The organism is Geobacter sp. SVR, assembly GCF_016865365.1.
Taxonomy (GTDB): Bacteria; Desulfobacterota; Desulfuromonadia; order Geobacterales; family Pseudopelobacteraceae; genus Pelotalea.
Map to the genome: position 1 here is coordinate 3,043,096 of NZ_AP024469.1, position 115,343 is coordinate 3,158,438.

A 115,343-nucleotide genomic window follows, 5' to 3' on the forward strand; every position below is an offset into this window, starting at 1 on the left:
CCTGACTCGAAATCGGGGGTAATTAAGCAGGAATATCCCGCGGCGCACTAGACTGGGGTCTAGTGGTCGCGATCACACAGTGTTCCACGCACACTCTACTGACGCATCGGATGCGGAAAGCGGTTGATACCTCGCAGCATTTTAGCTCAGATGGTAGAACACATCACTCGTAATGATGAGGCCTTCGGTTCGACTCCGATGAACGGTTGGGCTAACAGTCAGCACATCTCCCCAAATTACACACTACAAGCAACGGCCTTCTAAGCCGTAGGCCGCCGGTCCGAATCCTGCAAAACCGCCGGCAACATACCACCCACCCTACAAAACCGAGCCTCTCAACGCCTTGAGCCTATACCACGTTTCAAGGAGTGAAAGGCTTTGTCATATCCAACTCTCCTCAACAACCGGTGCCACTCCGGGTCAAACGACGCTAAGCCGATGCCTCGAATTGTGACCTGCTCTATTGTCGCTATACTTGAAAGAAGCCACACCTGCCAAGGCACTTCACCCAACCCAAGGAGATTTAAATGAAAGATAAGAAAACTATCGGTAACGTTGGGCATTCCAAAGGCAAAACAAGCTCCCCCGCCATCGGAGAGTCGCACCGAGGCACCGGGGACGAGCTGCATCAGATTGCCGGGAGAGAGCACCCCCAGCTCACCACCAATCAGGGAATAGCGGTTCCCGATAATCAGAACTCGCTCAGGGCCAATACCCGCGGTCCCACGCTGCTGGAGGATTTTATCCTGCGCGAGAAAATCATGCATTTCGACCACGAGCGTATTCCCGAGCGGATCGTGCATGCCCGGGGTACCGGAGTGCACGGATTTTTCGAGCTGACCGATTCGCTGCAGCAGTACACGACCGCAAAACTACTCACCGAAACAGGGGAAAAAACGCCGGTATTTGTCCGTTTCTCCACTGTGGCGGGCGGGGCCGGCTCGGTGGATACTCCCCGTGACGTGCGCGGGTTTGCGGTCAAGTTTTACACCAAGGAGGGCAACTGGGATCTGGTCAGCAACAATATCCCGGTCTTCTTCATCCAGGACGCCATCAAGTTCCCGGACCTAATTCATGCGGTGAAAATGGAACCGGACCGGGGCTTCCCCCAATCGGCCACGGCCCACGACACCTTCTGGGACTTCATTTCCCTGACCCCGGAATCGATGCACATGGTGATGTGGATCATGTCCGACCGCACCATCCCCCGCTCGCTGAGGATGATAGAAGGTTTCGGGGTGCACAGTTTCCGTCTGGTCAATCAGGCGGGAGAGTCGACCTTTGTCAAGTTTCACTGGCGGCCCAAGCTGGGTCTGCAGTCAACGGTCTGGGACGAGGCAATCAAGATCGCCGGAGCTGATCCGGACTTCCACCGTCGTGACATGTTCGAGGCCATTGAAGCGGGCAATTTCCCCGAGTGGGAATTCGGGGTTCAACTGTTCACGCAGGAGGAAGCGGACAAATTCCCCTTCGATCATTTGGACGCCACCAAGCTGATTCCGGAAGAACTGGTGCCCTTGCGGGTCATCGGCCGCCTGGTGCTGGACCGCTGGCCGAATAATTTCTTCGCCGAAACCGAACAGGTGGCCTTCTGCCCGGCCAATATCGTGCCCGGCATCGATTTCTCGAACGATCCGCTCCTGCAGGGGCGCCTGTTCTCCTATCTGGATACGCAGCTTTCGCGCCTGGGCTCCCCCAATTTCCACCAGATCCCGATCAACGCGCCCAAATGCCCGTTTGCCAACAACCAGCGCGACGGGCACATGCAGATGATGCAACCGGCCGGCCGGGTGGCCTACGAGCCCAATACCCTCTCCGGCACCTCGCCTCGCGAAACACCGGCCAGCGGCTTCCGCAGCGCCCGGGTCTCCGAAGCCGGCGACAAGGGGCGCATCCGGGCCGAAAGCTTTGCTGACCACTACAGCCAGGCACGACAGTTCTATCTCAGCCAAAGCGCGCCTGAGCAGACGCACATCGCCTCGGCGCTGGTATTCGAACTTTCAAAGGTCGACCACCGCCATGTGCGTGAGGCAATGATCGGCCATCTACGCCATATCGAGGAAGATCTGGCCAAACGGGTCGCCGCAGGGCTGGCCCTCGAACCCCTGCCCGAGGCCCCGGCGGCCGCAGCACCGGTGCAGAAGCTGCAGCCCTCTCCTGCACTGCAGATCATCGGCAAAATGAAAGACACGCTGATGGGGCGCGCCATCGGAATCCTGATCGCGGACGGTTCGGACGGCGCCGCTATCGAGAAGATTGTCAAGGCCGCAAAGGATGCCGGTGCCACCGTGAAAATCGTGGCCCCCAAAGTGGGGGGAGCGAAGCTTGCCGATGGTTCGATGCTGGCGGCTGACGGGCAACTGGCCGGGACGCCGTCGGTGCTGTTCGATGCGGTTGCGGTCATCCTGTCCGAACAAGGCGCCAAGGAGCTGACACGGGAAAGCGCTGCCGCAGACTTCGTGCACAATGCCTTCGGCCACCTCAAGGCCATTGCCGTTGACTCAGGGGGCCGGGAACTGCTGAAAACGGCCACTGTGGGACAGGATGCAGGAATCGTGGATGCGAACGATACAAAGGCATTCATAGCCGCAGCAAAAACGCGGCAATGGGAACGGGAACCATTGGTCCGGATAGTGCCGTGACCGTCGACCCCGCCGGATTGAGATAACATCTCGGCACCGTTCATGATTGGCGCGGATGCTGAACAAGCCTGATTTCCGGTTCGCCGGAAACGACAACCATCATTGAAACTGGGTACTCCGGCAGGGGTACTCAGTTTCTTTTTTGGGGGCTGTTCCAACGTTCAGGACCGTATCTGACGGGTTCAGCCCCGTTATCTGCCGTGGTTCCGGGCAAATCAGGCATTCCAAAGTTTTGCCATTCAGGGTAGGATGGCAGATCGACTACCGCGGGAGCCAGGTCGGCGTCCCGCTCAGGATCGAAACATGACAAACCCGCTTTCCAACCTGGTGCTGATCGGCATGCCGGGCGCCGGAAAAAGCACCGTAGGGGTGCTCCTCGCCAAGGAGACCTCGCGCTCCTTCACCGATACGGATCTGCTGATCCAGACCGCCCAGGGACGCCCGCTGCAGCACATCGTCGATACAGACGGCTACTTGGCCCTGCGCCGGATCGAGGAGGATATCCTGCTCGACCTCTCCCTCCGCGACCACGTGATCGCCACCGGTGGCAGCGCGGTCTACAGCGAGCGGGCCATGACCCACCTCAAGTCGCACGGCCTGCTGGTCTTCCTGGATGTGACCCTGGATACGCTGGGGCGCCGGGTACGCAATTTCGGCACCCGCGGCCTGGCGCGGCGACCGGACCAGAGCTTTGCCGAACTGTTCGAAGAACGCTTCGCCCTCTATACCCGCCATGCCGACATCACCGTCACATGCGACCACCTGACCCAGGAAGAGGTGTGCGACCGCATCATCGAGCAGGTCCGCAGCGAAAAACAGAACAAATGAGGAATGAGGGAACATGACCGAACCGTGTGATTTCTACTGCGACAAGATCCTGAGCGGGCTGCTGGAGGTGCCGGTGTACTTCCAGAATGAGCTGGTCTTTGCCTTTCACCATACCAACCCGCTCTGGGAACAGCATGTGGTGCTGCTCCCCAAGCGGCACGTCGCATCGCTGATCGATCTCGGGGAGGCGGACAACGAGTTGCTGCTGGAGCTGATGCGCGCCGCCAGGATGATTGCGCGAGACCTGATGGAGCGCTTCGGTGCGGCACGCGTCTATACCAACCTGGGGGAGTACCAGTCCTCGAAGCACCTCCACTGGCACATCGGCTGCGGAAAACAGCTGCGGCCGTACTAAGAACGTTATCCAAGGTTATTTACGGACACGTTTTAATCCGCACGGAAGGCAGACCACACCGATGCACGAGTTGAAATATCTGGCAGGCTATCCGGCGAAGATCATCGAGCAGGTACAACGGTTGATCACGGAGGACAAACTGGGGCAGATGCTGATGCGGAAATACCCTGCGTCCCACGACATCCGCACCGACAGGGCACTGTACAACTTTGCCATGGGGATAAAGAATGAATTTCTGCGCACCGCACAGCCGCTGAGCAAGGTCTCCTACGACGGCACGATGCATGTTGTCCAGCACGCCCTGGGGAGCCACACCTTCGTGTCCCGGCTGCAAGGCAGTAAACTCAAGGCCAAGCACGAAATCCGGGTGGCATCGGTCTTCCGGACAGCGCCGGCTGAATTCCTGAGGATGATCGTGGTACACGAGTTGGCGCACCTGAAAGAGAAGGAGCATAACCGGGCCTTTTACCGGCTGTGCGAACACATGGAGCCGGCCTATCAGCAGCTGGAATTCGATACCCGGCTGTATCTGACCCAGATGGAACGGGCACGACCTTTGCCTGAAGAAAAAATCACCACGGAGGATTTGCTATGAATATCGTCTGCCTGCTCGGAAGCCCGCGCCAAACGGGCAACAGCGCCGCCATCGCCAACCATTTTCTGGAGAGCGCCGCCAAACGGGGGGCCACCACCCGCACCTTTCTGCTGAACGAGCTCAGCTACCGCGGCTGCCAGGGCTGCTACGCCTGCAAGAAAAAGCTGGACCACTGCGTCCTGAACGACGACCTGACCGAGGTGTTGGAGACTATCAGAGCAGCCGATGCGGTGGTACTGGCCTCTCCGGTCTATTACGGCGACGTCACCGGCCAGTTGAAGTGCTTCATCGACCGCACCTATTCCTACCTCAAACCGGACTACATCACCAATGCGGAGCCGAGCCGGCTCACGCCCAAAAAGCTGGTGATGGTGTTCACCCAGGGGCATCCGGACGAGGCGCTCTTTGCCGATATCTTTCCCCGCTACAACCATTTCCTGGGCTGGATGGGGTTCACCGACGGCAGCCTGCTGCGGGCCTGCGGCGTTGGCCCTGACACCGGCGATGCCGCGCTCGACACGGTCCTGCGCGAAGCGGAAGAGCTGGCGGCCAGTCTGATGGCATGAACCACACGATTAATGATAGACAGATAACGAGCTGGTATCATTATGATTATTTTTTTTGACATTTACTCTCCGCGCGGTTAGATTCCCCTCCAGTTCGACATATGTGCTAGACGACAATACTCAACCACTCGCGAGGGTGGGGCGGAAAGCCTACAGGGTCTTCAACAGACAGCCGGGTTGCCGAAATATCACACGATATTCCGGGCCCGGCTTTTTTGTTGCCGAAAATCCATCATTCCGGCACAAGGCAAAAGGAGATTAGACATGACCTACCCGCTCGCGTTCCCCAGCAACCTGTTCCCTTCCCTGCCGCTGCCGATGAGCGGTGCCGCCCTGCTCGGCTTCGTGCTGGTGATCGGGCTGCTGGGAGGGCAACTGTTCCGCCGCGTGCTCAAGGTGCCGATCACCGGCTTCATCGTGACCGGCGTGCTGCTCGGCCCCAGCGGCTTCGACCTGATCATCCCCGAGATCCTGGACAGCATGCGCATCTTCGTGGATGTATCGGTCGGGCTGGTGCTGTTCGAGGCCGGCCGCCGGGTGGATCTGCACTGGCTGCGGCGGGAGCGCTGGCTCCTCTCCACCGGGGTGGCCGAAAGCCTGCTCTCCTTTAGCCTGATGTACCTCACCCTGACCTGGTTCGGGCTGAACCCGCTCCTGGCGGCCATGGGTTCCGCCATCGGCGTCTGCACCTCACCGGCGGTGCTGCTGCTGGTGTCCCGCAACCTGCGGGCCGAGGGGCAGGTGACGGAGCGGGCGCTTTCGCTGGTGGCCATCAACAGCGCCTTCGCCTTCTTCCTCTTCACCCTCACCCTCTCCTACCTGCATCTGGAACACACTACGGATCTCTATACCGTGGTGCTGCACCCCCTCTATCTGCTGGCCGGCTCGGTCGGGCTGAGCTGGATCATGGGGAGTGCCATGCTGAAGCTCTGCCGCTGGCTGGGGCGTCGCGAGGAGCTGCAGTTCATCCTGCTGGTAGGGGTGCTGCTGCTGACCACCGGTATCGCCAACCAGCTCAAGCTGCCGGTGCTGCTCGCGCCGCTGCTGCTGGGGATGATGTCCCGCGCCATGGACCGCGGCCGCTTCATGACTGCCGTGGATTTCGGCCCGGCCGGCCAGCTCTGCTTCGTGGTGCTGTTCGTGTACGCCGGCACCACCCTGACGCTTTTCCGGTTCGTGGATGTGCTCGGCGTTGCGGTGGCCTTCATCGCTGTCCGCTTTGCGGCCAAATCGGCGGTGGTGCTGCTGCTCTCGCGCCTCAGCGGCCTGAAGATGAAGCAGGCCGGGCTGCTGTGCGTATCGCTGCTGCCCATGTCCGGGGTGGCGATCGTGATGGTGCAGAGCGCGGCCGCGCTCTATCCCGACGTCGGCACCCGGCTCTCCACGGTCATCCTGGCTGCGGTGGCCATTCTCGACCTGATCGGGCCGCTGGCGGCCCAGCTTTCTCTCAAACTGGCCGGCGAAGCCAGCCCTTGCGTAACGGAACCCAAGACGATATTCACGAGGAGGTCGGATGAGACTGCCGGAATTTAAAAGCTCGCAACCGCTCAGCATGGGGGTGGAGTTGGAGCTCCAGATCCTCAACAGCCGCGATTACAATTTAGTGCGGGGCGCCTCGGACCTGCTGGCCTTTCTGGAAAGCACGCCCCACCCTGGGGAGGTCAAGCCGGAGATGACCGAGAGCATGATCGAGGTCAACAGCAGCGTGCACCACAGCTACGCTACGCTGGTGGATGAGCTGGTGGAGATCCGCGACGTGATCACCCGCCAGGCGGACCGCCTGAACCTGCGGATCGCCGGCGGCGGCGCCCACCCCTTCCAGATGTGGAGCGACCAGCGTATCTATTCCACCCCCCGTTTCAATCACCTTTCGGAGCTGTACGGGTATCTGGCCAAGCAGTTCACGGTATTCGGCCAGCACATCCACATCGGCTGCGAAAACGGCGATCAGGCGCTCTACCTGACCCATCTCCTGTCGCGCTTCATACCCCATTTCATCGCCCTGTCCGCCTCATCCCCCTTTTCCCAGGGGGTGGACACCTCCTTCGACTCCTCCCGGCTGACCGCCGTGAACGCCTTTCCGCTCAGCGGCCGGGCGCCGATGGTGACGACCTGGGAGGACTTCAACGATTATTTCGACAAGATGACGAGCTATCGCATCGTGGAGAGCATGAAGGACTTCTACTGGGACATCCGACCCAAACCGGAGTACGGTACCATCGAGATCCGGGTATGCGACACGCCGCTCACGGTGCACAAGGCAGCGGCCATTGCCGCCTATGCCCAGGCATTGGCCCGCTACCTGATCATGGAGCACCCGCTGGAGATTTCCGAGGACGTCTACCTGATGTACAACTACAACCGCTTCCAGGCCTGCCGTTTCGGCCTGGACGGCAATTTCATCGACCCCTACACCAAGGAGCACAAAAGCCTGCGCAGCGATATCCTGGAAACCCTGGCCAGCCTCGCCCCCCACAGTGTGGCGCTGGAATCGGAGCTACCGCTGGCGGAACTGCGGGAGGGGGTGGTCAAGGGGCACAACGACAGCGCCTGGTTGCGCGGGGCGTTGCGGGAAACCGATTCCCTAAACGAGGTGGTCCGGCTGCAAAGCACGCGATGGATGGGTTGGAGCATGCAATGACGATGGCCGACGGCCTGCGGCCGCTACGGATCGGCATTTCGGCCCGTTTTTTCCGGCGGGCGCCGATCGAATCGGGGCTGAAGGATAAGTCGCTGCTCTACCTGGAACAGTCCATGGCCCATTGGCTCATGATCCGCGAGGCGCTGCCGCTGATGATCCCGTCCCTGGGAGCAACGGCCGGCCTTACGGCGGAACGCTATGCCCAGGGGCTGGACGGTTTGGTACTGCAGGGAGGAGTTGACCTTTCCCCGTTGATGTACGGCGAAACACCGCTCGCCCCTGACTGCTGCGGCGATCCGGCACGGGATGCCTACGAGTTGGAGCTCCTGAAGGCTTTTATCGCCCGGGGCAAGCCGGTGCTGGGCATCTGCCGCGGCGCCCAGCTCATCAACGTAGCCCTGGGAGGGAGCCTGTTCCAGGACATCCCGACCCAACTGCCCGGCGCCCTGTCCCACCGCGACCCGGAGCTGTTCGACCGGCTGCGCCACGAGGTGTTCCTGGAACCGGGTTCCCGACTGGCCCACCTCTATCCGGACGCCGGGCGGATACGTACCAACTCATTGCATCACCAGGCGGTCAAACGGCTGGGTAATGGGCTGACAGTGGAGGCCGTCGCTGCCGACGGGGTGATCGAGGCCATCCGCTGGAACGGGCCGAGTTACCTCTTCGGGGTGCAGTGGCACCCGGAGTTCCACCCACCGGACGAACCGGGGCTGCTGAACGGGGAGCCGATCCTGACCGATTTCCTGGAGGCCGCGCGCTCCCCCTGCACGGCCACTGTTTGACCTCGACCGGCCCATACCCTACAATCGTTACAAGAGATGAACGGGATCAGAGGGGCGCGGGCCATGGGCAAGAACCGACTGGAAGCGTTCAGCGACGGCGTGTTGGCCATCATCATCACCATCATGGTGCTGGAAATGAAGGTACCGCACGGCTCCGGGGCTGCTGCCCTGTATCCGCTGCTGCCGGTGTTTCTAAGCTACGTGCTCAGCTTCGTATATCTCGCCATCTACTGGAACAACCACCATCACATGCTGCACACCGTTCACGGTGTGACCGGCCGCATCCTGTGGGCCAACCTGCATCCGCTGTTCTGGCTGTCGCTGTTCCCCTTCGTTACCGGCTGGGTCGGGCAGAACCACTTCGCCTCCGCACCGCTGGCGCTCTACGGGGTGGTGCTGCTTCTGGCCGCCATTGCCTACTTCATCCTGCAGCAGACCATCATTGCCAGCCAGGGAGCCGGTTCACTTCTGGCCAGGGCCATCGGCCGCGACCTCAAGGGCAAGGCCTCCCCCATCCTCTACGCCCTCGCAATTCCGGCGGCCTTCTACAAACCCTGGATCTCCGGCGGCATCTACGTGTTTGTCGCGCTCATGTGGCTGGTGCCGGACCGCCGGATCGAACGGATACTGGATAGCGGTACGCACCCGTGACCGCTCCATCCGGCACATCGGCTGCGGCTCCCGGATCACACTCGCCAACAGCCGGAAAGGGGAGCTTCACCGGCGACACTCCCCTTGTCTCATCCCCGAAAAACGGAGCAATAAATCAGTATCAGTCATGCTACCATCGGACGACACCCAAAAGCGGAAAGCGGTGCCGGATTCGGTGACGGCACTCCGGGAATGACAGGCCATGCGTATCGGCGATACACGTAAAACGGAACGATTCAGGCATCACCATGCGCTTTACGAGGAGCGGATCCTGGCCGAGCAGGTGCGGCAAATCTACGCCCTCGCCCCACTGGGCGCTCTGGCCACTGCCATCAACTCCATGATCGTCTTCTTTGTCATGAAGGATGTCATGCGGCCAAGCCTGCTCGTTCCCTGGCTGTCCCTCGTTTTGATCATTACCATTCTCAGGTTGGGCTTGGTGCTCTGGTTTCGCCGGGTGGCCCCGGAGCCTGACGCTGTCACTCCATGGGCGACGCGGTTCCTCGTCGGCCTGTTTCTGGTCGGACTTGCCTGGGGAGGCATCGGCTTTTTTTCGTTTTCAGGGTTTTCGCTGGCACACCAAGTCTTCATCGCCTTTGTGCTCGGCGGCATGGCTGCAGGAGCATCTTCGACTTTCTCGATGATCAGGCCCGGCTACGCTACGTTTACCATCCCCGCCCTGGCGCCGCTCGCCGTGCATTTCCTGCTGATCAACGATCCCTTCCACTATGCCATGGGTGCCATGGTCTCTCTGTTTGTGCTGCTGCTCTGGAGAATATCCCGGCACAACTACTCCATCAACAGCAGGTCGCTGCGTCTCAGATTCGAAAATATCGAGATGATTGCGAGCCTGAAAACAGCCAACGAACGGGTGGAAACACTCAATACCCGGCTGCTGTCCGAGATCGAGGCAAAACACCGAGCTGAAACGGGCCTCAGAATCCAACACGAGGCCCTGGAAAGGACCGTTGAGGAACGGACGAGCGAGCTGGTGAGCACCAATGAGCAGCTGACAGCGGCCAAGCTGGCTGCCGAGGCGGCCAATGTCGCCAAGAGCGAGTTTCTCGTCAACATGAGCCATGAGATGCGCACACCATTGGCAGGCACCCTGGGGATGATCGATCTGGTACTGGAGATGGAGATCGGGGACGAAGAGCGACATTTGCTGCAGACGTCACGGCGCTCCGCTGATTCTCTGCTGCGGATCATCTCCGATCTGCTGGATTTTTCCCGGCTGGAAGCCGGAGTCATGAGGTTCGAGGAGGAGGTGTTCGATACCGAAGAGGTGGTAAGGACGGCGGTCGAAGTGGTTTCACTTTCCGCTGCCGAAAAGGGGATAGACCTCTCGTGGCGGATCGAGGAGACGGTGCCGCACAGCATGACGGGTGACAGAGGACGACTACGCCAGGTGCTGGTCAATCTGCTGGGCAACTCGGTCAAATTCACCGAAGCCGGCCGGGTGGAGGTGGCTGTTCGGGAGTGGTGCGATGCCGGAGGCAGATTCTTCCTGTTCTGCGTCAGCGATACCGGTGTCGGGATCGCGCCTCTTGAACTGGAGGAGATCTTCGGCACATTCACCCAGATCGACTCTTCCCTCACCAGGCGGCATGGCGGTACCGGACTCGGCCTTGCCCTTGCCCGGCAGATAGTTGAGACGTGGGGTGGGAAGGTCTGGGCCGAAAGCCGCGTCGGCGCGGGGAGCACCTTTTATTTCACCGTTCCGTTGACCGCCCCGATCACTCCTGCCGGGCCTGAGCATACCGGGAGATAAGCGACAGCAGCTCATTGAAAATGATCGGCTTGGATATGTAATCGTCCATTCCCGATTGGAGGCATTGGTTCCTGTCCTTTGCCATGGCATGGGCGGTCATGGCAATAATGGCCACATGTCCCCCCCGGTCCCGCTCCTTCTGCCGAATGATGCGGGTCGCCTCCAGTCCGTCCAGATCAGGCATCTGGACGTCCATCAGTATCACCTGGTACTCCCCGTTTTCCCAGGCTTCCACCGCACTTCGCCCGTCCGCCACCAGGCTGCAGGGTATGTTGCGCCGGGACAGAAGAGTGCTCAACAACTGCCGCATCGTAGCATCGTCCTCGGCAACCAGAATCTTCATCATCACCTCCAGGAGTGGCCTTCGGCAGGCCCGTTGATAGTGTAACATCTCCCCGTCGACTGTGCCATCAGGAGTGCGGCACCTCGCGGAGCACAATCCGTTTGACCTGGCCTTCCTCATCACGTACAAGAAGATGGCCATCCCAATGAAAACTCAGGAGGCCTGGACCGCCGTGGACCGCTCGTCGCGTAACCGTTTGACCGACAAACTGCTGGACCGATTCAGCGGAGATACGCTGTTCGATGCCATTGCCCGGGCAGTCTGCCATGCCGGTTGTCTGCCGCGCAAGGAGCTGTACGAGGCCTGGGAGATGGCCCGCCGGGTGCGGCGACGTTTCAGGGGGGGCAGGATCGTCGACTTGGCCTGCGGCCATGGTCTGCTGGCCCAGGTCCTGCTGCTGCTCGACGAAACCTCCCCGGCCGGCTTGGCCGTGGACCGGCGGATTCCTCAGAGTGCGGCAGCACTGGCAGCCTCCCTGGCAGAAGCCTGGCCTCGGCTGCGGGAACGTATGCGGTTCGAGCAGGCCGATCTGTCCGAGGTGGCGCTGCAGCATGATGATCTGATCGTCTCGGCCCATGCCTGCGGCGGTCTGACCGATCTGATCATCGATCGGGCAGTGGCAGCCGGAGCCCGAGTGGCAGTGCTCCCCTGCTGCCACGATCTTCGGGGTGCCGACCTGGGAGGTCTGGAGGGGTGGCTGGACGGCCCGCTGGCCATGGATGCGGCGCGGGTGGCCCGGCTGCGTTGTGCCGGCTACCGGGTCCATACCCAGCTGATCCCCGGGGATATCACCCCCAAAAACAGACTGCTGCTGGCGGAACCGGCAAAGGAGTGCACCAGGGTATGACGCGGACAACTCAGAACGACCGGCATGAAGAGGGGATCGAAGTGCCTTGGGAGCGGATCGATCCGGACACGCTGTATAACATGGTCAGCGAGTTCGTGACACGGGAGTGGGAAGAGAGCGGTGATGTCAGCCATACCCTTGAACAGAAGATCGGGCAGGTACTGGGGGAACTGCGGCATAAGCGTGCCAGGGTGGTATTCGATGCGGTATCGGAGAGTTGCAACATTGTGGCGTGTCGATAAGCGGATGACCGCTCTTCCGGCTATACTGTTACGTATGACCCCGACAGGCACTGAAAAGGGGGAATGACCGATGGCAAAAGGATACGTGGCCAACCGGGAACGGCTGGAGGAGATCGCCGGTTTCGGCAAGGGGATCGGCAAGCGGGCCGGGTTCGCCTGCGAGTGGTGCGGCGGCAAGGATGATCTGCGGGTCTGGGATCAGCGCCCCGACCTGCCCCCTGGCATGGAAACGCTGGCATTGCTGTGCCTGCGCTGCCGGGGTTGGGCTGACGGGCGACAGGTGGAGCCGCGGGAGCTGCGCGCGATCCGTGACGCCCTGTGGAGCGATGTACCGGCAGTGGCCGAAGGCGCTGCGCGGGTGCTGTCCCGCTGCCGGGAGCCGTGGGTACGGGAGGCCATCGAAGAGAGCTTCATCGATGAGACGGTCAAGACCGAGCTGCTGAAATAGCAGTTTACTGCCGAAGGGAGAAGGAAATGCTCAAGTTCACGATAGATACCGGGAAATGCATCCGCTGCGGCCAGTGCGCAGCTGACTGTCCCACCCGCATCATCACCACCAGCGACGGTCTGCCGGCCATCCCGGCGGAAAAGGAAGCGGCCTGCTACCGGTGCCAGCACTGCCTGGCGATCTGCCCCACCGCTGCGCTCTCGATCCTGGGGCGGCTGCCGGAGGCGAGCCGGCCTCTGGCAGGGGCGTATCCCGATCCGGACAACCTGGAGACCCTGATCAAGGGACGCCGCTCGGTGCGGCTCTATCTGGACGAGAACCTGGAACCGGCCCTGTTGCAGCGGCTGCTGGAGGTGGCCTGGCATGCCCCCACCGGGATCAACTCCCGTCAGGTCCGTCTGACCGTGGTGGATGACCGTGACAAGCTGGCTGCTTTCCGCGAACAGATCATGGCGGGCCTGAGCCGGCTGGTGCGCGATGGGGAACTGCCCGAGGGGCTGGGATTTTTCGCTGATTTCGTCCGGCTGTGGGAGGACAAGGGGGTTGATACGCTGTTTCGGGGGGCGCCGCATTTCCTGGTGGCCTCGGCCCCGCAGGAGGTGGTTTCACCCCTGCCCGACTGTCTGATCGCGCTCTCCTACTTCGAGCTGTTCGCTCAGGCCAACGGCGTTGGCACGGTCTGGGACGGCCTGGCAAAAATAGCCATCGACACCCTGCTGCCGGAAACCCGCCAAATCCTCGGCATTCCGGAAGATCACCTGATCGGCTATGCCATGGCCTTCGGCCGGCCGGCGGTCAGCTATGCCCGCACCGTACAGCACGGCCCGGCGCTGATCCATCGCATCTAAGCGGCCTTTGCACCATCTCCGCGAAAACCGGAGGTAACGAATGTACGCCTGCGCGCTCCTGCTCTCGATCGTCCTGGTAAACATCACGCTGTTCATGATCCTGATACGGCTGCATCTCAAACACGGGGAATTCTTCAGGCGGTTGGTGTCAGGCGATCTCTACGGTCACAGCGGCATCCTGACCAACATGTCGGAATTCATTCTGAACGGAAAATACGCCGAAATGAACGACCGGCTTCTCACCACGTTCTGCCGGGCATTCGTACTGTCGCTTCTGCTGTCATTGACGGTAATGGTGGTGACGTTTCTGCACTATGCCTGACGGGACGCCGGTTACCAGTTGTCGAGCACCCGGCTGTTGAGTGCATCCTTGAGTTCCTGCCTCAATTTGAGAAGCATGGCCCGCTCTTCACCATAGCTGTGATTGATGCTCTCGGTAAGCTGGGAATGCAGTTTGCTCATCTTGCTGCGATCCCCGATCGCGGCTCTGAGTTCCCGGCGCAGGGCAGGAATGCATACCGTTGAGGTCGTCATGTGGCACCGCCTTTATCTGTGTGATTGAATAATCGTTCCCGGCTGCCGGCCTTCCGGAGCGCGCGCCCTGAAAAAAACAAAAACCCGCCTTTTCTTCCAAAAGGCAGGTTCGTGAACTTCGACCACATGCGGCATTACTTCTACCGCTTCCACGCCCCCTCTTCCCGGGCAGGGCAGGTGGCTTTGCGTTATCCGGGTCCCCCGGATTTTGCCTTTTTGGTGAGACCGTATTCTCTTTTCGATCGCCTAGAATGCCTGATTATTCACCCATGTCAACAAAAAGCAGCAGACTTTGCCGCCTTTCTTTTCCGGTGCCTGCCAAGACTGTCATATCCTGTTGACCCTGAGAATCTGCCCCTCCATATCCTCGACCCTCACCGTGTCATCGAGCCGCAGCGCCTCGTCGGAGTAGCAGACCCATTCTTCGGCACCCGACACGGGGATGCGGAGTCTGACGATCCACCGGCCGGTGCCGCCGTCGGCCCGGCGGACGATGATACCGGTTTCTCCGACAACCCCCTCCCTGAAAATCCCGGCGTTGACGCGGTTATTCTTGGGTTTCAGGTATTTGAACCACATCAGGGAAAAGCTGATCGAAGCTGCCGCCCAGAGCAGAATCTGGCCCACAGCCGGAAAGCCGGGCCAGAATGCCTTCAGCACTCCGACTGCCAGTGCACCAATGCCGAACCAGATGATCGTGAATGAGGGAATGACCAGTTCCAGGCCGATCAGACAAAAACCGGCAATGATCCAGTACCACCATTCGAGTTGCATGACCGGAATCTCTCCCAGAAGTCGTGGTTATGTGCCATGACCGCAGTGTAGCATGTCACGGGCGATTGGCAAATAAACGTTGCAGAAGCCGGTCTGCCTGCGGCATAGTACGTTACAGGGAGGATGTAATGGATATCGTCAACGTGGCAGGCGCAGCTCAGATGATGAAAATCTCACAGACCCGGCAGGTCCTGGCTACCACCCTGATGAAACAAGCGGCCGACCAGCAGTCGCAGATCGCCACTCTGCTGGAGCAAAATGCCCAGCAACAATCCCCGCCCACCGGCGACCCTGAGTTCAGCTTCTCGACATACGCCTGACCTCCGGTTTACACCTCTCTCCCCGGACCGTCTCCCCCCTGCCACATGCGCCCGCTGACACCCCTGATGCTGCTCTTTCGCCCCTTTCATTCGAGATCGGCCGGGATGTTCAACGTGAAAAGGGTACCGGTTTCCGGCGAAGATGAAAAACCTATCTTTCCCTTCAGAAAACGTTCTGCCAGCAATTTCATGGAATAGGTGCCGAACCCCCTGCCGGTTCCGTTCTTGGTGCTGAAGTGACGCTTGAACAACCTCTGGGACACCTCTTCGGGCACATATCGCTCGCTCCACACCGTAAAAATCTTTCCGCAGCCATCATCTTCAAACGACAATCGCACCTCGCCCGCCTCTTCCGTGGCTTCAAAGGCATTTTTAAGCATATTGACCAGGACGCGGTAGAGGATGGTGAGATCGCTCTTCAGGGTCAACCCGGCCACATCATCCGGCAGTTTCAGTATTTTTCCGACGGCAACCGGATTTGAGGCGAAAAAGTGTGCAATTTCGTCGATGACCGTACTCAGCTCAAGGGTCTGCAGGTCGGGTTTATAGTCGATCCGGTTGGCATTGCTGAGAAGCTTCTGGAGCTTGATTTCGCGGTATAACCTCGTTAACAGCAGTTTCAAGGGCTTCGCGACCGCCTGATGCTCATCGGCCAGCCTTCTTTCCACGACGAATGACGTTGCCAGCAATCCGCTGATGATGTTGTTGATGTCGTGAAAGAACACCTGTTCCAGCGCTGTGCGCCATTCGCGGTCGGTAATGTCCTGCATGAACAAAAACAGGAGATCCTGACCCTGCACCGCAACCGGATACGATCGCACCTTCAGACAGAGATCATAGGTGCAGTCCTGGCCTGCAACGGTTACGACACACTTCATTTCATTGCCAGACTCCCGGTTCAGACCGCACAGGACGGCGTGGGCGACCCCGCAGGTGGAGCACTGTTCGTTTGCTCCATCGCAACAGCCGGGATTTCCGATGGCATTGATACATTTGATGGCCTCTCCGGGACACTGACCGATAAAGGAATGCTTGTCCCCGATTCCGAACATCTGAAGAAACGCGGCATTGGCCTCCAGAATCTGCCCCTGCTCATTGAGAACGATCAGGCCGTCCCTTACCATCGTCATCATATGGCTGACCAGGAAATCGTTTCTCACCAGTGCTGATTGGCGGTACAGGGCCGATTCGGCGGGATTCGCTGAAGCATGTTCGGTTTCCATGAAGACCTCGGGAGGAAAGGATTAACAGCCGGCAACGGGGGGCGAAGCGCCATAGGTCCGGCTTCATCTGCCAGCCATCACGATCTGTCATTGAAGCAGAACAACAGGTGCCACTGTACGTGGCGGCAACACCGCCAGTCCATTCAGTCAGCAGCGTACTCTGCGGCATGGTAAGAGCTGCGCACATAGGGTCCGCTCTCCACATGGGCGAACCCGAGCGCGAGAGCTGCCAGCCGCAGCTTCTCGAACCGGTCGGGATGGACGTACTCCTGGACCGGGTAGTGCCGCCGGCTGGGGGCCAGATACTGGCCGATGCTGAGAAAGGTGCAGCCGACCCGCCGCAGGTCGCCCAGCACCTGCAGTACCTCCTGCTCCTCTTCCCCCATTCCCAGCATGATGCCCGATTTGCGCCCGATCAGCGGCCCCAGCTCGGCGCACAGGCGCAGCACCTCCAGCGAGCGGAGATAATCGGCGCCGCTGCGGATATGGTACAATCGCGGCACGGTCTCCACATTATGGGCGATGATGTCGGGGCGCGCTGCGACAACGGTCTCCAGGCTGGCGCGACTGCCCTGGAAATCCGGCACCAGCAGTTCAATCCGGGTGGAGGACGATGCGGTGCGGATGGCGGCCACCGTGGCGGCATACAGGCCGGCCCCACCATCGGCCAGATCGTCGCGGGTGGGACTGGTGATCACCACATGGGAGAGCTTGAGCCGGCTGGCCGCCTCGGCCACTCTGCCCGGCTCGTTGCTGTCAACCGGCAGCGGTGTCGTTTTTTCCACGTTGCAGAAGGAACAGAGACGGGTGCAGTGTTTGCCGAGGATCAGGAAGGTGGCCTGGCCGCAGGAAAAGCATTCCGAGATGTTGGGGCAGAGTGCCTGCTGGCAGACCGTGTTCAGCCGCAGCTCCCCCAGCAGCAGCCGCATTTCGGCCTGCTGGCCGGGATTGACCCGCTTCTGCAGCCACTCCGGTTTCCGCTGGATGTTCATTGTTCTGCTCCCTCCAGATTCCAAGCTTCTCGAGCATATTTCAGCGGCACCAGTCCCTGTGCAGCCTGTGACTCCTGCGCCGAGAGCGTCCCGCAGCGCAGATCGATCTCGAACGTATCGGCAAAGGCGGCTGCCAGCCGATCGCCGAGACCCGGCAGATCGGCCGCCACGCCGCACTCGGCCAGGGCGGTCACCCCCGCCGCTAGATGGGGCGTATTGTCCCGCATGTAGCAGAGCCCTGTTGACGCCCGATTCAGCAGGGGAATCGAACCGTGCTGGAAAATGATCCCTTTTGTGCGGCGCTGAGCGTTGCCGCCGATCTTGCAGCCATTGACCAGGATATCGAAGGTTTCTCGGCCGGCAAAACAGAAGGGGGTGCGCTCCCCCAACCGGGTGCCTTCAGGCGCCGTGTCTACGGCATAGTCCGCCTCAAGCCCGAGCCCGCGATAGAAGGTCAGCAGGAAGCCGGTCAGTACGCGAAAGGAATCCTTCACCGACGAGGCGGGGGGGATCTGGTACGGAGCGCAGACCAGCGAATAGGTCAGCTCGTCGGTGTGATAGATCGTGCCACCGCCGGTGATCCGCCGCACCACCGCTACTCCGTCGGCCCGACAACGCTCCAGGTTGAGCGCCTCGTCCGCCTTCTGAAAGCGCCCCAGAGACAGGGCTGGAGGGGACCAGCGGTACAGCCGCAGCACCGGCAGCGACGTGCCGGGATCGAAGCAGCTCAACAGCGCTTCATCGATGGCCATGTTATCCGCACCTGGAAGCGGTTCGCTGAGGATCAGGCGCCAGGGTATGGTGGTGTGATCGGTCATGAGGTGTTCTCGCTCTGTTCCTTCTCTTCGTACCCCTGTCCCCTTTAGCCCCTATGGTCCTCTTATCCTGGAAGGGGAACGCCTGATCGGGACATTGCCGGAAATTGCGTCGGCAGCCTGCCGGAGCGTCCCTCCCCTTAGGGTAAGGGGATGACAGGTGGGGTTATGAGCAGGCGCCGCAATCGAAACAAAAAAAGCACCCCGGCAACAGCGACCAGGGTGCTTTCACTCATATCACAGACGAGCAGGAGGGTCAAATCCGCCTATTGGCAGCAGACGTTCTGCTCCCGGGCCGCCTTGGTCTCGTCCAGCCGTGAAACCGGCATGGTCAGCGGTGCGTCGCGCAACGCCTGCGGGTCGCTCTCCGCCACCCGGGCCGCTTCGATCATCACGTCGATGAACAGGTCCAGGGTGGCCTTGCTCTCGGTCTCGGTCGGCTCGATCATGATGGCCTCCTTGACGATCATCGGGAAATAGACTGTCGGCGGATGGTAGCCCCGGTCGATCAGGTACTTGGCGATGTCGATGGCATGGACGTCATGTTTGAGCTGTTTCGAGGCCGAAAAGACGCACTCGTGCATGCAGGTCATGTCGTAGGGCAGGTCGTAATAGGCCTTCAGGCGTTCCTTGATGTAGTTGGCGTTGAGCACCGCCTGCTCCGTGGCCTGAATCAGGCCTTCGCGGCCGAGCATGATGATGTAGGCGTAGGCCTTGACCATCACCCCGAAGTTGCCGAAGAAATTGGCGGTACGGCCGATGCTGTCAGAGTTATCGGTCTGCAGCCCGAGCTGCCCCTCGTCGTCCATGACGATGCGCGGTTGCGGCAGAAACGGGATCAGCGCCTTCTTCACTCCCACCGGGCCGGAACCGGGGCCGCCGCCGCCATGGGGGGTACCGAAGGTCTTGTGCAGGTTGACGTGCACCACGTCGAATCCGACATCCCCCGGCTTGACCTTGCCCATAATGGCGTTCAGATTGGCGCCGTCGTAGTACATCAGCGCATCGTACGAGTGGGCGATATCGCTGATCTCCTTGATGTGCGGGTTGAACAGCCCCAGGGTGTTGGGACAGGTCATCATGACCGCTGCCACCTCGTCGCTCATAGCCTGCTTGAACAGCTCCAGGTCCATATCGCCGTAAGGAGCGGTCGGCACGGTGATGATCTCGTAGCCGGCGATGGCGGCCGAGGCGGGGTTGGTGCCGTGGGAAGAATCGGGCACCACCACGTATTTCTTTTTGGCCTTGTTACCCTTGGCTGCATGGTAGGCGGCAATGAGCAGGATGCCGGTCATCTCGCCGTGAGCCCCGGCCAACGGCTGGGTGGTGACTTCGTCCATACCGGTGATGTCTGCCAGCATCTGTCCCAGGTCGTAGAGCATGCCCAGCGTTCCCTGGCTGCAGGCCTCCCCGCCCGGCAGAAGCGCAGTCATGGGATGGAACGGGGCGAACAGTGCCGCGGAGTTCTCCAGCACCTTGGCGTTGTACTTCATGGTGCAGGAGCCGAGCGGATAGAAGTTGGTGTCGACCGAAAAGTTGCGGCGGGAAAGGTTGGTGAAATGCCGCACCAGGTCCAGCTCGGAAACCTCGGCCAGTCCGGCCGGCTCTTTACGCAGCAGACTGTCCGGCAGCACCGGGGCCGAGGGGACATCCGAGGCCGGCAGCTTGACACCGCGCCGTCCGGGCACCGATTTTTCGTAGATCAGTTGCATGTCAGCACCTCCTCCAGCACCTTGGCCAGCATGTCGATTTCCTTTTTGGTACGGCGTTCGGTGACAGTCACCACCAGCAGTTGCTCCGAATCGGCGTAGTAGCTGCCCAGCGGCACCCCGGCAGCAATGCCCCGGCCCAGCAGCGCGGCCGACACGGCTTCGGCCGGCTTGGGCAGGCGGATCGTGAACTCGTTGAAGGTCGGGGCGGACTGCAGCACCCGTACCCCCGGCACAACGGCCAGCTGTGCCTTGGCGTACTCGGCCTTGTCCCGGTTCAGGCGGGCCAGCTCGGCCAGCCCTTCGCGTCCCACCGCAGAGAGGAAGATCAGGCCGCGCAGGGCGCACAGCCCCTGATTGCTGCAGATGTTGGAGGTGGCCTTGTGGCGCTTGATGTGCTGCTCGCGGGCCTGCAGGGTCAACACATAACCGCGCTTGCCGTTCCTGTCGACCGTCTCGCCGATGATGCGCCCCGGCATGTTGCGGATAAAGCTTTTTCGGGCAGCGATGAAGCCGAAGGAGGGGCCGCCGAAGGAAAGCGGATTGCCCAGGCTCTGACCGTCCCCCACGGCAATGTCGATGCCCATCTCGCCCGGCGATTTCAGCAGCCCCAGGGAGACCGGGTAGACCGAAGCGATGGCCAGGGCGCCGACAGCGCGGATTTCCGCCGTCAGGGAGGTAAAATCCTCGACACTGCCGAAAAAGTTGGGGTTCTGCACCAGCACGGCCGCCACGCTGTCGTCCAGCAACCGCGCCAGTTCGCCGCGATTGAGCAGGCCGTCCAAGGGTGCGATCTCGACCACCTCCACATCCAGGTTGTAGAGATAGGTTTTCAGCACCTGCCGGGAGAAAGGATTGACGCAGCCATCCACGATGACCCTGTTGCGGCCGGTCACACGCAAGGCCATCATGGCGGCCTCGGCACAGGCGGTGCCGCCGTCGTAGAGGGAGGCGTTGGAGACATCCAGCCCGGTCAGGCGGCAGATGGCGGTCTGATATTCGAACAGCGCCTGCAGGGTTCCCTGGGAGCACTCGGGCTGGTAGGGGGTGTAGGCGGTGTAGAATTCGGCCCGGCCGGAGAGATGATCGACCGCGGCCGGAATGATGTGATCGTAGAAGCCGCCACCGATGAAGTGGACCAGTCCCGGCGTGTTCTCGCCGGCAATGGCCCCCATCCGTTCGAACGTTTCGAATTCGGACATGCCGGGGGGGATGTTGAAGGTCTTGGCCCGCAATTCGGCGGGGATCGGCGCAAACAGGTCCTCGACGCTGTTCACGCCGATGACGGACAGCATCTCCCGGATCTCCTGCGGGGTATGGGGACAGTAATGGCTGTCGTTCATAATAGCTCCGTAGAGAATTCGGATCCGGTCCATCTGCTGCGTTACGTTCACCATTCGTCGCTGCGACGTACCAATGGGTACGCCTCGCTCCTCATGGTTCGCAAGCCTTGCATCTGGAGCCGGCTTCGAATTCTTGAATGAACTGCTAGAGGGTTTTCAGGAACTCGTCGTACTGTTCCCTTGTCATCAGGTTTTTCAGCTCCCCTTCGTCGGCGATTTCGATCCAGGCCATCCAGCCGGCATCCTCGGCGCTTTCGTTGACGATCTCGGGAGCCGCGTCCAGGGCCTCATTGACCTTGATCACCTTTCCTGAAACAGGGGCATAGATATCGCTGGCCGCCTTGACCGACTCGATGCTGGCCAGTGCGCCGAACTGCTTGACGACCGTACCGATCTGCGGCAGTTCCACGAAGGTGATATCCCCCAGTTCGTGGGCCGCATGCTCGCTGATGCCTACGGCGCCAATGCCCTCCTTGACCTTGACCCACTCGTGTTCCTTGGTGAAATAGATGCTCATCTGACTCATCCTCCTTTTTATATGAATTAAACAGAGAACCGACGGCAATGGAACGCGGAAAAGGCCGGATTGAAGCGGGTTGACGCGGATTTCGCAGATCTTATAAATCCGCGTCAATCCCCCGTATCTGCGAGAATCCGCGTTATTCGTCTTTGATTTTTTCTTGTTCGTTACCTTACGTCCTTACCGACCCCTCCCGGAAGAACGGCAACTGACAGACGGTGGCCTCCATGCTGACCCGCTCGTGCCGGATAATCAGGGGGGCACCCACTGAGGCGATATCAGGGCGTACAAAGCCGATGCCGATGCCCCGGCCGAGCATGGGGGAGAATACGCCGCTGGTCACGCTGCCGACCGTTTCCCCTTCGAAACAGATCTCATAGTGGTGGCGCGGCGAACGGCGGCTGTTCACTTCGAAGGCGACCTTGATGCGGGACAGCCCCTGTTCCTTCTGCTTCAGGAGCGCCTCCTTGCCGACGAACGATGTGTCGAAATTGACGAAGGATTCCAGCCCCGCCTCCAGCGGAGTGGTGTCCTCGTCGATATCGCTGCCATACAGAGAATAGCCCACCTCCAGCCGCAACACGTCCCGGGCGCCCAGCCCGGCCGGTTTGACGCGCTGGTCCTTCAGCAGCAGGTCCCACAGTTCAGTCACCTTGGCGGCCGGCAGGAAGATTTCGTATCCCAGCTCTCCGGTATAGCCGGTACGGCTGACGATCGCTTCGCAGCCGAGGATATTCATGGTGATGAATTTGAAGTAGGGGAGCCCGGCGATCCGGTCCCCGAACAGGGAAACCAGTATGTCGCGGGAAAGCGGCCCCTGAAGGTCGAGCTTGCCGGTATCGGCGCTGATGTCCCTCAGTACCCCGCCGCGCAGACGCCCCTGGATGGCAGCGAAATCCTTGGCAATGGTGGCGGCATTGACCACGATCATGGCCCTGTCCTCGGCCTGCCGAAAAACGATCAGGTCGTCGATCACGCCCCCGCGCTCGTTAAGCAGGAATCCATACCGGGAACGCCCCACCGGGATCGATTTTACCGAAAAGGTGAAGACATCCTCCAGCCCGCTGGCCTCGAAATCTCCCTCGAACTGGAATTCGCCCATGTGGCAGATGTCGAACAGTGCCACGTGGCTTCGGCACCAGGCATGTTCTGCGATGATACCTTCGTACTGGATCGGCATGTCCCACCCGCCGAAGGGTGCCATCAGGGCCTGCAGAGTCCGGTGCCGGTCATTGAGCGGCGTCTGTCGAAGCTGTTCTTCCATAGGTTTTTCTCCCCGGGGTGAGTAATCTGCGAAACCGATTTCTTCGTGTTTGTGCGCTCTGTGATAAAGTCTTTCGCGGTTACCAGGAGGCTGTAGATCCTCAAGTTGTTCACAAATGGGTAGATCGTCGCACTCGCAGGAAGCCCCGCGGAGGCGCCCGGAGGGTGAGGCCGCAGGCCGAAGTCACAAGGTGGCTGACAAAGACGACGAGATGCCTCATTTCAACAATTTATCTAGTGCTTTTTCCTGGTGTGCCTGCTTTTCTTTGCGGCACCATTGGCCAGGGCAGTGATGTCGTTCAGTTGCATCTTCCATTCCCCTCCCTCATGGGAGAGTTTGAACTCGCGGGTGCACGATTCGGCCGACCCAGGGCCCCCTTCCAGACCGATGGTGACATAGACGGTAGCTTCGGTACGCTTCTCGCTCAGCACCCTGAAGCCCTGCATTTTCTGGAAGCAGCAGGCAGGATGGATGACGCTCTCACGCATCTTCCTGGTGAACCGCTCCCGGGACATCTTGCCGCGGTGGCTCAGTTGCTCGTAGAGTTGTTCAAAATGTCCTTCACGCCACAGATCGAGCGTCCCTGACATGGCTTGCTCCAGTACAGCGGCGTCGGTTTCGGCGCGGGCTGCTGTCGGAATCAGCCCCAGCATGAGCACGAGCAGAATGAATGCGGCCTTGGGATTGAAGGACATGCTTCCTCCCCGTCCAGCAAGCGTGAAAACATCGCGCATGGTAGTGCAATTGCAGCCGCTGCGCAACCGAAAATAAACCGGGCTCACACCGGCAAGAGACACTGTTTTTATTATGAAATTTTTTTCAAGTTATTTTATAATACCGCTATTTTCGTGCAGGAGAATTTCCCATGCGAAATCGGGACGACAAGCTGAACAGGATCCTGAATCTCAGCCTGGAAATTTCAGAGATCAAGGACATCGACCTGCTTCTGGAGAAGGTCCTGGGGGAAGCGCGGGCTTTTACCGCCTGCGATGCCGGCTCGATCTACGTCAGAGAGGGAGACCACCTCAGATTCAGCTACGCCCAGAACGACACCCTGCGCAAGCAACTGCCCCCCGGCCGCAAGCTCCCCTATGCAACCTTCACCGTTCCGATCAGCAACACATCCATTGCCGGTTACGTGGCCACCAACGGGACCATTCTGAACATCCCCGACGTATATGAACTGGCCCCCGCTTTCCCGTTTTCCTTCAACCGCTCCTATGACGCCATGACCGGGTACCGCACCCGCTCGATGCTGACCATACCGCTCAAAAACATACGCGGGGACATCATCGGCGTTCTGCAACTGATCAATGCCGTGGACGCATCCGGCACAGTGGTTCCCTTCCCGCCTGATGAGGAAGGCATCATCCTGTATTTCGCCAATAACGCTGCCAGCGCTATCGAACGGGCCAAAATGACCCGCGAAATCATCATGCGGATGAACAAGATGGCCGAAATGCGCGATCCAAAGGAAACCGGTCCGCATGTCAATCGTGTGGCTGCCTATGCTGTGACCCTCTACGAGGCCTGGGCGCAGAAGAAGGGGATTCCCCAGGAAGAGATCGACAAGAACCGCGATGTGCTGCGCATGGCGGCCATGCTGCATGATGTGGGCAAGGTGGCCATCTCCGACACGATCCTGAAAAAACCGGGACGCTTCACGCCGGAGGAGTTCCAGGAAATGAAGCTCCATACGCAGCATGGTGCCAATCTGTTCGCGGATATCTATTCGGATTTCGACGAATCGGCAGCCATTGTCGCCCTGAACCACCACGAGCGCTGGGACGGCAATGGGTATCCCGGGCATGTCGACCCGATCACCAGACAGGCACTGCCGGGCTTCGAGACCGAAAACGGCGGCGCCCGCGGCAAAAAGGGGGAGGAGATCCCCCTTTTCGGACGCATCGTGGCCCTGGTGGATGTTTACGATGCACTGTCGTGCCGGCGCTGCTACAAGGAGGCCTGGGACGAGGAGAGCGTTCTGGGGGAGCTCCGGGCAGGGTCGGGCAAGCAGTTCGATCCGGAACTGGTGGAGGTCTTCATGGAGTGCATCGACACGATCCGCCAGGTCGAAAAGCTCTACCCTGATGAAGAAGCAGGTTGAGATTGAGGAAAATCTGGAACAGGAGTTCTTCACCTCAACCCCAACCTCAATTTAACCTTAACCCTGAATCCGTGAAGCCTTTCAGCCTTCACTCGCTACCCATGCCTCTGCTCTTGCATTTCCAGTATAAGCAGCATTTCACCGTCGGTGAGGCGGCATTGCCGGCATTAAGCGGAACCAGCGACGATCGAGCCTCGGCATGACGCTCACTCCGGCTTCCATGCTTCACGGATTCAGATCACTTGCCTCTACAGGCTTTTTCCCGCCGCTTCGGCGAACAGCTTCAACCGTTCCATCATCATTTCGAACTTCTTGGGTTTCAACGACTGCGGCCCATCACTGGAGGCATGCTCCGGGTCGGGGTGCACCTCGACGATCAGGCCGTCCGCGCCGGCCGCCAGGGCTGCGTAACACATGGGAGCTACGTAGTGGTGATTACCCGTGCCGTGGGAGGGATCGATCACCACCGGCAAATGGGTTTTTTCCTTGAGAACCGGTATGGCCGACAGGTCGAGAGTGTTGCGGGTGGCGGTTTCGAAGGTCCGTATGCCGCGTTCGCACAGGATCACCGACTGGTTGCCCTCGCTCATGATGTACTCGGCGCTCATCAGGAACTCCTGGATGGTCATGGACATGCCCCGCTTGAGCAGCACCGGCCGTTTGAGCTGCCCGACCTTTTTCAGCAGGGCGAAGTTCTGTGAGTTGCGGGCACCGATCTGCAGAATGTCGGCGTATTCAGCCACCAGATCGGCGGTCTCGGGATTGATCACCTCAGTCACGATCGGCAGGCCGGTCAGTTCGCGGGCCTTGGCCAGGAGTTTCAGCCCATCCTCCTCCAGCCCCTGGAAAGAATAAGGAGAGGTACGTGGCTTGAAGGCTCCGCCACGCAGTACGTGGGCACCGGCCTGCTTGACCGCCAGGGCGGACTCGATGATCTGTTGCTCGCTCTCGACAGAGCAGGGGCCAGCCATCATGATCACCCGATCGCCGCCAATGGACACCTCGTCGCTGATCCGCACCACGCTCGGCTCTTTTTTGACCTCCTTGGAGGCCAGCTTGTACGGCTGCAGGATCGGCACCACCTTTTCGACGCCATGCATCGATTCCAGGCTCTGCAATACGGCCTTGCCCCGTTCGTCCCCCACCGCGCCGATCACGTCCCGAGTGGCTCCATGAATCACGTGCGGCTTGTACCCCAGTTCGCGAATGCGCTTCAGCACCTCGTCCCGCTCCTTTTTGACCGCACCCGCCTTCATAACGATGATCATGCCTGCTCCCCTTTCCCACAAAAGAACAGGGCCGGAAGGTTGTCCCCCGGCCCTGTCCACGCATTTTGCGCGTCAAATGGAAAAAACCGGGGAGACTTTCGTCTGCCCCGGTTTCTGTGGTGTGTGTTGTGGTCGCCTTTTAAAGCTTACACCCCTACCCGGGCAGACGGCTTAAAATAAAAGCCGAACCAAAAGTAAAAGGAATAAGCGTTAAAAAAGCGGTTGGAATTCATGCCGGCTACTTAATCACAGGCTTCAAATGCTTGTCAAGGAAAAACCGCGGCGGTCCGTGGCAGACTTCGCCGGGTGTTCAATATGCGGCCAGTTGATCAGCCACCTTGACCAGGTTCGGCAGGTCAGGCTTGGTCAGGATATGATTGGCGCCCAGTCCGATCCATTTGCGCTTGTTATCGTCGGAAGCCAGCGAAGAGAAGATCACGACCGGCAGCTCCTTGACCGTTTCCGTCTTGCGGACCAGCGACGTGAGATGCAGTCCGTCCATCTGGGGCATCTCCACGTCGGTGATCAGCAGGCTCAGGATGCTCCTGACATCCACCCCCTGCATCTCGCTTTCGGCAATTTTGCGCTGGATCATGTCCCAGGCAGCGGCGCCGTCTTCCGCCTCCTCGACCACATAGCCGGCACTACGCAGAGCGCTGCACATGGTGTGGCGGATGAAGGCCGAATCGTCGGCTACCAGCACGATTTTATGGGCGCGGTTGAACTCCACCGCCTGATGGATCGTATCCTGATCGAGCGGCCGCAACGCGCTCTCCGAACAGAGCTCGCCGACGATTTTCTCGAAATCGAGCACAAGAATGATGCGGTCATCCATTTTGACCAAGCCGGTTACCTGATCGCTGTGCACCGATTTTGACGGCGGCTCGACATTTTTCCACGAGATGCGGTAGATGCGGGAGACGGAATGCACCAGCACCCCTACCATCAGGTTGTTGAATTCGAGCACGACCACCCGGTCGGCCACCATGTCGCCGGTGTTCTTGCCGAGCACCATCGCCAGGTTGATGATCGTGATGACCTTTTCCCGCAGTTTGATCATGCCTTCGACACCGGGCTTGGCATTGACCACCCGCGACAGCTGGGGCAGCCTGATGATCTCGCGCACCTTGGCAACGTTGACGCCGTAATAGCAGGGAACCACGTTCCCCTGGCCGTCGACCTCATCGATACGGAATTCAACGATTTCCAGCTCGTTGGTATCGCTTTCCAGCAAAATCTTGTTACTGGCTATGGCCATGAGCATGCCCCCTGCGAAAATTTTGCCGACTATACCATGAATCGCCGTGAAGTGACAGATGCATTTTTAATAAATCGGGGCAGCCCTGAAATCACGGGACGGCCTTGACACCGGTGGGGCCTCGTGTTAGCGTTATTCGCCCATATTAAAGGAGATCCGCGGTGCTCACCACCTGCCCCGATTACCCCACATTCCTCACCCTTTCCCGTCAAGGCAACCTGATACCGGTCTACCGCGAAATCATGGCAGACATGGATACGCCGGTCACTGCCTTCAAAAAGCTCGATGACGGCCGCTTCGGCTTTCTGCTGGAAAGTATCGAGGGGGGGGAAAAATGGGGGCGCTACAGCTTTCTCGGCTCCAGTCCTTCACTGATCGTCCGTTCCCGCGGAAACCGGGTCGAAATTATCGAAAACGGCGCCGCTACCACGATCGAGTCCGCTGATCCCCTGAACTGCATCCGCGACCTGCTGTCCCGCTTCAAGCCGGTGGAGGTCGAAGGGCTGCCCCGTTTTTTCGGCGGTGCCGTCGGCTACATGGGCTACGACATGGTGCGGCATTTCGAGCGCCTGCCGTCGGACAAGCCGGCCCTGATCGATGCCTATGACGCCTATTACCTGATAACCGATACCATCGTCATATTTGACAATGTCCGCCAGAAGATCAAGGTGGTTTCCAACGCCCATCTGGACGGTGACACAACACCCGAGCAGGCCTATAGCGATGCGACCGGGAAGATCGATGCCATCATCCGGCGCCTGCGCATGCCGCTCCCGACCGGCACTTCGCCCGCCGCGGCCAGTCCGGTCCAGCTCAACTCCAACGTCAGCCGTGCCGATTTCGAGGCTGCCGTGGAAAAAGCCAAGGAATACGTCCGTTCCGGCGACATCATCCAGGTCGTGCTTTCCCAGCGCTTCAGCGGGGAACTGTCCGCCGACCCGCTCGACATCTACCGTGTGCTGCGTACCCTCAATCCCTCGCCCTACATGTTTTTTCTGCGCCTGGATGATACGGTCATTGCCGGCGCCTCTCCGGAGGTCATGGTCCGCAAGGAGGGGGAGAGGGTCGAACTGCGCCCTATTGCCGGCACTCGTCCCCGTGGGGCCACCATCGAGGAGGACGCGCGCCTGGCCGAGGAACTGCTGGCCGATCCCAAGGAACGGGCCGAGCACGTCATGCTGGTGGACCTGGGCAGAAACGACCTGGGACGGGTCTGTGACACCGGCACGGTGGAGGTCTCCGAGCTGATGGTGGTGGAGCGCTATTCTCACGTCATGCACATCGTCTCCAACGTCCATGGCACCCTCTCCGGAGGCCGCGACTGTTTCGACCTGGTGCGGGCCACCTTCCCGGCCGGCACCCTTTCCGGCGCTCCCAAGGTACGCGCCATGCAGATCATCGACGAGCTGGAACCGGTACGGCGCGAGGTCTATGGTGGCGCAGCCGGATATTTCTCGTTCTCGGGCAACATGGATCTGGCCATTGCCATCCGCACCCTGGTCATCAAGGACGGCATGGTGCATCTCCAGGCCGGCGCCGGCATCGTGGCCGATTCCGACCCCGCGGCCGAATGGCAGGAAACGGTCAACAAGGCCAAGGCGGCCCGCCGGGCGATCGAAATAGCCGAAGGGGGGCTGGAATAACATGCTGCTGATGATCGACAACTACGATTCCTTCACCTATAACATCGTCCAGTATTTCGGCCAGCTGGGCGAAGATGTACGCGTTTTCCGCAACGACCGTATCACCCTGGAGGAGATCGAAGCCCTCAATCCCGAACGGCTGGTGATCTCTCCCGGTCCCTGTTCCCCGGAGGAGGCCGGCATTTCCGTCGCCGCCATCCGGCACTTTGCCGGCCGGATCCCCCTGCTGGGGGTCTGTCTCGGTCATCAGGCCATTGGCGCCGCTTTCGGCGGCACGGTCACGCGCAGCGTTTCGTTGATGCACGGCAAAACCTCCCCCATCCATCACAACGGCCTCGACCTGTTCCAGGGGCTTCCCAATCCGTTCCAGGCCACCCGCTATCACTCGCTGATCGTTGAGCGCACCTCGTTGCCGGACTGCCTGCAGGTCACCGCCTGGGTCGAAAACGGCGAGATCATGGGGATGCGTCACCAGGACCTGCCGGTGTGGGGTGTACAGTTTCATCCCGAATCGATCCTGACTGAAGGGGGCATGAAGCTACTCAGCAATTTCCTCGAAATTTCGCGTACCTGAACTTTTCGCCCCCCCTCTCCGTCCCGCGTTTCGCCACGCCACCGCGCAGTCGTAACCTTGCCCTATCCGCACACCACTTTTCTGAAAAAATTTTCTTGACAATTTCATATTCGTCCGTATTATTGAAATTGAATTTCATTTCCGCACTCATTATCCAGCACACAGAGTGACGGTGCAATGAATCCGTATTCCCGCCGTTCAGTTCCCTTCCGGCAGTAAAGCAGACTCTGAAACAATGCGGCACCAGCCACCGTCAGTACTGATCGTGCGCTGTGCTTGAAAACGAATTTCACTATCTACGGAGGCTCTATCCTCCTGAGTGCGATGTGCACGACGAAAGGAACATCGATGATACCACTTGGATTGCTGAGCCCCGGCGAAAAGGGTGAAATACTGGCAGTCAGGATCACCACCAAATCCGGCTCTGACCAATGCTGCCAGGAGCAGCTCAAATGCGACTGCCGGGTCGAGGACATGGGGCTGCGGGTCGGCAAGTGCGTTGAGATGCTGACCAATGGCGGAGGTCCGGTACTGGTCAAGGTGGATGAGTCGAGGATAGCGGTGGACCGCGGCATGGCAATGAAAATCATGGTAAGGAGATAACGGATGAATCTGGCACAGCTGAAACCGGGGGAAACGGGAACGATCGCCGCCATTGGCGCCATCGGCCCCCTGAAGCGCAGGCTGATGGACATGGGGGTTCTGGTCGGGGTGGATGTCAAAGTACTGAAGGTCGCTCCGCTGGGAGACCCGATCGAGGTCAGCATCAAGAGCTACAACCTCTCCCTGCGCAAACAGGAAGCCGAGGGCATTGCCGTGGAGGTCTTCAAATGAGGGCACAGACGCAAAGCGCGCCGGCAATCGAACAGGAAGAGCGCCCGAATCGCAAGGGCACTCTGCGCCCGGTGGAAAAGCGCACCATCACCGTGGCAGTGGCCGGAAACCCCAACTCGGGCAAGTCAACCCTGATCAACGCCATTGCCGGAACCCGGCTGCAGGTCGGGAACTGGGCCGGAGTAACGGTCGAGAAGAAGGAAGCAATTTTCGAATACGAAGGGCAGCGGATCCGCCTGATCGATCTGCCCGGCACCTACTCGCTCTCCCCCTATACCCAGGAGGAGATCATTGCCCGCGATTACCTGGTGCACGAGCGTCCCGACCTGGTCATCAACGTGGTCGATGCCACCAACCTGGAGCGCAACCTGTACCTGACCGTGCAGATCATCGAACTGGGGATCCCGGTGGTGATGGCGCTCAACATCTATGACGAAGCGCAGGCCAAAGGGTATCGCATCGATCTGCCCGGGCTCGAAAAGATGCTTGGCATCACGGTCGTCCCCACCTCGGCCACCCGCAAGGAGGGGTTGGACAACCTGCTGAAGGGGGCACTGTCAGCGGCCGACAATCCGGAGAGCCATACCCCTCAGCAACTGCACTATGGTCTGGATATCGAGGCTGCCGCAAAGCTTCTGGCCGAAACGCTGAAGGCCAATCACCCGGCGCTGCTGGAGCGGTTTCCCCAACGCTGGCTGCTGCTGAAGCTGATGGAGGGGGATGCGCGGGTCGAGCAGGAGACGGGTCTCGGAGGGGGAGCGCTGCTGGACGAAGCGCTGCACCACCTGAAACATGCCCATGGCGACGATGTGGAAGCGGTCATGGCGGATGCGCGTTATGCCCTGGCTTCGGGTCTGACTCGCGAGGTGCTGCACAAGCCGGAGCTGCGCAAGATGGAGCTGACGGAAAAGATCGACCGGGTGGTTCTGAACCGCTTCCTGGGCATTCCGATCTTCCTGGCAGCCATGTGGATCATGTTCAAGCTGACCTTTGACATGTCCAAACCCTATGCCGACTGGATCGGGCAGATGATCTCCGGTCCCTTCAAACGCTGGTCCGAAGCGTTGATCGGGCTGGTTCACGGCCCTGACTGGACCGTATCGCTGGTCAACGACGGCATCATCGCCGGGACCGGCAACGTGTTGGTATTCGTACCGGTGATCTTTGCCATGATGTTCTTCATAACCTTTCTGGAAGGGAGCGGTTACATGGCGCGGGCCGCATTCGTCATGGACCGGGCCATGCACGCCATCGGACTGCACGGCAAGTCGTTCATTCCGATGCTGCTTGGCTTCGGGTGCAACGTGCCGGCCATCTACGCCACCCGCACCCTGGAAAATCCGCGCGACAAGGCGCTGACCGCCCTGCTGGTTCCGCTCATGTCGTGCGGAGCCCGCCTGCCGGTCTATGTGGTCTTCATCGGCGCCTTCTTTCCCGGCCATGCCGGAACGGTGCTGTGGTCGCTGTACGTGCTGGGGATCGTCCTGGCGATCCTGATGGGGCTGATCTTCAAACGTACCCTGTTCAAGGGCGAGGCGCCGATGTTCATCATGGAACTGCCCCCCTACCGGATGCCTTCGTTCAGGAGCCTGATGATCCACACCTGGGAAAAGGGCAAGCACTTCCTGATCAAGGCCGGCACCTACATCCTGGCAGTATCGATCCTGGTCTGGTTCCTGCTGAACCTTCCCTGGGGTATCGAACAGAAGCGTGATTCCTACCTGGGCAAAGTCGGCCAGGCAGTTGCTCCGGTGCTGTCGCCGCTCGGATTCGGCACGTGGGAGGCCAGTTCATCGCTGGTGGCCGGACTGATCGCCAAGGAGATCGTGGTCGGCACCATGGGCGAGATTTATGTCCACAAAACCGAGGAGAAGAAGCAGGAGCCTAAACCGACCTTCGGTGAAGATCTCAAGGAGGTGGCAACGTCCTTCGCCAAAGCCACCCAAACCTCGCTCGCGAACGTGGTATCCACCATCGGCATCAGTACCATTTCAGCCGAGGAGGATGCCGAAAAGGCGGCTGAACGGGCACCGCTCAAGGCGGTCCTGAAAACTCAGTTTACCCCCCTGTCGGCCTATGCCTTCATCGTATTCGTACTGCTCTACATGCCGTGCGTGATCGCAGCTGTGGCAATGGTGCAGGAATTCGGCACCTGGAAATGGTACGGGATCGCCTTCGGCTATCAGATGGTATTAGCCTGGGGGGCCGCCTTCCTGGTCTACCAGGTCGGCAGCCTGTTGGGATTGGGGGTCTGACATGGGAACTATGGATATGATCATTGCAGGCGTGATACTGGCTGGAGCCTTCTGGCTCCTGTACCACTCCATCTGGAAGAAAAAGGGGCATTGCCCGGGAGGCTGCGGCAGCGGAGGATGCTGCGACAAGAAGTAGCACACCCGGAGGAAAGATAGTGATTGGGCGCATGAAAGAGAGCCCGCTCACTTCCGCAAGCAGGGGGGACATTGGTTCGTCCCCCTGCTTTTTTTGTGTTCCGCTTTTCAGCTCCTCGCCATTGGAAGCAGCGCCCTTCTCCGACCGCCGCCTCCCCTTCCCCGCCATGCTATAATTTCATAATCAGACGTATGCGACACCGATCATATCCGTAGCGGTAAAGGAGGCTGTCATGAAATACCTGTTCCTGGTGCTGACAATGATCGGACTGGCGGCGAATGCGGAGGCGGCCGTCAAAACTCAGGTCATCGAATACAAGCAGGGGGACACCCTGCTGGAAGGTTACCTCGCCTGGGATGATGCCGAAGCCGGCAAACGTCCCGGCATACTGGTGGTGCACGAATGGACCGGTCTGGGCCCTTATGTGAAGAAACGGGCCGAGATGCTGGCCCGCATGGGATATGTCGCCTTTGCAGCCGATATCTACGGCAAGGGGGTGCGCCCCACCCAGGCTGAAGCCGCCAAAGTTGCGGCCATTTACAAGGACGACCGCAACCTGATGAGGGAGCGGGCCAAGGCGGGGCTGGAAACGCTCAAGGCCCAGAAACAGGTAGATCGGAACCGCCTGGCAGCCATCGGCTACTGCTTTGGCGGCACCACCGTACTGGAGCTGGCACGCTCGGGAGCCGACCTGAAAGGCACGGTCAGCTTCCACGGCGGTCTGGCAACTCCAAACTCCGCTGACGCGAAAAACATCACGGGCAGGGTCCTGGCGCTGCATGGCGCCGATGACCCCTTTGTGAAGGCAGACGAGGTGGCCGCTTTTCAGGACGAGATGCGCACAGCGGGGGTCGATTGGCAACTAAACATCTATGGTGGCGCGGTACACGGCTTCACCAATCCGGAGGCAGGCAACGACAACAAAAAGGGCGCGGCCTACAACGAAAAGGCCGACAAGCGTTCCTGGGAAGCGATGAAGGTTTTCTTCAGAGAGATATTCAGATAACGCAGGACTTCCGGGTCGAACCCGCAACCTCCGGTGGTACCATCTTCCGGAGGTTGCGGTGTTCAACGGATCCCGGCAGTCGCCTTACAGGACGGGACGGGGAGTGGTTTCGCTGCTGGGGGGAAGAATCGGATACACGACCTTGGGCTGCTTGCCGGTCAGGCTCCCCAGGAAGGCGGCGATGTCGTCGATCTCCCCGTCATTGAGCTGGATGCCGAACTGGGCCGATCCCATGATCGCCACCGCCTCCTTCAGGCTCCAGACCGCACCGGAATGGAAGTAGGGATAGGTGAGCGCCACGTTACGCAGCGAAGGGGAACGGAACACGTACTCGTCCTGGGCGGTGTTGGTGACGCTGAACCTCCCTCTGTCGCCGCGCGGCAGGATATTTTCCGACGGCTTGGCCACAACACCGAACGGGTAGTAGCCGGTTCCTCCCAGATTTATCCCGCCGTGGCAAGCCACGCACCCCTTGTCGATGAAGAGTTTCAGGCCGGCTGTTTCCCTCTTGTTGAGTGCCTTCTTGTCACCCTTGAGATAACGGTCAAAGGGGGCGTCGGGAGTGACGAGCGTTGCCTCGAAAACCTCGATGGCCTTGGCCATGTTATCAAAGGACACCGGATCTTTATCGGCCGGGAAGGCGGCTTTGAAGAGCTTTACGTACTCCGGCATGCTGTTGAGCGTCTTTACGACCTGCTCGGGAGTGTTGTTCATCTCCACCGAGGCCTGCACCGGCCCCTTGGCCTGCTCGGCCAGGTCCTTGGCACGGCCGTCCCAGAACTGGGCGGTGTTATAGGCGGAGTTGAGCACGGTGGGGGCGTTGCGCGGGCCTTTCTGCCAGCCGTGGCCGGTAGAGGTGATCTGCAGGTCGCCACCGCCGACGCCGACGTTATGGCAGGTATTGCAGCTGATCAGGTGCGATTTGGACAGGCGTGGATCGAAATACAGCTTGGCACCCAGTTCCACTTTGGTCGGGGTTGCCGGATTGCCTTTCAAAACCGGCGGCTTGGCAGGCATGGGTTTGAAGAGCGCCTTGGCGCGGGAGAGCAGGTCTTCCGCCGCCACGGCTTGGCCTGCGGCGGCGGCAATGGCAAGCGTCACAGTGAACATGGTGCACAATCGTTTCATCGGTTCTTCCTCCTTGCTGTAATGATAGGGAGCATTGCTCCTCGGGATGCCATTCAATTCGGGCCGGATTACCCCGTTTTCGCCGCTTCCTGCTGCGCGACTCTTCCTCATGCTCCTGTCTGCCTCGCGAATCGGGTGCGGCTTTTGTCCCCGTACCCTGGAAAGCAATACCGCCAAACAGGAATCATTCCTATGTAGTGTGCAAAAAAAATGACGCGGATCACCGACACTGGCTGCACAAGCCGTAATACTCGAGGCGCATGTTGTGGGCCGCGAAGCCGGTGTGACGTTCAATGACATCGGGTGCCACCGGAACTCCATCCGCAAAATCCTCTATCTTGCCGCACCCGGTACAGATCAGATTGAGATGGCTGGCGGTATCCCTGTCGTAGCGGTTGTCCATTCCCTCAAACTCAAGTTCTCTGATCAACCCGAGTTTTTTGAGGAGCGCCAAGGTATAGTATACCGTGGATAAGCTGATGTTGGGGCACTTCACGCGGGCCTTGTTGAAGATGGTCAAGGCCGAGGGATGGCTCCTGTCGCACGTCAGCAGCTCGATGACTTCCAGGCGCTGGGAGGTGAGTTTCACCCCCTGGGCCCTCAGTTCCTTGAGAATGTGATGTTTGTATTCGTTCATCGAGATGACCCGCCCCAACCAGGAATGATTCCTATTCGCGAAGACTATGTACCAGAGCCTTCCGACTTCTGTCAAGATTAAATTCCGCAAAATTTCTGCCGTACATCACCCGCGACAGTGACCACGCCCCATTCAGGCGCGGTTTCGCAAAAATTCCGGCACCTCGCCAGGGGGCATCGGACGGCTGAAGAAATATCCCTGCACGATGTCGCACTGCTGGTATTTGAGAAAATCGAGCTGGGCCTTTGACTCGACCCCTTCGGCAATGACCTCCTTGCCGAGCGTATGGGCCAGGGCAATGGTTGCCGCGGCAATGGCCGCATCATCGGAATCGCTTTCGATATCCTTCACGAACGAGCGGTCGATCTTCAGTCGGTTGACCGGAAAGAGTTTCAGATAACCGAGCGAGGAGTAGCCGGTGCCAAAATCGTCGATGGCCAGCTCGATCCCCATCTCCCGCAGGATTCGCAGATGCGTGATGACCGCCTCCGGATTGTCCATGGCAGCGCTTTCGGTGATTTCCAGCTCCAGATGATGGGGAGCGATTCCGGTCTCGGCAATGATTTCCGCCACCAGGCTGGGGAAATTGCCCTGTTTGAACTGCCGCGCCGACAGATTGACCGCCATTCTGAGCGGCGGCAGCCCCTGCGCCTGCCAGGCAACCAGTTGCCGACAGGCGGTTTTGAGTACAAAGTCGCCCAGCGGCAGGATCAGCCCGGTCTCTTCTGCGATGGGAATGAACAGGCCGGGGGCGATGAGCCCCCGCTGCGGATGCTGCCAGCGGACCAGGGCCTCCATGCCGATCACTCTTCCGGTTGCCAGGTCGATCTGGGGCTGGTAGTGCAGCAGGAACTCCTGGCGCTCGAGGGCTGCCCTCAGATCGTTCTCCAGCAGGAGCCGCTCGTGCACGGTAGAGTTCATTTCCTGCTTGAAAAACTGGTAGTTGTTGCGCCCTTTCGACTTGGCATGGTACATGGCCAAGTCGGCGTTCTTCATCAGCTCCTCGATCGTCTCGCCGTCATGCGGAAAAACACTGATACCGATACTGGGAGTGATATGCAGGTCATGCCCGTCGATCCGGAAGGGTTGGGACAGAGCCTGCTGGATCTTGCTCACGATATGGGCCGATGCTACCCCTGACCGTACCTGTGGGAGTACGACCACGAATTCGTCGCCACCCAGCCGGGCGACGATATCTGCGCTGCGCACCGCTTCCGAGAGACGGGCAGCCACGTCAATCAGCAGTAGGTCCCCCACGTGATGCCCGAGCGAGTCGTTGATGTTCTTGAAGCGGTCCAGGTCGATGAACATGACAACCAGGTGCAGGGAGGAACGCTTGGCCTGTTCCAGGGCCTGGGCGAGCCGTTCCCTCAGGCTGAAACGGTTGGGCAGGTTGGTGAGGGGGTCGTGGTGCGCCAGGTGCTCGATCTTCTGGGCTGCCTGCTTGCGATCGCTGATGTCGGTAAAACCGGCGATGTAGTTGGTTATTTCCCCTTCTTCGTTCCGCACCACCGAGATTGCCAGCCATTTCGGATAGAGGCTGCCGTCCTTGCGTTTGTCCCAGATCTCCCCTTGCCAGAAACCGTCCCTCAGCAGGGTTTCCCACATCGAAACATAGAACTCCCTGGTTTCCTTGCCCGACTTGAGGATTTTGGGGTCCTTGCCCAGCGCCTCCTCCTGGCTGTAGCCGGTCAGAGTGGTAAATGCGCCGTTGGTGGCAAGTATCTTGTTGTCCGGGCCGGTGATGACGAGTGCCTCGCCGCTGTGTTCGAACACCCGCGCCATCAGGCGCAGCTTGTCCTCGGTTTCCCGGCGGACCGTGATGTCCGAGAAAATGACCGCAAACTGGCCTTTGCCCGGACTGAAGGCCCAGACATCGAAATACTTGCCGATGGCTCCCGAATAGTCCTGGAAAGACATCGCCTGGCCGGTCGAGGCCACCATGTCGTACTTCTCGATCCAATACGGCTCCACCGTGGGCATGACCTCCCTCACGGTTCTGCCCAGCAGGTCGGAGGCCGGGATGCCGGTCAGCCTTTCGAAAGCCGGGTTCAGCTCCAGGAAGCGATAGTCGCATGCCGAGCCGTCAACGCCATAGATCATTTCGTGCAGCGCAAAACCGGTGGTCATATTTTCGAACAGCAGGCGATACCTGCTTTCACTCTCACGCAGTTTGTCGAGATCTGACTTCCGGCGGTTCCAGGCATGGTAGAGCAGACCGGAACCGATTACGGTGGTCAGGCAGAAAAGCAGGATCAGCAACACCGCCTTTGATGCCTCATTGCGCCATTCGGTCAGGTAATCGCCGGTGGAAAGGCCGACGATTATGTAGGCGGGATATTTCACAATCTTACGGTACGACACTGTCCGGTGGATCGAATCAAGTCCCGTCCTCGCGCTGAACGTTCCCCGTTCGGGCCGGTCCTGCAGCATCTTCGCAAACTCGGCCGACACGATTTTGTTGCCGATGGCGCTGTCGAGCCCATTCGGTTCCGGATAGCGGATGATTTGGCCAAGATCGGGCTCCCGCATGCTCACCACCCCGCGCGGTCCCAGATCCAGCGTTGCGAACAGCTTCCTGAAATGCTCCAGAGGAATGACGGCATAGATTACTCCGGCAAAGGAACCGTCCTGCCGATTCAGCCGTCGGGCAAAGGTAATGACCCACTTGCCGCTGATGCGCCCCAGCATCGGCTTGGCGATCACCAGTCCGGGGTTCTGATGGGTGCGCAGGTGAATGAAGAAGTCGCGGTCCGCCAGGCTGATGCGGGAACCGGGGGGTACGCCGATCCCGTACCGGATAACGCCGTGATCGTCGGCGATGCGGAGGCTGTCCAGTTCCGGTTGGCAGGCGTATTCCCGACCAATAAGACTATTTATCTCCTTTTGATTGACGGTTTTCGCGGACAAAAGACTTTCTGCCTGATGCGCAGTGGTGAGCAGGGTGAGATCGATCCTCTCGACGATGCCGGAGATGTTCTGTTCCAGGACCTGCGCCAGGTTCTGGGTGACGATCTCCGCCCGGCTGCAGTATTGGGCGCGGCTCTGCAGCAGCAATACGCCGGAGATGGCGACGATGAAGAGGTTGATGAACAGCACGAGTACAGCCAGCCGGATGATGTACGTGCGGCCGGGCAGATCCGTTTTGGGTGCAGTTGGCGAGGGTTTCATGGATCTTCCCCATCGTCCAAAACCGACTTGTTCCGCTCGCATATCGCAGAAGCATCCGGGAAAGATTGAACGATGAACGAGGTATTCGCGGGAAAGGCAAAACCGCAATTCACCTGGTCCGACAAACCAGGTTCAGCGACTGTAGCGTAAAACGATCTTGTTGGCAACAGGGGGGCAAACGCACCTGTCAGAAGTTGTCAGATATTGTTAGTTGTTGTGGGTGTTAAAAAACGCGTAGTTATTGTAGTTTCCCGTCCCAATGGAAAAACCAGCCAGCGCTCGTTGAGGTTCGGGCAGGCCGACGGCAAGTCGGCTGTGGCTCCGACCGAGTGCTGGCAAAGGGGCGGAATGTATGGAAAGTCGAGACCATGTTGAGGTGGATACACAATCATTCGACAGAACAGTGCTGATCAGGCGCCTGCTGGGTGATGAGGAGTTCGCACACATGATCGTCAGAACCTTTCTGGACGACATGCCGAACAAGATCGCCGCTCTGCGCGTCTGCCTGAAAACGGCCGATGCACACGCAGTGAGGCTTCAGGCACACACCATCAGGGGAGCGGCGGGCAACTGCGCCGCTGAGCGACTGCGTGAAACGGCTTGCGCCATGGATGTAGCGGCCGGCACGGGCGATCTGGAAACGGTGCTGACACTCCTGCCGGAACTGGAGCAACGGCTCCAGGAGACATCCACTGCAATGAAGCAGGCCTTTCCCCATGCCTGAGGCATAAGGACGAGAGACGCCGATGACGCTCAACCGCAAGAAAGTCATTATTGCGACGGCATGCCTGTCCGTCCTGATCGGGCTGTGGTCCTACCTGTCTCTCGAATTCACCCGCCATCGACAGTTGGCGGCCACAAATGCCGAGACCAATGCATCAAACCTGGCCAGGGCCTTTGAGGAACATGTGCTGGGGACGGTCAGGCACATCGACAGCCTGATGCTGCAACTGCGGGATGAGTACCTGCAGGACCCGGGGCATTTCCCGGAACGACTGCAGCACTACCGCCGGCACGGGCTCCCCGAACCGGTCACCCATGTCAGCATAATCGACCGGCGAGGCAGGTTGGCGTTCAGCGACAAAGGGGCGCCCCCTGCACCGATCGACCTCAGCGACCGGGAACATTTCCTGGTGCACCGGAACAGCGACAACGATCGCCTCTTCATCAGCAAGCCGGTTATAGGCAGGTTGTACAGGCAGTGGAGCATCCAGTTTACCCGCCCCATCCTGGCCAGGGACGGATCCTTCGACGGCGTTATCGTCATATCACTTGACCCGGAGTACTTCTCGAATTTTTTCAGGTCCGTCAATATCGGCGAACAGGGTGTCATTTCGCTGATCGGCATGGACGGAGTCATACGCGCCCGGGCCTCGGGAACTCAAAGCAAGGTCGAGCCCAAGGGCTTTACGCTGCCGGCGCATCGGCCGTTCCTTGATCCCAGAAATCCCGATACCGGTCTCTTCCGGGCCACGAGCGCCATTGACGGAACGCCCCGCACCTGGGCCTACCGGCGTCTGAAATTCTATCCCCTCGTGGTGCATGTGGCCCTGGCCGATGAGGAAGTGTATGCCGCCTGCAGAACGCGCGAACGGAACCTCACCATTGCCGGCCTGCTGGTCTCCGCTGCCCTGCTGGGGTGCACCTGGCTGCTGATATGCTCGGAAAACCGCCATGAGATCACGATCAGCAGACTCTCCGAGGAACTCCGCAAGCGGAAAAAGGCCAAAGCAACCATACGGGATGGCCGCCGGCAACTGGCTACGCTGATCGAAGCGCTGCCCGACGTGGTTTTCTTCAAGGACAGTGAGAGCTGCTGGCAAGTGGCCAACAGCGTTGCCCTGCGACTGTTCCGTCTCCAGGGGCTGCCGTGGCAAGAAAAAAACGAGCGGGAGCTCATGCAGATCCAGCCCGCCATGCCCACAGGCTTTCAGGGAAGCATCGAAAGCGACTCGCTCGTGTGGCGTGCTGGCGGTCCGGTACGGTTCGAGGTGCATGTCCCGGACGAAAACGGCATCGAGCGCTGCTTCGACGTGATCAAGGTGCCCTTGTTCGAGGCGGACGGACAACGTAAGGGCTTGCTGGTGGTGGGACGCGACGTCAGCGACTGGAAGGAGGCCGAGGAACGGCTGCTGAATTACGCCCGGGAACTGAGGGCAAAAAATGCCGCCCTGGATGTGGCATTGATCCGGGCCGAGGATGCAACCCGCGCCAAGGGGGAATTTCTTGCCACCGTGAGCCATGAGATCCGCACCCCCCTGAACGGCGTGATCGGCATGACCAATCTCCTCCTGCTGACCGAGCTTGCCCCTGAACAGCGCCGCTATGTGGAACTGCTCGGCCTGAGCGGAAAAAACCTGTTGGGGCTGATTTACGACATCCTGGATTTTTCGAAGATCGAGGCCGGGAAAGTGGAGCTGGAAATACTTGATTTCGACCTGCTCGACTCCCTTTCCCTTGCCATGGAACTCATCAGGCAGCAGGCCTGCGAAAAAGGGCTGGAGCTGGGCCTGGACATAGCACTCGATGTCCCGCTGCAACTGCGCGGCGATGCCGGCCGTCTGCGGCAGATAGTCCTGAACCTGCTGGGCAATGCCGTCAAATTCACCCCTTCTGGTTCGGTGAAGCTGCAGGTTGTTCGGGAAAACGAGACGGAACGGGAGGTGACGCTGCGTTTTCTGGCCAGCGACACCGGCATCGGTATAGCGGAGGACCAGTTGGGGCTGCTTTTCGAACCATTCACCCAGGTGGATGCCTCTTCCACCCGCAGCCATGGCGGAACCGGCCTGGGGCTTGCCATCTGCCGGCGCCTGGTGGGCCTGCTGGGGGGGGACATCGGCGTGCGAAGTACCGTGAGTGCCGGATCCACCTTCCACTTCAGCGCCATCTTCGAGAAGCAGCAGCATGCTTCCGCAGCATGCCCGTTACCCGTCAGGGGGAGCAGAATGCCGGAGAACCGGCCCGCCCAGGGGGTGCGTATCCTGGTGGTCGATGACGATGACATCAGCCGCATGTATGCCGTAGGGATTCTCGACAGACTCGGCTGCCGGACCGAGGCGGTGTCCAACGGCAGAGAAGCGTTGTCTGCGCTCGAGTCGGACTCCTACGATCTCGTTCTGATGGATTGCCGGATGCCGGAGATGGACGGATTCCAGGCTACCGCAGCAATCCGGGACCGGAGTTCCGCTGTCCGCGATCATGATATCCCCATCATCGCCCTGACCGCCAATGTCAGGAGCGAGGATCAGGTGAGGTGCCTGGAAGCCGGTATGAATGCCCACCTGGCAAAGCCCTTTGACGGCGAGCAGTTGGCGACGATTCTGGACGAATGGCTCTCCGGGCCGGGCGCAGCCAGTCCCGGAGGTCAGTCCCCCTTCGCCGGTGAGGTGCGGCATGAAGATTCACCAAGGGGCTTGCCTAAGATATCGGCTGCCTTCGGCGGCCTGCGTCTGTCTGAAAACGAAGGGCCGCGGGTCGCCATCCCCTTCCCCGCTTATTCCGAGGAGCATGATGCCTGATCACTACAAACGCATGAAGTCACATTTGAGCATACTGGGGGTTGACGACGAGATCGGCATCCTGGCTCTGCTGCGGCAGATATTCACCGATCAGGGCTGGACGTTCACCGAGGCCGCTTCAGCCGCCGATGCCCTTGAAATAATGAAGTGCGGCGCCCGGTTCGACGTCGTTATCTCGGACTTCCGCATGCCGAAAATGGACGGTGTCGATTTCCTTTACGAGGCACGCTTCCTTCAGCCGGCAACGCTGCGCATTCTCCTGGCCGGCCAGACGCCGGACCGCAACCTTGCCGAGGCCTTCAGGTCGGGCACCATCAACTTCCTTGTTCCGAAACCATGGGATAACGATCAGTTGCTTGCCCTGGTGGAAGCCTGGAGCGATCTCAACCGCTGAAAGACCGTCTGGACAAAATACAACCGCATCAAGCAATCCAAACCAAGAAAAGGAATGCCGTATGAACTTCAGCATCAAGACCAAGATCATGATCATCCTGCTGGTAGGGTCCGTTTCCGTCACAATCGCCGGTGTCCTCGGACTTGTGGGAATGAAGGGCAGCAACAAGGAGATCGAAACCATCTACAAGGAGAACCTGACCAACATCACGCAGATCAGCGAGATCATGGGATTGATGAGCGACAATCGCATCCAGCTGTTGCTGGCGCTCCAGCATGATCCCCGCAACCCGCAGATACTCAAGATGCACGATCATGAGCTGACCTTCCATACCGACAAGGTCATGAAGAACATCGAGCAGATCGGCACCATCTGGAACGAATATCTACAGGCGCCGCTGGATCCGGATGAAAAAACGCAGGCCAACGACTTTGCCGAGAAACGGGGCCGTTTCGTCAAGGAGGGGCTGCTGCCGACCCGCGAGGCGCTCCTGGCAGGAAACTTCGAAGAGGCCATCTCTCTGACCCTGACCAGGATCAACCCGCTCTTCGGCCCAGCCAACGAGGTAGTACAAAAGATTTACGAGCACGAAAAACAGCAGGCAAGAAAAGCGCATGAGGACGCGGTCAAACATTATCATACCACCCTGATCCTGGTCATCGGTGCCATTACCGCCTCGCTGTTGGTGTCGGTCATGCTGGGCGTCATGATCGTGCGTTCCATCTCCGGCGCCGCCTCTTCCCTCATCCGGGCCAGCAACGCCATGGCCAACGGAGATCTGTCACAACGCGTCAGACTCGAAACAAAGGACGAACTGGGCACCATCGGGGCATCCTTCGATGCCATGGCGGAATCGTTCTCCCAGGCCATTCAGCGGGTGGCGGAAAGCGCCTCCCAGGTGGCGGCCGCTGCCACGCAGGTGAACACGACCGCCGAACAGATCGCCGCCGGGGCCGAGCGGGTCGCCTCCCAGGCCGCCACCGTCGCCACTGCCGGAGAGGAGATGTCAGCCACCTCCGGCGATATCGCCCAGAATTGCCAAATGGCGGCCGAGGGGGCGCAGCGCGCGTCCCACTCCGCCCACAACGGCGCTGCAGTGGTCGAAACCACCATCGCCGTCATGGGACAGATTGCCGAAAAGGTACAGGAATCCGCCAGGACCGTGGAGAGCCTGGGGGCGCGCAGCGATCAGATCGGCGCCATTATCGGCACTATCGAGGACATTGCCGATCAGACCAACCTGCTGGCGCTGAACGCAGCCATCGAGGCGGCCCGGGCCGGTGAGCAGGGGCGCGGTTTCGCCGTGGTGGCCGACGAAGTGCGCGCCCTGGCGGAGCGCACCACCCGCGCCACCCGCGAGATAGGGGAGATGATCAAGGCGATCCAGTCCGAAACCAGAGGGGCGGTGACCGCCATGGAGCAGGGTGTCCGCCAGGTCGAGGCCGGCACCACGGAAGCCTCCAAGTCTGGCCACGCCCTGAACGACATCCTGGATCAGATCAGCGCCGTATCCATGCAGGTCAATCAGATCGCTACCGCTGCCGAAGAGCAGACCGCCACCACCAGCGAGATTTCCAGCAACATGCTGCAGATCACCCATGTGGTGCAGGAAACCGCCAACGGTGCACACGAGTCGGCCCGGGCGGCTTCGCTGCTGAACGGCAATGCCGAAGAGCTGCAGCGGTTGGTACGTCGGTTCAAACTGTAGGTAGCTGGGAGGAGATCATGTCTACAAACGCGCTGGTAACACGTGACGATGCCGCCGGGGAAAATGAACTGATCCAACTGGTCAGCTTCATGCTGGCGAACGAAGAATACGGCGTCGAGGTGCTCAAGGTACGCGAGATCATCCGCCTGCCGACCATCACCAAGATGCCTAACATGCCGCCGCACATGGAGGGGATCATAAACTTGCGCGGCAAGGTGATTCCGATCATCTCCATGCGCAAACGCTTCGGCCTGTACGACTCGGACAGCAGCGACCGGAACCGGATCATCATCATGGATGTGGCTGGAGGCTTGACCGGATTCATCGTCGATGCCGTCTCCGAAGTGATCCGCATCCAGGGTAGTGACATCAATCAACCGCCGCCGGCCGTGATTTCGGGAGGGGTGGGACAGGAATTCATCACCGGTGTCCTGAACCACGGCGAGCGCCTGTTGATCATCATGGATGTCAATCGCATGTTCTCCGAGGAGGAACGTGAGGACTTCGCCAGAATGGCGTAATTTCCCGTTGAGGGAGAGAAGTAAACTGCCATATCAATCCCCCGGACAGGAATTGACCGGACCGGACGACGAAGACTCGCAACTGCAGGGTGCGGACAACTCCTTCCCTGTACAGCCACCGGGGCAACCAGCAGCTCAAGACCAATGTGCGGCAGCTCCAGGATGCCAAGTCCATTCTCGTGGAAGCGGCGCTGCCGGCTGCCGGACGGGCCGGCACACAAGAAATCGAGCAGTTAGCAGTTTAACATCTTAATGAATTATGATATTGATTCAGACGGTACATGCACCTGCGCGCCGGAGCAACTGCCTCCCCTCTCCCCATTCGGCCGAGAATGCTGAAATTCTTATGTGAGGTCCACCAATCCCATGGCTCAATCGCCGTCGCCACATCGTCTGATATCGGGCCGGGCCTTTTTCATCAGGCTGTTGGCAAGTGTCCTGCTGGTCAACCTCTTCGTCGCCGGGCTGGCGGTTTTTTCCCTGGTCCGCAGCCGACAGCAGTATGAGGAGCGCGTTGCCATTCAGACCCAGAACCTGGCCCAGTCGCTCAACCTGACCATCACCGGCATGATCGACAATGCCGGCCTGGCGGTCTTTACGGTGAAAAGGGAGGCGGAACGGCAGCTCAAAAACGGCGGCATCGACATCGCTTTCCTGAATGCCTTTATCCTCGAGCACAAGGCACGCATTCCCGAGCTCGACGGCTTGCGGGTCACCAACGCCCAAGGCGATATCATCTGCGGTGATCGGGTCGAACCCGGAAAACCGGTCAACTTCTCCGACCGCGAGGTTTTCATCAGGCTGAAGGCCGATCCAAAAGCCGGACTGGCCATAGGCCCTCCGGTTCATGGTCGCCTCACCAGACATTGGGTCTTCCACATCGCCCAGCGCATCCACAATCAGGATGGCTCCTTTGCCGGCATCGTCTTTGGAGCCATTTCAGTGGAGTATCTGTCGCAACTCTTCTCCACCTTCGACTCCGGCAGGCAGGGCGCTCTTACCCTGCGTAACGGTGATCTGTCCGTGATCGTACGCTACCCGGACATCCCCGGCAAAAGCAGCATCGGCAGCAACGTGGTGTCGCGGGAGCTGCGCCAACTGGTCAGGGAAGGTAGGACGTCGGGCTCCTACAAGACACCCGGCAGCATCGACTCGATTGAACGCACCTTTTCGTTCAACCGGCTCTCCAAATACCCTCTTTATGTCACTGCTGGGCTGGCCACCAACGAATACCTGGCACCCTGGCATGCGGAAGCACGACAGATGGCTTGGCTGGTAGGAATCTTTTCCTGCGGTTTCCTGCTATTCAGCTGGCTGATATACCGCGTCCGGAAGCGCGAGAAGGCGGTGGAGGCCGAAATCACCCGGCACCGCGATTACCTCGAGGAAAAGGTGCGGCTGCGCACCTCGGCGCTGGAAGCCAACAACATCCGGCTGGCGGAAGAGATTGAGCTGCGGAAGCGGGTAGAAGACGATCTCAGAAAAGCGGCCGTGATCATGAACAAACTGTCTGATGCCGTGTGCTGGATCTCCCGGGAGGGCACGTATGTCTACGTCAATGATGCCGCCTGCTCCATGCACGGCTACAGCCGCGACGAGATGCTCTCCATGTCGGTCTGGGACATCGCCTGTCACTTTCCCGCCGAAAGCTGGCCTGGCCATTGGGAACAGTTGAAGAATGAGGGCAGCCTTCATTTCGAGACCCTAAACAGGGCCAGGGATGGCCGTGAATTTCCGGTTGAGGTGGCTGCCAATCATCTCGATATCGACGGCATCGAGTATAACTGCGGCATAATTCGGGACATTTCCGACCGCAAACAGGCGGAGGCAGAAAAACAGGAACTGCTGGAGCAGTTGGGACAGTCGCAGAAAATCGAATCAATCGGTCGCCTGGCCGGCGGCATTGCCCACGATTTCAACAATCTGCTGACCCCTATTCTGGGCTATAGCGAGCTGTTGAAAAACGATATTCCGATCACTGATCCGGGGCGTGGGAAAATCGAACTGATCCTTCAGGCAGCCGATAAAGCCAGGATCCTGACCCAGCAACTGCTGAGCTTCGGGCGCAAACAGATCCTGGAGATGAAAATAGTGGACATGAACGAGGTGGTGACCAATTTCCACGAGATCCTGCGCAGGACCATTCGCGAGAGCATTGACATCCGTCTGCACCTGACCGGGCAGGCCTGCGGCATCAAAGCCGACCGAAACCAGCTCGAGCAGGTCATCTTGAACCTGGCGATCAATGCCCAGGATGCGATCAGCGACAGGGGCGTCATCACTATCGAAACCGCCCAGGTACGGCTGGACCAAGAATATGCCCGGCAGCACGCCGGCGTTGTACCGGGCGAGTACCTGATGCTGGCCGTCACCGACAACGGCAGCGGCATGAACCGGGAAATACGCGCCCAGATCTTTGAGCCGTTTTTCACCACAAAGGAAGTCGGAAAGGGTTCAGGGCTGGGACTGGCAACGGTCTACGGACTGGTCAAGCAGCATGAGGGACACATATGGGTGTACAGCGAACTCGGCACGGGCACCGTTTTCAAGATCTACTTCCCGATTGTCGGCGGCAGGCCGGCCAATGGACTCCTCTCGCGTGCGGAATCTGCGGTGTTGTCGTCGGGTGCCGGCACGATCCTGCTGGTGGAAGACAATGAAATGGTCAGGAACCTGACCACTGACCTGCTGGACAAGTGCGGGTACCAGGTGATTGTGGCCGATGGTCCGGAATCTGCCCTCACGGCCAGCGTTGGGAGAACGGTGGACCTGCTGCTGACGGATGTGGTCATGCCCGGCATGAACGGACCTGAACTGCATCAAAAGCTGCTGGAGGGGCACTGCGAACTGAAGGTCCTGTATATGTCCGGCTACACCAACAACGTCATCGTGCATCATGGCGTTCTGGAAGAAGGCATCAACTTCATACAGAAGCCGTTTTCACTGCACGATCTGGCTTTGAAAATCGACACGATCCTGAATGGCCACCGTTGCGGGGGGCCGGCCGATGAACCATCCTGCCCCGAAGTCTGCGGCAGTCCGGACTGAGTCACGCTTACATCCGTACTATCCGGCAGGAATTCTTGCCCAATAAAAAGAAAGGCCGTCTCCGGAGAGGCGGCCTTTCTTTTTTCTGTTGCTGCCGGGTTCTGCTCAGTCTCTCCTGGTGCCGAAGAGCTGGAGGATCATCAGGAACATGTTCACGAAATTCAGGTAGAGCGAGAGCGCTCCCGCCACGGCCGCTCCCCCCTGCACCCCCTTGAGCCTCTGGGTGTCGTAGGCGGTCAGGCCGATGAAGACGATCAGGCCGACGCCGCTGGCCACGAACTGGAGCATGTTAGAGTGCAGGAATATGTTGACCACGGAGGCGATCACGAGGCCGATCAGCCCCATGAAGCAGAACGAACCTAGCGACGTCAGGTCCCGCTTGGTTGCAATGCCGTACAGGCTCATTACTCCGAAGGTACCGGCCGTTGAGAAGAAGGCGGAAGAGATCGACTGCCCCGTGTAGAGGAGAAAGATCCCTGAAAGCGTCACGCCGTTCAGGGCCGAGTACACCAGGAATAGTGGTGCCGCCTTGGCGGTCCCCAAGCGGGCTGCAAAGCCGCTGATGCCCACTACCAGGGCCAATTCAGCGATGACTGCTCCGAAAAAAACCAACCGGTTGCCGTAGACCATCCTGAACAGCTCCGGCGAGCTTACCACCGCCACGGACACCAGCGCCGTAAGGCATAAACCTGTCGCCATCCAGCCGTACACGGCCCCGATCGTGTTGCTCCGTGCTACCGCTATTGTGCGTGGATATGATGGTGTTCCCATATTCCCTATCTCCTTTTACGTAGTTTCCTCTCAATCTAATGCCGGTCACCCCAAAAATCAATGCTGCCGGTGCCTCGGAAGCAAAAAAGACCGCGGGTATGGGCGATTCCCGCACGCTTATTTCCTGACGGTCCGGCCAACAGCCGCGAAATCCAGGTCGCCCCACCCTTCGGCCAAAGCGGCCTTGAACAGCTCGTTGATCGCGGCAGTTGCAAATAGCGGCTGTCCCACGCTTTCCGCCAACTGCAGGGCCAGGCGGAGGTCCTTCTGCATATGCTTGAGCGGAAACGCGACCGGGAACTCTCCGTTGGCAGCTATCTGCGGTCCTTTCAGCCGGAACATCGGATTTGAGACAGCACCGGAGTCCAGGACATCAAGCAGTTGCGCCTCATCCAGTCCGCTTTTCGAGGCCAGGGCCATGCCTTCGCACAACGCGGTCAGCATCCCTGCCATGACCAGGTTGTTGGCCAGCTTCATCCTGGCCGCACTCCCCGTTTCACCCACGAACATGATTTTCCGACCCATTTTTTCCAGGGCCGGCAGCACCGTATCGTACAGCTCCCGGTCTCCCGCTGCCATGATGGTGAGGGTGGCCTCCTCGGCCGGTTTCCTGCTGCCGGCCACCGGAGCTTCCAGGAAAAGCGCCCCTTTCTGTTGGGCAAGGTCGGCAGATTCCCGCGAGGTTTCCGCATCCACGGTGGACATGTCCACCAAGCCCTTTCCGGAAGCAAGACCGGCGATGATCCCGTCCGAGCCGTCCCGCACGGAGCGAACCGCATCCGGGTTTGCCATCATGGCGATCACGACATCCGAGGACTCAGCCGCCGCCCGGGGAGAGTCGGCTATCACCGCCCCCTGTTGAGCAAGCTCTCGGCACTTCTCGGCCGAACGGTTCCAGACCGTTACCCTGTACGATCCCTTCAGCAAATTTGCCGCCATGGCGCTGCCCATAATGCCCAATCCGACGAATCCGATATTCATACACTCCTCCTTACAGTGGTGTTTCTCTATTCTGGAATTTCTTTCACATTGTCACTGATGCGGATGCGAGACTGCTAAAGATAAGTTTACCTCTCCACACATACCTGCACTTCGGCGACTATACGCAAAAGTGAACTTCCTGCAATTAAATTCATCATGAGTGATATTCTTATACTTGTTGCTCCGCACCCAAAGCCAGAGGCTGCCGCAGTGCGATCCATTTTCGATTACTCCCATCAAACCGGGAAGGTTGCATTATCCCCCTGTTTTTTTTATAGTGTCACATTCATTCCAACCGCAGAAAAGGCACGCATACGACTATGACCAAGGAACTCGCCAAGGGCTACGAGCCCCATGACGTTGAAAAACGCTGGTACGCCGAATGGGAAGGCAAAGGCTACTTCCACGCCGCCGACACCTCCGACAAAAAGCCCTACTCGATCGTCATCCCTCCCCCCAACGTCACCGGCGCCCTGCACATGGGGCATGCCCTCAACAATACTTTGCAGGACATCCTCTGCCGCTGGAAGCGGATGCAGGGCTACAACGTGCTGTGGATGCCGGGCACCGATCATGCCGGCATCGCCACCCAGAACGTGGTGGAACGCCAATTGGCAGCTCAAGGCAAGGACCGCCACGACCTGGGACGCGAAGCCTTTATCGAGCGGGTCTGGCAGTGGAAGGCCGAGTCGGGTGGGCAGATCATCGGCCAGCTGAAGCGCCTGGGCGCCTCCTGCGACTGGGAACGCGAGCGCTTCACCATGGATGAAGGGCTTTCCAAGGCGGTCCGCACCGTGTTCGTCAAACTGTACGAAGAAGGACTGATCTACCGCGATAACCGCCTGATCAACTGGTGCCCGCGCTGCCACACCGCCCTGTCGGACATCGAGGTCGAGCACGAGGACCACAAGGGGCACCTGTGGCATATCCGCTACCCGGTGGCCGGACAGCCGGGCGCATACGTGGTGGTCGCCACCACCCGGCCGGAAACCATGCTGGGTGATACCGCCGTGGCGGTGCATCCGGAGGACGAGCGCTACCAGGCCCTGATCGGCACAACCGTGATCCTGCCGCTGGTCAACCGCGAGATCCCGGTGGTGGCCGATGAGTATGTGGACCGCGAGTTCGGCACCGGCGTGGTCAAGATCACCCCGGCCCACGATTTCAACGACTTCGAAGTAGGACTGCGCCACGGCCTGGACAAGATCAACGTGTTCGACGAGTCGGGCATCATCAACGCCGCCGGCCGGCAGTACGAGGGCATGGACCGCTTCGAAGCCCGGAAGCGGATCGTGGCCGAACTGGAACAGGCTGGACTGCTGGAAAAGATCGACGACCACCCCATGTCGGTGGGGGGCTGCTACCGCTGCAAAACCGTGGTGGAGCCCTACCTGTCGCTGCAGTGGTACGTCAAAGTCGGGCCGCTGGCCGAGCAGGCCCTGGCCGCGGTCAAGGACGGCCGCACCCGCATCGTGCCCAAGCAGTGGGAAAATACTTATTACGACTGGATGGAGAACATCCGCGACTGGTGCATCTCGCGCCAGATCTGGTGGGGCCACCGCATCCCGGCCTGGTTCTGCGACCACTGCGACGGCGTCACCGTTGCCATGGAAACGCCGACGAAATGCTCGAAGTGCGGCAGCGACGAGATCCGCCAGGAAACCGATGTGCTGGACACCTGGTTCTCTTCGGCCCTGTGGCCCTTCTCCACCATGGGCTGGCCGGACAAGACCGACCTGCTGAAGACCTTCTACCCCACCTCCTGTCTGGTGACCGGCTTCGACATCCTCTTCTTCTGGGTGGCCCGCATGATGATGATGGGGCTGCACTTCATGGATGAGGTACCGTTCCGGGATGTCTACATCCATGCCCTGGTACGTGATGCCCAGGGGCAGAAGATGTCCAAGTCCAAGGGCAACGTGATCGACCCGCTGACCGTGATCGACCAGTACGGCACCGATGCCTTCCGCTTCACCCTGGCCGCCTTTGCCGCCCAGGGGCGCGACATCAAGCTGGCCGAGGAACGCATCGCCGGCTACCGCAACTTCTGCAACAAGGTCTGGAACGCGGCCCGCTTCACGTTGATGAACCTGGAGGGCTTTGATCCCGATTCCGTAACCTTCGAGGAACTGAGCTTCTCGCCGGGCGACAAGTGGATCCTGCACCGCCTGAATGAAACCGCCCGGGTGTTGGACGAAACCCTGACGAGCTACCGCTACAACGAGAGCGCCATGGCGCTCTACCAGTTCACCTGGAGCGAGTTCTGCGACTGGTACCTGGAGCTGTCCAAGCAGGACCTCTACAACGGCACCCCCGAGCGCAAGCGTACCGCCCAATACGTGCTCTGGCACACCCTGGAGCACCTGCTGCGGCTGCTGCACCCCTTCATGCCCTTCATCACCGAGGAGATCTGGCAGGCCCTGCCGGGCACCAAGTCAGTTCCGACCATCATGCAGGCCCCTTACCCCGTCCCGCTGGAGACTAGGAACTTCCCCGAGGCAGCGGCCGAGATGGAGCGCGTCATGGCGGTCATCAACGGCATCCGCAACATCCGCGGCGAGATGGAAGTGCCTCCCTCCAAGGAGATCGCAGTGATCCTCTCCTGCACCGGCGAAGATAGCCTGCGCCTGCTGGAGCACAACCAGGGCGCCATCAAGGCCCTGGCCCGCGTCTCGGACCTGACGACCGGTGTCGGCCTCGACAAACCGGAGGATGCCTCGATCCAGGTGGCGGGAGACGTGCAGATCTTCGTGCCGCTCAAAGGGCTGGTCAACGTGGAGGAGGAGGAAAAGCGCCTGCTGAAGGAGATCGGCAAGATCGAGAAAGAAATCGAGATGTTCTCCAAAAAGCTGTCCAACCCCAGCTTCGTGGATCGCGCACCGGCCGATGTGGTGGCCAAGGAGCGCGAAAAACTAGCCGAAGTGACCGGCAAGAAACAGGTGCTGGAAGAGAGCCTTGTAAAAATCAGGAGCCTGCGGTAACAGCTTAAAGGCATGTGCCACAGAGGGCACAGAGTTCACAGAGAAAATCAGGTTGGTATACTTCTCTTCACCGGCGCGGACTTAAATTGTTTTTTTGTTGTGATTCCTCTGTGTTCTCTGTGGCGGACTTTTTTCAGGATAATTCGAATCGGGATTGAACCATGATCCAGTACGTCGCCATATTTGCCAAAGTGCACGACCCCCGCTGCCAGAAGGTGGCCAGCGAGCTGATCGCCTGGCTGGAGCAGAAGGGCTGTACCCCCCTGGTGGACCCGCACCTGACCGCCAGCCTCGGCTATCCGCGCGAGCTTTCCGAAGAGGAAATCCGCGACCAGGCTGAGATGGTGGTGGTGCTGGGGGGCGATGGCACGCTGATCTCGGTGGCCCGGCTCTTCAGCGGCCGGGATGTCCCCATCCTGGGTGTCAACCTGGGCAGCCTTGGATTCCTGACCGAAATCACGCTGGAGGAGCTCTATCCGCGCCTGGAGCGCTGTCTCAAGGGGGACCCGCGCGTCTCGGATCGGATGATGCTGGAGGTGACGGTCTACCGCGACGGCAAGCAGATCGAAAAGAACAACGTGCTGAACGACATGGTCATCAACAAGGGGGCATTGGCCCGCATCGTAGACCTGGAAACCAAGATCAACCGGCACATCCTGACCACCTACAAGGCCGATGGTCTGATCATCTCCACCCCCACCGGCTCCACCGGTTATTCCCTCTCTGCCGGCGGCCCCATCATACACCCGCAGATGAACTGCATCGCCATCACCCCGATCTGCCCCCACACCCTGACCAACCGACCGATCGTGGTGCCGGACGAGTCGATCATCTCGGTCACCGTGACCTCGTCCCACGATGAAAAGGTCTACCTGACCCTGGACGGCCAGGTCGGTTTCAAGCTACAGCAGGGGGACTCGATCGAGGTGCGTCGGGCACTCAAGACCACCGCTCTGATCATGTCCCGCAGCCGCGACTATTTCGAGGTACTAAGGACCAAGCTGAAGTGGGGAGAGCGGTAAGAGTTCTGCCGCAGAGACGCGGAGACACTAAAAACACATGCCACAAGACACAGAGCATGGAGAAACACCGGGAAAGAGAAAGATATGGCACACGGAAAAAGCGGAAACGGCGGAAACACAGAATATAACTGAACCGCCTTGATCCGTTTCTACCGCCTTTTCCGTGTTCTATGTTTGATTTTTCTGTGTTGTCTGCGATCTCTGTGGCAGACGTGAAATCCGCGTCAGATTGATCATACAAGTAAGGAACAGATATGCTGACCGACCTGCACATCAGGAACATTGCCATCATCGACCAGCTGCAGCTCTCGTTCAAGCCGGGCCTGACCATGCTGACCGGCGAGACCGGGGCGGGCAAGTCGATCATCATCGACGCAGTTGGTCTGATCATGGGGGGACGCGCCTCCAGCGACCTGATCCGTTCCGGCGAAGAAGAGGCAGTGGTTGAGGCGCTGTTCGACATCGCGGACCGGCCGGAGCTGAAGGAGTTTCTGAGCGAATCCGGCTTCGAATGCGACGGTGAGCTACTGGTCAAGCGTGCCATTTCCCGTTCCGGCAAGAACCGGATTTTCATCAACGGCGCCATGGCGACCCTGGCACTGTTGACCGACCTCTCCCGCCAATTGATCAACATCTACGGCCAGCACGAATCCCAGACCCTGCTCAGACCGGAAAACCAGCTGCTGCTGCTGGACGCCTTTGCCGGCTGCCAGACGCTACGCAGCGAATTTTCGGTGCTGCACGGACAGTTGCAGGCGGTGCGGCAGCGCCTGGAACACCTGGACGAGCAGGAGCGCGAGGCGGAGCGCCGGCTGGACCTGCTCTCCTTCCAATCGGCAGAGATCGCCGAAGCCCGGCTTCAGCCGGGCGAGGATGCGGAGTTGGAGGAGCAACGCCGGGTGCTGGCCCATGCGGAGAAGCTGGGTAACACCAGCGCCGAGGCCTTTGAGCGGCTCTACGACGGAGACGGCGCCATCCTGGGGCAGTTACGGCGGATCTCGGCCTCGGTGGCCGAAATTGCATCCATCGACCATGGTCTGTCCGAGCTGGCAGCCGGCCTGGAGGGGACCTACCTGCAGCTTGAGGATGCCGCCATCTCCCTGCGGGATTACGCTTCGCGCATCGAAACGGATCCTGCCGCGCTGCGCAGTGTCGACGATCGTCTCGACCAGGTCGGCCGTCTCAAGAAGAAGTACGGGGTCACGATCGAAGAGATATTGGCCTTCAAACAGCAGATCGACCAGGAACTGGAGGGATTGCGGGGGCGCGAACAGGACCGGCTGCACCTGGAACAGGAGTCCGAGCGGCTGACAACCGAACTGGGCTCCCTGGGGAGCAACTTGACGAAGCGCCGGGCTGAAGCGGCAGCCGCCCTGAAAACTGCTCTGGAGGCCGAGGCGCACCAACTGGCCATGAAGAACGCCGTTATCGAGGCGGCTCTGTTGCCGCTGCCCGAACCGCGCGCCACCGGCTGCGAACGGGTCGAGTTTCTCTTTTCCCCCAACCCGGGCGAAACGCCGCGCCCACTGGCCAAGATCGCCTCGGGTGGCGAGCTGTCGCGCCTGATGCTGGCCATCAAGCAGGTGCTGCCCGAGGGGGATGTACCCAGCCTGGTGTTCGACGAGGTCGATACCGGTATCGGCGGCGCCGTCTCGGAACTGGTGGGGGCCAAGCTGAAGAATGTGGCTGCCCGTCAGCAGGTGCTCTGCATCACCCATCTGCCGCAGGTGGCGGCATTCGCCGACCAGCACCTGCGGGTCGAGAAGCGGATCGAAAACGGCAGGACCTCCACGTCGGTTACCATGCTGGATACCGTCGCGCGCACGGAGGAGATCGCCCGCATGCTGGGAGGGACCACCATCACCGACACCACCCGCCGGCACGCCGACGAGATGCTCGCCGCGGCGGCCGCCAGAACCTAGCGGCTCAGATCCTCCATTCTGCCTCTACAAAAGCCATTCGGCCACAGAGACACAGGGTCCGGCGTGAATCCGTGAGGCTTTCCAGCCTCCACTCGCTACCCGTGCCTCTGCTCTCGCATTTCCGCCATAAAGCCCGTTCGGGCGAAGATGAAGCGCCACTGGCGGTATGAAGCGGAACTGGCGACGATCGAGCCCCGGCATGACGTTCGCTGCGGCTTCCAAGTCTCACGGATTCAGGTACGGCAGAGCACAAAATGTGTTCCCGCACAAAATGGGTGATTCAGGTTAAGGGTACTTTTCTCTGTGACCCCTGTGGCTAATCGCCCTTCTGAGATTTACACAGGCAGGAGAGCATCATGACCGAACCGATTGCGATAGGCGTCAGTTCCTGTTTGTTGGGCGAAAAGGTCCGATATAACGGGGAACACAAGCTCGACCGCTACATCACCGAGACCCTGGGACGGTTCTTCAGCCTGGTGCCGGTCTGCCCGGAGGTCGGCTGCGGACTGCCAATTCCCCGCGAGCCCATGCGGCTGGAGGGAGACCCATCCGCACCCCGCCTGATGACCATCTCCACCCGCATCGATCTGACCGACCGGATGACCGCCTTTTGCGAAACGAAACTGAAGGAGCTGGAACAGGCCGACCTGTGCGGCTTCATCTTCAAAGAGGGCTCCCCCAGCTCGGGCCTACGGCGGGTCGGGGTGTATCGGGAGCAAAAGAGGATCGCACACGGAAGCGGGCTGTTCGCCGCCGCCTTTGTACGGCATTTTCCGCTCCTGCCGGTGGAGGAGGAGGGGCGCCTGAGCGATCCCGCAGTGCGGGAAAACTTCATCGAACGGGTCTTCTGCTGCCGCCGCTGGAAGAACTTTCTGCGGCAGGGGTGCGACCGGGGTGGGCTGGTGGAATTCCACGCCGACCACAAGCTGTTGCAGATGGCCCACAGCCCGCAGCTCTGCCGCGAGATGGGGGCCCTGGTCGGACAGCCGGGCGAACTGGAACACGGGGAGCTTTTCCGGCGTTACGAAACACTGCTGATGCGGGCCATGGCACTTCCGGCCACGGTCGGCAAGCACACCAACGTGCTGATGCACATCATGGGCTACTTCAAGCGGCAGCTGGCCGATCGGGAAAAAGCGGAGCTGCTGGTTGCCATCGAACAGTACCACCAGCTGACGGTGCCGCTGATCGTTCCGCTCACCCTGCTGAAGCACTACGCGCACACCTGCGGCCAGCAGTACCTCCAGCGGCAGGTCTACCTGAACCCGCACCCCACCGAACTGATGCTGCGCAATCACGCCTGACCCTTCCCCCGCCCCGCGGACTGTTCATGGGGTCACGCCTTCTCCCGCTGTTGCATGAACATCTTGATCAGGTCGATCGGCACCGGGAAGACCACGGTTGAATTCTTTTCGGAGGATATTTCGGTCAGGGTCTGCAAGTAGCGCAGCTGCAGGGCGGTCGGCTCCATGGCCAGAACGTTGGCCGCCTGGGCCAGTTTCTCCGAGGCTTGCAGTTCCCCTTCGGCATGGATCACCTTGGAGCGCCGCTCGCGTTCCGCCTCGGCCTGCCGGGCAATGGCACGCTGCATTTCCTGGGGCAGATCGATATTCTTGACCTCCACCGTGGCCACCTTGACTCCCCAGGGGCCGGTGTGCCGATCGAGAATCTCCTGCAACTCCTTGTTGATCTTTTCCCGGTTCGAAAGAAGCTCGTCCAGGTCCACCTGGCCGAGCACGCTCCGCAGAGTGGTTTGGGAGAGCTGGCTGGTGGCGTAGAGGTAATCCTCCACCTCCACGATCGCCCTCTGGGGCTCTATCACCCGGAAATAGATCACCGCCGACACCTTGACCGTAACGTTGTCATGGGTAATCACGTCCTGGGGGGGCACCTCGAAAGCCACCGTCCGCAGCGTCACCCGCACCAGCCGGTCCACCCCCGGAATGATGAAGAACAGCCCCGGTCCCCGCACTCCGGCCATGCGCCCCAGCCGGAACAGCACCCCCCGTTCGTATTCCGGCAGAATCCGCACTGCGCTGCTGACGAACATCACCGCCAGGCCGAACAGAAACAGGAGCGGTATGTAGTTGAAGATGTCGAACATGATGACCTCCTGCCAGGGAATTCCTCCGGATCAGTGAGACATCCACCCGGAATTACTACCGCACGTGAGCGTTCCGCTCCTCGGTCGCGATCACCGCTCCGGGAGCCTTTTCACCTTGAGCCGCATTCCCTCCACCCCCTCCACCGTGATCCGGCTGCCCGCATCGATCGCCTCGTCGCTCCAGGCATCCCAGTATTCGCCGGTCACGAAAACCTTTCCTCCTGCTCGCGCGATGCCGCTTTCGGCTGTTCCCGCCTGTCCGATCAGCCCTTCCCGGCCGGTGACCGGCTGCCGGCGATGAACGCGCAGCGCCTTGGTAATGACGACCACGAAAAATCCGGTCGTGGAAAGCACCGTTACTGCAATCACGCTCCAGGAGACACGCAGGAAGGGGGCTGACGACTCGAACAGCAGCAGTGAGCCGAGTATCATCGAAACCACCCCGCCTACGGTCAGCATACCGTGGGATACGACCTTGATCTCTGCCACCAGGAAAACCAGCGCCAGCAGGATCAGCAGAATGCCGGCATAGTTGACCGGCAGCGCCTGAAACGCGAAAAAGGCCAGGATCAGGCAGATCCCCCCCACCACCCCCGGCAGGATCGCCCCCGGATTGGACAGCTCGAAGAACAGCCCCATCATGCCCAGCATCATCAGGACATAGGCTATGTTGGGGTTGCTGATGGCACTCAGGATCCGCTCCGCGCTTCCCATCTCCGCCGTTACCACCTCTGCACCGGCCAGCCGCAGCACTGTATCCTGCGCTCCGCGCCTGAGGTGCCGTCCGTCCAATTGCTGCAGCAGATCCTTCCTGTCCCGCGCAATCAGGTCGATCACCTTTCCCGCCAGGGCCCGTTCGGCACTGACGGAAAGGCTGTCGCGCACCATCTGGCGCGCCAGGGCCTCATCCCGTCCCCGGGTGCGAGCAATTCCCTCTGCGTAGGCCACGGCGTCGTTAACCACCTTGGCCTCCATGGTTTTATCGCTCTTTTCTCCCAACGCCACGGGATGAGCTGCACCGATGGTGGTGCCGGGCGCCATGGCGGCAACATCCGCTGCCAGGGCGATAATCGCTCCGGCCGAGGCGGCCCTGGCTCCGGAAGGGGCCACATACACCACCACCGGGACCGGACTGGCCATGATGTCCCTGACCATCTCCCGCATGGCCGTATCGAGCCCCCCCGGGGTATCCATCTCGATCAGCACCAGCCGGTCATGCCGCCGGGCGGCCTCGTTCAGGTTGCGATGCAGGAAGTGGGCGGTTATGGGCGTGATCGGCGCACTGATCCCGAGCGCCCGTATCCCGGCACCGTCGGCCGGCGCCAGTGTTGCGAACGCAAACAACGCGATGCCCAAAACGATCAGACGCATGACAATCCCTCGATGGTGCTGCTGGTTACATTATACGGTATTTCCCGGGGGGCACAAAAACCTCCTCCGGTTGGGACCGGAACTCGAAGCGTGCGTCATCCCTCGTCCCCGGAAACCTGAAGTCCCCGGTTCATTTACATGCCGGAAAAATGCAGTACCATGGACATAGGATGCAGTACCCGCCGTAACCGTGGATTGCCGCTGTTGAACTGTGTTTCGCCGCAACCGGAGTTGCGGTTGCAGCCACTGCAGTGCATGATCGGGCGGAAACAAGACCGGGGAATGGGCCCGGATGGCCGGGTCCGGAAGGAACGTGAGGTGTGCGGACGATTCACTTCTTTCGTATCTCCTGAAACGCTTGCCGACAGATTCGGCGTGCCACTGCCGGAACCCGTCCCGCCGCGCTACAACATCGCTCCCACACAGCAGGTGCGGGTAGTTCGGAACGGCGATGGCGGCCGACAGCTCGCGGATGTGCGTTGGGGGCGGCTGCCCTCCTGGCCCAACGATCTGGACATCGACAGCGAAGCTGTCAGCACACGGGCGGAAGCATTGCCGGCACTGGCGGCTGATCGCGACTTTCCACGGGCCCCCTGCCTGGTCCCTGCCAGCGGTTTTTTTGCCTGGAAGCATGCAGGCGGCACATGCCAGCCATGGTACGTCACCCGCAAGGACGGCGCTCCGATCGGGTTGGCCGGTGTGATCGGCGACTGGACAACACCGGGCGGGACCTGCATCGAGACCTGCACCATCGTCACCACGGGCGCCGGCGATCTCGTCCGGCAGCTGTGCGAGCGGATGCCGGCCATCATTGCACCTGACCGTTTTGACGAATGGCTTGCCGCGCCTCTGCCCCTCCCCTCCGCCATGCTGCCGTTGCTGAATCATCTGCCGGCCGGCCAGCTGTGGTCCTACCCGGTCAATCCGGTTGTCAACCGTCCGGCCCATGATGCAGCCGACTGTATCGAGCCTGCGCATCGCACATGAAACGTCAGTCATGCTATGGAATTTCAACAAAAAAAGGGCTCCGGATTTCCGGAGCCCTTGTTCTGGCCGTTTGACCTTGCGGGTCAGGCGCTTTTCTTGACGTTGGCGGCCTGCAATCCCTTCGGCCCTTTGACCACGTCAAAGGTGACCCGCTCGCCCTCTGTCAGAGTCTTGAAACCTTCTCCCGAGATTGCGGAGAAGTGGCAAAACACATCCTCTCCCCCCTCCTGCTCAAGAAACCCAAACCCTTTGCTGTCATTAAACCATTTGACCGTGCCGTTCATGTGACGTGTTCTCCCGGTGTTTTGAATTACCCATGTTAAAACATGAATTAAAAACTACTCTAGCAGCTAAAAAGGCTTTGTCAAGCCGCAGTAAAAAAACATGGCCCCTTACTGATAGGTGACCTCCAGCAGCGGAGCGAACTGTGGGCGGGCGGCCCCGGTCGTATCGTTGATTTCGATCTCCCCCGGTACGCCGGAATCAGACAGAATGCGGAGCTGAAAGTCCAGCAGGTTCAGCCGCTGTGCTTCCGTCATCAAGGGGGTCACATCAACGGTTACCGCCTGGTTGAGGTCACCCTGGAAAATATCGATTACGATGCTGGCCAGCGCCGGCTGGATGGTTCGACTGAAATCAGAGGCCACCAGGGTCGGCGGCTGGAACGCCACCAGATCGATGCGGATCGGAATGGAGCCGGCAAACTGCTGCGGCTGAAGGCTGCTGACGAAGAAATCGAGGCGTGAGGATATGATCCGGGCACCACCGGGCACCCCCCCCGCGCCGCTGAGAGGAAAATCGAGAAAGGCTCTGAATTCCGCCCCAGTTGCCGGATTTATCCCGGCAAACACACTCTGGGTATTGCCCTGGGTGATGGTCAGGTCGCCGGTAACGGCATCCTGCCTGATATCGCCGTCAAAAGCGGGGTCACTCAGAATCTGGGTAACGATAGTGGGAGGGGCACCGCCGCCGTCATCGCCACAGCCGGCCAGACTGATCATCAGGAACAGCAGCATCACGACAACCACGGCTCTCTTCATATCGGCCTCCTGAAACCGGTGAGATATCTATCACATGCCTAAAGGGTATCAAAATCGGGAATAAAAACCAGCAACGCGCATACCATATCGGACATACAAGTAGTGTAAAAATGTCTCAAAGGTAGTCGGACTATTTGACATAAACTTTTATAAATTTTTCAAGAACAACAAATTGGTCTGACTCTTCAGCAAGTTGCAGTTTGGTATGCTTTTTGATGAATATATCAGCGAATATATTCATTGTTTTTAACAAATTAAATAGTGCATGTAACAACTAGGAGCCAATCTTATTAGACGTATAGAAATAAAGTAGCATTTATGTAAGACATAAATGCCAATTCATACGGGAACAAAAAGCAAATCGCGTATCAGACATACGCATCAAGGTCATCAGATGAAATTAGCATTGATATCGGACATACACTCCAATCTCCATTACCTGGAAAAGATCCTTGCGGCGATCGGGCGGGAAGGAGTGGACGAAATCTACTGCCTGGGAGACCTGATCGGCTACTATGATCGTCCCCACGACGTGCTGCAGTGCTGCCTGGCGAACGATATCAAGGCGGTCCGCGGGAACCACGAACATTATCTCATTGGCTCCATAGGCTATGCTCCCGAAAAGGAAGACCTGTACCGGATCAGGGAACAGCGAGAGGAGCTTGACGGGGAAGACATGGAGTTTCTGAAGGGGCTGCCGGATTTCATGGTAGTGACGCTGATGGGTAAAACCCTCTACCTGACCCATTCCCTGCCGGGCAACTGTGTCGGCTACCTCAGGGATGTCGGCCAATTGGATACCGGTTTCCTGGCCGGATACGACTATTTCTGCTTCGGCCACACCCACAGGCCGCTCATCAATTATCACTTCGGATGCTGCCTCCTGAACCCCGGCTCGGTCGGTCAGCCTCGGGATTATTCCAGGAAGCCATCCTACATCATAGTGGATCTGGAGAAGGACAGCGTCACGCTGGTCAAGGTCGAAGTGGACTATAAAGCTTACAGCACCATTCTCAGAGAGAGGGGGTACAACGATTTAACACTCCATGCATTGGAAAGGAACTGACATGAAAAAGATCAATATATTGGTGACAGGCATTGGTGGCGGCGGTGTTGGGGAACAGGTACTGAAGGCTCTCAGGCTCGCCAAGAACCCGGACTACACCATAATAGGCACAGACATCACCGAATACTCCGCCGGGCACAGGTTCGTGGACATCTTCTGCAAAGTGCCGTCGGTATCTGATCCTTCTTATCGTGAGGTTTTTTTCAGCCTCGTAAACAAGTACAAAATCGATTTTGTCTTCCATGGTTCCGAGCCGGAATTGCAGTTTCTCTCCCAGAACCGCCAGGCGCTCCGCGAAGAGGGGGTCTATTGCTACATCAATTCCGCCGACCTTATCAGCCTGTGCTCCAACAAGGTCGAAACCTACGAAAAATTGCAGTCGTTCGGATTCAACGTACCGAGATTCATGAAGATAGATCGCCTGAGAGACCTGGACGAAATAGACTTCTACCCGATCGTCCTGAAGCCCTACGTCGGGTCCGGCGGCTCATCGAACGTATTCATCGCACTGGACCGCAAGGAAGCGCGTCTGCTGGGAAGCTACATGCTCAAATCGGGAATCAGGATCGTGGCGCAGGAATACCTGTCGACCCACGAAAACGAGTACACGATCGGCATAAGCTCGGATGAGCTGGGCAACGTCCTCGGAAGCATCGTGATCAAGAAGATGATCGGGAATGCCATGTCGACGCGGCTGAAGGTCAAAAGCAATGATTCGCTCTACGTGATCTCCTCCGGATTTTCCCAGGGGGAAGTGTGTCACATGGCTGACCTGCAGAAACAGGCCGAGAACATGGCCCTGGCACTGAAGTCGAAGGGGCCGCTGAATGTTCAGGGAAGGGTGGTCGACGGCCAGCTGATGCTGATGGAAATCAACCCCAGAACCTCGGGCACCACCTCTTTGCGAGCCATGGCCGGCTACAATGAACCGGACATGGTCATCAAGTATTACGCCAACAATGAAAAGTGGGATACGAACTACGAAGACATGGTCATTTTAAGAGGCCTGGAGGAGTACGCCCACAAGGGATGGCAACTGGCGGTCCAGCCTTTTGCCGGCATGGACGCCACCATCGGGATTGATCCGCTGATCGCCGGCCTTGCGCCGGATATGGTTCAGCCCTCGCCGCTGCCCCTGGAAACGGCAGTCAGAATCGACCCGATCATTGCCAACGTTCTGGAGCCGGCAACCGTCAGAGTGGATCCGATTCTCGCCACTCCCCTGGAAACATCGGTTGCCGTTACCGCCCTTGATACGGTGCTTGCCACGACCCTGGAGACGTCTTCCGTGGGGATCGACACGGCGCTGGCCGCGACCATGGAACCGGCTGCTGCCGGAATGGAGCCGATTCTCGCAATCGGGTCCACTGCAAACCGGACGGACCTTGCAGTCCTGGAGCGGATGCCGGTCGAAAACTGACCGAGGCAGAAAACAAGGACGCAAAAAGGCCCGGAAGATACTCTTCCGGGCCTTGATGTTCTGGTGGTACTTTCACGGCGCTTTTTTCTTATCCGTCGGTCTCAACCCGGGCAGTCGTCCCTGCTGCGCTCTTTGCGGGACCGCAGCAATTTCGCTTCCCCGGGGTTCAACCTTTTTGAAGAGGTCGAAACGCTCAGGCGGATGAAGCATGCACAGCATGTCAGGCGTTACCGAAGTACCACCATGCCGTTTCCTTACTCATAGTATACTACCGGTTGGGTGGATGTTTCAAGCGGACAGGCACTGGTTCGTCATCGAATCCTGACATAGCTTCGCAGCGTGAATTGCTCGAAGGGTTGCTCCTTCTCCAGACGCCAGCGTTCCTGGTCAAAAGGGGGAAAGTAGACATCCCCCGGATAGGGATGGTGGATCAGGGAGATGTACATGCCGTCGGCGATCGGCAGGGCCTCTCGGAACAGTTGTACTCCTCCGATGATGAAAATGGGGCGTTGCGCCTGCCTGCCCTTGTCCAGGGCCTCACCAAACGATCTGGCTGTCTGCGCCCCCTCCAGCACCGGCACGGTGCTGCTGAGCACGATATTATGCCGGCCGGGCAGAGGACGCCCGATGGACTGGAAGGTCCTGCGTCCCATGATGACGGTTCCCCCCAGAGTGAGCTGCCTGAACAGCTGCAATTCCGCGGGTATGTGCCAAGGCAGTTTGTTGCCGGCACCGATTACCCCCTCCCCGGTCATGGCGGCAATTATGCGGATCGGCATGTCTTGATCGGTCATTGTTCAATCACCACTGCTTCATAGCAGGCCGAAACGCTGCTGGACATCGGCCGGAGCTTCCACGAAACGGGAGAGCTCCATCGTATAGCTCCCGCGTCCCCTGGTGGCGCCACGCAATTCTGTCATATAACCGAACATCCCCGCCAGGGGCACAGTCGCCTTCAGCACCTCGCTCCCCCCCTGGCTGGCCACTCCCTCTACCCGGCCGTTCTTCTGCTGCAGAGTACCGATCACCCGTCCCAGGCACTCGGATGGCACGGTCAGGTCCAGGGCCATCAACGGTTCCAGCAGGTAGGGTTCCGCCGATCGGGCCGCCAGCAGCAGGCCCCGCTGGGCAGCGCCCCTGACTCCGGCCTCGCTGGACAGTCCCGGTTGCCAGGGGATCTCCAGCACTTCCACCATCAGATCGGTCAGGGGATAGCCGGTCCGGCAGCCGGCCAGACAGGCCAAGCGCAGGCTCTCCTCCACGGAAGCGCAAAGGCCCGCGGGCATGCCCTCCGCCTGCGGCGGCAGCATCAGGCTCACCCCGCTGCCTGGCGGAAGAGGCGTCAAACGCAACTGCACCTCACCCGTGTCGCCGCGGCCCTCTCCGTCGATACGGAAGGATTCCCGCCACGTCACGCTCCGGCGGAGGGTCTCCCGATAGACGACCCTGGGGCGGCCGGTCTTGACCTGCAGTCCGTATTCCCGCCCGAGCCGGTCCACGATCACCTCCAGGTGCAACTCCCCCATGCCGGTCAGGATGAGCTGTCCGGTACCCTCGTCCTCATGTACGCGGAAGGTGGGATCCTCCCACTGGAGCTTCTCCAGGGCAGCAGGCAGCCGCTCCCTGTCGGAGCCCCCCTTCGGCTCCACCGCTATCGAAACGACCGGCTCCGGCACGGTCAGCCCCTCCAGCAGCACGGGCCGGGTCGGGTCGCAAAGGGTGTCGCCGGTTGCGGTGGCCCGGAAACCGAGCACCGTCACGATGTCTCCGGCAAAAGCCCGGCTGATCTCCTCCCTCCGGTGGGCGTGCATCCGGAACAGGCGGCCGATCTTTTCGGTACACAGGCGGCTTGCATTGAAAAGGGTGCCCCCTTCGTGAACCGTGCCCGAGTAGATACGCAGATAGATCAGCATCCTGCCTTCATCCGACATGACCTTGAAGGCCAGGGCCCGCAACGGCGCATGTGGGTCGCAGACTACGGTTTCCCGCTCGCCGGTCCCCGGATTTTTTCCGGTCAGAGGCCTGGCATCCAGAGGGGATGGCAGATACCAGCAGACAGCGTCCAGCAGCGGCTGGACGCCACTGTTGCGCAAGGCCGAGCCCAGCAGCACCGGAAACAACCGGCAGGCCAGCGTTCCGCGCCGCAGCGCCTCCCGCAGCCGGTCCCCTTCGACCGGTCGGCCGTCGAGATAATCGGCCAGGATGGTATCGTCGAAATCGGCTGCAGCCTCGGTCAGTGCCAGACGCGCCGTGCGCACCTCGCCGGCCTGTTCGGGCGGAACATCCCCGCGCCGGACGGTCCTGCCCAGGTCGCGCTCGTCGAATCGGCAGGACTCTCCGCTGATCAGGTCGATCACACCGTGCGGGTTTTCCTTTTCGCAGAGCGGCAACTGCACCAGCACCGGGCGTGCCTTGAGGAGATGTTCTATCTGTCGCAGGGTGTTGCGGTAATCCGCGCCGACCCTGTCCATCTTGTTGATGAAGCAGATGCGAGGCACCCCGTAGCGGTCGGCCTGGCGCCAGACCGATTCGCTCTGCGGCTGAACCCCCTCCACTGCACTGAAAATCGCCACCGCCCCATCCAGCACCCGGAGGGTCCGTTCAACTTCCACCGTGAAATCGATGTGACCGGGAGTATCGATCAGGTTCAGGCGGAATTCATGCCAGCGGCAGCTGGTGGCAGTGGCAGTGATGGTGATGCCCCGCTCCTGTTCCTGGGGCATCCAGTCCATGACCGCCAATCCGTCGTGCACCTCCCCCATCTTGTGCGTCTCCCCGGTATAAAACAGGATACGCTCGGTCACCGTGGTCTTGCCGGCGTCGATGTGGGAAATGATGCCGATGTTACGGATGGTGTCGAGCTCTTGAATAGCCGTCCTCCTTCGCAGGGGGCATGGAGCAGACCGCAGTGTATTCATGGACGGACAGATTTTCTGCCTGCCCGCCAGCCACACATACCGCCGTGCGGAAACGATACCACAGCGCACTGAACCGGTTATGCAAAAAACTGATACGCCCGGAATGGCCTTTATGTGCTACCGAAACGGTCGGCGACTCCGGGCGGGGTTCCGGCACCGCTAGCCTATGGCTGTGGCGATGCCGCCAACCGGCTCAGGATATGGATCAGGATGGTTTCCCGTTCCTTGAGGCCGAAACGGTAGTCTCTGCTGTCGGTATGGGCAATCTCGGTCTGGAGTTCGGAGAGCGAGGTCTCGAGCACTTCATTCAAGACCGTGCGTTCCTTATCCGTTAATTCGATCCGTGTCATACCCTCACCCCCTTGTTAGTGTATTGTACCACACACGGCAAGGGTTCAGCGAATGACCGACTTCGACACTGATTCCGATACAGCCGGCAACATCGCCAGAAATCATCGCTTGTAATTCAGGAGCTTTCGAACTTTAAGGTTGACGGATAGCATTATTTCTACAAGAATGCTAATGGTCGTGATGATTGACAGCGCACGTAATCCGGCCACCGCAGGGTACTGGGTACTCTCCGGTGCCAACGAATCAGCGGCTTTGTGTCACGGAATGGACAAGCGTCTTGTACAGGGAGATTCCCTTACAGTCGGGGGGAGCTGATGGAGTCATTACTCTTCAAGTCATGCCCGAAGTGCTTCAAGCGGTGGAGTTCAAGAGACGATTTCCTGTCCGATGATCTGATAAGCCTGATCGGCTATCAGGCCAGTTTCGATCAGTTGGAAAACGGGTTGTTTCTGTTTACGCACCGTACGTCCGAGTGTCTGACCACTCTGGCAGTCTGTGTATCCGAATTCCTGGATCTGTTCAGCGGTGCGCGCTGTCCCGAAACCAAGGCCTTGACCCGGGAATGCCCGCGCTTCTGCCTCGACGAAAGCAACCTGGAGCCATGCAATAATCCGTGCCAGTGCGCCTTTGTCCGCGATATCATGCAGGTCATCCACAGCAGGAGGTCTGTCAGTCCGGCGGCACTGTCGCGGGATGATTCCCTGCAGTCGTCGCTGCTTGACTGGTAACCCCTGCCGCCAGATCCCCCTGCCGAAACCCATATGAGCCTCGTTTCCCGCCCCCCGCGCCCCCTTTCTCCATGATCGTCTGCATCCTGCCCTGAAAACTCCCCCACGTATGCTAAGATAATGCTCATGAGCACCATCTCCGCTCTCTCACCGGGCTGGCAGGCACTCCGTGAAGCATGAAAAACCGTCCAGGATCGAGCGGCACCAGTGCCGCATCACGATCCCAACCGCATCCCTCCAGGATCTGCGTATGAAAACGGCCTATTTCATCATCGTGCATCACAAGCTCAACCAGTTTCGCTGGCTGTTCGAGGCGATCTACTCCGGGGAAGACCTGTTCTGCATCCATGCCGACCGCAAATCCGGTCCGGAGTTCCAGGAGCAGCTCCGTCGCATGATCGGGCCGCGCCCCAACGTCATCTTTCTGCCCCCCCGGAGGGTCATCTGGGGAGGATGGCGTCTGGTGGCGGTGGAGTTGGAAGCCATCCGGCACCTGCTGGCAGCTGATGCGGACTGGAAATACTACATCAATCTGAGCGGCCAGGACTACCCGATCAAACCGTTGCCCACCATCAAGGAAATCCTGCGCGCTGCGTGGCCCCGCAATTTCATCCGCAGCTGGCCCTTTTCAGCCATCCGCGAGCTCGAACCGGATGACCCGCATCTGCCCAGGCAGTTGGCCTTCGAGGCATTCGGCCGACTGGTGCGCACCCGCTACCGGCTACCGTTTCCGCGGTCGCTCGATATCCGTTTCAAGGGTTCCAACTGGCACATGCTGACCCGGGAATTCTGCTGCTGGCTGCTTGAGGACCCGCTTTCGAGGCGTGTGGCGCGCATGGTCCGCTACACCTTCATTCCCGACGAAATATTCTTCCAGGCGGTGATCATGAACAGCCCCTTCCGGGAAATGCGCACCGATTTCCGGCGTTTCGTGATCTGGCCGGGACCGAAGATCCTCGGGCTGGAGGACTATCCCCGCCTCCTCGAATCGGACTGCCTGTTCGGCAGAAAATTCGACGAGAACCATGATCGCCGGGTTCTGCAGCACCTGGCGGACGACTGCGGTTACAGGCCTCCGGAGCCGCCGATCTTCGCGTCACGATGACCGCCATGACCCACCACAAAGTCCGGGCCATGCGGGGCACCGATCCCTGTCACCCATTCCCGCACCGGCGGGCATACTGGCTTGGGGATGCCCCCAGTTCCTTGCGGAACATTTCGATAAAGGCGCTCAAGCTGCGATACCCCAGATCAAAGGCGATGCCGGTCACCTGCTGCCCCTGGTCGAGCCGCTTGACCGCCTCCTGCAGCAACAGGCGCTTGCGCCAGGTGCCGAAGGTCAGACCGGTTTCGCTGACGAACAGCCGCGCCAGGGTCCTGCCGCTGCCTCCGGCCAACCTGCCCCACTGTTCGAGATCGCGGTTGTCGCCGGGATTCTCCAGCAAGGCCTCTATTACCCGCACAAGCCGCGCATCGCGCCCCATCGGCAAATGCAGCGGCGTAACCGGGGCCTGGCGCAGCTCGTCCAGAATCACCTGCATCAACCGCCAGCCGGCTGTATCCGGCAGGTAGGCTTCCCCCACCTCGACCCCTTTCAGGATCAACTCCCGCAGCAGCGGCGAAACCTTCAGCACGCTGCACTGTCCGGGCAGCCCTCCCGTGGCGGTGGGATCGACGAACAGATTGCACAGCGCCACATCACCGGGAAAATAGACCTCGTGCTCCTGTTCGGGGGGCACCCAGACCGCCTGGGAGGGGGGCACCACCCAGATGTCGCGCCCGCAGATCACCCGCATGACTCCGCTGCTGGCATAGATCAGCTGTCCCCGCGGATGCGCGTGGCACCCGGCACAGGCCACCTGCCGGACCTGCAGTTTCCGGGGACTGATCTGCATGGCAAAGGGAATGATCGGCAGCCGGGCATCCAACCGGAAGCCCACCTCAACCGGCGGCAATTTTGTCATCTTTTCGTTATCCATTGGCATACCATAGAAAGACTGCCAAAAAAAGACAAGGTATAGTTGCTCTCATCGCCACCGGAGGGAATAACCAATGAGCAAAGACCATCGCAGCATCATCGTAGAGCAGTTCTCGCAGCAGGCCATACCCTTTGCCCGCGTGCCGGGCCATCTGGACTCCATTCAGCTCCTGATCGAACTGTCCGGCATCGGGCATGGCGGAACCGTACTGGACGTGGCCTGCGGTCCGGGGCTGGTGGCGTGCGAGTTTGCACGGCATGCGGAACACGTTACCGGCATCGACATCACACCGGCCATGATCGAACAGGCCCGCGGGCGCCAGCAGGAGCTGCAGCTTGCCAACCTGACCTGGATGATGGGTGATGTCCTGTCGCTCCCCTACCCGGACAACAGCTTCACGCAGGTCATCACCCGCTACAGTTTTCATCATTTCACCGAGCCGGGCGCGGTGCTGGCGGAGATGATCCGGGTCTGCGCACCGGGTGGACGGGTGCTGGTGGCGGATGTGGCCCTGGAACCGGACACGTCGGCCGCCTATGACGAGATGGAGATCATGCGCGATCCCTCCCACACCCATGCCCTGACCACCGGAGAGTTCGACGGTCTGTTCCGGCGCTCCGGCCTCACCGACTGCAGTCAGAGCTCCTACGGCGTGGAGATCGAACTGGAGTCGCAGTTGCGTGCCTCCTTTCCCGCTCCGGGCAACGAGGAGCGCCTGCGCACGATGATCACCGCCGATATCGGCATCAACCGCCTCGGCATCGCTGCCCGGTGGAGGGGAGAGCAGGTATTCTACACCGTGCCGATCAGCGTTTTTGTAGGCGGCAAAGCGTGCTGATCGTGTTCCGGAGAAGAGATTCATCGCACAATGGATGGCGGAAGCGATGTCAGGTTCGCCTGACGCTCCGCCAAAACAATTGAAAATTTTGCCAAAGCTTGCTACGCATGGCCTGAGAGAACAGATCAGGCCACAAGGAGCGTACCATGGAACAGAGAGCACTGGGGGCACAGGGGCTGACCGTTTCGGCCCAGGGGCTGGGCTGCATGGGCATGTCGGACTTCTACGGACACCGCGACGAGGCGGAGTCGATCGCCACCATTCACCGCGCCCTGGACCTGGGGGTGAATTTTCTGGACACCTCCGACATGTATGGTCCCTTCACCAATGAAGAACTGATCGGTAAAGCGCTCAAGGGGCGCCGCCACGATGTGGTGGTTGCCACCAAGTTCGGCATTGTGCGCGACAAGCCCTCCCCTGGCAGTTGGGCGCCGATCACCGGGATCTGCGGTCGGCCGGCGTACGTCCGTGCCGCCTGCGATGCGTCCCTGAGGCGACTCGGCCTGGATCACATCGACCTGTACTACCAGCACCGGGTCGACACCGAAGTGCCGATCGAGGAAACGGTCGGGGCCATGGCCGACCTGGTTGCTGCCGGAAAGGTGCGGTTCCTGGGGCTCTCCGAGGCAGGGGTGGCGACCATACGCCGCGCCCATGCCGTGCACCCGATTTCGGCGCTGCAGAGCGAATACTCGCTCTGGACCCGCGAACCGGAGGATGAGGTGCTGCCGACCCTGCGCGAACTGGGAATCGGATTCGTGGCCTATAGCCCCTTGGGGCGCGGTTTTCTGACCGGGCAGCTGAAAAGTCCCCAGGACTTCGCCGACGACGACTACCGCCGCAACTCTCCCCGTTTTCAGGGGGAGAATTTCGGCAGGAATCTCGAACTGGTCCGGCGGGTTACGGAGATTGCGGGCCGCAAGGGCATTACCGCCGGGCAGTTGGCCTTGGCCTGGGTACTCGCACAGGGGAGGGATATCGTACCGATTCCCGGCACTAAACGCAGGCGATACCTGGAGGAGAATGTCGCTGCCGGTGAGGTGGCCATCAGTGAACCGGAACTGGCCGAGATCGCAGCGGTACTGCCCAGGGGGGCAGCAGCCGGTGAACGCTACCCGGCCGCCATGATGGGTCTTATCAACCGCTGATGCCGGCATCCACGCAAAAAAGCAGGGCCCACATGAGGCCGTTCCTGCTGCTCTGCCTGATCGGTTTTGCCGCTTTTTTCAATTCCTACCTGCGCATACCGGTTATGCCGCTGTTTGCCGCCGCACTGGGGGCCGGCCCGGCCCAGGTAGGGAGCATCAACGGCGCCTTCATGCTGACAGCCGGACTGCTGTCGATTCCGGCCGGCCTGCTGGCGGATCGCACCGGCCGCAAGATACCGATCGTTGCCGGAGTGGTCGCCACTGCCGCCTCATCGCTCCTGGTTACCCAATGCCATCAACCGGGGCAGATTGCAGCGGCCTATGTCCTGTTCGGCGCCGGCCTGGCGGCCTTTGCCCCCGGCATGCTGTCGCTGGTGGCGGATGTGATGCCTCCTGAGCGGCTCGGCCAGGCCTATGGCTGGTACACCACCGCCATCTACATCGCCATGACGCTGGGACCGGCCACCGGTGGCTATCTGGCCAAGACGGTGGGGTTGCGCCAGGTGTTCTGGGTATCGGGCGGACTGCTGATGGGGGTGGCGCTTTTGGCCCTGCTGGTATTGCCCCAGGGACCTCCCCGCCACCGCAGCGAACTGCATGCCCTGCTGGGGGGCAGCATCCAGCTCTTTCGGAACCATCGTCTGGCGGCCTGCCTGCTGGCAACGGTCGGCAGCTGCATCGGGTTCGGCGTTTTCCTTACTTTTCTGCCGCTGTACGCCGCATTGCGGGGCTATGATCCGGCCCAGGCCGGCCTGGTGTTTGCCGCCCAGGCCATAACCAACGTGGTCGGCAGGATTCCGATCGGCAGCCTGGCCGACCGCTGCGATCGCCGCTTCATCGTCGCTGCCGGGCTCTTCTGTCTGGCAGCGGCCCTGGCTCTGCTGGGCCAGGCGGTTCAGCTGCCATATCTGTTGGGGTGCGCGGTGCTGCTGGGGATAGGCATGGCATTGACCTTCACCGCCATCGGCGCCCTGATCGCGGAACTGGTCCCGGCCGTTCAGCGGGGGCTGGCCATGGGGCTGTACAACAGCTGCATCTATCTCGGCATGATGGCCGGTGCCACCGGGATGGGATTTGCGCTGAAACAGATCGGCTACCCGGCCGGATTCGCCAGCGCCGGCACCGTGGCACTGGTGGGAATGGTCCTGTTTTTTGCGTTGATGCGCGGAGGAGTGATGGAGAGGGCAGACATGGGCAAAGAACAGCCATGACTGGTTTCCCGTACCGCACCCCCAATCGATCTCCTGACCTGGTATGATACCGTGGAGAAGGTTTATCGAAACCTGCCTGATGTGAAACAGCTCGAGAGTCTTCAGTAACTAGGCCTTCAGCCGCTCACTTATCCTCCCTGCCGCACCTCCCTGCCGGTCGATATTCATTGCATGTACATTGCTTTTACTGTATACACACTAGCGGAGATCATTCGACCGCTTTACAACCGGGTTTTCTGTCACCGGGCGAAGGCTTGCCATGTTGAAAGTGAAATCCATCCTGGTAGCTCTGATCCTGACGGCAATCGTCAGTTGCGACAAGTCTCCCCCCCCTCCCCCGCTCAAACTCACCCTGGCATACACGGCACTGCCCAATGGTACCTTGGTCCATGTCGCCATGGCAAACGGCTATTTTGTCCAGGAAGGGCTCCAGGTGCAGGCCCTGCGGCATACATACGGCAAAGCAGCCCTGCAATCGGTCCTCGACGGCACGGCAGATCTGGCTACCACTGCCGAAACACCTCTCGTTTTCGAAATCCTCAAAGGCAGCAAACTCTTCATCGTCGCCAACATTTTTTCCGCCACCAGAAATCACGCGATCATCGCACGCAGGGATCACGGCATTTCCACCCCGACCGACCTTAAAGGCCACCGCATAGGATACACCCCCGGCAGCACTTCCGACTTTTTCATGGATTCCATGCTCACCGCCAATGGCATCGATCGGCGGGACGTGGTGCCAATTCCCCTGAAGCCGGAAGAGATGTTCTCAGCACTTACCACGGGCATGGTGGATGCGGCCTGTATCTGGAACTTTCCCTTGATGCAGCTTCACAAGGCGTTGGGTGAAAAGGGGGTCGGCTTCTTTGACAACCATATCTACACAGAAACCCTCAACATCGCCGGGCATCAGGAGTTCATCCGCAACAATCCCGAAGCGGTGAAGCGGCTGCTCCGCGCCCTGATCAAAGCGGAACGCTTTGTCCGGGATCATCCTGATCAGACCCGGAGCATTGCCGCCGCCTATAACGGCGTCGACAAGACGCTGCTGCTCGAGCCATGGAGCACGTTTACCTTCAGGGTTACACTCGACGATACCCTTTTGATCACCATGGAGGACGAGACGCGCTGGGCCATGAAAAAGGGGCTCACGAACCGTACCCGCATGCCGGACTACAAATCCTTCATCTACCAGGATGCTCTTGCGGAGGTCAATCCCGATGCAGTCAGATAATCAGGTACCCCTGTGAACACTGCCGGCATACTGAAAAAGAGCTCCTTCCTCTCCGTTGGAGTCCTGATCCTGATGGTGCCGACACTGATCTGGTCATTCAGCAAGACGCGCACGGCATCGGAGAACGACCTCCTGTCCGCCTCGATGCAGTCCGTCTTTTTCGAACGGATCGCACTCCGGGACAAATATCTGCTGTACCGCGAGGTGCGGGCGAAGGATGAGTGGCATGCAAAAACCGCGGCTGCCGACCTGTTGATCCAAAAGGCTGCCGTTCGGTTCGGCGACAGCGACGAACGCATCATCGTGGAGGAAATGCGCCGTTCCTTTAACGACACAAACGAAATATTCTCCAGGATCGTCGGAAACAGCGAGGCGATGGAGACTCCGGGCGCCAACCTGCACATACGGCAGGAACTGGAGAAGAGACTTGTCAGCCAGATCGTGCTGCGGGCTTCCCAACTCCAGGGGGCAGCCAGGCGGTTGCAAAACAGGACCCAGGAGCGGCTGGAAAGTACCTACCAGCGTTCCATTACCCTTACCTCCCTGTTCGTTGTGCTGGCGGTGTTCATCAGCCTTCTGAACTATCGGCTCGTCAACAGTTCGCTGAGAAAGCGCCGGCAGGCAGAGGAGGCACTGAAAAAGGAGGCATCTCTCAACAAGGCTTTCCTGGAAACGGTCAGAGCCGTTGTCCTCATCCAGGACAAGGATGCCCGCATACTGTATTTCAACCTATTCAGTGAAGAGCTGTCGGGATACTCCTCTGCGGAAATCCTGGGAAGAACGGTGTGGGACCAGCTGCTGCCCCCCGAAGATATGGAACCGGTGCGGCAGGCATGGCAGATGTTGATGGCCAAACAGGAGATCAAATACTTCGAAAACTTCTGGAAAACCAAGAGCGGGGAGCTTCGCCGCCTGGCCTGGACCAGCTCGGTCATACTCGACAGTATCGGAGAGCCTGAATACATAATCGGAGTGGCCTTCGATATTACGGAACGGACCCGGATGGAGGAAGCGTTACGGGAGAGTGAGAAACGGTACCGCACGCTTTTCGATCAGGCCAGGGACGGTATTGTCATAGTCGATCCGGTGGACGGCCGAATCGTCGACCTGAACAAGTCCTTCGCCGGCATGCACGGACACACCATGGCGGAAATGAGGCATCTGAACCTCCGTGACCTGGATACCCCGGAAACGGCGGAACTGATCCGGGAGAGGATGAAGAGAATTCTGGCGGGAGAATCGTTCCACTTTGAGGTAGAGCATTATCATAAAGAGGGCTATGTCATTCCTCTGGATGTTGTGGCCAACAGGATTGAACTTAACGGAAAGGAGCTTGTTCTCTCCTTCCATCGCGACCTGTCCGAGCTCAAACAGTTTATCAGGGAGCTTGCCGTTGCACGGGACGCAGCCGATGCCGCCAACAAGGCCAAGAGCGATTTTCTGGCCAACATGAGCCATGAAATCCGCACCCCCATGAGCGGCATAATGGGCATGGCGGAACTTCTCGAAGAGACCGAGCTCGACGATATTCAGAAGGAATACCTGGAGGCCATCCAGATCTCGGCCAACAGTCTTCTGACGGTCATAAGCGATGTTCTCGACATTTCCAAGATCGAAGCGGGCAGAATCGATCTGGAGTCGGTCCACTTCAGTCTGCGCAATGTCATTGACGATACGCTTAAAGTCCAGTCATCGCTGGCCAGGTCCAAGGGGCTCGATCTGGTCGCCGAAATCGCCCCGGGCCTGCCCGATAATGTGACGGGAGACCAGCACAGACTGAAACAGATCCTGCTCAATCTCGTCAGCAATGCCATCAAATTTACCGAAAAAGGATCCGTAACTGTATCGGCCGGCCTGATCGAACATCATGGCGACAGCGCCCTTTTCCGGCTGAGCGTGGCTGATACCGGCATTGGCATCAAACCGGAAGCCATTGAGAAAATATTTGCCCCGTTTATCCAGGCCGACAGCTCCATGACCAGAAAGCATGGCGGCACCGGCCTGGGACTTTCCATCTCCACCAAGCTGGCAGAGATCATGGGGGGCAGAATCCGGGTGGAAAGCCGTGAAGGTACCGGCAGCACATTCCATATCGAGCTGCCCTTCACCGTCAATTCCGCGGATATGGGGGAGAGTGGCACCGCCGTTCAACCGCCTGCGTGGAAAGGGCCACCGCTTCATATCCTGCTGGCTGAAGATCATGAACTGAACCGAAGATTTACCATGGAAATGCTGCAGAAGATGGGGCATGTCCTGGCACTTGCCGGAGACGGCAACGAAGCGGTTGAAAAATGGGAAAAAGGGAAGATGGATGTCATCCTGATGGACGTGCAGATGCCGGTCCTGGATGGCATCGAGGCCACGCGGATCATCCGTGAAGGTGAGAAGGCATCGGGAAGCCGCACGCCGATCATCGCACTGACCGCGCATGCATTGACAGAAGATCGCGAGAACCTCCTGCGGTGCGGTTTCGACGGGTATGTGTCAAAGCCGATCGTGTTTGAGGTGCTGATCAATGAAATCAGGAATTGTCTGCCGGCCGATTTTCCAAAGAGTTATCCAACACCTTCCTGAATCCGCAACAACGTAAGGCCGTAGGTCCCGGTAACTGTCCGGGCCAACCACCAGTACGGCAGCAGTCATCAGGTGTTCTGCAACTTCCCAATCCAGGCCGCGCCGAACACTCCGGCCGAGTCCCCCAGCAGATTCTTCAGGACAGGCGTCTCCAGCTTGTCGTGAAAGGCATGGCGTCTCATCCGCTCGACTCCCGCGGTATAGAGTTCCTCGATGTTGGACAGTCCGCCACCAAGCACGATAGCGTCCGGATCAAGGATCGTTACCAGCCCCCCCAGGCAGCGGCCAAAGTTGTCCAGGAAACGCTCGAAAGCTTCCCGGCAGCGCGGTTCGCCCTCCCTCGCCCGGTCAACGATCTCGTCCATGGTCAACCTGTACCCATGCTCCCGGAAAAAGGCCGCCTCGACCCCTGACCCGCTGATCAGCGTCTCCACGCAGCCCCGCTTACCGCAGTAGCATTCCGCTCCCCCCGGATCGACGGAGAGGTGGCCCCACTCCCCTGCGATGCGATGCGGCCCTTCGCGCACCATGCCGTCGATGCAGATGCCACCCCCGCACCCGGTCCCCATGATGACGCCGAAGACCAGGCCGTAGCCCTTGCCGGCTCCCGAACGGCACTCCGCCAGGGTAAAGCAGTCGGCGTCGTTGCGGACCCGCACCGGATGCCCCAGCAGCCGCTCGATATCTCCCTGCAGGGGACGGCCGATCAGGCAGGTGGAGTTGGCATTACGCACCAATCCCGTAAGAGCGTCGACGGAGCCGGGAATGCCCATGCCCACGGTGCAGGGGACACCCGGAGGAAGATTCCGGGCTGCTTCGACAACCATCTCCGCCGCCACTGCCAGGACCGCTTCGTACCCGTCGGCCCGCGGGGTGGGCCTGCGCTGGCGCCACAGGACCCCGCCATCCGGCGCAAGCAGAATGGATTCGGTCTTGGTACCCCCCAGATCGATGCCGACGGCAGCGGCATCTGGTGTGGATGTCCCGTTTGTGTTCATATCACCTCCGGCTGTCGGGGAGCGGTCCGCACACAAAGCGGTGGTGTCCCGGCGCCCGATTGTGTAACATGCCGCGAAAAAAGAAAAGGGCATGTATGCTGCTGTATGCCGTAATCTGGATGAATCTGGCGCTGATTTTCTACACCTGGGCGGTTTTCAGCGCCCGGAAGAAAGGATTGCACCGGAGGCACCTGTTCCTGTTCGGGTCCGGCCTGGCCTGCGACTACCTGGGAACCCACCTGATGCTGCTCTATGGCCTCTCGACAGGGGTGATACCCGAGTGGCACATCGCCATCGGGATGGCCTCCCTGTCCGGCATGGCCTTCCACTTCCTGCTCGCCCTGGCGGCAACGCTTGTCCGCCGGGCAGAGGGAGTGAACCGCCTCTTTCACCGGGTGAGCCTGAGTATTTACACGGCCTGGCTGGTCGCCTTCATCACCGGCTCGATTGCGGGAATCAGCGGCAAATAACGGTTACCGGCAGCCGCGATATGCCGGAACCATCCCACCCAAGATCGGCATTTTACCCTGTCAAACCGTTCACAGTCAGATCTGCTGCCTTCTGCAGGGGCATACCGCTGTTCCTGTATCGTCATCCGTGACCGTCACAAACGAAGCTGAGCATACGACTTCTCAGTACCAGAAGGATACACTGCCATGGACTATATTGCCGATCTCCATATCCACTCCCCCTATTCCCGGGCCACCAGTCCGGAGGGAACCCTGACCGGCCTGGCGGGTTGGGCGCGGGTCAAGGGCATCCAGGTGATCGGCACCGGCGACTTCACCCACCCCGCCTGGTTCCGGCGTTTGAAGGAGGAATTGGAGCCGGCTGAACCGGGACTGTTCCGGCTGAAGAACGAACAGACCATCGTCTCTCCGCTGGCCGGAGTGACCCCGGCGTCCGCACCGGTGCGCTTCATGCTTTCGGCCGAGATCAGCAGCATCTACAAGCGTCATGGCACGGTACGCAAGGTTCACAACCTGCTCTATGTGCCCGATTTCGCCTCTGCCGAACGACTGAACGCCACGCTGGCCGGCATTGGCAACATAGAATCCGATGGCCGTCCGATCCTGGGGCTGGACAGCCGGGATCTGCTGGAGATTTTGCTGGAGCAGGCTCCGGAGGGTTTCCTGGTGCCGGCCCATATCTGGACCCCCTGGTTCTCACTGTTCGGTTCCCGGTCGGGTTTCGACAGCATCGAGGAATGTTTCGGCGACCTGACTTCCCACGTTTTTGCACTGGAAACGGGCCTTTCCTCCGATCCGGGCATGAACCGGCTGATTTCCGGCCTGGACCGTTTCGCCCTGATCTCCAATTCCGACTGCCATTCTCCATCCAAGCTGGGGCGCGAAGCCAACCTTTTCTCCACTGGTCTGGATTTCTTCTCCCTGCGCGAGGCCATCCGCGGCAACCGGCGCGAGACCTTCCGCGGCACTGTGGAGTTTTTTCCCGAAGAGGGGAAGTATCACGCCGACGGCCACCGCACCTGCAACGTCTGCCTCGATCCCCAGGAAACCCGCAAACTGGGGCTGATCTGTCCGGTCTGCGGTAAACCGTTGACCGTAGGAGTCTATCACCGGGTCATGGAGCTGGCCGATCGGGAGCAGCCCCTCTTCCGTGAGGATTCGCCCCGGACTTTCAGCCTGATCCCGCTGCCCGAAGTGCTGGGAGAGATCGCAGGGGCCGGACCGGCCTCCAAAAAGGTACTGGAGCAGTACAGCCGTACCATCGCCCGTTTCGGTTCCGAATTCGGCCTGCTGCTGCACACCTCGACGGAGGAGATCCGCCAGGCTTCACCGGTTCTGGGGGAGGCGGTGGAACGCATGCGCAGCGGCCGGGTTATCCGCAAGCCCGGCTTCGATGGGGAATACGGCGTAATCCGGGTCTTTGAGGAAGGGGAGCTGGAGCGTCTGGCCGGCCAGGCGAGCCTGTTCGGCGACGGCTCCGCCCCCCGGCGCAGCCGGAAGAAACAGGCCGGAGCGCTGGCGCTGCCGGCCATGGCGGACCGTAGTGACCAGACCTACACAGGCCCGGGAAAAACCGGCGGCCCGAACCAGGAGCAGGCGGCCGCTATCGCTTCCGACAGCCGTCACATTCTGGTGACCGCCGGACCGGGGACCGGTAAGACCTACACCCTGACGGCACGGGTGACGGCCCTTCTGGAAGCGGGGCATGCCCCGGAACGGATGGCGGCCATCACCTTCACGGTCAAGGCGGCGGACGAGGTACGCGAACGGTTGCTGAAGGCGGCCGAAGAGGCGTGCGAGCGGGTATTCGTTGGGACGTTCCACCAGTTCTGTCTCCACTGGCTGCGTCATGGTGTGCCGGACCTGGCGGCGATCGGCCCGGAGGATCGCGAGCGGCTGCTCAAGCGGCTCTTTCCCGGCCTGGGCGCCACGGAGCGCAATACCCTGAGCGAAGAGATATCCGGGTATTTTCTGTCTCCCACAGGGGCGGGCGATCATCTTCAGACGTATCTGGACGAACTGCAGCGGTTGAATGCCCTTGACCTGGATGCAGTGGTGCCGGAGTTCATCCGACGGCTCGAAGCGGATGCCGGTCTCCTGCGGCTGGTCCGGGCCTCCGTGGAACACCTCTTTGTGGACGAGTTCCAGGATCTGAATCAATGCCAGTTCGATCTGATACGGCTTTTGGCCGAAACCGGCCGGATCTTTGCCATCGGCGATCCCGACCAGGCCATCTACGGCTTCCGGGGGAGCAATCCGGAGTTTTTCTTCCGTTTCGCCGCTCTGCCGGAAGTGGAACAGATCTTCCTGACCCGCAACTATCGCTGCCCCACCACGATCATTGCGGCAGCCACGGCGCTGATCTCCCGCAACACCCGGCGCAACGCTCCGTCCCTGGTGGCCGGATCGAACCGTCAGGGAAACATCGAGCTGCACAGTGCGGCATCGCCGGCTGCCGAGGCGGAATTCATCGTGCGTCGCATCGAGGAGCTGATGGGGGGCATCGAGCATTTTTCCCTGCATTCCGGCCGGGGGGGCAATGGCGGGACGGGACGCGGCCTGAGTTTCGGGGAGATAGCCGTGCTCTTCCGGCTCGGCCGACAGGCCGACGAGATTGCGGCCGCCCTGGAGCGGCGCGGTATACCGTATCAGCAGGTGGGAACGGTACCTTACTATCTGGCCCCGGACCTGCGGGCAGTCTATTATTTTATTCAGGCTGCCGCCGGTTCGGAGGTTATGGCCGATTGGCTCCAACTGTCCGGAGCCCTGCCGGGAATCGGCAGTGCCAGTATCGATCGGCTGGAGGCGGCGCTGCCACTGAGCGGGGATTTCCGAACCTGTCGTACGCTTGTGGAACTACCGGCGGGGGCGGAACGGGCACTAGGGGAGCTGGAGCAGGTACTGGAGCATTTCCGGAAAGCCGCTGTCCAGGGCGGGCTGGCTGCGGCACTGCATGCGGCTTTGCCCTTTCTTTCCGTGAATGGGGAATCGACCGGAACCATGCGGCTTCTGGACCTGGCCAACAGCTTCGGCAGCAGCCTGACCGTCTTTGCCGGACATCTGCGCCGCTATGCAGAGGCCTCGGTCTATGACGAACGCGCCGAGTCGGTGGCTCTGATGACCCTGCACAGTGCCAAGGGGCTGGAATTTCCCGTGGTCTTTCTGGCCGGTGTCGAAGAGGGGCTGCTGCCCTGTTCGCTCTGGAACGAGGTAAATATTGAAGAGGAGCGGCGCCTGTTCTACGTCGGTCTCACCCGTGCCAAGGAGCGGCTGCTGCTGACAGCCTCGGGCAATCGCCCCTGGACAGGGCCGTCACCCCGTCCGCTCTCACGCTTTATCGGCGAGATGCCGGCGCAGCTTCTGACGACTGCCGTTGCCGCGCCTCCCAGAAAAACGAAAGAACCGAAGGGTGCAGAACAGATCATGCTGTTTTAAATGGGGTTGTGCGGACGCCTAGCCGCACCAGAGTTCCCTGATGATTTCCGCCTGTCGCAGGGCAATCAGCCGGCCGATCTGCCATTCGCTGCTGCGGTCGTGCTCAAAGGCGAAAATACAGCGAAACAACTTGTCGTGCGGCACGATTCTGACCAGCTTGACCATGATCTCCGCCTTAATGGCCTCTTTACCTGTTTTGAGGCGTGTTTCAAAGGTAAGGCGAAAATAACTGAACGCACCCAGCAATGCCCGGTCCAGGATCTCCACGGCACATCCATTCAACGAGCAATCGAGCATTCGGCCCCGGCATTCCGTCGTTCCTGCCCAGATCGAAACCGCCAGCGGTACGTGCATCCTGACCCTGATCGACAAGCGCAGGTCGGAAAGCACTTCGGCATAGGAGAAATCGGAAAGAGCCACTTCCCTGGTGTCGGGATCGCAACTGGCCATGGCATGGACGTCGTGTTTGAGCCCCGGAATCTGGATTATCGTATCCTTGCTGAACTCGATCACCCGTGACTGGGCCTTGTTGGTGCGGCAGAACAGGGTCGTGCCCGATGCGTGGAGAATCTGCGCTTCTCCACGCACGGGCACTTCCTTGTAATGATTGAAGAACTTCACTGACGGCGCCGGCGGGGAAAGGAGCGGCTCGAACAGCTCCGCCTGGAGTGCGGCTTCATCGATCCGTCCCAACAGTCTGACATGCTCGTTATTCACTCGTAGTCCTTACCGGAAAAATAATTGCATCGGACGGCGCCGGGCGCAGCGCCCCACTAATTGCAGGCGAAGTTCGATTCGATACGGCGGTTCCGTTCTTTACCCGCCTTGGTCTTATTGTCGGCAACGGGCTTGGTGGGGCCGAAGCCGACCGCCTTGATCCGCTGGGGAGCTATCCCGAATTCTTTGATCAGATAATTGCGGACGCTTTCGGCACGGCGCTGGGAGAGCTTCATGTTGGCCGCCGTGCTGCCGACGCTGTCGGTATGCCCTTCAATGGTGCCGCTGGCCTGCGGGAATTCGTTCAGAAAGTCGGCCAGTTTTTTCAGTTCGTCGCGGTACTGCGGCTTGATATCCGCTTTGTTGGTATCGAAATGGATGTTGATGACCGCAGGGCTGCACAGCTTGGTCTTCTCCGGAGGCGGAACGGCTTTCACTACCGGAGCGGGTGCGGTTACAGCGATGCCGGCGGTTTTCGTGACGCGGCCCCCCTTGCCGCTACAAACCAGGGTGTAGGTACCCGTGTCGGAAGGGCTGACCGTGCGGGAGCCCTGCAGGGGGACCGGACCTATTTCCGGCTGAATGTCACAGTTTGTGGCATTTTCCGAAGTCCATGCAAGGGTGGCGGCCTGTCCTTTGGTTATCGCATCCGGAGTAGCGCTCAGGCTGGCAGTCGGAGCCGGAATGGGAGCTGGCGCAGGTGCGGGCGCCGGTACCGGTGCCGGGACAGCCTTGGCCGGGGGACAGAGAACATTGACCTGTGCCGTTGCCTGCTTCGCCAGCGCGGCCCCCTCCTCGGTATGACAGGCCCTGAAGACGTCATAGGCGTTGTTCTTGGCATCCTCGGCCTGCTTGAATTCCGCGGGGCAGAGTTTATCCTTGCCCGCGGCGCGGGCAGCTTCCACCGCGCGGTCGGCTTCCTGCATCTCTGAGCGGATAAAATATCCGGGGATATTACCGCGCCCGGTATTGACCTCATAATGTCCACAGCCGGACAGCATGCCCAGCGAGGCCAAGGCCAGCACTACACAACAGCTTCGCAACATTTTCTTTACCTTTTCCATGTTCTTTCCTCCTCAGGATTTCATGTACATCAAGCATGCACGTGATCGCAACGACCGAGCCGGCCACTTCCTATTTAACACAAACTCGGCGTACTTCGTTAATATCGGTAAATCCTTGCAAGACCTTGAGGATGCCGTCCTGCCTGAGGGTAGTCATCCCATCGGACACGGCTTGGGCCTGAATGACGTCCGTCCGGCTCCGTTTTTTGATCAGCTTTTTCAGCTCAGGCGTGCATCTGAGCACTTCATGGATGCCCATACGCGAGCGATAGCCGCTATGGTTGCACTGTTCGCAGCCAACTGCCCTGCCCATGACGACCGTGTCGCGGTCCGCCTGCGGCAGGGAAAAGCCGGTGCCATATTCTTCGATCAGTTCGTCAAACTCTTCCGCGGTGGGCCGGTAGTTTTCCTTGCAGTCCGGGCAGAGACGCCGCACCAGACGCTGGGCCAGGATGCAGAGCAGCGAATCCGAAAAACTGAATGGATCCAGCCCCATTTCCAGGAGCCTGGTGATTGTTTCCGGTGCTGAGTTGGTATGCAGGGTCGAAAAGACCAGATGACCGGTGAGTGACGCTTCAAGTGCAATGCTCGCTGTCTCTTCATCGCGCATCTCCCCCACCATGATGATATCCGGGTCAAGCCGCAAAAAGGAACGCAGCGCAGCAGCAAAGCCGAAGCCGATGCGGGGGTTGACCTGGACCTGCCGAAGCCCGAACTGCGTGATTTCCACCGGGTCCTCGGCGGTCCAGATCTTACGGTGGGGCTGATTGATGGTGGCCAGACCGGAGTGGAGGGTGGTGGTTTTCCCTGAACCGGTCGGTCCTACCACCAGAACCAGTCCATGCGGAGACAGAAGGTTTTCCTCGAATATCCGCCGGTTGCGGTTGCTAAGCCCCAGATCCTTGAAGGCTAGCGGCTCGCTGTTGGACAGAATGCGTATGACGGCATCTTCCAGGCCGTTGACCGTTGGCATGGTGGCCACGCGCAGCTCAATGCCCAAAGGTCCGAACTTTCTGAATTCTATCTTGCCGTCCTGAGGCTTGCGGCGTTCCGAAATATCGAGATCTGCCATGATCTTGATGCGTGAAATAATGGCGAACTTGTATCTGTAAGGGATCTTTTGATAGATCGAGCAATGACCATCGATCCGGATGCGGACAATGACGTCGTTTTTACCGGCTGACGGCTCGATATGGATGTCGGAAGCCTTTTTCAGGTAGGCATCGTAGATGATCTTGTTGACGAGCTTGACAATGACGTTGTCTTTCTCGGTAACCTGCTTGCTCTCTTCCTCCACATCCGGTTCGTCGCTCAGCGTGCTTTCACTGAGCAGTTCCGCGATGCTGTCGGGAAGATTCAGATTCAACTCCTCGCCAACTGCGGCACCCTTTCCATCATCGGCTATGTTGTACATGAGCTTGTGGGCCAGACGCATACTGGTTTCGGAAACAATGACGGCATTGATCCTGAAGCCCATGACATCTTCCAGCTCTCGAATACTGTTCTGGTGTAACGGCTTTGCCATGGCCAGGGTCAGCGTCGATCCCACTTTTGAGATGGGGGCAAGACGGTGCGTTCTGGCAAAGGCTGCACTGATGTATTGTATCGCATCCGCCTGCAGATCCCGGCTACCGCTGATATGCATATACGACAGGTCGTACTGTATCGCCACTGACTGGGCCACCTGTTCTTCGTCGAGATATCCCAGTTTCAGCAGCGCGGATTCCAGGCTGATCCTCTGCTGCTTGACGACTTCCTTGGCAATGGCAAGTTTTCTGTGGCTGAGCAGACCGTTATTGACAAGAATAGCGCCCAGGTCGGGACGTTTGTTGTTATGATCGAGCAGAAAACGGAGGTCGGCTTCCTTGACATACCCCAGCCGGCACAGCAGCTGGCCGATTGTCTGGCCGGGCATGCTGGGTTGCAGTTCCAGCGTTTCCCGGAGCTGTCGAGCAGTTACCATCTCTTTTTCAAGTAGCAGCTCTCCGATCCTTTTTGTCGCATTCATGCTGCATTGCCCTCACGTCATATGCTCACGCCGTTTCGACCGGCCTGTGCTTCCCGTTGCGGAATCCGCCTGGAGCACGGCAGCAAGCATAGCATAGCAAAGGGGGGAATCAACCAACCGAACCTGACGAAATGTGACGAAATGTGACATTTTGCTTCGGGACATCGTATGGGCACAGGAGGTCAAATATGGGGGAACTCATCTTACGGAAAATAAAACTGACAAAATTCCTCGCCAAGCGACGAAGACTTTTCTATTATTGCCCCTGCTGATTCGCTAAAAAAGTTTCACTGGGATTTTAATTGTGAGTATCGAAAAAGCGGCGCCACAAGGCGCACATGTTCCGTAAGGAGATCTGCATGACTACGTTATTCAAGTACTTGGCGCTAGTGCTTCAGGCCGCTGTTTTCAGCGCACTGCTATCAAACGAAGCATCGGCAATGGAGCAGTTGAACATGAAGAACATCACGGACGCCGACAAGGTTTACTTCGGAAAAAGACTTACCAAGGAGCAGCTTGAAAAGCTGCAGTATATTCTTGCAAACGGTTTCACCACGAGCAAGTCACCCTGCGAAAAGGTTGCGGCTATCAACAAAAATCTTCTCTTTCTGAAGACGGTGACCTCTGTTTTTCGCGAGGCTTCTGCCAGCGGAGAAATCAGCACGTATGCTCGAAGTTATTCTTCCTCATTGACCCACGAATTTACTGCAACAGCCAAAGTATTTGGCGACATTCTCCCGCGTTACGAACAAGCCTGTCGTGCCAGCCGGCACATCGTGGAAAACACCGAACAAAGGGTGATTGGGAAAGAGTCGTCATCTTCGACGGCACTCCAGGAAACGGCAAGAAACCTCGATCACGAAAAAAGCCCCTGATCTCTCAGAGGCTTCGGATTTGCTCCGCAGCAATTGGCGGCTGCAGACTGTACATGACAGGCTTCGTTATAAGTGTTTGCCTTTTGGAATGATGTGTTTCAGCTTTTTGGAGCCATCATACAAGGTCTGCTTGATGATGCCCCGTTTCTCTTTAAGATCCTTCCTCTCACCGTCTTCTTCCAGTGCGATTTCAGCTTCTCCGGCCAATTCCTCGATTTTTGCCTCTTCTTTTTCTGTCAGAGTAGCCATACGCTTACCTCCTCACCATAATTTTCTCACAGTGCGGCGATAAAAACAAACACTGCACCCTCTGCTTTGTTCTGCACATCCAGATAAAACAAAAGCCCCTGATCGCTCAGGGGCTGACCTGCATCCGAAACCACAATGGTTTCTTTAATTGGTGGAGGTGGTGGGAGTCGAACCCACGTCCGAAGAACCTACAGTCTGAATTACTACACCGTTAGTCAATTGCTCGATTTAACCGGCCTGCTGCACAATTGACAAAGCAGCAGACCAGCGGTCCCGTTAAATTTCAGGGTGCGCTACGGGCGTTGCGCATCCCAATCCGGTAGTGAATGACGTCCCCGTTGTACCACCGGCATCTTCATTGGGGACGCCTGTTAAGCAGCTAGTGCAACAGGTGTGTAATAATTGTCGGCAATTAAGCCGTTGCAGGTTTATTAAGGTCGGCCACCTGCCCCGACCCGGTGCAACCCAGATTTTCACTTCCCCGTCGAAACCTTTACACCCCCTAAAATCGGTGATTGGGGACCGGGAATCAGGGACCGGTAAAGTCTTTCCTTCCAGTCTCCTGCCACGTCCCTCTTCTCTTGTGACTGACACTAACGTTTCTAACTAACTGGTTTTCCGGTCCCTGGTCCCTGGTCCCTGATCACCGGTCCCTGTTTCTGGACTTGAGCGCCTGCGAAATCTCGCGCTGGGTATCCTTCTTCTTCATGTCTTCCCGCTTGTCATGGTGCTTCTTGCCTTTGCCCAGTCCGATCTCGACTTTGACCAGACCGTTCTTGAAATACAGCCGCAACGGAATGGCGGAGAAGCCCTGCTCCCTGATGCGCCCGTACAGCCTGTCGATCTCCTTGCGGTGCAGCAGCAGCTTGCGCTTGCGATCAGGATCGTGGTTCTGGCGGTTGCCGAATTCGTAATGGGAGATGTTCAGATTGTGGAGAAAGGCTTCGCCGTCGCGCACCATCATGAAGGCATCGCTCAGATTGGCCTTGCCTGCCCTCAGCGACTTGACCTCCGTGCCTTGCAGCACCATGCCCGCTTCCAGCCGGTCTTCGATGAAGTAATCGTGAAAGGCTTTCTTATTTGCACAAATCAGTTTTTCGCTCATTACTCAAAAATGATAGCAGAGATCGTTGAAAAAGGGAATGCCTATGGCAAAATAGCAGTGCCGCCGCCGGCAGAAGTGACCGCCGGACAGGATGTCCGGATGCGACAAGTACACAGAATGTCACCCGGTTTTAACGCAAATTTAACTTTACCCGCCAATCCAATCGATGTATAAACAAGGGTCCCAAACACGTTTTACCACATATAATTCCTCGTTAGCATGAGGCGTTTGCACAAACACAGGCTACTGCCCAGAAACGTCGAAAGACGCCAATGCGGTCCAACAGGTTTTGTCGGCTTAAGGCTTAACCCAATGTAGCTGGTTCACTATCCTACGTTGTGCACTGCCGAAAATCTACCAGGGGGGAAGCGGTGTCCTTGCGTATTTTTTAAGGCCCTTTCTCTCTGAAAGGGCCTTTTGCTTTTTAAGGGTTTCCCGAATGACGACTGAATTCACTGAAATATACCTGAGCGCGGTCATCGGTCGCTCCGTAATCAATAGTAAAGGCGACGAGATCGGCCTTCTGCGCGATCTGATCATGGTGCCGGGCGACGTGTTCCCCGAGGTTTCCCACATAGTGATCAAAGCGCGCAAGGGCATTTTCAGCCTGCCCTGGAACGAAGTGACGCTGTTCACCCATGTGGTGATCTCCGCCAGCAGCGTGAGACCTCCGGGCCTGTCACCGTTCCAGTCCTACCAAGGGGAGATCCTCGTCAAGCGCGACCTGCTCGACAAGCAGATCGTGGATGTGGACGGCGCCAAAGTGGTGCGGGTCAACGACATCAAGCTGGGCAACCTCAATCAGAAGCTGTGCATCTTTTCGGTCGACATCGGCTTTCGCGGCCTGCTCAGACGCCTGGGATACGAGCGTTTCGGCGAGCGCTTCGCCCAGGCCATCCGGCGCGACATCCCCCACAATGAAATCAGCTGGGAATATGTCCAGCCTCTGGAGGCCAACTCGTCCCGTCTGGCACTCAACATCGCCCGGGACCAGATGAACGAACTGCACCCAGCCGACTTGGCCGACATCATCGAAAACATCCCGATCCAGAACATCAAGATGATGCTCGAATCAATGGATGCCGAAACTGCCGGCGAGACGCTGTACGAGTTGGAGCCGGACATGCGCAATGTCGTCATCAGCCAGCTCGATGACGAACAGGTCAGCGACATCCTGGAAGAGATGGAGCCGGACGATGCCGCCGACGTGCTCTCCGACCTTCCGGAGCAGAAGGCCCAGGAACTGCTGCACCTGATGGATCAGGAGGATGCCGAGGATATCCAGGAGTTGCTGGAGCACGAAGAGGACTCGGCTGGCGGCCTGATGACCCCCGAATATTTCCGGCTTGCATCGAACATTTCGGTGGGGCGCGCGCTGGAGCTGCTCAAGGAAGGGGCCGAGGAAGCGGAAACCGTTTATTACGGTTACGTGGTCGACGCAGAGGAGCGCCTGGAAGGGGTCGTATCCCTGAAGACCTTGCTGCTGAGTTCGCCCGATGCACATATCACCGACGTGATGGAGGAAAACGTGAAGTACGTCCACGTTGACTCCGAACCTGAAGACATGCTCGAAATGCTTACCAAGTACGACCTGATCGCGCTGCCGGTCCTGGACGAGGAGGACCGTATGGCGGGCATCGTCACGGTCGACGACGTGCTGGCCCACTACCTGCCGCTGATTCTCAAAAACAGGCGCAGATAACCATCAAAGGCTTTTCCCATGTTCACCGGTATTTCCCTGTTCAAATTATTCAGGCCCTTCAAGAGCGTAAACGCCAAGAACATCATGCTGTTCCTGGCGATTCTCGGACCGGGCATCATCACCGCCAACGTAGACAACGATGCCGGCGGCATAACCACCTATTCCCTGGCTGCGGCCAACTACGGCTATGCCATCCTCTGGCCGATGATCCCCACCACCATTGCGCTGGTGGTGATCCAGGAGATGTGCGCCCGGATGGGAGCCGTGACCGGCAAGGGACTCTCGGACCTGATTCGGGAATCCTTCGGCGTCAAGGTCACCTTTTACGTCATGATCGCGCTGCTGTTGACCAACATGGGCAACTCGATCTCCGAGTTCGCCGGTATAGCCGCCAGCCTGGAGATCTTCGGCATCAGCAAGTACCTGTCGGTGCCGCTGGCCGCCATCTGCGTCTGGCTGCTGATCGTCAAGGGCTCCTACAAGACCGTGGAAAAGGTCTTCCTGGTGGCCTGCATGGTCTACGTGGCCTACCCCATCGCCGCCTTTATCGCCGGACCGAACTGGGACGTGGTGCTCAAGTCCACGGTTGTGCCTTCCTTCAAATCAGACAGTGCCTATCTGATGACGCTGATCGGTATCATCGGGACCACCATCGCCCCCTGGATGCAGTTCTACCAGCAGTCGGCCGTGGTTGAGAAAGGCATCACCGCCGAACAGTACGGTTTTACGCGGCTGGATGTGATCATCGGCTGCATCCTGGCAATCGTGGTGGCCTTCTTCATGATGGTAGCCTGCGCCTCCACCATCCATCTCCATGGCCTCAAGATCGAGACCGCCGCGGATGCCGCCATGGCCCTGAAGCCGCTGGTCGGCCAGCATGCCTCGGCCCTGTTCGCCTTTGGACTGTTCAACGCCTCGCTCTTCGGTGCCTGCATCCTGCCGCTTTCCACCGCCTTTTACATTTGCGAGGGCATGGGCTGGGAATCGGGAGTGGACAATGATTTCGAACAAGCCCCCCAGTTTTTCTGGCTCTTCACCGTGATCATCGCCATCAGCGCCGGGCTGATCCTGATACCCAACGCCCCGCTGCTGCAGATCATGTTCCTGTCCCAGGTGGTCAACGGCGCCGTGCTCCCCTTTGTGCTGATCTTCATGCTGCTGCTGATCAACGACAAAAACCTGATGGGCCGCTATGTCAACGGCCCGATCTTTAACATCATCGCCTGGCTGACGGTGGTGATCATGATCATTTTGACGCTCGTCATGACCACTGACATGGCCATTCCCGGTCTGGTCAAGCGCCTGCTCGCCTTCTGATCCGACAACCCCGCAACAAAAAAGGCCCCTCGGGAACTTCGGGGGGCCTTTTTTGTTGCGATATGCGAAGACAGTACGGTCTGCCGTTTAGCCCGGAGGCCAGCCCAGCTCGCGTCCTGCCAGCAGGTGGACATGCAGGTGAAACACCGACTGCCCGGCCAGTTCGCCGTTGTTCTGCACCAGACGGAAGCCGCTGTCGGCCACCCCTTTTTCCCGGGCGATTTCCCCCGCCTTCCTGAAGATGTAACCGACGAGTTCGTCATGGCTGTCGGCCATGTCGAGGCAGTTGGAAAAATGTACTTTGGGAATGAACAGCAGATGCAGCGGCGCCTTGGGGCCGATATCCTCGATCACCAGCAGGCGATCGTCCTCGAATACCTTCTTAGAGGGGATTTCATTGCGGATGATCTTGCAGAATATGCAATTCTCCATGTCAGCCTCCTTCAAAACATCAAATTAACTCCCCCCTCATATCCTGAGGGGAACACATGATCGGGGTATTGTCTGAAATTCCTACAACAGCCCGCCGGAGCGTCCCTCCCCTTAAACTAAGGGAAGGACAGGAGGGGTTAAAGGCACCTGCAGCAGTATCAGAAATTCCCGGTTTCCGTCGGCACCGGTGATGGGTGAATCGCACAGGCCTGCCACGCTCAATCCTAATTCCGCCGCAACCTGCCTAACCCCTTCGACGGCCTTTTCGTGGGCGGCCGGATCTCTCACAATGCCCCCCTTGCCCACCTCGCCCTTCCCTACCTCGAACTGCGGCTTGATCAGGGCAACGATCCTGCCCCCGGGCTTGACCAGCGCCACCGTGGCCGGCAGCACCTTGGAGAGCGAGATGAAGGAGGCGTCGATCACCGCCAGATCCGGCATCCCGTCCAGTTGATCCGGCGTCAGGTAGCGGATGTTGGTTTTCTCCATGCTGACCACGCGCGGGTCCTGCTGGAGTTTCCAGGCCAGTTGGCCGTAGCCGACATCCACCGCGAATACGCGGTCCGCCCCTGCCTGCAGCAGGCAATCGGTGAAACCGCCGGTGGAGGCACCCACATCGATCGCCACCAGCCCCCTCACATCGAGCTCGAAGCATTCCAGAGCCCGTTGCAGCTTCAGTCCGCCACGGCTGACAAAGGGGAGGATTTCACCCTTGATGCGGATCTCGACATCGGCCGGCACCTGTTGGCCGGCCTTGTCGACAGTGTGCTCACCCACCACCACTTGACCGGCCATGATCAGTGCCTGAGCCTTTTCCCGCGAAGGGGCCAGTCCCCGTTCCACCAGCAGCTTGTCGAGGCGTTGTTTCGAGGTCATCCACCTACCAGTTCGGATTTGGTAAAGATCGCCTTCAGCCAGTATCCTTCGGCTTCGATATTCTCCCGGCCACCCTCTTCACGGTCGACCAGGGTGACGATGCCGAGCACTTTCAGTCCCTCTTCCTCGGCCCGGCGTACCGCCTTCATGGAGGAACCGCCGGTGGTGACGACATCTTCCACGATTACCACGCCCGTGCCGGCCGGCAGATTCTTGCGCCCCTCCAGCCATTGGCCGGTGCCGTGCCCCTTGGGCTCCTTGCGGATGATAAAGGCGTGCATGCTCTTGCCGTCCAGATGGGCGGCAATGGAGGTGGCGGTGGCGATCGGGTCGGCTCCCAGAGTGATGCCGCCGACCGCTTCCACCCCTGCAACGTCCTTGATGGCTTCATAGAACAGCTTGCCGGCCAGAAAGCCCCCTTCAGCGTGCAGGGTGGTCTGTTTGCCGTCGAAGTAGAAATCGCTCTCGCGTCCCGAAGCCAGCTTGACCAGCCGCTTTTCGTAGGACAGCTGCAGGATGATCTGTTTGAGTTTATCGCGGTCCGTCATGTTATGTGTGCTCCTCCTCGAATAGTCCCATCTGCGGTGCCGCCACAGGCTTGGGGAATGCAACCGGATACTCTCCGGCAAAACAGGCTTTGCAGAAATTGGTGTTGCTCACCCCGACAGACTTGATCAGCCCCTCCTCGGACAGGTAGCCGAGCGAATCGGCGGTGATGTAGCGGCAGATCTCTTCAATGGTGTGAGAAGAGGAGATCAGCTCCTTGCGATTGGGGGTATCGATACCGTAGTAGCAGGGGTAGCTGGTGGGAGGAGACGAGATGCGCATGTGCACCTCCTTGGCCCCGGCATTGCGCACCATCTTGACGATCTTGCGTGAGGTGGTGCCCCGTACGATTGAGTCGTCGATCACCACCACCCGCTTGCCTTCCAGGATCTCGCGCACCGGGTTGAGCTTGATCTTGACCCCGAAATGGCGGATGGACTGGGCTGGTTCAATGAAGGTGCGCCCCACGTAGTGGTTGCGGATCAGCCCCAGCTCGAAGGGAATGCCAGCCTGCTCGGCATAGCCCATGGCAGCCGGAACGCCCGAGTCGGGCACGGCGATCACCACATCGGCGTCCACGGCATATTCGCGCGCCAACTGCCGCCCCAGCTCCTTGCGGACCATGTAGACATTCTTGCCGAAGATGTAGGAATCGGGCCGAGCGAAATAGACGAACTCGAAAATGCAGGGGGTCGGATCGATCTTCTTGAACGGAAACATGGACTCGATCTGGCCGTCCTTGCCGCAGATGATCATCTCGCCCGGTTCGATCTCGCGCACGAACTGCGCTTCGATCAGGTCCAGGGCACAGCTTTCCGAAGCCACCACCCAGGCATCGCCCAATTTGCCCAGACAGAGCGGCCTGAAGCCGTTCGGATCGCGTACCGCGATCATGCGGCTTTCAGTCAGAAACAGCAGGCAGTAGGCCCCCTGGATGCGCTTGAGCGCCTCGACGATGCGCTCCACCAGCGAATTGGTGCGGGCGATGGCCAGCAGGTGGATGATGATCTCGGTGTCCATGGTGGTCTGGAAGATCGAGCCGTAGGCTTCCAACTCGGCCTTGAGCAGCTGGGCATTCACCAGGTTGCCGTTATGGGCCACTGCGATGGAGCCGCGCGAATAATCGACCATGATCGGCTGTACATTCTTTTCGACAGACGCTCCGGCGGTGGAATAACGCACGTGGCCGATGGCCGAACGCCCCGGCAGTTTTTTGAAGACCTCCTGGTTGCCGAAAACATCGGCCACCAGTCCCATGCGCTTATGGGCATGCAAGGTGGCACCGTCGGAGGAGACGATACCGCAGCTCTCCTGGCCGCGATGCTGCAGGGCATACAGACCGAGATAGGTGAGATTGGAGGCCTCGGGGTGATTGTAAACGCCGAATACGCCGCATTCTTCATGGGGACGATGTAAGTTCATATGGTGTGAACTCTCCTTATGCTTTGAACGAAAAATCTGCCACAGAGACACCGGGGCACAGAGCGGCAGGTGTTACATAAGATTCTTCCGCGCATACTCCGCTGCGTTCCGATACAGGATCAGACCATCTCCCTCTTCGGGCAGCTGTTCCCGCGTCCAGCGCGGGTGCTGGGTGTAATGGACAAAGGCCTCGGGATGCGGCATCAGCCCCATCAGGCGTCCGGTGGGGTCGCAGACCCCGGCGATGGCGTTATGGGAGCCGTTGGGATTGGCGGGAAATTCCATTGTCGGCGCGGCATAATCGGGGCCGGAGTATTTGAACACCGCCAAGTGCGCCGCTTCGATCCGCTCCAGGGTCGCGGCGGTATCGCACATGAACTTTCCTTCACCGTGCCGCATGGGCAGATAGATGCCCTTGTCGATGCCTTGCGTGAAGATGGAGGGAGAGGCGGGATCGACCTTGAGATAGGTCCAACGGTCCTGGAAGCGGCCGCATTCGTTGTGGGTCAGAGTGACCGATTGGCTCAGGTAGTCGCCATCAAAACCGGGCAGCATTCCCATCTTGACCATCAATTGGAAGCCGTTGCAGACCCCCAGGATCAGCTTGCCGTCAGCGATGAAGCGGGTGAACTGCTCTACCAGTTTCTCGCCGCTGCCTGCCACGGCAGCATGCTTGAGCCGGTTGGCCTGTGCCTTGGCGCTCCCCAGGTCGTCGCCGTCGAGGAAGCCTCCGGTCAGGTTGAGGAAATGAAAGTCATCCAGCCTGACCTCCCCGGAAAGAATTTCGGCGATATGGGCGATGACCGCCTCGTCAAAGCCCCCCAGGCGGCAGGCATGGGCCGCTTCCATCTCGCAGTTGGTGCCGTTGCCGGTTATGACTATCGCTCGTGTTGGTGCCATATGATTGCCCTTCTCCTTGTTGTCGTGAAACTATTATTTTACAAAATAAAGCGTGACGCTGTCCGTTAGAATATATTTAAGCATACATGTCTTCGGGCGGTCCATCCGCCTGTTCTGCAAGGCGGTCAATAACCCGGTCGTGCCGGCCGATGACTGCCAGAAAAGGGGCACCATAGGTACGTAGCTTGTAGTCCCCTACCCCGCCGATCAGCCGCAGTTCGCGTTCGTCCCGCGGCCGGGCCGTGGCCATGGCCACCAGCGTCGCATCGGAGAAGACCACGAAAGGGGGCACGGAGGCCGCGTCGGCAATCTGTTTGCGCAAGGCCCGCAGCTCATCGAACAGGGCACGGTCGGCCTCTCCGACCGTTGCGCCGCGCCGGGCCGGTTTCTCCTTGGCAACCTCAGCGTTACGTGGCAGGCCGAGCGTGACGTGGGCTTCCCCTTTGAGCAGCGGACGTGCCAGCGGTGAAAGCGTCAAGGCGCCGAAACGGGTAAAATCCTGCACCAGGTAGCCCAGGTGGATCAACTGACGGATGATGTTGTCCCACTCGGCTGCGGAGAGATCGGCGCCGATGCCGTAGGTGGAAAGCCGGTTGTGCCCCAGATCGAGTATGCGCTGTCCCTGGCTCCCCCGAAGGACATCGATCACATGCCTGGCGCCGAAGCGCTCACCGACACGATACACGCAGGAGAGCACCTTCCGGGCCGCTTCGGTGGCATCAAAGCGCTGCGGCGGCTCGACACAGATGTCGCAATTGCCGCAATCATGCGTGCGGCTCTCGCCGAAATAAGCCAGCAGCGCCCGTCGCCGACAGGTCAGGGCTTCGGAATAAGCGACCATGGCATTCAGCTTTTGCAGCTCGATCCGGATCCGCTCGGCATTGTCGCTGTTGTTGATCAGCGCCCGGGCGGTCATGACATCACCCATGCCGAACAGCATCAGCGCCTCGGAGGGCAGGCCATCGCGGCCGGCGCGGCCGGTTTCCTGGTAGTAGCTCTCCACGCTCTTGGGCATGTCGTAGTGCACTACGAAGCGCACGTTGGGCTTGTCGATGCCCATGCCGAAGGCCACCGTTGCCACGACGATCCGCAGGTCGTCGCGTCGGAAGGCGTCCTGCACCCGGTGGCGCTCGGTGTCCGACAGGCCGGCATGATAGGCGGCAGCGGCAAAACCGGCCGCGCAGAGACGCTCGGCCACCTGCTCGACCCGATTGCGGCTCAGGGCGTAGACAATGCCCGCTTCATCGCGCCGCCCCTTCAGGAACGCCTCCAGCTGCGCCATGGGCTTGTGTTTGGGCATGACCGTATAGCTAATGTTGGGGCGATCGAAACCGGCCACATGGACCCGCGCCTGCTGGATGTCCAACTGCCGGGTGATGTCGTTGCGGGTCTCGGGATCGGCCGTGGCGGTCATGGCCACGATCGGCACGTCGGGGAACAGACTGCGCAGCCTGCCGATCTGGACATAATCCGGACGGAAATCGTGGCCCCACTGGGAGATGCAGTGCGCCTCGTCAATGGCGAACAGTGCCAGCTTCAGGGTTCCCAGGCGTTCCAGAAACTCCGGCAGCATCAGCCGCTCCGGAGCCACATACAGCAGATCCAGTTCTCCCGCATCCAGCTGCTGCGAGACACGGCGCGCCTCCTGGGCGGAGAGCGAGGAATTGTAGCAGGCCGCCCGCACGCCGTTGGCAATCAGGGCATCCACCTGATCCTTCATCAGCGAGATCAGGGGCGATACGACGATCGCCAGCCCCTCGCGGTGCAGGGCCGGGATCTGGTAACAGAGCGACTTACCTCCCCCGGTCGGCATGACCAGAAAGACATCCTCGCCGGCCAGCACCTGCTCAATCACCTCCTGCTGGGGGGCACGGAATTCGTGGAAGCCGAAGACGGTTCTTAAGGTTTCCTTGATGGTGACCATAGTTTCAAAATCCTTTCACCACAGAGGACACAGAGGAACACAGAGAGAAAGCACCATCCATTTTACAAGGAAACACAGGATTAATGGGATGAATCCAAGCCGTGTCAGAATAAAGCCTACGTATCTTGTCTATCCCTGTTTAGTTTTCCTCTGATTTCTTCCGTATCCTCCGTGGTGAAGGCTTTGGGGTGTTACAGTTCCCGCAGCGTCTTCTGCCACGCTTCCTTCAGCTCCGCCAGTTCCGCCTTGACCACGGAGCCACCGGCGAGTCCCGTTACAACCAGAGCCTGCTCCTCAGTCACTACACCGATGGAGGCGAAGCAGTTGCCGCTCATGACGGCCTCGAACTGCTCGCGCTGTTCGGGATGCACGGTAACCAGGTGGCGCGAAGCCGATTCGGAAAACAGCAGCGCTGCATCGGTTTTACCCGCCGTATCCCCTTTCCAGAGCACACGGGAGAGATCGACAGTCATGCCGAAGCCGCCGGCAAAGGCCGCTTCCGCCGCAGCCACCGCCAGTCCGCCGTCGGACAGGTCGTGACAGGAGGCCACCAGCCCCTGCACGACTGCCTGGTGGTAGGCCTGGTAGCGCTTGTAGGCACGACCGGTATCGACCTGGGGCACCGTGTTGCCGATGGCTCCCTTGAGCGCCAGATATTCCGAGCCACCCAGTTCGTCGCCGGTCTTGCCCAACAGATAGACGATGTCCCCCGAACGCTTGACATCCAGAGTCACCGCCTTGCGGGCGTCCTCGATCTTGCCGATCACCGAGAAGAGCAGTGTCGGAGGGATCGAGATCTTGACGGCGCCGTCGTAGAAGTCGTTCTTCATGGAGTCCTTGCCGGAGATCAGCGGCAGGTTGTAGGCCATGCAGATGTCGTAGAGCGCCTGGTTGGAGCGCACCAGCTGGGCCATCTTGTAGGGACCGTCCGGGGTCTTGTCCGACAGGACCGGGTCGCACCAGCAGAAGTTGTCCAGGCCGGCCACCAGCTCCAGCGAGCCCCCCACGGCAACGTAGTTGCGCAGCGCCTCGTCAATGGCGTTGGCGGTCATATGGTAGGTGTCGATGTCGGAATAACGCGGGCAGATGCCGTGAGCCGTCACCACCCCTTCGAAGGAGTCCAGGATCGGCCGCACCACGGCCGCATCGGAGGGACCATCGTTATTGACCCCCACGAAGGGCTTGACTACCGAGCCCCCCTGAACCTCATGGTCGTAGCGCCGCACCACCGATTCTTTGGAACAGATGTTCAACGAGGACAGCAACTGCTGCAGATCGCCGGTGTAGTCAGATTTCTGTTCCACAACCGGTTCCGCGTGCTGCGGCGGAGTCCACTTGGCCGGCAGTTGCATGGGGGGCAGCCCCTCATGCATGAAGTCCATCGGCAGCCAGGCCACGGTGCGGTCGTTGTACAGGATGTGGAACACGCCGCTATCAGTGAACTCGCCCAGCAGGGTTGCCTCCACGCCGAAACGTTTGGCCATGGCCATGAATTCGTCGATCTTCTGCGGCGGCACGGCCAGGGACATGCGTTCCTGGGCCTCGGAGATCAGGATTTCCCATGGGTTGAGGCCGGGGTATTTCAGCGGCGCTTTGGCCAGGTCCATGCGGCAGCCGCCGCACTCGCCGGACATCTCGCCGATGGAGGAGGAGAGCCCACCGGCGCCGTTATCGGTGATGAAACGGTAGAGCCCCTTGTCACGGGCCCGGATCAGGAAGTCGAACATGCGCTTCTGGGTGATGGGATCGCCGATCTGTACCGCCGTGACCGGCGAGTTCTCGTTCAATTCCTCCGACGAAAAGGTGGCGCCATGGATGCCGTCCTTGCCGATGCGGCCACCGGTCATCACGATCAGGTCACCCGGCTGGATGGACTTCTCATGCCCGGGCTGACCGTTCAGCTCGGCCGGCATCAGACCGGCCGTGCCGCAGAAGACCAGGGGCTTGCCGGCAAAACGGTCGTCAAACACCAGCGAGCCGTTGACAGTCGGAATGCCGCTCTTGTTACCGCCGTGCTCGACACCTTCCACCACCCCTTCGTAGATCCGGCGCGGATGCAGCAGGCGGCTGGGGAGCGGCTTTTTATAGAACGGATCGGCAAAGCAGAACACGTCGGTGTTGAAGATCAGCTTGGAACCCTGGCCGGTGCCGAACGGGTCGCGGTTGACCCCCACGATGCCGGTCAAGGCCCCGCCGTAGGGGTCCAGCGCCGACGGAGAGTTGTGGGTTTCGACCTTGAAGACCAGCGAATAGTCGTCGTTGAAGCGGATCACCCCGGCGTTGTCCTTGAAGACCGACAGGCAGAAATCACGCTCCCCCAATTTTTCGCGCACATCCTTGGTAGTACGCTGGATGAAGGACTTGAACAGGGACTTGATCTCCTGTTTGTTACCCTGCTCGTCCTCATACTGCACCGTGCCTGCAAAGATCTTGTGCTTGCAGTGCTCGGACCAGGTCTGGGCCAGGCACTCCAGCTCCACGTCGGTCGGTTTGGCGCCCAGGCCGACCTTGGCACGCACAGCCACTACCTGCGGGTCGCGGTAATGCGCCTGGATGATACGCATCTCTTCCAGGGTCAGGGCCAGCACCCCTTCCTTGCTGATGCGCAGCAGCTCATCGTCGGAAACATTCAGGTCGATTTCCTTGACCTCGGCCTTAACCTCGACCTGTACCTTGGGCACCACCGGCGGAAAGCCGCGCTTGGCCATGAACTCCGCCGCCGAAAGCACGCTGTAGCGTTGGATCAGAGTATTGCAGAGCAGGCCGGTGGCAATTTTTTCCACGTCAGCGGCAGCAAGCTGCCCCTTCAACAGATACTGCACCGCATAGAAGGCCCCTTGCCCCTCGCCAAAAGGGCGGCCGGTCAGATACTCGATCGCCTCGCGGGCGGTACGGCCGACATTGTCGGTTACGCCGGGGCGGAAGCCGACCTCCACGGCATAGTCGAATCCTGCGGCCAGGGGCCTGTCGAGGCTCCAGGTCTGGATGACCGGATCACTGAAGGGGCCGTTGGCCGCCTGTTCCAGTTCAGTCTGCGACAGGTCGGCATCGACGGTATAGACGTCGATGGTGCGCACTTCCTCCACCGGCAGGTTCAGAAAATGCTCGATCTCACGCTTGATCCGCTCGCCGCGGGCGTCGCGAACGCCTTCTTTCAGGGCTATTTCAATTCTGTTGGACATGGTGTCTTCCTTTGGTTTATCGCTTCACGAGAGCCCATCAGAGCTCTTGTTCGGAACTCGTCTGTCTTTCTTCCGACGGATAAGATTATCGGGGCTGCTCCACCATTTTATCCACGATCACGGTGCGGACCGGGAACGGAATCTCGATGCGCTCCTCACGGAAACGTCTGAGAATGGCGCTGTTCAACTGGTCGGTGACCCGGCCCAGGGCTGCCGGATCATTGACCCAGAAAAGGAGCAGCATAGTGAGCGCGCTGTCGCCGAAGGCGGTGAAGAGCGCCACGGGAGCCGGATCAGGCAGCACTTCGGGATTCCCCTGCGCAATCTCCAGCAGGAGTGCTTTGACCCGCTCCACATCGCTGTTGTAGCCGACGCCAAGGGTGATGCGCCCCTGGCTCACGGCAGTGGGACGCATCATGTTGATCACGGTGGAATTGCACAGATCGGAGTTGGGAATGACCAGCACCGTGCTGTCGAGCCCCTGGATCTTGGTGGATCGCAGGCCGATGTCGATCACATCCCCCACCTGGCCGCCCGCCAGCCTGATCCGGTCGCCGATGTGGAAGGGCTGATCCAGCATCAGGGTGAAGCCGGAGATCATATGGGCCAGGGTGTCCTTGGCAGCCAGACCGATAGCTAGAGAGCCGATCCCCAGGGCGGTGATGATCGAGAAGATGTCGTAGTTGAAGTGCTTGAGGATGATGATCAGGGCGGCGCCCATCAGGAACAGCAGGGCAATCTTTTCGGCAATGGGAAGCATGTGCCGGGAAATCAGTGCCTCGTCAGCCTGCCGCCGCCCCAGGTACCACTGCAGCAGCTCGTCCAGGGCATGGTAGACCAGGTTGAAGAGGATCACTACCAGCGCCACGAACAACACGCCGGAGATCACGATTACGACCTTTTCGTGGAGCGGCAGCGAGCGGACAGCCAGGTAGAAACCGAGCATGTTCAGCAGCCGTGAGACATGCGGGATACTGCGCTGCAGTATCCGGTCGTCCAGGTCGGTAGAGGTGAAGGCGGTCAGTTTCCGGCCCCACTTTTCCAGCACCATGCCGGCCATCTGGCTCAGCATCCAGAAGAAGGACAGGATCAGCAGCGCTCCCAGAATCTCTTTGGCCCAGAACAGCACCGCGCCGTCGCTGTCCTCGGGGCGCAGCAGCCCCTGAATGAAATCTGAAAGGTTATTCACCGAAAACCCTCTTGAAGATAGTGTCGACGTGTTTGAGATGGTAATTGAGATCAAAGGACTCGCGAATCTTGGCCTCTCCCAGCGCCCCGACAACGTCCTGGTCAGCCAGGAGTTCGGTCAGGAAATCCTTGCCCTCTTCCCAGACCTTCATGGCGTTGCGCTGCACCAGGCGGTAGGAATCCTCCCGTGATACGCCGGCCTGGGTCAGGTCCAGCAGGATCTTCTGGGAGAAGACCAGTCCCTTCATCTGGTTCAGGTTCTTGAGCATGTTCTCGGGATAGACCACCAGGTTGCGGATCAGGCCGCTCAGTCTGCGCAGGGAGAAGTCCAGGGCCACGGTGGCATCCGGCCCGATGTAGCGCTCCACCGAAGAATGGGAGATGTCCCGCTCGTGCCACAGGGCCACGTTCTCCAGGGCCGGGATGCACATGGAGCGGACATAACGGGCCTGACCGGTCAGGTTTTCGGACAGGATCGGGTTGCGCTTGTGCGGCATGGCCGAAGAGCCCTTCTGCCCCTTGGTGAACTGCTCTTCCGCCTCCAGCACCTCGGTGCGCTGCAGGTGACGGATCTCCACGGCGATGCGTTCCATGGAGGAGGCGATGATCGAGAGGGCGCAGAAGTACTCGGCATGCCGGTCGCGGGGGATGACCTGAGTCGAGACCGGCTCGGGCTTGAGCCCCATCTGCTTGCAGACGTATTCCTCCACAAAGGGGTCGATATTGGCGAAGGTGCCGACAGCGCCGGAAATGGCGCCGGTGGCGATATTCTCGCGGGCAGCGGCCAGGCGGACCCGATTACGCTGCATCTCGGCATACCAGCCGGCCAATTTCAGGCCGAAGGTGACCGGCTCGGCATGAATGCCGTGGGAGCGCCCCATGCAGACCGTATGCTTGTGCTCCAGAGCCCGCACCCTGATCGAATCGAGCACCATGTCCAGGTCGGCCAGCAGTTCGTCGGCAGCCTGCACCAGCTGCACCGACAAACAGGTATCCAACACGTCCGAGGAGGTCATGCCCTGATGGATGAAGCGCGCCTCAGGACCGACATACTCGGCCACCGAGGTCAGAAAGGCGATCACGTCATGCTTGACCTCGGCCTCGATGGCGTCGATACGGGCGATGTCGAAGTTGCCCTTCTCGCGAATGACCGGCACCGCCTCCTTGGGGATCACCCCCAGTTCGGCCTGGGCCTCGCAGGCCAGGGTTTCGATTTCGAGCCAGATGCGAAAGCGGTTTTCGGGTTCCCAGATTTTTGCCATGTCGGGACGGGTATAGCGTGAAATCATGCACAACTCCTCAATAATTGAATTCAAAACAAAAGCTTCACCACAGAAAACACAGAGGCAGTCAAAGTCGAAGACGAAAAAACAGGTTATTGATAAAAATGATTTCGCCTTGTCCTTGTTTTCTTGTTTTCCTCTGTGTCCCCAGTGGTGAGTAAACTTTGATTCTAGATTTCCAGCACCGCGCTGGCCTTATACTGGTCGCCGATCACCACCGACGGTGCGCAAATGTTCTGGTCGGCCAGAAAGGATCGAGTGGTCGCCACCACATGATCGGGGTGATTGTTAACCTCCGACAGATGGGCCATAACCAATGCCTCCAGGCCGTCGTGGGCCAGCTCGTGCAGGAGTTCCAGCGACTCGACATTGGAAAGATGACCGTGGCGCGACTTGATGCGTTGTTTCAGCTCCCAGGGATAGGGGCCGTTCATCAGCATCTCCACGTCGTGATTCGATTCCAGGTTCAGGCAGCGGCAGCCGCGCAGCTTCTCCATGACCAGACGGGTGACCACCCCCAGGTCGGTGGCGGAACCGCAGCATCCCTCCCGGGATTCGAGGACATAGCCGACCGGATCGCAGGCGTCATGGGTAATCGGGAAAGGATCGATGCGGAGGTCCCTGAAGGAGAATGCGCTGCCCGATTCGAATTCGAGCACCTGCGTCTTTTTGAAGTAATGCTCGGCCTTGCGGCGCACCAGGTGGCTGGCGACCACCGGCACCTTGAACTTGCGCGCAAACGAACCGGCACTGCGGATATGGTCGATATGCTCATGAGTGACTAGCACCGCATGGACGCCAACAGGATCGAGCCCGCAGCCCTCCATGCGCAGTACGGTCTCGCGCAGCGACATGCCTGCATCGATCAGCACGCGGGTTTCGCCGGTCTCCACATAGAGACAATTTCCCTTGCTGCCGCTGGCCAGCGAACAGATTTTCACACAGGCTCCAAAGATTCGTCGGTTGTCAGGAAATGGCCCCACATCGGGACTAAATAAGCGGGATTACAGCCTGTTATGTAAACGCGCAACGGCGCATATGCGGCTCAATGGAAGCCCTAATTTATACAGGAACAGCGACCGAGTTTCAAGGCTAATGATACCGATCCTGCTGCGCTGCCGATTCGGGAGGGGACGAGAATATGCGGGCGGCAGCATCGATCAGCCCCGGGGATGGATCTGCTGGTGCATTTTCTTCAGCCGCTCCAAGGTGACATGGGTGTAGATCTGTGTGGTGGAAAGATCGGCGTGCCCCAGCATGATCTGGACGCTGCGAAGGTCGGCACCGTTTTCCAGCAGATGTGTGGCAAAGGAGTGCCGCAGGGTGTGGGGGGAGATGTTCTTGCGGATGCCGGCCTGGTAGGAGCGCTTCTTGACGATGTTCCAGAAGGCTTGGCGGCTCATGGCGTCCCCCAGGCGCGAAAGAAACAGGAACGGGTTCCGGCTGGCCGGGTCGAGCCGGCCACGCACCTGCGCCAAATAGACGGCCACCTTTTCACAGGCCGATTCGCCGATCGGCACCAACCGTTCCTTGTTGCCCTTGCCGATTGTCAGCAGATACCCGGCATCAAGATTCACCTCCCGCAGCCGGAGGCTGACCAGCTCGGACACCCGCAGCCCGGTAGCGTACAACAGCTCCAGCATGGCCAGGTCGCGCACCTCTTCCTGCTTGTGCCCGGCGCAAACGGCAAAGAGGGCATCCACCTCGGCGGAACTCAGAAACTCGGGCAGCTTGTGCAGCGTGCGGGGGGACTCGATGATCGAGGCCGGGTTGCGGTCGGCATAGTTCTCGATCATCAGGAATTTGTGAAACATGCGGATCGACGACAGACAGCGGGCTCGGCTGCGGGGACCGAGCCCCTGCTCCTTGAGGCATCCCAGGAACGCGGCGATCTCTGCGGCACCGACAACGGCAGGGGTGGTGCATCCTTTTTTTTCGAGGAAATCCAGGTAGCGGGCCAGATCCCGGCTGTAGGCCTCCCGGGTATTGGCGGAAAGCCCCTTTTCCACGGTCAGGTAGCTGATGAACAGGTCCAGATAGTCGTTCATTGGCTGGTGCCCGCCACCTGTCCGATCAGTGCTCCCACGGCCGAGAAGTAGGCGTCGTGATTGGCCGTTAGAATGGTGTTATGATCGCCGAGCTCGAAAATCAGCAGCCGCTTGGGGGGATTGGCCCAGACAAACAGGCGTTCGGCATGGTCCACCGACACAAGGTCATCGTCGCGGGTATGCATCACCAGCACCTGACCGCTGAAGGCGGCGATCTTCCCGCGCTGGTTGAGACAACGGTCCACCGTGGCCAGCAGCTCCTCCGGTGTGGCCCCCACCTGGTGCGGCTCGACCCGTACCAGGATCCTTTCCAGCGGATCGGCCAGGCCGCTCTCCACGATCAGGCCGGCAGCCTGCGGATAGAGGGCAGCACCGTGCAGGGCATAAAGCGAGCCGAGCGAGCGGCCGAAAAAGATGATCCGCTCCGGCGGCACGCCGCTGGCTGCGACAATCAGCGGCACATCGTCCAGCATGGCGGCCAGGACCGGTGTGCCGCTGGACATGCCGTAGCCTCGGTATTCGGCTAGCAGCAGGTTGGCTCCCAGGGCGCAGACAGCCTGCTCGAACCCCCCCAGGTAATCGGCCACGCTCTCGCCGTTGCCGTGAAAATGGATGATGGTGGGGAGATCGTCGGATATCTTCAGGTAGCGGCAACCAAGACGGAAACCATCCCCTTCGACGAAAAAAGGCCCCTCGAAGCGATTCGGCCAGGGGTAGAAATAGCGGGCAGAGAGCTCGGGATGATCCAGCAACGGGTCGCGCATGGATGTTCTCATGGTTCCGGCTCCTCCAGCAGCTGCCATTCGGCATAGCCGGGCTTGCGGTCCGGCACATGCCGTCCCCTAAGAGCGACTCGGCTGGTCAGCGGACCGGTCTTGATCGCGGTATAGGCCCGCACCACAGCGGCCACGGTGGCCTCCTGCAGGGTGATGGTGGTGCCGTCCGCCAGATGCAAAGTGGTGCGCAAATGACGGTGTCCCTCCGGGATCTCCGCCACAACTCCGATCACCTCTTCGTTTCTCACTATGCGTGCTCCCACAGTCACGCTCGACTCAGCTCATTTCCACACCAGCGTCTCCCCCACCTTCATCTGTCGCATCGTCTTGCCGAGCTTCAGCTTGTCCAATTCCACCTTGAACTGCTGGGGCGTGCCGGTCAGGGCCGGGAAGGTGCCGAAGTGCATCGGTACTGCCATGCGGGGGCGGATCAGCTTGACCGCCTGGGCAGCCAGGCGCGGTCCCATGGTGAACTTGTCGCCGATACAAACCATCATCAGGTCCACGCTGCCGGACAAAAGCGCCATGTCGTTGAACAGGTCGGTATCGCCGGTGTGGTAGATGCGGGGCCCGTTTTTGACCGAAATCAGAAAGCCCCCCGGCTGACCGGCATAGACCGGTCCTTTTTCGGTATCCATGCTGCCGCCGTGCACTGCCGGGACAAAGCGCACCGACACCTCGCCGTCAAGCAGAGGGATTTCGCCGCCGAAGCTGCCGGTCAGGGCGCGGTCGGCCTGCTTTTCCGGAAAACCGGCATAGCTGACCATGGCTTTCATCAAGTCAAAGGTGGCCACCAGCTTGGCTCCGGTCCGTTTGGCTATTTCTACCGTATTGCCGATATGGTCGCCATGCCCGTGGGTCAGCAGGATCAGGTCCACCCGGTTGAGCGACTCCAGATCCTTCTGGCCATTGGGATTGGCCGGATTCACAATCCAGGGATCGATCAGCACGACTTTCCCGGCCGGCGTCGTAACCCGGAAAGCGGACTGGCCGAACCAGGTAATTTCGGTCGGGCCGGCCATGGCGACACCGTACAGACAGAGGGACAGCAGCACAGCAGCGACGACCAGCGAAAATCTCTTCATGATGCACCTCCCTTGGAATGTTGTTCTGATCTTTGTTTGCCGCCCCGTGATGCGGTACTGTCCGAGTTGCCCTGCAGAGCAGCGGCAACTGAATCCAGGTCAGACCCACTCGTCGATGGCAGCGATCATGCGCCCCTTGATCTCTTCGAGCTTGCCTTCGTCGGTGATCTTCTGCCCGAAAATGTCGCGCACGTAGAAGACGTCCGCCACCTGATCGACCTTGGTCGAGATCTTGGACACGCCGATGTAGAGCCCCATGTGGGTCAGGGTGCTGGTTATCAGGTACAGCAGGCCGACCTTGTCGTGGGTGTAGATGTCGATGACGGTGTAGTCCTCGGAGACTTCGTTATCGAACTCGATCCGGGTCGGGAAACGGGGAGCCGGCCGGGCTGTCAGGAGCGAGGGGCGCTGCCGCTTTTCCACCAGCAGGGCCACATCGGCCTCTCCATGGATCACCCGACGCATGTCATTCTGCACCTTCTGCCAGCGCTGTTCATCAACGATCAGTTCACCGTGGGGGGAGTTGACCTGCAGGATGTCCAGCACCTTGCCGTTGCGGCAGGTATTGATCTGGGCACCCAGGATGTTGACGCCGTTGGCCGCCATCACTCCGGTGATGCGGGAAAACAGCCCCGGCATATCGGGGGTGCAGATGGTGAACTCGGAGTAGCCGTTTTCCGGGCGGTGAACCACCTGCATCAGGATGTCTGACCGCTCCAGCCCCATCAGCGTGCGGACATGTTCGGAAATCAGCGGGACATTGTTGGACAGGAGCAGCCGCACCGGCATGGCCTTGAGCTCGGCCTGCACCTTGGCAGGCGGAAATTCGTCCTTCAACAGCTCCGTTACCTTGCGCATGACGCCTTTGACCCGCTCGCTGCTTGCCTCCAGGCGGAAATCGCCCCGTTCCAGCACGTTGAAGGCCTTTTCGTACAGTTCCTGGAACAGAAGCGCCTTCCAGCTTGTCCAGACGTCGGAACCGACCGCCCGGACATCGGCTACGGTCAGCAGAAAGAGCATCTTCAGATTTTCACTGGTTTCCATCTGGCGGGCGAACTGGATAATCATCCGCTCGTCGTTCAGGTCACGGCGCTGGGAGATGTGGGCAAAGAGCAGGTGCTGGCGAACAAGGAATGCCAGGCGTTCGCTGTCTTCCCGGGAAAGACCGAGCCGGCGGCAGATGGACGGGATCATGGCCGCACCCTTCTCGGCATGGCCTCCGCCGGCCCCTTTGCCAATGTCATGGAACAGGACCGACAGCACCAGCAGCTCGCGTTTTCCGACCTGGGCCGCGATCTCGCAGGGGAACGGCAGTTCCTTTTTCAGGTCGTTGTTCAGCATCCGCTCGGTCTCTTCCACGGCGAACAGGGTATGAATGTCAACGGTGTAGATGTGATACAGGTCGTGCTGCACCTTGCAGTAGATGTGCTCCATCTCGGGGATGTAGTTGTTGAGGAACTCCAGGTGGTGCATCCTGCGCAAGGCTTCGGCCACACCTTTGGTCGAGCTCAGGATGTTGAGGAAGGACTGGCTGACGTCGCGGTTGCGGCGGAATTTGTCGTTGACCAGGTGCAGGTTTTTGCGGACCAGCCCCTTGACGCGGACATTCAGGGTCACGCCGTGCTTCTGGGCCAGCTCGAAGATCCGCATCAGCACCACCGGATTCTTTTCCACCACCGTTTCGTCCGGAACGATCAGCTCACCCTTGAGCACGAAACAGCCATCCCCCACCGGCCGCCGCACGAAGTAGCCCAGGATCTTCAGAGCCCCTTCGTCCCGCCAGACGCAGCGCGAAACCAGGCTGGAAGAAAAATGCTCCACCCGGTTGGCATGGCGGTAGTAATCCCGCATGAAATCTTCCACCGCCAGCACCCGGTCCCGGTCCTGATATCCCAGGAATCCGGCCAGATGGACCTGGGCATCGAAGGTCAACTGGTCGTTCTTGCGTCCGCTGAAGTAATGCAGTTCGTTGCGGATACGCCACAGGTAATCGAGAGCGGCATAATAGGTTTCCAGCTCATCTTCGCTGAGAATGCCTTTGATGATCAGTTCCTTGGGATAGTTGAACTTGTACTTGACCCGCGCTACCCACATGGCGGTCTGCAGGTCGCGCAGCCCACCTTCCCCTTCCTTCAGGTTGGGCTCCAGGAGATACACGGTCGAGCCGTACTTTTCACGCCGCACCTTCAGCTCGGACATCTTCTCCTTGATGAACTTGTCGCTGGACTTGGGTAGAATCTGGGTGAAGATAACCTTGTGCAGCGCTTCGTACAGCTGCCGGCTACCGTTCAGGTAACGCACGTCCATCAGGGCGGTCTTGACCGTGTTGTCTGCAGCGGCCATCTCGACGCAATCGGCAATGACACGTACCGAATACCCCACATCCAGCCGCATGTCCCACAGGAAGTAGAGCAGTTTCTGGGCGATGTCCTCCACCTGGGAAACCGGCATGCTGCCGTCATGCAGGAACATGATGTCGATGTCTGAGTAGGGGTTGAGTTCTCCCCGCCCGTAACCGCCGACAGCCACCAGTGCCACGTGTTCCATGGCTGCGCGGCTGCTGTCGATATCGTCCAGAATCGACAGAAACAGCTTGTTGACCAGTTCGTCGATCATGTCGCACAAAAGGTGCGTAATTTCGGTGCCCGAGGCGCCCCCTTGATGCACCGTGCGGATCTCTTCTCGATAATGGCTGAGAAAATTCTTGCAGCCGGAGAGGTACAGCGGACGTTTCTCCTCGAATCCGGCCATTCCGGCATCCCCGACGGCATGAATATCGTCGGGGAAATATGGGTCGACATAGAATTGCATGCGGCTGCCCCCCTGATCTGTCCAGTAGAATAGTCTTATCCTACGAATTCACAGGTCAAGGCAACCGTTTTTTGGACCGGGACTGCCAGCTCCGCTTCTCTGGTAACCTGCTGTCTGGCAGGAATATTCCTGTCAGGCGGGAATTATTCCTGTCCGACAGGAAAGCCCCGCCTCCATACCGGAGAGCGGGGCTTGAATACGGCGGCGGAAAAAAGGAGCGCCAGCGGCGGGGAGGAGTCTGGAGCTTAAGCATGTCTCCTGCCCTGCGACAACACGCCGGACCTGCGGCAGCCGCAGATTCGCACCGTCAGGAACAGCATGGAGAAACCGAGCAGCACCCTTACGAACATCCCGCTGAAGCCATCCAGTATGCCGGTCCCGGAGAGCAGCCACGTCAGGATTCCTATCACTACCAGAACAGCGAAAACGGCGATGAGTTCCTTTTGCATGATCCACCTCCTGACAATAGGTTGATGCCCATAAAAAGCATAAGCCATGCCAGGGAATTGTCCACCAAGTGCGGCGAAGATCGGGCCTCCTCGCGAACTGGCACCTTGCACCAGATCGCGGCCAGCGCCCCAGCCGACAGCCGGCTGCTGTCGATTACCTGGACAGCGTCGCCTGCCAGCCGGCAAAGGTGATGCCCCGTGTGACGCGGATGCTGTCCAGCGTGCGAGAACTGGGCGAGTCGATGCTGTCGTGCTTCAATGCCCACGAATTGGCAGCGAGCTTGCTTCATGCGGCTTTATTCTGCGCGAACACCTCGGACCGTGCGACATACACCGCCGGTACTTCATGGCGCGAACCGATCATCACCGTGCCTGTGAACACGTGCATTTCGCCCTGGCCGAGGGGGTCTAGGCGACATCGCTGCAAAAAACGCCCCGCTCAGCATATCCGAGCGGGGCGTTGAAGTTTGTCTACCTGTTTTTCAACGGCACAGCCAAAGGCTCCAGATGCAAGGCGCACCGGAGGACGGGGCGCGAGGCGTAGCAGCGCTACGTTGAACGTCCCGTCCGAGGAGCAACGCCGCAGACGGACCTTTGGCGAAGCCGTCAATCAGCCCATAACGATGACCAGGTCTTCCTTCTCCACCTTCTCCCCTTCCTTGAACTTCACCTCTGCCACCGTGCCGTCCGCCTTGGCCTTGATGTTGGTCTCCATCTTCATGGCCTCGGTCACTATCAGCACATCGCCGGCCTTGACCACATCGCCCGCCTTGACGTTGACCTTGAGCACCTTGCCCGGCATCGGCGCACCGATATGGCCGGCGTTGCCCTTGTCGGCCTTGACACGCACCGCCTCGTCGGTCTGGGCCGACTGGTCGCGGACCACCACCGAGCGATTGTTGCCATTCAGTTCGAAGTACACTGCCCGGGTGCCGTCCTTCTGGACCTTGCCGATGGCGTTCAGCTTGATGATCAGGGTCTTGCCCGGCTCGAGGTCGAGGGAGGTCTCCTGACCCGGCTCCAGACCGTAGAAGAAGATTGGGGTCGGGATGACCGCGGTGTCGGAAAATTCCTGGCGATGCCGGTCGAACTCGGGATAGACGTGTGGGTAGAGGATGGAGGAGATCAGAGCCTTGTCGTCCACCTTATGGCCCAGTTTTTCCTCCAACTTCAGCCGCTCCTCGAAGAAATCCACCGGCTCCAGCAGCTCGCCGGGACGGCAAGTGATCGGCTGCTCCCCCTTGAGGATGATCTTCTGCAGCTCTTCCGGCCACCCCTGATAGGGCTGGCCGAGCATGCCCTTGAACATGCCCACCACCGACTCGGGAAAGGCCAGCTCTGCCCCCTTGGTGAAGACATCCTCAGGCTGCAGGTCGTTCTTGACCAGGAACATGGCCATGTCCCCCACCACCTTGGAGGAGGGGGTGACCTTGACGATGTCGCCGAAGAGCATGTTGACCTTGTGGTACATCTCCTTGCACTCGTCCCAGCGCTCGATCAGACCGAGGCCGGCCACCTGCGGCTTATAGTTGGAGTACTGGCCGCCGGGAATCTCGTGGTGGTAGACCTCGGCCGTGCCGCTTTTCAGGCCTGACTCGAAGGGGGCGTAGTAGTCGCGCACCGTCTCCCAATAGTTGGCCAGCTTCTGCAGGCCGGGGGCGTTGACCTGCGGGTCGCGCTCGCTTCCCTCCAGGGTGGCCACCAGGGCGTTCAGGTTGGGCTGGGCGGTCAGCCCCGACAGGGACGACAGGGCCGCATCCACGATATCGACTCCTGCCTCGGCCGCCTTGAGCAGCGTGGCGCTGCCGTTGCTGGAAGTGTCGTGGGTATGCAGGTGCACCGGGATGCCGATATTCTCCTTGAGGGCCTTGACCAGTTTGTAGGCGGCCAGCGGCTTCAACAGGCCGGCCATGTCCTTGATGGCCAGGATATGGGCACCCATTGCCTCCAGTTCCTTGGCCATGCCGATGTAGTACTCCAACGGGTATTTGTCCCGCTTCGGGTCGGTGATGTCGCCGGTGTAACAGATGGCCGCCTCGCAGACCTTGCCGGTCTTGCGCACCGCTTCCATGGCCACCTGCATGCCTTTGGTCCAGTTGAGGGAGTCGAACACCCGGAAGATATCGACCCCCGAATTGGCTGCCTCTTCCACGAACTTTTCGACCACGTTGTCGGGATAGTTGGTGTAGCCGACGGCATTGGAACCGCGCAGCAGCATCTGGAACAGGATGTTGGGAACCGCCTCGGACAGCTTGTGGAGACGCTGCCAGGGGTCTTCCTTCAGAAAGCGCATGGAGACGTCAAAGGTGGCGCCCCCCCAGCATTCCAGCGAAAACAGGTCCGCCCCCAGGTAGGAGGTCGGCTCGGCGATCCTGAGCAGGTCGTAGGTACGCACGCGGGTGGCCAGATTGGACTGGTGGGCATCGCGCATGCTGGTGTCGGTCAACAGCAGTTTCTTCTGCTCCAGGATCCACTTGGAGAGCCCCTCGGCCCCCAGCGTCATCAGCAGGTCGCGGCTGCCGGCCGGGCGCGGCCGGGTGTAGTCGATCTCCGGCAGGCGGGCTTCGATCAGGTCGGCCGACTTGAGCGGCTTGACGATGCCGGGAGAACCGTTGACGACCACGTCCCCCAGGAAGGAGAGCACCTTGCTGGCGCGATCCTTCTTCTCGCGGAACTGCAGCAGCTCCGGATGCTTATCGATGAAGGAGGTGTCGCAGTTGCCTTTCAGGAACACCGGATGGGTGACAACGTTCTCCAGAAAGCCGATGTTGGTCTTGACTCCGCGTACGCGGAATTCCTGCAGGGCGCGGTTCATGATGTGGGCCGCGTCCTGGAACGACAGCCCCCAGGAACTTACCTTGACCAGCAACGAATCGTAGTGGGGGGTGATCTTGGAGCCGGTGAAGGCGTTGCCCGCATCCAGGCGTATACCGCAGCCGGCTGCCGAACGATAGGTGGTCAGGGTGCCGAAATCGGGGGAGAAATTATTGGCCGGGTCCTCGGTGGTGATGCGGCACTGGATGGCATAGCCGCGCATGTCGATGGCGCTCTGGGAGGGGATGTTGATCTCCGGGTCGGAGAGTTTGTGTCCGCAGGCCACCAGGATCTGATTCTGCACCAGGTTGCGGCCGGTGATCATCTCGGTCACGGTATGCTCGACCTGAATGCGGGGATTCATCTCGATGAAGTAGTGATTACCCTCCTGGTCCACCAGAAACTCAACCGTACCGGCGTTGCGGTATCTGACCTGCCCGGCGATCTTGAGGGCCGCGGTGCAGAGCTCCTCACGCTGGGTCTGGGTCAGGCAGAGCGCCGGCGCGAACTCGACCACCTTCTGATGGCGGCGCTGCACCGAGCAGTCGCGCTCGAAGAAATGCACCAGGTTGCCGTAGTTGTCTCCCAGCACCTGCACCTCGATATGCTTGGGGTTGGCCAGGTAGCGCTCCAGGAATACGGCGGCATTGCCGAAGGAGGCCTTGGCCTCGCTGCCGGCCGCCACCAGCCCTTCCAGCAGTTCCTTCTTGTTGTGGGCCACCCGCATGCCCCGTCCGCCGCCGCCGGCCGCGGCCTTGATGATGATCGGATAGCCGTGGTCCTTGGCGAATTTGAGAGCCTCCTCCTCTTTGGTGATCGGCTCCTCGGTGCCGGGCACCACGTTGACACCGGCCGCAATGGCCGCTTTGCGGCCGGCCACCTTGTCACCCAGAGCGCGCTGCATGTCGGCGGTGGGGCCGATGAAGGTGATGCCGTTGGCTTCGCATTTCTCGGCGAATTCGGCATTTTCCGCCAGAAAACCGTAACCGGGATGGATGGCATCCACATCGGCCTTGAGCGCCAGGGCAATGATTTCGTCGATCCCCAGGTAGGCGTCAATGGGGGCCTTGCCCTTGCCGACCTGATAAGCCTCATCCGCCTTGTAGCGGTGCAGCGAGAGCTTGTCCTCCTCGGAATAGATGGCGACCGTGCCGATGCCCAACTCGGTGCAGGCCCGGAAGATACGGATGGCGATCTCGCCGCGGTTGGCTGCCATGACCTTGCGGAATCTCTGTTTCTGCATACAGGTTACTCCTCCCGATTTTTTGTTGAACAATAAGTACTGGAACTAAATAGTCTTCCGAAAATTCAAAAAATTTAGTCAAACTAAAATTTTCTAGTTATTTTAAATACTTACAGAACCAAAAGCGCTGGCACTTAACCATGACCGCAGGGGTTTGTCAACAGGGTTTTTCACCTTGCCGTAAAGGTACGGTTATGGTACAAAAATCGCGATTACACGACATGGGGAGGCGCATCGATGGAGATCACGATTACCCCGCTGCCCGCGGACAAGATCAAGGACAAGATCAAGGATCAGGCTCAACTCGGCTTTGGTAAGTATTTTACCGACCGGATGCTGCTTGTCGAGTGGAAGGCAGGCCAGGGGTGGGTCGATGCGCGCGTCAAGCCTCACGAGCCGTTTCAGTTGGATCCGGCCTGTGCAGTGTTGCACTATGCCCAGGAGATCTTCGAGGGTCTCAAGGCTTACAAGTGGGACGACGGTCGCGTGGCCCTGTTCCGCCCCGAAATGAATGCCCGCCGCTTCAACCAGTCCGCCGAACGCATTTGCATGCCGGCGGTTCCGGAGGAGCTGTTCCTGAAAGGGATCGAGCAGTTGGTCGCCCTGGAAAAGGACTGGATTCCGACTGCACCCGAAACCTCGCTCTACATTCGTCCGGCCATGATCGCCGTTGATCCGGTTCTGGGGGTCAAGCCCTCCGATCATTACTACTTCTTCGTCATCCTTTCGCCGGTGGGGGCCTATTACGCCGCCGGCTTCAATCCGGTCAACATCCTCGTGGAGGACCGCTATGTGCGTGCCGTCCCGGGAGGAACCGGCGAGGCCAAGACCGGCGGAAACTACGCCAGTTCGCTGATGGCCGCCCAGGAAGCCAAGAAAAAGGGCTTCGACCAGGTGCTCTGGCTGGATGGCCGCGAACGGCGCTACATCGAAGAAGTGGGCGCCATGAACATGTTCTTTGCCTACGGCAACAAGATCGTCACCGCCCCCCTGACCGGTACGATCCTGTCCGGCGTCACCCGCGATTCGGTGCTGACCCTGGCGCCGACCTTAGGATACGAGGTTGAGGAACGCCTGATCGACATCGCAGAACTGATGGCCGACATCCGGGCCGGCAAGGTAACCGAAGCCTTTGGCAGCGGAACCGCCGCCGTGATCACTCCGGTCGGCAAACTCTGCTACAAGGACGAGTGCCTGCAGTTGACCGGGGGACGGGTGGGTGATATCACCCAGAAACTGTACGATACCCTGACAGGCATCCAGACCGGCAAGATCAAGGACGAATTCGGCTGGGTCAGGTTCGTGGCCTGACACAATCCATGAGAGGCCTCCGGGAGCATTCCAACCCCGGAGGCCGCACCAGATGCGAATGAAATCCACTCAACACGCAAAATCCTCCAACAAGCTGTGCACGTCGTGCCGCCGCACCTGCAAACAGGCCTCCATCGCGGTGGTTGCCTCCTGCCCCCGCTATTATCCCTTCGGACGCCAGAAGAAAGCCGAATTCACCTGGAAA

Annotated in this window: 101 protein-coding genes, 1 tRNA gene, 1 other RNA gene and 2 riboswitches (1 of these 105 running past the window's edge); of the genes, 53 read left to right on the forward strand and 50 right to left on the reverse strand. The window is 59.7% G+C overall.

From position 1 onward, the window contains the following. Positions 1–135 precede the first annotated feature (135 nt). From GSVR_RS14360 to GSVR_RS14410, 11 genes are all read left to right on the forward strand, one after another. Positions 136–208: transfer RNA gene (locus tag GSVR_RS14360), tRNA-Thr, on the forward strand. 319 nt (positions 209–527) lie between these two features. Continuing rightward, positions 528–2,642: a catalase gene (locus GSVR_RS14365; RefSeq protein WP_173201653.1), complete on the forward strand. Its 2,115-nt coding sequence runs from the start codon at positions 528–530 to the stop codon at positions 2,640–2,642. Positions 2,643–2,945: 303 nt separating this feature from the next. Next, on the forward strand, positions 2,946–3,470 hold the full coding sequence (locus tag GSVR_RS14370; protein WP_173201652.1) for a shikimate kinase: 525 nt from the start codon (positions 2,946–2,948) through the stop codon (positions 3,468–3,470). A 13-nt stretch (positions 3,471–3,483) separates the two neighbouring features. Continuing rightward, complete coding sequence (locus tag GSVR_RS14375) at positions 3,484–3,825, forward strand: HIT family protein (protein WP_173201651.1); 342 nt, start codon at positions 3,484–3,486, stop codon at positions 3,823–3,825. 61 nt (positions 3,826–3,886) lie between these two features. Next, complete coding sequence (locus GSVR_RS14380; protein ID WP_173201650.1) at positions 3,887–4,420, forward strand: M48 family metallopeptidase; 534 nt, start codon at positions 3,887–3,889, stop codon at positions 4,418–4,420. Then, positions 4,417–4,986, forward strand: a complete 570-nt coding sequence (locus tag GSVR_RS14385; protein WP_173201649.1) for a flavodoxin family protein — start codon at positions 4,417–4,419, stop codon at positions 4,984–4,986. Before GSVR_RS14380 ends, GSVR_RS14385 begins: the two co-directional genes overlap by 4 nt. 108 nt (positions 4,987–5,094) lie before the next feature. Continuing rightward, positions 5,095–5,171: riboswitch (cyclic di-GMP riboswitch) on the forward strand. Between the two features lie 79 nt (positions 5,172–5,250). Next, positions 5,251–6,519 carry a cation:proton antiporter gene (locus GSVR_RS14390; RefSeq protein WP_173201648.1) on the forward strand — a complete coding sequence of 423 codons (1,269 nt, stop codon included), beginning with the start codon at positions 5,251–5,253 and terminating at the stop codon, positions 6,517–6,519. After that, positions 6,500–7,627, forward strand: a complete 1,128-nt coding sequence (locus GSVR_RS14395; protein WP_173201647.1) for a YbdK family carboxylate-amine ligase — start codon at positions 6,500–6,502, stop codon at positions 7,625–7,627. Before GSVR_RS14390 ends, GSVR_RS14395 begins: the two co-directional genes overlap by 20 nt. Next, complete coding sequence (locus GSVR_RS14400) at positions 7,624–8,412, forward strand: gamma-glutamyl-gamma-aminobutyrate hydrolase family protein (RefSeq protein ID WP_203978682.1); 789 nt, start codon at positions 7,624–7,626, stop codon at positions 8,410–8,412. The genes GSVR_RS14395 and GSVR_RS14400 overlap by 4 nt, the downstream gene beginning before the upstream one ends. A 63-nt stretch (positions 8,413–8,475) precedes the next feature. Continuing rightward, complete coding sequence (locus GSVR_RS14405) at positions 8,476–9,063, forward strand: TMEM175 family protein (protein WP_173201646.1); 588 nt, start codon at positions 8,476–8,478, stop codon at positions 9,061–9,063. A 202-nt stretch (positions 9,064–9,265) separates the two neighbouring features. Next, entirely contained in the window at positions 9,266–10,834 is a 1,569-nt protein-coding gene (locus GSVR_RS14410; RefSeq protein ID WP_173201645.1) for an ATP-binding protein, read from the forward strand. Here GSVR_RS14410 and GSVR_RS14415 read toward each other — a convergent pair. Next, entirely contained in the window at positions 10,800–11,180 is a 381-nt protein-coding gene (locus GSVR_RS14415) for a response regulator (protein ID WP_239077337.1), read from the reverse strand. The genes GSVR_RS14410 and GSVR_RS14415 overlap by 35 nt on opposite strands. Positions 11,181–11,349: 169 nt before the next feature. On the opposite strand from GSVR_RS14415, the gene GSVR_RS14420 reads away from it, so the two are divergent. The 5 genes from GSVR_RS14420 (at position 11,350) to GSVR_RS14440 (ending at position 13,884) form a co-directional block, all read left to right on the forward strand. Next, a complete protein-coding gene (locus GSVR_RS14420; RefSeq protein ID WP_173201683.1) occupies positions 11,350–12,024 on the forward strand; it encodes a methyltransferase in 675 nt (224 codons plus the stop codon). Continuing rightward, positions 12,021–12,266: a YheU family protein gene (locus tag GSVR_RS14425; protein WP_173201644.1), complete on the forward strand. Its 246-nt coding sequence runs from the start codon at positions 12,021–12,023 to the stop codon at positions 12,264–12,266. The genes GSVR_RS14420 and GSVR_RS14425 overlap by 4 nt, the downstream gene beginning before the upstream one ends. A gap of 70 nt (positions 12,267–12,336) precedes the next feature. Continuing rightward, positions 12,337–12,714: a hypothetical protein gene (locus GSVR_RS14430; RefSeq protein ID WP_173201643.1), complete on the forward strand. Its 378-nt coding sequence runs from the start codon at positions 12,337–12,339 to the stop codon at positions 12,712–12,714. 26 nt (positions 12,715–12,740) lie between these two features. Continuing rightward, positions 12,741–13,562, forward strand: coding sequence for a nitroreductase family protein (locus GSVR_RS14435; RefSeq protein ID WP_173201642.1), 822 nt, complete (start codon positions 12,741–12,743; stop codon positions 13,560–13,562). Positions 13,563–13,602: 40 nt separating this feature from the next. After that, the gene (locus GSVR_RS14440) at positions 13,603–13,884 is read left to right on the forward strand and encodes a hypothetical protein (RefSeq protein ID WP_173201641.1); all 282 of its coding nucleotides are present in this window, start codon (positions 13,603–13,605) and stop codon (positions 13,882–13,884) included. Between the two features lie 11 nt (positions 13,885–13,895). On the opposite strand, the gene GSVR_RS14445 is transcribed toward GSVR_RS14440, so the two are convergent. Both GSVR_RS14445 and GSVR_RS14450 read right to left on the reverse strand, forming a co-directional pair. Beyond that, positions 13,896–14,096 (reverse strand): hypothetical protein, encoded by a 201-nt coding sequence (locus GSVR_RS14445; RefSeq protein ID WP_173201640.1) that lies wholly within the window; start codon positions 14,094–14,096, stop codon positions 13,896–13,898. Positions 14,097–14,423: 327 nt separating this feature from the next. Next, positions 14,424–14,870 carry an NfeD family protein gene (locus GSVR_RS14450; RefSeq protein WP_173201639.1) on the reverse strand — a complete coding sequence of 149 codons (447 nt, stop codon included), beginning with the start codon at positions 14,868–14,870 and terminating at the stop codon, positions 14,424–14,426. Positions 14,871–14,998: 128 nt separating this feature from the next. Between GSVR_RS14450 and GSVR_RS14455 the strand changes: the two genes are divergently transcribed. Next, the gene (locus tag GSVR_RS14455) at positions 14,999–15,190 is read left to right on the forward strand and encodes a hypothetical protein (protein WP_173201638.1); all 192 of its coding nucleotides are present in this window, start codon (positions 14,999–15,001) and stop codon (positions 15,188–15,190) included. Positions 15,191–15,276: 86 nt separating this feature from the next. On the opposite strand, the gene GSVR_RS14460 is transcribed toward GSVR_RS14455, so the two are convergent. The 8 genes from GSVR_RS14460 to GSVR_RS14495 form a co-directional block, all read right to left on the reverse strand. Next, on the reverse strand, positions 15,277–16,413 hold the full coding sequence (locus tag GSVR_RS14460; RefSeq protein WP_173201637.1) for an ATP-binding protein: 1,137 nt from the start codon (positions 16,411–16,413) through the stop codon (positions 15,277–15,279). Between the two features lie 143 nt (positions 16,414–16,556). Continuing rightward, complete coding sequence (gene lipA, locus GSVR_RS14465) at positions 16,557–17,405, reverse strand: lipoyl synthase (RefSeq protein WP_173201636.1); 849 nt, start codon at positions 17,403–17,405, stop codon at positions 16,557–16,559. Beyond that, entirely contained in the window at positions 17,402–18,223 is an 822-nt protein-coding gene (locus tag GSVR_RS14470; RefSeq protein ID WP_173201635.1) for a lipoate--protein ligase family protein, read from the reverse strand. The genes lipA and GSVR_RS14470 overlap by 4 nt, the downstream gene beginning before the upstream one ends. A gap of 263 nt (positions 18,224–18,486) precedes the next feature. Then, on the reverse strand, positions 18,487–19,932 hold the full coding sequence (gene gcvPB / locus GSVR_RS14475; protein WP_173201634.1) for an aminomethyl-transferring glycine dehydrogenase subunit GcvPB: 1,446 nt from the start codon (positions 19,930–19,932) through the stop codon (positions 18,487–18,489). After that, the gene (gcvPA, locus tag GSVR_RS14480; RefSeq protein ID WP_173201633.1) at positions 19,923–21,272 is read right to left on the reverse strand and encodes an aminomethyl-transferring glycine dehydrogenase subunit GcvPA; all 1,350 of its coding nucleotides are present in this window, start codon (positions 21,270–21,272) and stop codon (positions 19,923–19,925) included. The genes gcvPB and gcvPA overlap by 10 nt, the downstream gene beginning before the upstream one ends. A gap of 145 nt (positions 21,273–21,417) precedes the next feature. Next, on the reverse strand, positions 21,418–21,789 hold the full coding sequence (gcvH, locus tag GSVR_RS14485; protein ID WP_173201632.1) for a glycine cleavage system protein GcvH: 372 nt from the start codon (positions 21,787–21,789) through the stop codon (positions 21,418–21,420). 175 nt (positions 21,790–21,964) lie between these two features. Continuing rightward, entirely contained in the window at positions 21,965–23,056 is a 1,092-nt protein-coding gene (gene gcvT / locus GSVR_RS14490) for a glycine cleavage system aminomethyltransferase GcvT (protein ID WP_173201631.1), read from the reverse strand. Positions 23,057–23,289: 233 nt separating this feature from the next. Next, complete coding sequence (locus GSVR_RS14495; protein ID WP_173201630.1) at positions 23,290–23,751, reverse strand: hypothetical protein; 462 nt, start codon at positions 23,749–23,751, stop codon at positions 23,290–23,292. A gap of 170 nt (positions 23,752–23,921) precedes the next feature. On the opposite strand from GSVR_RS14495, the gene GSVR_RS14500 reads away from it, so the two are divergent. Next, complete coding sequence (locus GSVR_RS14500; RefSeq protein WP_173201629.1) at positions 23,922–25,163, forward strand: HD domain-containing phosphohydrolase; 1,242 nt, start codon at positions 23,922–23,924, stop codon at positions 25,161–25,163. Between the two features lie 248 nt (positions 25,164–25,411). Here GSVR_RS14500 and aroF read toward each other — a convergent pair whose 3' ends face one another. Both aroF and GSVR_RS14510 read right to left on the reverse strand, forming a co-directional pair. Next, the gene (aroF, locus tag GSVR_RS14505) at positions 25,412–26,431 is read right to left on the reverse strand and encodes a 3-deoxy-7-phosphoheptulonate synthase (protein WP_173201628.1); all 1,020 of its coding nucleotides are present in this window, start codon (positions 26,429–26,431) and stop codon (positions 25,412–25,414) included. A gap of 310 nt (positions 26,432–26,741) precedes the next feature. Then, positions 26,742–27,689: a chemotaxis protein CheV gene (locus tag GSVR_RS14510; protein WP_173201627.1), complete on the reverse strand. Its 948-nt coding sequence runs from the start codon at positions 27,687–27,689 to the stop codon at positions 26,742–26,744. 161 nt (positions 27,690–27,850) lie between these two features. Between GSVR_RS14510 and trpE the strand changes: the two genes are divergently transcribed. The 7 genes from trpE (at position 27,851) to GSVR_RS14545 (ending at position 34,137) form a co-directional block, all read left to right on the forward strand. Beyond that, on the forward strand, positions 27,851–29,332 hold the full coding sequence (trpE, locus tag GSVR_RS14515) for an anthranilate synthase component I (protein WP_239077338.1): 1,482 nt from the start codon (positions 27,851–27,853) through the stop codon (positions 29,330–29,332). Position 29,333: 1 nt separating this feature from the next. After that, on the forward strand, positions 29,334–29,906 hold the full coding sequence (locus GSVR_RS14520; RefSeq protein WP_173201626.1) for an aminodeoxychorismate/anthranilate synthase component II: 573 nt from the start codon (positions 29,334–29,336) through the stop codon (positions 29,904–29,906). A 348-nt stretch (positions 29,907–30,254) separates the two neighbouring features. Continuing rightward, entirely contained in the window at positions 30,255–30,509 is a 255-nt protein-coding gene (locus GSVR_RS14525; RefSeq protein ID WP_173201625.1) for a FeoA family protein, read from the forward strand. 3 nt (positions 30,510–30,512) lie between these two features. Then, on the forward strand, positions 30,513–30,740 hold the full coding sequence (locus GSVR_RS14530; RefSeq protein ID WP_173201624.1) for a FeoA family protein: 228 nt from the start codon (positions 30,513–30,515) through the stop codon (positions 30,738–30,740). Further along, a complete protein-coding gene (gene feoB / locus GSVR_RS14535) occupies positions 30,737–32,995 on the forward strand; it encodes a ferrous iron transport protein B (protein WP_173201623.1) in 2,259 nt (752 codons plus the stop codon). The genes GSVR_RS14530 and feoB overlap by 4 nt, the downstream gene beginning before the upstream one ends. A 1-nt stretch (position 32,996) precedes the next feature. Beyond that, positions 32,997–33,131 carry a FeoB-associated Cys-rich membrane protein gene (locus GSVR_RS14540; protein WP_173201622.1) on the forward strand — a complete coding sequence of 45 codons (135 nt, stop codon included), beginning with the start codon at positions 32,997–32,999 and terminating at the stop codon, positions 33,129–33,131. 232 nt (positions 33,132–33,363) lie between these two features. Next, positions 33,364–34,137, forward strand: coding sequence for a dienelactone hydrolase family protein (locus GSVR_RS14545; RefSeq protein WP_173201621.1), 774 nt, complete (start codon positions 33,364–33,366; stop codon positions 34,135–34,137). Positions 34,138–34,221: 84 nt separating this feature from the next. On the opposite strand, the gene GSVR_RS14550 is transcribed toward GSVR_RS14545, so the two are convergent. The 3 genes from GSVR_RS14550 to GSVR_RS14560 form a co-directional block, all read right to left on the reverse strand. Next, on the reverse strand, positions 34,222–35,265 hold the full coding sequence (locus GSVR_RS14550; protein ID WP_173201620.1) for a cytochrome-c peroxidase: 1,044 nt from the start codon (positions 35,263–35,265) through the stop codon (positions 34,222–34,224). A 220-nt stretch (positions 35,266–35,485) separates the two neighbouring features. Continuing rightward, positions 35,486–35,902: a Fur family transcriptional regulator gene (locus GSVR_RS14555; protein WP_173201619.1), complete on the reverse strand. Its 417-nt coding sequence runs from the start codon at positions 35,900–35,902 to the stop codon at positions 35,486–35,488. A 132-nt stretch (positions 35,903–36,034) separates the two neighbouring features. Further along, the gene (locus GSVR_RS14560; protein ID WP_173201618.1) at positions 36,035–39,073 is read right to left on the reverse strand and encodes an EAL domain-containing protein; all 3,039 of its coding nucleotides are present in this window, start codon (positions 39,071–39,073) and stop codon (positions 36,035–36,037) included. A 352-nt stretch (positions 39,074–39,425) separates the two neighbouring features. Here GSVR_RS14560 and GSVR_RS14565 point away from each other — a divergent pair, with 352 nt between their 5' ends. The 7 genes from GSVR_RS14565 (at position 39,426) to GSVR_RS14595 (ending at position 48,262) form a co-directional block, all read left to right on the forward strand. Then, positions 39,426–39,797 (forward strand): Hpt domain-containing protein, encoded by a 372-nt coding sequence (locus GSVR_RS14565; RefSeq protein ID WP_173201617.1) that lies wholly within the window; start codon positions 39,426–39,428, stop codon positions 39,795–39,797. Positions 39,798–39,819: 22 nt separating this feature from the next. After that, positions 39,820–42,591 (forward strand): response regulator, encoded by a 2,772-nt coding sequence (locus GSVR_RS14570; RefSeq protein ID WP_173201616.1) that lies wholly within the window; start codon positions 39,820–39,822, stop codon positions 42,589–42,591. Next, positions 42,581–42,985, forward strand: coding sequence for a response regulator (locus GSVR_RS14575; RefSeq protein WP_173201615.1), 405 nt, complete (start codon positions 42,581–42,583; stop codon positions 42,983–42,985). The genes GSVR_RS14570 and GSVR_RS14575 overlap by 11 nt, the downstream gene beginning before the upstream one ends. 61 nt (positions 42,986–43,046) lie before the next feature. Continuing rightward, positions 43,047–44,693: a methyl-accepting chemotaxis protein gene (locus tag GSVR_RS14580; RefSeq protein ID WP_173201614.1), complete on the forward strand. Its 1,647-nt coding sequence runs from the start codon at positions 43,047–43,049 to the stop codon at positions 44,691–44,693. A 17-nt stretch (positions 44,694–44,710) separates the two neighbouring features. Continuing rightward, positions 44,711–45,214: a chemotaxis protein CheW gene (locus GSVR_RS14585; protein ID WP_173201613.1), complete on the forward strand. Its 504-nt coding sequence runs from the start codon at positions 44,711–44,713 to the stop codon at positions 45,212–45,214. 89 nt (positions 45,215–45,303) lie between these two features. Continuing rightward, entirely contained in the window at positions 45,304–45,459 is a 156-nt protein-coding gene (locus GSVR_RS14590) for a hypothetical protein (protein WP_173201612.1), read from the forward strand. Between the two features lie 121 nt (positions 45,460–45,580). After that, positions 45,581–48,262: a hybrid sensor histidine kinase/response regulator gene (locus GSVR_RS14595; protein WP_173201611.1), complete on the forward strand. Its 2,682-nt coding sequence runs from the start codon at positions 45,581–45,583 to the stop codon at positions 48,260–48,262. A 105-nt stretch (positions 48,263–48,367) separates the two neighbouring features. Here the strand turns inward: GSVR_RS14595 and GSVR_RS14600 are convergent, their stop codons facing one another. Continuing rightward, complete coding sequence (locus tag GSVR_RS14600) at positions 48,368–49,033, reverse strand: Bax inhibitor-1/YccA family protein (RefSeq protein ID WP_173201610.1); 666 nt, start codon at positions 49,031–49,033, stop codon at positions 48,368–48,370. A gap of 117 nt (positions 49,034–49,150) precedes the next feature. Next, a complete protein-coding gene (locus GSVR_RS14605; protein ID WP_173201609.1) occupies positions 49,151–50,014 on the reverse strand; it encodes an NAD(P)-dependent oxidoreductase in 864 nt (287 codons plus the stop codon). A 320-nt stretch (positions 50,015–50,334) separates the two neighbouring features. On the opposite strand from GSVR_RS14605, the gene GSVR_RS14610 reads away from it, so the two are divergent. The 4 genes from GSVR_RS14610 to GSVR_RS14625 all read left to right on the forward strand — a co-directional run bounded on the left by GSVR_RS14610 (position 50,335) and on the right by GSVR_RS14625 (position 57,243). Next, positions 50,335–52,995 (forward strand): valine--tRNA ligase, encoded by a 2,661-nt coding sequence (locus tag GSVR_RS14610; protein WP_173201608.1) that lies wholly within the window; start codon positions 50,335–50,337, stop codon positions 52,993–52,995. A 164-nt stretch (positions 52,996–53,159) separates the two neighbouring features. Next, positions 53,160–54,017 (forward strand): NAD(+)/NADH kinase, encoded by an 858-nt coding sequence (locus GSVR_RS14615; protein WP_173201681.1) that lies wholly within the window; start codon positions 53,160–53,162, stop codon positions 54,015–54,017. A gap of 254 nt (positions 54,018–54,271) precedes the next feature. Then, positions 54,272–55,939, forward strand: coding sequence for a DNA repair protein RecN (gene recN, locus GSVR_RS14620; RefSeq protein WP_173201607.1), 1,668 nt, complete (start codon positions 54,272–54,274; stop codon positions 55,937–55,939). A gap of 356 nt (positions 55,940–56,295) precedes the next feature. After that, positions 56,296–57,243: a DUF523 and DUF1722 domain-containing protein gene (locus GSVR_RS14625; RefSeq protein WP_173201606.1), complete on the forward strand. Its 948-nt coding sequence runs from the start codon at positions 56,296–56,298 to the stop codon at positions 57,241–57,243. Positions 57,244–57,275: 32 nt separating this feature from the next. On the opposite strand, the gene GSVR_RS14630 is transcribed toward GSVR_RS14625, so the two are convergent. Together GSVR_RS14630 and GSVR_RS14635 are read right to left on the reverse strand one after the other, a co-directional pair. Further along, entirely contained in the window at positions 57,276–58,043 is a 768-nt protein-coding gene (locus tag GSVR_RS14630) for a slipin family protein (RefSeq protein WP_173201605.1), read from the reverse strand. 90 nt (positions 58,044–58,133) lie between these two features. Then, positions 58,134–59,414, reverse strand: coding sequence for a nodulation protein NfeD (locus tag GSVR_RS14635; RefSeq protein WP_173201604.1), 1,281 nt, complete (start codon positions 59,412–59,414; stop codon positions 58,134–58,136). A 318-nt stretch (positions 59,415–59,732) separates the two neighbouring features. On the opposite strand from GSVR_RS14635, the gene GSVR_RS14640 reads away from it, so the two are divergent. Then, positions 59,733–60,401 carry an SOS response-associated peptidase gene (locus GSVR_RS14640; protein ID WP_203978683.1) on the forward strand — a complete coding sequence of 223 codons (669 nt, stop codon included), beginning with the start codon at positions 59,733–59,735 and terminating at the stop codon, positions 60,399–60,401. Positions 60,402–60,484: 83 nt separating this feature from the next. Here the strand turns inward: GSVR_RS14640 and GSVR_RS14645 are convergent, their stop codons facing one another. After that, on the reverse strand, positions 60,485–60,685 hold the full coding sequence (locus GSVR_RS14645) for a cold-shock protein (protein WP_173201602.1): 201 nt from the start codon (positions 60,683–60,685) through the stop codon (positions 60,485–60,487). A gap of 108 nt (positions 60,686–60,793) precedes the next feature. Continuing rightward, positions 60,794–61,441, reverse strand: a complete 648-nt coding sequence (locus GSVR_RS14650; protein WP_173201601.1) for a hypothetical protein — start codon at positions 61,439–61,441, stop codon at positions 60,794–60,796. 394 nt (positions 61,442–61,835) lie between these two features. On the opposite strand from GSVR_RS14650, the gene GSVR_RS14655 reads away from it, so the two are divergent. Together GSVR_RS14655 and GSVR_RS14660 are read left to right on the forward strand one after the other, a co-directional pair. After that, the gene (locus tag GSVR_RS14655) at positions 61,836–62,507 is read left to right on the forward strand and encodes a metallophosphoesterase (RefSeq protein ID WP_173201600.1); all 672 of its coding nucleotides are present in this window, start codon (positions 61,836–61,838) and stop codon (positions 62,505–62,507) included. A gap of 1 nt (position 62,508) precedes the next feature. Continuing rightward, complete coding sequence (locus tag GSVR_RS14660) at positions 62,509–63,927, forward strand: ATP-grasp domain-containing protein (protein ID WP_173201599.1); 1,419 nt, start codon at positions 62,509–62,511, stop codon at positions 63,925–63,927. Positions 63,928–64,238: 311 nt separating this feature from the next. Here GSVR_RS14660 and GSVR_RS14665 read toward each other — a convergent pair whose 3' ends face one another. From GSVR_RS14665 to GSVR_RS14675, 3 genes are all read right to left on the reverse strand, one after another. Next, positions 64,239–64,721, reverse strand: coding sequence for a dihydrofolate reductase (locus GSVR_RS14665; protein WP_173201598.1), 483 nt, complete (start codon positions 64,719–64,721; stop codon positions 64,239–64,241). Positions 64,722–64,739: 18 nt separating this feature from the next. Next, positions 64,740–66,845 (reverse strand): elongation factor G, encoded by a 2,106-nt coding sequence (gene fusA / locus GSVR_RS14670; protein ID WP_173201597.1) that lies wholly within the window; start codon positions 66,843–66,845, stop codon positions 64,740–64,742. Positions 66,846–67,009: 164 nt separating this feature from the next. Further along, on the reverse strand, positions 67,010–67,195 hold the full coding sequence (locus GSVR_RS14675; RefSeq protein WP_173201596.1) for a hypothetical protein: 186 nt from the start codon (positions 67,193–67,195) through the stop codon (positions 67,010–67,012). A 315-nt stretch (positions 67,196–67,510) separates the two neighbouring features. Here GSVR_RS14675 and GSVR_RS14680 point away from each other — a divergent pair, with 315 nt between their 5' ends. Both GSVR_RS14680 and GSVR_RS14685 read left to right on the forward strand, forming a co-directional pair. Beyond that, positions 67,511–67,924 carry a hypothetical protein gene (locus tag GSVR_RS14680; protein ID WP_173201595.1) on the forward strand — a complete coding sequence of 138 codons (414 nt, stop codon included), beginning with the start codon at positions 67,511–67,513 and terminating at the stop codon, positions 67,922–67,924. Between the two features lie 169 nt (positions 67,925–68,093). After that, positions 68,094–69,029: a beta-1,6-N-acetylglucosaminyltransferase gene (locus GSVR_RS14685; RefSeq protein ID WP_173201594.1), complete on the forward strand. Its 936-nt coding sequence runs from the start codon at positions 68,094–68,096 to the stop codon at positions 69,027–69,029. Positions 69,030–69,078: 49 nt separating this feature from the next. On the opposite strand, the gene GSVR_RS14690 is transcribed toward GSVR_RS14685, so the two are convergent. Next, the gene (locus tag GSVR_RS14690; protein WP_239077339.1) at positions 69,079–69,888 is read right to left on the reverse strand and encodes a helix-turn-helix domain-containing protein; all 810 of its coding nucleotides are present in this window, start codon (positions 69,886–69,888) and stop codon (positions 69,079–69,081) included. 88 nt (positions 69,889–69,976) lie between these two features. On the opposite strand from GSVR_RS14690, the gene GSVR_RS14695 reads away from it, so the two are divergent. The 5 genes from GSVR_RS14695 (at position 69,977) to GSVR_RS14715 (ending at position 76,908) form a co-directional block, all read left to right on the forward strand. Beyond that, positions 69,977–70,741, forward strand: a complete 765-nt coding sequence (locus GSVR_RS14695) for a class I SAM-dependent methyltransferase (RefSeq protein WP_173201592.1) — start codon at positions 69,977–69,979, stop codon at positions 70,739–70,741. Positions 70,742–70,887: 146 nt separating this feature from the next. Next, positions 70,888–71,889: an aldo/keto reductase gene (locus GSVR_RS14700; RefSeq protein ID WP_173201591.1), complete on the forward strand. Its 1,002-nt coding sequence runs from the start codon at positions 70,888–70,890 to the stop codon at positions 71,887–71,889. A 32-nt stretch (positions 71,890–71,921) separates the two neighbouring features. After that, on the forward strand, positions 71,922–73,100 hold the full coding sequence (locus GSVR_RS14705; RefSeq protein WP_173201590.1) for an MFS transporter: 1,179 nt from the start codon (positions 71,922–71,924) through the stop codon (positions 73,098–73,100). 259 nt (positions 73,101–73,359) lie between these two features. Then, positions 73,360–74,334, forward strand: coding sequence for an ABC transporter substrate-binding protein (locus GSVR_RS14710; RefSeq protein WP_173201589.1), 975 nt, complete (start codon positions 73,360–73,362; stop codon positions 74,332–74,334). A gap of 12 nt (positions 74,335–74,346) precedes the next feature. Further along, positions 74,347–76,908, forward strand: coding sequence for a PAS domain-containing hybrid sensor histidine kinase/response regulator (locus tag GSVR_RS14715; protein ID WP_173201588.1), 2,562 nt, complete (start codon positions 74,347–74,349; stop codon positions 76,906–76,908). A 68-nt stretch (positions 76,909–76,976) separates the two neighbouring features. Here the strand turns inward: GSVR_RS14715 and GSVR_RS14720 are convergent, their stop codons facing one another. Continuing rightward, positions 76,977–77,906, reverse strand: a complete 930-nt coding sequence (locus GSVR_RS14720; protein ID WP_173201587.1) for an ROK family protein — start codon at positions 77,904–77,906, stop codon at positions 76,977–76,979. Positions 77,907–78,001: 95 nt separating this feature from the next. Here GSVR_RS14720 and GSVR_RS14725 point away from each other — a divergent pair, with 95 nt between their 5' ends. Together GSVR_RS14725 and GSVR_RS14730 are read left to right on the forward strand one after the other, a co-directional pair. Continuing rightward, a complete protein-coding gene (locus GSVR_RS14725; protein WP_173201586.1) occupies positions 78,002–78,376 on the forward strand; it encodes a TIGR03987 family protein in 375 nt (124 codons plus the stop codon). A 186-nt stretch (positions 78,377–78,562) separates the two neighbouring features. Continuing rightward, entirely contained in the window at positions 78,563–81,811 is a 3,249-nt protein-coding gene (locus tag GSVR_RS14730) for a UvrD-helicase domain-containing protein (RefSeq protein WP_173201585.1), read from the forward strand. 18 nt (positions 81,812–81,829) lie between these two features. Here the strand turns inward: GSVR_RS14730 and GSVR_RS14735 are convergent, their stop codons facing one another. From GSVR_RS14735 to GSVR_RS14745, 3 genes are all read right to left on the reverse strand, one after another. After that, positions 81,830–82,528 (reverse strand): PilZ domain-containing protein, encoded by a 699-nt coding sequence (locus GSVR_RS14735; protein WP_203978684.1) that lies wholly within the window; start codon positions 82,526–82,528, stop codon positions 81,830–81,832. A gap of 56 nt (positions 82,529–82,584) precedes the next feature. Next, the gene (locus GSVR_RS14740) at positions 82,585–83,592 is read right to left on the reverse strand and encodes an OmpA family protein (RefSeq protein WP_173202324.1); all 1,008 of its coding nucleotides are present in this window, start codon (positions 83,590–83,592) and stop codon (positions 82,585–82,587) included. Positions 83,593–83,662: 70 nt separating this feature from the next. Beyond that, positions 83,663–85,600 (reverse strand): GspE/PulE family protein, encoded by a 1,938-nt coding sequence (locus GSVR_RS14745; protein ID WP_173202325.1) that lies wholly within the window; start codon positions 85,598–85,600, stop codon positions 83,663–83,665. Between the two features lie 359 nt (positions 85,601–85,959). Here GSVR_RS14745 and GSVR_RS14750 point away from each other — a divergent pair, with 359 nt between their 5' ends. After that, complete coding sequence (locus tag GSVR_RS14750) at positions 85,960–86,475, forward strand: hypothetical protein (RefSeq protein WP_173202326.1); 516 nt, start codon at positions 85,960–85,962, stop codon at positions 86,473–86,475. A gap of 66 nt (positions 86,476–86,541) precedes the next feature. On the opposite strand, the gene GSVR_RS14755 is transcribed toward GSVR_RS14750, so the two are convergent. The 3 genes from GSVR_RS14755 to smpB form a co-directional block, all read right to left on the reverse strand. Then, positions 86,542–86,724 carry a hypothetical protein gene (locus GSVR_RS14755; RefSeq protein WP_173202321.1) on the reverse strand — a complete coding sequence of 61 codons (183 nt, stop codon included), beginning with the start codon at positions 86,722–86,724 and terminating at the stop codon, positions 86,542–86,544. Positions 86,725–86,873: 149 nt separating this feature from the next. Then, positions 86,874–87,227, reverse strand: a transfer-messenger RNA (tmRNA) gene (ssrA, locus tag GSVR_RS14760). A 140-nt stretch (positions 87,228–87,367) separates the two neighbouring features. Further along, complete coding sequence (gene smpB, locus GSVR_RS14765; protein WP_173202327.1) at positions 87,368–87,829, reverse strand: SsrA-binding protein SmpB; 462 nt, start codon at positions 87,827–87,829, stop codon at positions 87,368–87,370. A gap of 203 nt (positions 87,830–88,032) precedes the next feature. Next, a riboswitch (M-box (ykoK) riboswitch) is annotated at positions 88,033–88,201 on the forward strand. A gap of 67 nt (positions 88,202–88,268) precedes the next feature. Between smpB and GSVR_RS14770 the strand changes: the two genes are divergently transcribed. After that, positions 88,269–89,531, forward strand: a complete 1,263-nt coding sequence (locus tag GSVR_RS14770) for a magnesium transporter (protein ID WP_173202328.1) — start codon at positions 88,269–88,271, stop codon at positions 89,529–89,531. Positions 89,532–89,549: 18 nt separating this feature from the next. After that, positions 89,550–90,848 (forward strand): Nramp family divalent metal transporter, encoded by a 1,299-nt coding sequence (locus tag GSVR_RS14775; protein ID WP_173202329.1) that lies wholly within the window; start codon positions 89,550–89,552, stop codon positions 90,846–90,848. Positions 90,849–90,935: 87 nt separating this feature from the next. On the opposite strand, the gene GSVR_RS14780 is transcribed toward GSVR_RS14775, so the two are convergent. The 17 genes from GSVR_RS14780 to GSVR_RS14860 all read right to left on the reverse strand — a co-directional run bounded on the left by GSVR_RS14780 (position 90,936) and on the right by GSVR_RS14860 (position 113,827). Beyond that, a complete protein-coding gene (locus tag GSVR_RS14780; protein WP_173202330.1) occupies positions 90,936–91,280 on the reverse strand; it encodes a histidine triad nucleotide-binding protein in 345 nt (114 codons plus the stop codon). 111 nt (positions 91,281–91,391) lie between these two features. Beyond that, complete coding sequence (locus tag GSVR_RS14785; protein ID WP_173202331.1) at positions 91,392–92,156, reverse strand: TlyA family RNA methyltransferase; 765 nt, start codon at positions 92,154–92,156, stop codon at positions 91,392–91,394. Further along, positions 92,153–92,704 carry an orotate phosphoribosyltransferase gene (gene pyrE, locus GSVR_RS14790; RefSeq protein WP_173202332.1) on the reverse strand — a complete coding sequence of 184 codons (552 nt, stop codon included), beginning with the start codon at positions 92,702–92,704 and terminating at the stop codon, positions 92,153–92,155. The genes GSVR_RS14785 and pyrE overlap by 4 nt, the downstream gene beginning before the upstream one ends. Position 92,705: 1 nt before the next feature. Beyond that, positions 92,706–94,124, reverse strand: coding sequence for an amidophosphoribosyltransferase (purF, locus tag GSVR_RS14795; protein WP_173202333.1), 1,419 nt, complete (start codon positions 94,122–94,124; stop codon positions 92,706–92,708). Positions 94,125–94,196: 72 nt separating this feature from the next. Beyond that, the gene (locus GSVR_RS14800; protein ID WP_173202334.1) at positions 94,197–95,024 is read right to left on the reverse strand and encodes a phosphoribosylformylglycinamidine synthase subunit PurQ; all 828 of its coding nucleotides are present in this window, start codon (positions 95,022–95,024) and stop codon (positions 94,197–94,199) included. Positions 95,025–95,100: 76 nt separating this feature from the next. Continuing rightward, positions 95,101–96,948: a DNA helicase RecQ gene (recQ, locus tag GSVR_RS14805; RefSeq protein WP_173202335.1), complete on the reverse strand. Its 1,848-nt coding sequence runs from the start codon at positions 96,946–96,948 to the stop codon at positions 95,101–95,103. 191 nt (positions 96,949–97,139) lie between these two features. Further along, a complete protein-coding gene (locus GSVR_RS14810; RefSeq protein ID WP_173202336.1) occupies positions 97,140–100,130 on the reverse strand; it encodes a phosphoribosylformylglycinamidine synthase subunit PurS in 2,991 nt (996 codons plus the stop codon). An 85-nt stretch (positions 100,131–100,215) separates the two neighbouring features. Next, entirely contained in the window at positions 100,216–101,319 is a 1,104-nt protein-coding gene (locus GSVR_RS14815) for a mechanosensitive ion channel family protein (protein ID WP_239077340.1), read from the reverse strand. Further along, positions 101,312–102,607 (reverse strand): adenylosuccinate lyase, encoded by a 1,296-nt coding sequence (gene purB / locus GSVR_RS14820; protein ID WP_173202337.1) that lies wholly within the window; start codon positions 102,605–102,607, stop codon positions 101,312–101,314. Before purB ends, GSVR_RS14815 begins: the two co-directional genes overlap by 8 nt. Positions 102,608–102,771: 164 nt before the next feature. Beyond that, positions 102,772–103,542, reverse strand: coding sequence for an MBL fold metallo-hydrolase (locus GSVR_RS14825; RefSeq protein ID WP_173202338.1), 771 nt, complete (start codon positions 103,540–103,542; stop codon positions 102,772–102,774). 219 nt (positions 103,543–103,761) lie between these two features. Beyond that, positions 103,762–104,649: a site-specific tyrosine recombinase XerD gene (gene xerD, locus GSVR_RS14830; RefSeq protein WP_173202339.1), complete on the reverse strand. Its 888-nt coding sequence runs from the start codon at positions 104,647–104,649 to the stop codon at positions 103,762–103,764. Next, on the reverse strand, positions 104,646–105,425 hold the full coding sequence (locus tag GSVR_RS14835) for an alpha/beta hydrolase (RefSeq protein ID WP_239077341.1): 780 nt from the start codon (positions 105,423–105,425) through the stop codon (positions 104,646–104,648). Before GSVR_RS14835 ends, xerD begins: the two co-directional genes overlap by 4 nt. Continuing rightward, entirely contained in the window at positions 105,422–105,673 is a 252-nt protein-coding gene (locus tag GSVR_RS14840) for a hypothetical protein (protein WP_239077342.1), read from the reverse strand. The genes GSVR_RS14835 and GSVR_RS14840 overlap by 4 nt, the downstream gene beginning before the upstream one ends. Before the next feature lie 33 nt (positions 105,674–105,706). Beyond that, a complete protein-coding gene (locus GSVR_RS14845) occupies positions 105,707–106,510 on the reverse strand; it encodes a metal-dependent hydrolase (RefSeq protein WP_173202341.1) in 804 nt (267 codons plus the stop codon). Positions 106,511–106,609: 99 nt separating this feature from the next. After that, positions 106,610–109,321 carry a [protein-PII] uridylyltransferase gene (glnD, locus tag GSVR_RS14850; protein WP_173202342.1) on the reverse strand — a complete coding sequence of 904 codons (2,712 nt, stop codon included), beginning with the start codon at positions 109,319–109,321 and terminating at the stop codon, positions 106,610–106,612. A 245-nt stretch (positions 109,322–109,566) separates the two neighbouring features. Beyond that, positions 109,567–109,770, reverse strand: a complete 204-nt coding sequence (locus tag GSVR_RS14855) for a hypothetical protein (protein WP_173202343.1) — start codon at positions 109,768–109,770, stop codon at positions 109,567–109,569. 610 nt (positions 109,771–110,380) lie between these two features. Beyond that, entirely contained in the window at positions 110,381–113,827 is a 3,447-nt protein-coding gene (locus tag GSVR_RS14860; protein ID WP_173202344.1) for a pyruvate carboxylase, read from the reverse strand. A 237-nt stretch (positions 113,828–114,064) separates the two neighbouring features. Between GSVR_RS14860 and GSVR_RS14865 the strand changes: the two genes are divergently transcribed. Together GSVR_RS14865 and GSVR_RS14870 are read left to right on the forward strand one after the other, a co-directional pair. After that, entirely contained in the window at positions 114,065–115,138 is a 1,074-nt protein-coding gene (locus GSVR_RS14865) for a branched-chain amino acid aminotransferase (RefSeq protein ID WP_173202345.1), read from the forward strand. 52 nt (positions 115,139–115,190) lie between these two features. Further along, positions 115,191–115,343 carry the 5' portion of a hypothetical protein gene (locus GSVR_RS14870; RefSeq protein WP_173202322.1) on the forward strand. Its footprint extends 21 nt past the window's final position, so the window shows 153 of its 174 coding nt (coding positions 1–153); the start codon lies at positions 115,191–115,193; its stop codon lies off the right edge, out of view.

Excerpts from the sequence above, each read along its gene's own strand:
- GSVR_RS14365 (WP_173201653.1), top strand. The coding sequence starts at position 528 with ATGAAAGATAAGAAAACTATCGGTAACGTTGGGCATTCCAAAGGCAAA.
- GSVR_RS14370 (WP_173201652.1), top strand. The coding sequence starts at position 2,946 with ATGACAAACCCGCTTTCCAACCTGGTGCTGATCGGCATGCCGGGCGCC.
- GSVR_RS14375 (WP_173201651.1), top strand. The coding sequence starts at position 3,484 with ATGACCGAACCGTGTGATTTCTACTGCGACAAGATCCTGAGCGGGCTG.
- GSVR_RS14380 (WP_173201650.1), top strand. The coding sequence starts at position 3,887 with ATGCACGAGTTGAAATATCTGGCAGGCTATCCGGCGAAGATCATCGAG.
- GSVR_RS14385 (WP_173201649.1), top strand. The coding sequence starts at position 4,417 with ATGAATATCGTCTGCCTGCTCGGAAGCCCGCGCCAAACGGGCAACAGC.
- GSVR_RS14390 (WP_173201648.1), top strand. The coding sequence starts at position 5,251 with ATGACCTACCCGCTCGCGTTCCCCAGCAACCTGTTCCCTTCCCTGCCG.
- GSVR_RS14395 (WP_173201647.1), top strand. The coding sequence starts at position 6,500 with ATGAGACTGCCGGAATTTAAAAGCTCGCAACCGCTCAGCATGGGGGTG.
- GSVR_RS14400 (WP_203978682.1), top strand. The coding sequence starts at position 7,624 with ATGACGATGGCCGACGGCCTGCGGCCGCTACGGATCGGCATTTCGGCC.
- GSVR_RS14405 (WP_173201646.1), top strand. The coding sequence starts at position 8,476 with ATGGGCAAGAACCGACTGGAAGCGTTCAGCGACGGCGTGTTGGCCATC.
- GSVR_RS14410 (WP_173201645.1), top strand. The coding sequence starts at position 9,266 with ATGCGTATCGGCGATACACGTAAAACGGAACGATTCAGGCATCACCAT.
- GSVR_RS14415 (WP_239077337.1), bottom strand. The coding sequence starts at position 11,180 with ATGATGAAGATTCTGGTTGCCGAGGACGATGCTACGATGCGGCAGTTG.
- GSVR_RS14425 (WP_173201644.1), top strand. The coding sequence starts at position 12,021 with ATGACGCGGACAACTCAGAACGACCGGCATGAAGAGGGGATCGAAGTG.
- GSVR_RS14430 (WP_173201643.1), top strand. The coding sequence starts at position 12,337 with ATGGCAAAAGGATACGTGGCCAACCGGGAACGGCTGGAGGAGATCGCC.
- GSVR_RS14435 (WP_173201642.1), top strand. The coding sequence starts at position 12,741 with ATGCTCAAGTTCACGATAGATACCGGGAAATGCATCCGCTGCGGCCAG.
- GSVR_RS14440 (WP_173201641.1), top strand. The coding sequence starts at position 13,603 with ATGTACGCCTGCGCGCTCCTGCTCTCGATCGTCCTGGTAAACATCACG.
- GSVR_RS14445 (WP_173201640.1), bottom strand. The coding sequence starts at position 14,096 with ATGACGACCTCAACGGTATGCATTCCTGCCCTGCGCCGGGAACTCAGA.
- GSVR_RS14450 (WP_173201639.1), bottom strand. The coding sequence starts at position 14,870 with ATGCAACTCGAATGGTGGTACTGGATCATTGCCGGTTTTTGTCTGATC.
- GSVR_RS14455 (WP_173201638.1), top strand. The coding sequence starts at position 14,999 with ATGGATATCGTCAACGTGGCAGGCGCAGCTCAGATGATGAAAATCTCA.
- GSVR_RS14460 (WP_173201637.1), bottom strand. The coding sequence starts at position 16,413 with ATGGAAACCGAACATGCTTCAGCGAATCCCGCCGAATCGGCCCTGTAC.
- lipA (WP_173201636.1), bottom strand. The coding sequence starts at position 17,405 with ATGAACATCCAGCGGAAACCGGAGTGGCTGCAGAAGCGGGTCAATCCC.
- GSVR_RS14470 (WP_173201635.1), bottom strand. The coding sequence starts at position 18,223 with ATGACCGATCACACCACCATACCCTGGCGCCTGATCCTCAGCGAACCG.
- gcvPB (WP_173201634.1), bottom strand. The coding sequence starts at position 19,932 with ATGCAACTGATCTACGAAAAATCGGTGCCCGGACGGCGCGGTGTCAAG.
- gcvPA (WP_173201633.1), bottom strand. The coding sequence starts at position 21,272 with ATGAACGACAGCCATTACTGTCCCCATACCCCGCAGGAGATCCGGGAG.
- gcvH (WP_173201632.1), bottom strand. The coding sequence starts at position 21,789 with ATGAGCATCTATTTCACCAAGGAACACGAGTGGGTCAAGGTCAAGGAG.
- gcvT (WP_173201631.1), bottom strand. The coding sequence starts at position 23,056 with ATGGAAGAACAGCTTCGACAGACGCCGCTCAATGACCGGCACCGGACT.
- GSVR_RS14495 (WP_173201630.1), bottom strand. The coding sequence starts at position 23,751 with ATGTCCTTCAATCCCAAGGCCGCATTCATTCTGCTCGTGCTCATGCTG.
- GSVR_RS14500 (WP_173201629.1), top strand. The coding sequence starts at position 23,922 with ATGCGAAATCGGGACGACAAGCTGAACAGGATCCTGAATCTCAGCCTG.
- aroF (WP_173201628.1), bottom strand. The coding sequence starts at position 26,431 with ATGATCATCGTTATGAAGGCGGGTGCGGTCAAAAAGGAGCGGGACGAG.
- GSVR_RS14510 (WP_173201627.1), bottom strand. The coding sequence starts at position 27,689 with ATGGCCATAGCCAGTAACAAGATTTTGCTGGAAAGCGATACCAACGAG.
- GSVR_RS14520 (WP_173201626.1), top strand. The coding sequence starts at position 29,334 with ATGCTGCTGATGATCGACAACTACGATTCCTTCACCTATAACATCGTC.
- GSVR_RS14525 (WP_173201625.1), top strand. The coding sequence starts at position 30,255 with ATGATACCACTTGGATTGCTGAGCCCCGGCGAAAAGGGTGAAATACTG.
- GSVR_RS14530 (WP_173201624.1), top strand. The coding sequence starts at position 30,513 with ATGAATCTGGCACAGCTGAAACCGGGGGAAACGGGAACGATCGCCGCC.
- feoB (WP_173201623.1), top strand. The coding sequence starts at position 30,737 with ATGAGGGCACAGACGCAAAGCGCGCCGGCAATCGAACAGGAAGAGCGC.
- GSVR_RS14540 (WP_173201622.1), top strand. The coding sequence starts at position 32,997 with ATGGGAACTATGGATATGATCATTGCAGGCGTGATACTGGCTGGAGCC.
- GSVR_RS14545 (WP_173201621.1), top strand. The coding sequence starts at position 33,364 with ATGAAATACCTGTTCCTGGTGCTGACAATGATCGGACTGGCGGCGAAT.
- GSVR_RS14550 (WP_173201620.1), bottom strand. The coding sequence starts at position 35,265 with ATGAAACGATTGTGCACCATGTTCACTGTGACGCTTGCCATTGCCGCC.
- GSVR_RS14555 (WP_173201619.1), bottom strand. The coding sequence starts at position 35,902 with ATGAACGAATACAAACATCACATTCTCAAGGAACTGAGGGCCCAGGGG.
- GSVR_RS14560 (WP_173201618.1), bottom strand. The coding sequence starts at position 39,073 with ATGAAACCCTCGCCAACTGCACCCAAAACGGATCTGCCCGGCCGCACG.
- GSVR_RS14565 (WP_173201617.1), top strand. The coding sequence starts at position 39,426 with ATGGAAAGTCGAGACCATGTTGAGGTGGATACACAATCATTCGACAGA.
- GSVR_RS14570 (WP_173201616.1), top strand. The coding sequence starts at position 39,820 with ATGACGCTCAACCGCAAGAAAGTCATTATTGCGACGGCATGCCTGTCC.
- GSVR_RS14575 (WP_173201615.1), top strand. The coding sequence starts at position 42,581 with ATGATGCCTGATCACTACAAACGCATGAAGTCACATTTGAGCATACTG.
- GSVR_RS14580 (WP_173201614.1), top strand. The coding sequence starts at position 43,047 with ATGAACTTCAGCATCAAGACCAAGATCATGATCATCCTGCTGGTAGGG.
- GSVR_RS14585 (WP_173201613.1), top strand. The coding sequence starts at position 44,711 with ATGTCTACAAACGCGCTGGTAACACGTGACGATGCCGCCGGGGAAAAT.
- GSVR_RS14595 (WP_173201611.1), top strand. The coding sequence starts at position 45,581 with ATGGCTCAATCGCCGTCGCCACATCGTCTGATATCGGGCCGGGCCTTT.
- GSVR_RS14600 (WP_173201610.1), bottom strand. The coding sequence starts at position 49,033 with ATGGGAACACCATCATATCCACGCACAATAGCGGTAGCACGGAGCAAC.
- GSVR_RS14605 (WP_173201609.1), bottom strand. The coding sequence starts at position 50,014 with ATGAATATCGGATTCGTCGGATTGGGCATTATGGGCAGCGCCATGGCG.
- GSVR_RS14610 (WP_173201608.1), top strand. The coding sequence starts at position 50,335 with ATGACCAAGGAACTCGCCAAGGGCTACGAGCCCCATGACGTTGAAAAA.
- recN (WP_173201607.1), top strand. The coding sequence starts at position 54,272 with ATGCTGACCGACCTGCACATCAGGAACATTGCCATCATCGACCAGCTG.
- GSVR_RS14625 (WP_173201606.1), top strand. The coding sequence starts at position 56,296 with ATGACCGAACCGATTGCGATAGGCGTCAGTTCCTGTTTGTTGGGCGAA.
- GSVR_RS14630 (WP_173201605.1), bottom strand. The coding sequence starts at position 58,043 with ATGTTCGACATCTTCAACTACATACCGCTCCTGTTTCTGTTCGGCCTG.
- GSVR_RS14635 (WP_173201604.1), bottom strand. The coding sequence starts at position 59,414 with ATGCGTCTGATCGTTTTGGGCATCGCGTTGTTTGCGTTCGCAACACTG.
- GSVR_RS14645 (WP_173201602.1), bottom strand. The coding sequence starts at position 60,685 with ATGAACGGCACGGTCAAATGGTTTAATGACAGCAAAGGGTTTGGGTTT.
- GSVR_RS14650 (WP_173201601.1), bottom strand. The coding sequence starts at position 61,441 with ATGAAGAGAGCCGTGGTTGTCGTGATGCTGCTGTTCCTGATGATCAGT.
- GSVR_RS14655 (WP_173201600.1), top strand. The coding sequence starts at position 61,836 with ATGAAATTAGCATTGATATCGGACATACACTCCAATCTCCATTACCTG.
- GSVR_RS14660 (WP_173201599.1), top strand. The coding sequence starts at position 62,509 with ATGAAAAAGATCAATATATTGGTGACAGGCATTGGTGGCGGCGGTGTT.
- GSVR_RS14665 (WP_173201598.1), bottom strand. The coding sequence starts at position 64,721 with ATGACCGATCAAGACATGCCGATCCGCATAATTGCCGCCATGACCGGG.
- fusA (WP_173201597.1), bottom strand. The coding sequence starts at position 66,845 with ATGAATACACTGCGGTCTGCTCCATGCCCCCTGCGAAGGAGGACGGCT.
- GSVR_RS14675 (WP_173201596.1), bottom strand. The coding sequence starts at position 67,195 with ATGACACGGATCGAATTAACGGATAAGGAACGCACGGTCTTGAATGAA.
- GSVR_RS14680 (WP_173201595.1), top strand. The coding sequence starts at position 67,511 with ATGGAGTCATTACTCTTCAAGTCATGCCCGAAGTGCTTCAAGCGGTGG.
- GSVR_RS14690 (WP_239077339.1), bottom strand. The coding sequence starts at position 69,888 with ATGACAAAATTGCCGCCGGTTGAGGTGGGCTTCCGGTTGGATGCCCGG.
- GSVR_RS14695 (WP_173201592.1), top strand. The coding sequence starts at position 69,977 with ATGAGCAAAGACCATCGCAGCATCATCGTAGAGCAGTTCTCGCAGCAG.
- GSVR_RS14700 (WP_173201591.1), top strand. The coding sequence starts at position 70,888 with ATGGAACAGAGAGCACTGGGGGCACAGGGGCTGACCGTTTCGGCCCAG.
- GSVR_RS14705 (WP_173201590.1), top strand. The coding sequence starts at position 71,922 with ATGAGGCCGTTCCTGCTGCTCTGCCTGATCGGTTTTGCCGCTTTTTTC.
- GSVR_RS14710 (WP_173201589.1), top strand. The coding sequence starts at position 73,360 with ATGTTGAAAGTGAAATCCATCCTGGTAGCTCTGATCCTGACGGCAATC.
- GSVR_RS14720 (WP_173201587.1), bottom strand. The coding sequence starts at position 77,906 with ATGAACACAAACGGGACATCCACACCAGATGCCGCTGCCGTCGGCATC.
- GSVR_RS14725 (WP_173201586.1), top strand. The coding sequence starts at position 78,002 with ATGCTGCTGTATGCCGTAATCTGGATGAATCTGGCGCTGATTTTCTAC.
- GSVR_RS14730 (WP_173201585.1), top strand. The coding sequence starts at position 78,563 with ATGGACTATATTGCCGATCTCCATATCCACTCCCCCTATTCCCGGGCC.
- GSVR_RS14740 (WP_173202324.1), bottom strand. The coding sequence starts at position 83,592 with ATGGAAAAGGTAAAGAAAATGTTGCGAAGCTGTTGTGTAGTGCTGGCC.
- GSVR_RS14745 (WP_173202325.1), bottom strand. The coding sequence starts at position 85,600 with ATGAATGCGACAAAAAGGATCGGAGAGCTGCTACTTGAAAAAGAGATG.
- GSVR_RS14750 (WP_173202326.1), top strand. The coding sequence starts at position 85,960 with ATGACTACGTTATTCAAGTACTTGGCGCTAGTGCTTCAGGCCGCTGTT.
- GSVR_RS14755 (WP_173202321.1), bottom strand. The coding sequence starts at position 86,724 with ATGGCTACTCTGACAGAAAAAGAAGAGGCAAAAATCGAGGAATTGGCC.
- smpB (WP_173202327.1), bottom strand. The coding sequence starts at position 87,829 with ATGAGCGAAAAACTGATTTGTGCAAATAAGAAAGCCTTTCACGATTAC.
- GSVR_RS14770 (WP_173202328.1), top strand. The coding sequence starts at position 88,269 with ATGACGACTGAATTCACTGAAATATACCTGAGCGCGGTCATCGGTCGC.
- GSVR_RS14775 (WP_173202329.1), top strand. The coding sequence starts at position 89,550 with ATGTTCACCGGTATTTCCCTGTTCAAATTATTCAGGCCCTTCAAGAGC.
- GSVR_RS14780 (WP_173202330.1), bottom strand. The coding sequence starts at position 91,280 with ATGGAGAATTGCATATTCTGCAAGATCATCCGCAATGAAATCCCCTCT.
- GSVR_RS14785 (WP_173202331.1), bottom strand. The coding sequence starts at position 92,156 with ATGACCTCGAAACAACGCCTCGACAAGCTGCTGGTGGAACGGGGACTG.
- pyrE (WP_173202332.1), bottom strand. The coding sequence starts at position 92,704 with ATGACGGACCGCGATAAACTCAAACAGATCATCCTGCAGCTGTCCTAC.
- purF (WP_173202333.1), bottom strand. The coding sequence starts at position 94,124 with ATGAACTTACATCGTCCCCATGAAGAATGCGGCGTATTCGGCGTTTAC.
- GSVR_RS14800 (WP_173202334.1), bottom strand. The coding sequence starts at position 95,024 with ATGGCACCAACACGAGCGATAGTCATAACCGGCAACGGCACCAACTGC.
- recQ (WP_173202335.1), bottom strand. The coding sequence starts at position 96,948 with ATGGTCACCATCAAGGAAACCTTAAGAACCGTCTTCGGCTTCCACGAA.
- GSVR_RS14810 (WP_173202336.1), bottom strand. The coding sequence starts at position 100,130 with ATGTCCAACAGAATTGAAATAGCCCTGAAAGAAGGCGTTCGCGACGCC.
- purB (WP_173202337.1), bottom strand. The coding sequence starts at position 102,607 with ATGATTTCACGCTATACCCGTCCCGACATGGCAAAAATCTGGGAACCC.
- xerD (WP_173202339.1), bottom strand. The coding sequence starts at position 104,649 with ATGAACGACTATCTGGACCTGTTCATCAGCTACCTGACCGTGGAAAAG.
- GSVR_RS14835 (WP_239077341.1), bottom strand. The coding sequence starts at position 105,425 with ATGAGAACATCCATGCGCGACCCGTTGCTGGATCATCCCGAGCTCTCT.
- GSVR_RS14845 (WP_173202341.1), bottom strand. The coding sequence starts at position 106,510 with ATGAAGAGATTTTCGCTGGTCGTCGCTGCTGTGCTGCTGTCCCTCTGT.
- glnD (WP_173202342.1), bottom strand. The coding sequence starts at position 109,321 with ATGCAATTCTATGTCGACCCATATTTCCCCGACGATATTCATGCCGTC.
- GSVR_RS14855 (WP_173202343.1), bottom strand. The coding sequence starts at position 109,770 with ATGCAAAAGGAACTCATCGCCGTTTTCGCTGTTCTGGTAGTGATAGGA.
- GSVR_RS14860 (WP_173202344.1), bottom strand. The coding sequence starts at position 113,827 with ATGCAGAAACAGAGATTCCGCAAGGTCATGGCAGCCAACCGCGGCGAG.
- GSVR_RS14865 (WP_173202345.1), top strand. The coding sequence starts at position 114,065 with ATGGAGATCACGATTACCCCGCTGCCCGCGGACAAGATCAAGGACAAG.